Annotated in this window: 107 protein-coding genes and 1 pseudogene (2 of these 108 only partly in view); 53 read left to right on the top strand and 55 right to left on the bottom strand. The window is 72.8% G+C overall.

Annotation, left to right across the window (positions count from 1 at the left end; genetic code table 11):
- Positions 1-853 carry the 3' portion of a LacI family DNA-binding transcriptional regulator gene (locus K5S26_RS06470; RefSeq protein ID WP_221857106.1) on the top strand. Its footprint begins 98 nt before the window's first position, so 853 of the gene's 951 nt are visible here — the last part of the coding sequence; the start codon falls outside the window, past its left edge; it ends in the stop codon at positions 851-853.
- A gap of 133 nt (positions 854-986) precedes the next feature.
- On the opposite strand, the gene K5S26_RS06465 is transcribed toward K5S26_RS06470, so the two are convergent.
- Positions 987-1610: a GntR family transcriptional regulator gene (locus K5S26_RS06465; protein WP_221857104.1), complete on the bottom strand. Its 624-nt coding sequence runs from the start codon at positions 1608-1610 to the stop codon at positions 987-989.
- A gap of 146 nt (positions 1611-1756) precedes the next feature.
- Positions 1757-3142 (bottom strand): glycine--tRNA ligase, encoded by a 1386-nt coding sequence (locus tag K5S26_RS06460; RefSeq protein WP_221857102.1) that lies wholly within the window; start codon positions 3140-3142, stop codon positions 1757-1759.
- Between the two features lie 135 nt (positions 3143-3277).
- Here K5S26_RS06460 and K5S26_RS06455 point away from each other — a divergent pair, with 135 nt between their 5' ends.
- Positions 3278-3883 (top strand): GrpB family protein, encoded by a 606-nt coding sequence (locus tag K5S26_RS06455; protein ID WP_221857100.1) that lies wholly within the window; start codon positions 3278-3280, stop codon positions 3881-3883.
- Between the two features lie 8 nt (positions 3884-3891).
- On the opposite strand, the gene K5S26_RS06450 is transcribed toward K5S26_RS06455, so the two are convergent.
- Together K5S26_RS06450 and K5S26_RS06445 are read right to left on the bottom strand one after the other, a co-directional pair.
- Entirely contained in the window at positions 3892-4308 is a 417-nt protein-coding gene (locus tag K5S26_RS06450; RefSeq protein ID WP_221857098.1) for a PIN domain-containing protein, read from the bottom strand.
- The gene (locus K5S26_RS06445; RefSeq protein ID WP_246603693.1) at positions 4292-4525 is read right to left on the bottom strand and encodes a division/cell wall cluster transcriptional repressor MraZ; all 234 of its coding nucleotides are present in this window, start codon (positions 4523-4525) and stop codon (positions 4292-4294) included. The genes K5S26_RS06450 and K5S26_RS06445 overlap by 17 nt, the downstream gene beginning before the upstream one ends.
- 75 nt (positions 4526-4600) lie before the next feature.
- On the opposite strand from K5S26_RS06445, the gene K5S26_RS06440 reads away from it, so the two are divergent.
- Positions 4601-5395: an LLM class flavin-dependent oxidoreductase gene (locus K5S26_RS06440; RefSeq protein WP_221857096.1), complete on the top strand. Its 795-nt coding sequence runs from the start codon at positions 4601-4603 to the stop codon at positions 5393-5395.
- 214 nt (positions 5396-5609) lie between these two features.
- Here the strand turns inward: K5S26_RS06440 and K5S26_RS06435 are convergent, their stop codons facing one another.
- From K5S26_RS06435 to K5S26_RS06425, 3 genes are all read right to left on the bottom strand, one after another.
- Positions 5610-6272, bottom strand: a complete 663-nt coding sequence (locus K5S26_RS06435; RefSeq protein WP_221857094.1) for a hypothetical protein — start codon at positions 6270-6272, stop codon at positions 5610-5612.
- Between the two features lie 109 nt (positions 6273-6381).
- Positions 6382-6771 carry a hypothetical protein gene (locus K5S26_RS06430; RefSeq protein ID WP_221857093.1) on the bottom strand — a complete coding sequence of 130 codons (390 nt, stop codon included), beginning with the start codon at positions 6769-6771 and terminating at the stop codon, positions 6382-6384.
- An 11-nt stretch (positions 6772-6782) separates the two neighbouring features.
- The gene (locus K5S26_RS06425; protein WP_221857091.1) at positions 6783-7475 is read right to left on the bottom strand and encodes a GNAT family N-acetyltransferase; all 693 of its coding nucleotides are present in this window, start codon (positions 7473-7475) and stop codon (positions 6783-6785) included.
- Between the two features lie 134 nt (positions 7476-7609).
- Between K5S26_RS06425 and K5S26_RS06420 the strand changes: the two genes are divergently transcribed.
- The 3 genes from K5S26_RS06420 (at position 7610) to K5S26_RS06410 (ending at position 10813) form a co-directional block, all read left to right on the top strand.
- The gene (locus K5S26_RS06420) at positions 7610-9025 is read left to right on the top strand and encodes an MFS transporter (protein WP_281427170.1); all 1416 of its coding nucleotides are present in this window, start codon (positions 7610-7612) and stop codon (positions 9023-9025) included.
- 118 nt (positions 9026-9143) lie between these two features.
- Positions 9144-10406, top strand: a complete 1263-nt coding sequence (locus K5S26_RS06415; protein WP_221857089.1) for an aconitase X — start codon at positions 9144-9146, stop codon at positions 10404-10406.
- Positions 10403-10813 carry an aconitase X swivel domain-containing protein gene (locus K5S26_RS06410; protein ID WP_221857087.1) on the top strand — a complete coding sequence of 137 codons (411 nt, stop codon included), beginning with the start codon at positions 10403-10405 and terminating at the stop codon, positions 10811-10813. The genes K5S26_RS06415 and K5S26_RS06410 overlap by 4 nt, the downstream gene beginning before the upstream one ends.
- 100 nt (positions 10814-10913) lie before the next feature.
- On the opposite strand, the gene K5S26_RS06405 is transcribed toward K5S26_RS06410, so the two are convergent.
- From K5S26_RS06405 to K5S26_RS06385, 5 genes are all read right to left on the bottom strand, one after another.
- Positions 10914-11369, bottom strand: a complete 456-nt coding sequence (locus K5S26_RS06405) for a hypothetical protein (RefSeq protein ID WP_221857085.1) — start codon at positions 11367-11369, stop codon at positions 10914-10916.
- A 100-nt stretch (positions 11370-11469) separates the two neighbouring features.
- Entirely contained in the window at positions 11470-12207 is a 738-nt protein-coding gene (locus K5S26_RS06400; protein WP_221857083.1) for an IclR family transcriptional regulator domain-containing protein, read from the bottom strand.
- A gap of 177 nt (positions 12208-12384) precedes the next feature.
- A complete protein-coding gene (locus K5S26_RS06395) occupies positions 12385-13557 on the bottom strand; it encodes a thiolase family protein (RefSeq protein WP_221857081.1) in 1173 nt (390 codons plus the stop codon).
- Between the two features lie 47 nt (positions 13558-13604).
- Positions 13605-14273, bottom strand: coding sequence for a 3-oxoacid CoA-transferase subunit B (locus K5S26_RS06390; protein ID WP_221857079.1), 669 nt, complete (start codon positions 14271-14273; stop codon positions 13605-13607).
- Positions 14270-15016, bottom strand: coding sequence for a 3-oxoacid CoA-transferase subunit A (locus tag K5S26_RS06385; protein WP_221857078.1), 747 nt, complete (start codon positions 15014-15016; stop codon positions 14270-14272). Before K5S26_RS06385 ends, K5S26_RS06390 begins: the two co-directional genes overlap by 4 nt.
- 200 nt (positions 15017-15216) lie before the next feature.
- Between K5S26_RS06385 and K5S26_RS06380 the strand changes: the two genes are divergently transcribed.
- Entirely contained in the window at positions 15217-16029 is an 813-nt protein-coding gene (locus K5S26_RS06380; RefSeq protein ID WP_221857077.1) for an SDR family oxidoreductase, read from the top strand.
- Positions 16030-16089: 60 nt separating this feature from the next.
- Here the strand turns inward: K5S26_RS06380 and K5S26_RS06375 are convergent, their stop codons facing one another.
- The gene (locus K5S26_RS06375) at positions 16090-19554 is read right to left on the bottom strand and encodes a bifunctional proline dehydrogenase/L-glutamate gamma-semialdehyde dehydrogenase (protein ID WP_221857076.1); all 3465 of its coding nucleotides are present in this window, start codon (positions 19552-19554) and stop codon (positions 16090-16092) included.
- A 99-nt stretch (positions 19555-19653) separates the two neighbouring features.
- On the opposite strand from K5S26_RS06375, the gene K5S26_RS06370 reads away from it, so the two are divergent.
- From K5S26_RS06370 to K5S26_RS06360, 3 genes are all read left to right on the top strand, one after another.
- Positions 19654-20559 carry a LysR family transcriptional regulator gene (locus K5S26_RS06370; RefSeq protein WP_221857075.1) on the top strand — a complete coding sequence of 302 codons (906 nt, stop codon included), beginning with the start codon at positions 19654-19656 and terminating at the stop codon, positions 20557-20559.
- A 203-nt stretch (positions 20560-20762) separates the two neighbouring features.
- Positions 20763-21800: a zinc-dependent alcohol dehydrogenase family protein gene (locus K5S26_RS06365; RefSeq protein WP_221857074.1), complete on the top strand. Its 1038-nt coding sequence runs from the start codon at positions 20763-20765 to the stop codon at positions 21798-21800.
- A 129-nt stretch (positions 21801-21929) separates the two neighbouring features.
- A complete protein-coding gene (locus K5S26_RS06360; protein WP_221857073.1) occupies positions 21930-22706 on the top strand; it encodes a Pr6Pr family membrane protein in 777 nt (258 codons plus the stop codon).
- Here K5S26_RS06360 and K5S26_RS06355 read toward each other — a convergent pair.
- The gene (locus tag K5S26_RS06355) at positions 22674-24086 is read right to left on the bottom strand and encodes a flavin monoamine oxidase family protein (RefSeq protein ID WP_221857402.1); all 1413 of its coding nucleotides are present in this window, start codon (positions 24084-24086) and stop codon (positions 22674-22676) included. The genes K5S26_RS06360 and K5S26_RS06355 overlap by 33 nt on opposite strands.
- Before the next feature lie 110 nt (positions 24087-24196).
- Between K5S26_RS06355 and K5S26_RS06350 the strand changes: the two genes are divergently transcribed.
- Entirely contained in the window at positions 24197-27118 is a 2922-nt protein-coding gene (locus K5S26_RS06350) for a DEAD/DEAH box helicase family protein (RefSeq protein WP_221857072.1), read from the top strand.
- 109 nt (positions 27119-27227) lie between these two features.
- On the opposite strand, the gene hxlA is transcribed toward K5S26_RS06350, so the two are convergent.
- Both hxlA and hxlB read right to left on the bottom strand, forming a co-directional pair.
- A complete protein-coding gene (gene hxlA / locus K5S26_RS06345; protein WP_221857071.1) occupies positions 27228-27866 on the bottom strand; it encodes a 3-hexulose-6-phosphate synthase in 639 nt (212 codons plus the stop codon).
- Between the two features lie 11 nt (positions 27867-27877).
- Positions 27878-28438 carry a 6-phospho-3-hexuloisomerase gene (hxlB, locus tag K5S26_RS06340; protein WP_221857069.1) on the bottom strand — a complete coding sequence of 187 codons (561 nt, stop codon included), beginning with the start codon at positions 28436-28438 and terminating at the stop codon, positions 27878-27880.
- Between the two features lie 111 nt (positions 28439-28549).
- On the opposite strand from hxlB, the gene K5S26_RS06335 reads away from it, so the two are divergent.
- The gene (locus K5S26_RS06335; protein ID WP_308122811.1) at positions 28550-29419 is read left to right on the top strand and encodes a helix-turn-helix transcriptional regulator; all 870 of its coding nucleotides are present in this window, start codon (positions 28550-28552) and stop codon (positions 29417-29419) included.
- A gap of 14 nt (positions 29420-29433) precedes the next feature.
- Here the strand turns inward: K5S26_RS06335 and K5S26_RS06330 are convergent, their stop codons facing one another.
- The 8 genes from K5S26_RS06330 to K5S26_RS06295 all read right to left on the bottom strand — a co-directional run bounded on the left by K5S26_RS06330 (position 29434) and on the right by K5S26_RS06295 (position 38230).
- The gene (locus tag K5S26_RS06330; protein WP_221857065.1) at positions 29434-31074 is read right to left on the bottom strand and encodes a dipeptide ABC transporter ATP-binding protein; all 1641 of its coding nucleotides are present in this window, start codon (positions 31072-31074) and stop codon (positions 29434-29436) included.
- Positions 31071-31940 carry an ABC transporter permease gene (locus K5S26_RS06325; protein ID WP_221857063.1) on the bottom strand — a complete coding sequence of 290 codons (870 nt, stop codon included), beginning with the start codon at positions 31938-31940 and terminating at the stop codon, positions 31071-31073. Before K5S26_RS06325 ends, K5S26_RS06330 begins: the two co-directional genes overlap by 4 nt.
- Positions 31937-32968 (bottom strand): ABC transporter permease, encoded by a 1032-nt coding sequence (locus K5S26_RS06320; protein WP_221857061.1) that lies wholly within the window; start codon positions 32966-32968, stop codon positions 31937-31939. Before K5S26_RS06320 ends, K5S26_RS06325 begins: the two co-directional genes overlap by 4 nt.
- Positions 32965-34569 carry an ABC transporter substrate-binding protein gene (locus K5S26_RS06315; protein ID WP_221857059.1) on the bottom strand — a complete coding sequence of 535 codons (1605 nt, stop codon included), beginning with the start codon at positions 34567-34569 and terminating at the stop codon, positions 32965-32967. Before K5S26_RS06315 ends, K5S26_RS06320 begins: the two co-directional genes overlap by 4 nt.
- A 45-nt stretch (positions 34570-34614) precedes the next feature.
- Positions 34615-35904: an NtaA/DmoA family FMN-dependent monooxygenase gene (locus tag K5S26_RS06310; protein ID WP_221857057.1), complete on the bottom strand. Its 1290-nt coding sequence runs from the start codon at positions 35902-35904 to the stop codon at positions 34615-34617.
- Positions 35901-36887: an LLM class oxidoreductase gene (locus K5S26_RS06305; RefSeq protein WP_221857055.1), complete on the bottom strand. Its 987-nt coding sequence runs from the start codon at positions 36885-36887 to the stop codon at positions 35901-35903. Before K5S26_RS06305 ends, K5S26_RS06310 begins: the two co-directional genes overlap by 4 nt.
- Positions 36888-37056: 169 nt before the next feature.
- Positions 37057-37842: a M56 family metallopeptidase gene (locus K5S26_RS06300; protein WP_221857054.1), complete on the bottom strand. Its 786-nt coding sequence runs from the start codon at positions 37840-37842 to the stop codon at positions 37057-37059.
- A gap of 25 nt (positions 37843-37867) precedes the next feature.
- Positions 37868-38230 (bottom strand): BlaI/MecI/CopY family transcriptional regulator, encoded by a 363-nt coding sequence (locus K5S26_RS06295; protein WP_221857053.1) that lies wholly within the window; start codon positions 38228-38230, stop codon positions 37868-37870.
- A 173-nt stretch (positions 38231-38403) separates the two neighbouring features.
- Between K5S26_RS06295 and K5S26_RS06290 the strand changes: the two genes are divergently transcribed.
- From K5S26_RS06290 to K5S26_RS06270, 5 genes are all read left to right on the top strand, one after another.
- Complete coding sequence (locus K5S26_RS06290; protein WP_221857052.1) at positions 38404-40002, top strand: cytochrome ubiquinol oxidase subunit I; 1599 nt, start codon at positions 38404-38406, stop codon at positions 40000-40002.
- Between the two features lie 54 nt (positions 40003-40056).
- Positions 40057-41109 carry a cytochrome d ubiquinol oxidase subunit II gene (cydB, locus tag K5S26_RS06285; RefSeq protein WP_221857051.1) on the top strand — a complete coding sequence of 351 codons (1053 nt, stop codon included), beginning with the start codon at positions 40057-40059 and terminating at the stop codon, positions 41107-41109.
- A 143-nt stretch (positions 41110-41252) separates the two neighbouring features.
- Positions 41253-44645 (top strand): thiol reductant ABC exporter subunit CydC, encoded by a 3393-nt coding sequence (gene cydC / locus K5S26_RS06280; RefSeq protein ID WP_221857049.1) that lies wholly within the window; start codon positions 41253-41255, stop codon positions 44643-44645.
- A gap of 229 nt (positions 44646-44874) precedes the next feature.
- Positions 44875-45243 carry an avidin-fold protein gene (locus K5S26_RS06275; RefSeq protein WP_246603692.1) on the top strand — a complete coding sequence of 123 codons (369 nt, stop codon included), beginning with the start codon at positions 44875-44877 and terminating at the stop codon, positions 45241-45243.
- Between the two features lie 136 nt (positions 45244-45379).
- Complete coding sequence (locus K5S26_RS06270; RefSeq protein ID WP_221857047.1) at positions 45380-46054, top strand: HAD family hydrolase; 675 nt, start codon at positions 45380-45382, stop codon at positions 46052-46054.
- Positions 46055-46095: 41 nt separating this feature from the next.
- On the opposite strand, the gene K5S26_RS06265 is transcribed toward K5S26_RS06270, so the two are convergent.
- Positions 46096-46686 (bottom strand): Lrp/AsnC family transcriptional regulator, encoded by a 591-nt coding sequence (locus tag K5S26_RS06265; protein WP_221857045.1) that lies wholly within the window; start codon positions 46684-46686, stop codon positions 46096-46098.
- Between the two features lie 150 nt (positions 46687-46836).
- On the opposite strand from K5S26_RS06265, the gene K5S26_RS06260 reads away from it, so the two are divergent.
- Genes K5S26_RS06260 through K5S26_RS06240 form a run of 5 tightly spaced genes read left to right on the top strand, consistent with a single transcriptional unit; the run spans position 46837 to position 51998 of the window.
- A complete protein-coding gene (locus K5S26_RS06260; protein ID WP_308122810.1) occupies positions 46837-48435 on the top strand; it encodes an ABC transporter substrate-binding protein in 1599 nt (532 codons plus the stop codon).
- 9 nt (positions 48436-48444) lie between these two features.
- Positions 48445-49500 carry an ABC transporter permease gene (locus K5S26_RS06255; protein ID WP_221857043.1) on the top strand — a complete coding sequence of 352 codons (1056 nt, stop codon included), beginning with the start codon at positions 48445-48447 and terminating at the stop codon, positions 49498-49500.
- On the top strand, positions 49497-50381 hold the full coding sequence (locus tag K5S26_RS06250; RefSeq protein ID WP_221857042.1) for an ABC transporter permease: 885 nt from the start codon (positions 49497-49499) through the stop codon (positions 50379-50381). The genes K5S26_RS06255 and K5S26_RS06250 overlap by 4 nt, the downstream gene beginning before the upstream one ends.
- On the top strand, positions 50378-51172 hold the full coding sequence (locus K5S26_RS06245; RefSeq protein ID WP_221857040.1) for an ABC transporter ATP-binding protein: 795 nt from the start codon (positions 50378-50380) through the stop codon (positions 51170-51172). The genes K5S26_RS06250 and K5S26_RS06245 overlap by 4 nt, the downstream gene beginning before the upstream one ends.
- The gene (locus K5S26_RS06240) at positions 51165-51998 is read left to right on the top strand and encodes an ABC transporter ATP-binding protein (protein ID WP_221857038.1); all 834 of its coding nucleotides are present in this window, start codon (positions 51165-51167) and stop codon (positions 51996-51998) included. Before K5S26_RS06245 ends, K5S26_RS06240 begins: the two co-directional genes overlap by 8 nt.
- 150 nt (positions 51999-52148) lie before the next feature.
- Here K5S26_RS06240 and pcaC read toward each other — a convergent pair whose 3' ends face one another.
- From pcaC to K5S26_RS06205, 7 genes are all read right to left on the bottom strand, one after another.
- Positions 52149-52550 (bottom strand): 4-carboxymuconolactone decarboxylase, encoded by a 402-nt coding sequence (gene pcaC / locus K5S26_RS06235; protein WP_221857036.1) that lies wholly within the window; start codon positions 52548-52550, stop codon positions 52149-52151.
- Positions 52547-53320 (bottom strand): alpha/beta fold hydrolase, encoded by a 774-nt coding sequence (locus K5S26_RS06230; RefSeq protein WP_221857035.1) that lies wholly within the window; start codon positions 53318-53320, stop codon positions 52547-52549. The genes pcaC and K5S26_RS06230 overlap by 4 nt, the downstream gene beginning before the upstream one ends.
- Positions 53317-54870 carry a lyase family protein gene (locus tag K5S26_RS06225; protein WP_221857034.1) on the bottom strand — a complete coding sequence of 518 codons (1554 nt, stop codon included), beginning with the start codon at positions 54868-54870 and terminating at the stop codon, positions 53317-53319. The genes K5S26_RS06230 and K5S26_RS06225 overlap by 4 nt, the downstream gene beginning before the upstream one ends.
- The gene (gene pcaG / locus K5S26_RS06220; RefSeq protein ID WP_221857033.1) at positions 54857-55432 is read right to left on the bottom strand and encodes a protocatechuate 3,4-dioxygenase subunit alpha; all 576 of its coding nucleotides are present in this window, start codon (positions 55430-55432) and stop codon (positions 54857-54859) included. The genes K5S26_RS06225 and pcaG overlap by 14 nt, the downstream gene beginning before the upstream one ends.
- A gap of 2 nt (positions 55433-55434) precedes the next feature.
- Complete coding sequence (gene pcaH, locus K5S26_RS06215) at positions 55435-56274, bottom strand: protocatechuate 3,4-dioxygenase subunit beta (protein WP_221857032.1); 840 nt, start codon at positions 56272-56274, stop codon at positions 55435-55437.
- Between the two features lie 92 nt (positions 56275-56366).
- Positions 56367-56978 carry a DUF4166 domain-containing protein gene (locus K5S26_RS06210; RefSeq protein WP_221857031.1) on the bottom strand — a complete coding sequence of 204 codons (612 nt, stop codon included), beginning with the start codon at positions 56976-56978 and terminating at the stop codon, positions 56367-56369.
- A gap of 43 nt (positions 56979-57021) precedes the next feature.
- Entirely contained in the window at positions 57022-57519 is a 498-nt protein-coding gene (locus K5S26_RS06205; protein WP_221857030.1) for a small multidrug efflux protein, read from the bottom strand.
- Between the two features lie 152 nt (positions 57520-57671).
- Here K5S26_RS06205 and K5S26_RS19145 point away from each other — a divergent pair, with 152 nt between their 5' ends.
- Together K5S26_RS19145 and K5S26_RS06195 are read left to right on the top strand one after the other, a co-directional pair.
- Complete coding sequence (locus tag K5S26_RS19145; protein ID WP_221857029.1) at positions 57672-58934, top strand: sensor histidine kinase; 1263 nt, start codon at positions 57672-57674, stop codon at positions 58932-58934.
- A complete protein-coding gene (locus K5S26_RS06195) occupies positions 58931-59533 on the top strand; it encodes a response regulator transcription factor (RefSeq protein ID WP_221857027.1) in 603 nt (200 codons plus the stop codon). The genes K5S26_RS19145 and K5S26_RS06195 overlap by 4 nt, the downstream gene beginning before the upstream one ends.
- Positions 59534-59542: 9 nt before the next feature.
- Here the strand turns inward: K5S26_RS06195 and K5S26_RS06190 are convergent, their stop codons facing one another.
- A complete protein-coding gene (locus K5S26_RS06190) occupies positions 59543-60337 on the bottom strand; it encodes an IclR family transcriptional regulator (RefSeq protein ID WP_221857025.1) in 795 nt (264 codons plus the stop codon).
- Positions 60338-60485: 148 nt separating this feature from the next.
- On the opposite strand from K5S26_RS06190, the gene purU (K5S26_RS06185) reads away from it, so the two are divergent.
- Positions 60486-61355 (top strand): formyltetrahydrofolate deformylase, encoded by an 870-nt coding sequence (purU, locus tag K5S26_RS06185; protein WP_221857023.1) that lies wholly within the window; start codon positions 60486-60488, stop codon positions 61353-61355.
- 44 nt (positions 61356-61399) lie between these two features.
- On the opposite strand, the gene K5S26_RS06180 is transcribed toward purU (K5S26_RS06185), so the two are convergent.
- Genes K5S26_RS06180 through K5S26_RS06160 form a run of 5 tightly spaced genes read right to left on the bottom strand, consistent with a single transcriptional unit; the run spans position 61400 to position 65716 of the window.
- A complete protein-coding gene (locus K5S26_RS06180; protein ID WP_221857021.1) occupies positions 61400-61750 on the bottom strand; it encodes a HepT-like ribonuclease domain-containing protein in 351 nt (116 codons plus the stop codon).
- Positions 61740-62045 carry a nucleotidyltransferase family protein gene (locus K5S26_RS06175; RefSeq protein WP_221857020.1) on the bottom strand — a complete coding sequence of 102 codons (306 nt, stop codon included), beginning with the start codon at positions 62043-62045 and terminating at the stop codon, positions 61740-61742. The genes K5S26_RS06180 and K5S26_RS06175 overlap by 11 nt, the downstream gene beginning before the upstream one ends.
- Before the next feature lie 43 nt (positions 62046-62088).
- Entirely contained in the window at positions 62089-63270 is a 1182-nt protein-coding gene (locus K5S26_RS06170) for a bifunctional 2-methylcitrate synthase/citrate synthase (RefSeq protein ID WP_372454388.1), read from the bottom strand.
- A gap of 23 nt (positions 63271-63293) precedes the next feature.
- The gene (gene prpB, locus K5S26_RS06165) at positions 63294-64193 is read right to left on the bottom strand and encodes a methylisocitrate lyase (protein WP_221857017.1); all 900 of its coding nucleotides are present in this window, start codon (positions 64191-64193) and stop codon (positions 63294-63296) included.
- Positions 64193-65716: an MmgE/PrpD family protein gene (locus K5S26_RS06160; protein ID WP_221857016.1), complete on the bottom strand. Its 1524-nt coding sequence runs from the start codon at positions 65714-65716 to the stop codon at positions 64193-64195. Before K5S26_RS06160 ends, prpB begins: the two co-directional genes overlap by 1 nt.
- A gap of 189 nt (positions 65717-65905) precedes the next feature.
- Here K5S26_RS06160 and K5S26_RS06155 point away from each other — a divergent pair, with 189 nt between their 5' ends.
- A complete protein-coding gene (locus K5S26_RS06155) occupies positions 65906-67168 on the top strand; it encodes an MFS transporter (RefSeq protein WP_308122809.1) in 1263 nt (420 codons plus the stop codon).
- A 30-nt stretch (positions 67169-67198) separates the two neighbouring features.
- On the opposite strand, the gene gtfA is transcribed toward K5S26_RS06155, so the two are convergent.
- The 4 genes from gtfA to K5S26_RS06135 form a co-directional block, all read right to left on the bottom strand.
- Positions 67199-68692, bottom strand: coding sequence for a sucrose phosphorylase (gene gtfA / locus K5S26_RS06150; RefSeq protein WP_221857014.1), 1494 nt, complete (start codon positions 68690-68692; stop codon positions 67199-67201).
- Positions 68693-68753: 61 nt separating this feature from the next.
- A complete protein-coding gene (locus K5S26_RS06145) occupies positions 68754-69533 on the bottom strand; it encodes an HpcH/HpaI aldolase family protein (protein ID WP_221857013.1) in 780 nt (259 codons plus the stop codon).
- A 14-nt stretch (positions 69534-69547) separates the two neighbouring features.
- Entirely contained in the window at positions 69548-70495 is a 948-nt protein-coding gene (locus K5S26_RS06140; RefSeq protein WP_246603690.1) for an aldo/keto reductase, read from the bottom strand.
- Positions 70492-71664 (bottom strand): sialidase family protein, encoded by a 1173-nt coding sequence (locus K5S26_RS06135; RefSeq protein ID WP_221857012.1) that lies wholly within the window; start codon positions 71662-71664, stop codon positions 70492-70494. Before K5S26_RS06135 ends, K5S26_RS06140 begins: the two co-directional genes overlap by 4 nt.
- 130 nt (positions 71665-71794) lie before the next feature.
- Between K5S26_RS06135 and K5S26_RS06130 the strand changes: the two genes are divergently transcribed.
- From K5S26_RS06130 to pdxA, 3 genes are read left to right on the top strand one after another with little or no spacing between them, the layout of a single operon-like run.
- Entirely contained in the window at positions 71795-72583 is a 789-nt protein-coding gene (locus K5S26_RS06130) for a DeoR/GlpR family DNA-binding transcription regulator (RefSeq protein ID WP_221857011.1), read from the top strand.
- Positions 72580-73779 carry a four-carbon acid sugar kinase family protein gene (locus K5S26_RS06125; RefSeq protein ID WP_221857009.1) on the top strand — a complete coding sequence of 400 codons (1200 nt, stop codon included), beginning with the start codon at positions 72580-72582 and terminating at the stop codon, positions 73777-73779. The genes K5S26_RS06130 and K5S26_RS06125 overlap by 4 nt, the downstream gene beginning before the upstream one ends.
- Positions 73776-74807, top strand: coding sequence for a 4-hydroxythreonine-4-phosphate dehydrogenase PdxA (pdxA, locus tag K5S26_RS06120; RefSeq protein ID WP_308122808.1), 1032 nt, complete (start codon positions 73776-73778; stop codon positions 74805-74807). The genes K5S26_RS06125 and pdxA overlap by 4 nt, the downstream gene beginning before the upstream one ends.
- A gap of 89 nt (positions 74808-74896) precedes the next feature.
- On the opposite strand, the gene K5S26_RS06115 is transcribed toward pdxA, so the two are convergent.
- The 4 genes from K5S26_RS06115 to K5S26_RS06100 all read right to left on the bottom strand — a co-directional run bounded on the left by K5S26_RS06115 (position 74897) and on the right by K5S26_RS06100 (position 79061).
- Positions 74897-75535: a DUF624 domain-containing protein gene (locus tag K5S26_RS06115; protein WP_221857007.1), complete on the bottom strand. Its 639-nt coding sequence runs from the start codon at positions 75533-75535 to the stop codon at positions 74897-74899.
- Between the two features lie 4 nt (positions 75536-75539).
- Entirely contained in the window at positions 75540-76484 is a 945-nt protein-coding gene (locus K5S26_RS06110; RefSeq protein WP_221857005.1) for a carbohydrate ABC transporter permease, read from the bottom strand.
- Positions 76485-76486: 2 nt separating this feature from the next.
- A complete protein-coding gene (locus K5S26_RS06105) occupies positions 76487-77470 on the bottom strand; it encodes an ABC transporter permease (protein WP_221857003.1) in 984 nt (327 codons plus the stop codon).
- A gap of 61 nt (positions 77471-77531) precedes the next feature.
- Positions 77532-79061, bottom strand: a complete 1530-nt coding sequence (locus K5S26_RS06100) for an extracellular solute-binding protein (RefSeq protein WP_221857001.1) — start codon at positions 79059-79061, stop codon at positions 77532-77534.
- A gap of 241 nt (positions 79062-79302) precedes the next feature.
- On the opposite strand from K5S26_RS06100, the gene K5S26_RS06095 reads away from it, so the two are divergent.
- From K5S26_RS06095 to K5S26_RS06080, 4 genes are all read left to right on the top strand, one after another.
- The gene (locus K5S26_RS06095) at positions 79303-80232 is read left to right on the top strand and encodes an ROK family protein (RefSeq protein WP_221856999.1); all 930 of its coding nucleotides are present in this window, start codon (positions 79303-79305) and stop codon (positions 80230-80232) included.
- Between the two features lie 124 nt (positions 80233-80356).
- A complete protein-coding gene (locus K5S26_RS06090) occupies positions 80357-80860 on the top strand; it encodes an FMN-binding protein (RefSeq protein WP_221856997.1) in 504 nt (167 codons plus the stop codon).
- Position 80861: 1 nt separating this feature from the next.
- A complete protein-coding gene (locus K5S26_RS06085) occupies positions 80862-81749 on the top strand; it encodes an FAD:protein FMN transferase (RefSeq protein ID WP_221856995.1) in 888 nt (295 codons plus the stop codon).
- Positions 81746-83305, top strand: a complete 1560-nt coding sequence (locus tag K5S26_RS06080) for an FAD-dependent oxidoreductase (protein WP_308122807.1) — start codon at positions 81746-81748, stop codon at positions 83303-83305. Before K5S26_RS06085 ends, K5S26_RS06080 begins: the two co-directional genes overlap by 4 nt.
- A gap of 52 nt (positions 83306-83357) precedes the next feature.
- Here the strand turns inward: K5S26_RS06080 and K5S26_RS06075 are convergent.
- Positions 83358-84383, bottom strand: a pseudogene (locus K5S26_RS06075) (NADP-dependent oxidoreductase).
- Between the two features lie 70 nt (positions 84384-84453).
- Complete coding sequence (locus K5S26_RS06070; RefSeq protein WP_221856991.1) at positions 84454-84843, bottom strand: DUF1304 domain-containing protein; 390 nt, start codon at positions 84841-84843, stop codon at positions 84454-84456.
- 98 nt (positions 84844-84941) lie between these two features.
- Here K5S26_RS06070 and K5S26_RS06065 point away from each other — a divergent pair, with 98 nt between their 5' ends.
- From K5S26_RS06065 to K5S26_RS06015, 11 genes are all read left to right on the top strand, one after another.
- Positions 84942-85529 carry a TetR/AcrR family transcriptional regulator gene (locus K5S26_RS06065; protein WP_221856989.1) on the top strand — a complete coding sequence of 196 codons (588 nt, stop codon included), beginning with the start codon at positions 84942-84944 and terminating at the stop codon, positions 85527-85529.
- A 203-nt stretch (positions 85530-85732) separates the two neighbouring features.
- Positions 85733-86542 carry a methylenetetrahydrofolate reductase gene (locus tag K5S26_RS06060; protein WP_221857396.1) on the top strand — a complete coding sequence of 270 codons (810 nt, stop codon included), beginning with the start codon at positions 85733-85735 and terminating at the stop codon, positions 86540-86542.
- On the top strand, positions 86539-87414 hold the full coding sequence (gene purU / locus K5S26_RS06055) for a formyltetrahydrofolate deformylase (RefSeq protein WP_221856987.1): 876 nt from the start codon (positions 86539-86541) through the stop codon (positions 87412-87414). The genes K5S26_RS06060 and purU (K5S26_RS06055) overlap by 4 nt, the downstream gene beginning before the upstream one ends.
- 142 nt (positions 87415-87556) lie before the next feature.
- Positions 87557-88966, top strand: coding sequence for a vanillate/3-O-methylgallate O-demethylase (gene ligM / locus K5S26_RS06050; protein ID WP_221856985.1), 1410 nt, complete (start codon positions 87557-87559; stop codon positions 88964-88966).
- Positions 88967-89059: 93 nt separating this feature from the next.
- On the top strand, positions 89060-89668 hold the full coding sequence (locus tag K5S26_RS06045) for a PadR family transcriptional regulator (RefSeq protein ID WP_221856983.1): 609 nt from the start codon (positions 89060-89062) through the stop codon (positions 89666-89668).
- A 173-nt stretch (positions 89669-89841) separates the two neighbouring features.
- On the top strand, positions 89842-90219 hold the full coding sequence (locus K5S26_RS06040) for a hypothetical protein (protein ID WP_221856981.1): 378 nt from the start codon (positions 89842-89844) through the stop codon (positions 90217-90219).
- A gap of 124 nt (positions 90220-90343) precedes the next feature.
- On the top strand, positions 90344-90697 hold the full coding sequence (locus tag K5S26_RS06035; RefSeq protein WP_221856979.1) for a hypothetical protein: 354 nt from the start codon (positions 90344-90346) through the stop codon (positions 90695-90697).
- 13 nt (positions 90698-90710) lie between these two features.
- Positions 90711-91391, top strand: a complete 681-nt coding sequence (locus K5S26_RS06030; protein WP_221856977.1) for a hypothetical protein — start codon at positions 90711-90713, stop codon at positions 91389-91391.
- A gap of 124 nt (positions 91392-91515) precedes the next feature.
- A complete protein-coding gene (locus K5S26_RS18655) occupies positions 91516-92598 on the top strand; it encodes a peptidoglycan-binding protein (protein WP_221856975.1) in 1083 nt (360 codons plus the stop codon).
- Positions 92595-93269 carry an ABC transporter ATP-binding protein gene (locus tag K5S26_RS06020; RefSeq protein ID WP_221856973.1) on the top strand — a complete coding sequence of 225 codons (675 nt, stop codon included), beginning with the start codon at positions 92595-92597 and terminating at the stop codon, positions 93267-93269. The genes K5S26_RS18655 and K5S26_RS06020 overlap by 4 nt, the downstream gene beginning before the upstream one ends.
- On the top strand, positions 93266-94366 hold the full coding sequence (locus K5S26_RS06015; protein WP_221856971.1) for an ABC transporter permease: 1101 nt from the start codon (positions 93266-93268) through the stop codon (positions 94364-94366). Before K5S26_RS06020 ends, K5S26_RS06015 begins: the two co-directional genes overlap by 4 nt.
- A 108-nt stretch (positions 94367-94474) precedes the next feature.
- Here K5S26_RS06015 and K5S26_RS06010 read toward each other — a convergent pair whose 3' ends face one another.
- The 4 genes from K5S26_RS06010 to K5S26_RS05995 form a co-directional block, all read right to left on the bottom strand.
- On the bottom strand, positions 94475-94861 hold the full coding sequence (locus K5S26_RS06010; RefSeq protein ID WP_221856969.1) for a type II toxin-antitoxin system VapC family toxin: 387 nt from the start codon (positions 94859-94861) through the stop codon (positions 94475-94477).
- Complete coding sequence (locus K5S26_RS06005; protein ID WP_221856967.1) at positions 94858-95127, bottom strand: hypothetical protein; 270 nt, start codon at positions 95125-95127, stop codon at positions 94858-94860. Before K5S26_RS06005 ends, K5S26_RS06010 begins: the two co-directional genes overlap by 4 nt.
- 40 nt (positions 95128-95167) lie before the next feature.
- Positions 95168-96073 (bottom strand): serine hydrolase, encoded by a 906-nt coding sequence (locus tag K5S26_RS06000; RefSeq protein ID WP_308122805.1) that lies wholly within the window; start codon positions 96071-96073, stop codon positions 95168-95170.
- A 180-nt stretch (positions 96074-96253) separates the two neighbouring features.
- Complete coding sequence (locus K5S26_RS05995) at positions 96254-99544, bottom strand: DEAD/DEAH box helicase (protein ID WP_221856965.1); 3291 nt, start codon at positions 99542-99544, stop codon at positions 96254-96256.
- 83 nt (positions 99545-99627) lie between these two features.
- On the opposite strand from K5S26_RS05995, the gene K5S26_RS05990 reads away from it, so the two are divergent.
- Positions 99628-100224 carry an ATP-binding protein gene (locus tag K5S26_RS05990; protein WP_221856963.1) on the top strand — a complete coding sequence of 199 codons (597 nt, stop codon included), beginning with the start codon at positions 99628-99630 and terminating at the stop codon, positions 100222-100224.
- Between the two features lie 121 nt (positions 100225-100345).
- Here K5S26_RS05990 and K5S26_RS05985 read toward each other — a convergent pair whose 3' ends face one another.
- Both K5S26_RS05985 and K5S26_RS05980 read right to left on the bottom strand, forming a co-directional pair.
- On the bottom strand, positions 100346-102316 hold the full coding sequence (locus K5S26_RS05985; RefSeq protein ID WP_221856961.1) for a M13 family metallopeptidase: 1971 nt from the start codon (positions 102314-102316) through the stop codon (positions 100346-100348).
- Between the two features lie 138 nt (positions 102317-102454).
- Positions 102455-103216 carry an IclR family transcriptional regulator gene (locus tag K5S26_RS05980; RefSeq protein WP_221856959.1) on the bottom strand — a complete coding sequence of 254 codons (762 nt, stop codon included), beginning with the start codon at positions 103214-103216 and terminating at the stop codon, positions 102455-102457.
- A 153-nt stretch (positions 103217-103369) separates the two neighbouring features.
- On the opposite strand from K5S26_RS05980, the gene K5S26_RS05975 reads away from it, so the two are divergent.
- From K5S26_RS05975 to K5S26_RS05955, 5 genes are all read left to right on the top strand, one after another.
- Positions 103370-103987: a bifunctional 4-hydroxy-2-oxoglutarate aldolase/2-dehydro-3-deoxy-phosphogluconate aldolase gene (locus K5S26_RS05975; RefSeq protein WP_221856957.1), complete on the top strand. Its 618-nt coding sequence runs from the start codon at positions 103370-103372 to the stop codon at positions 103985-103987.
- Positions 103984-104943, top strand: a complete 960-nt coding sequence (locus K5S26_RS05970; RefSeq protein ID WP_221856955.1) for a sugar kinase — start codon at positions 103984-103986, stop codon at positions 104941-104943. Before K5S26_RS05975 ends, K5S26_RS05970 begins: the two co-directional genes overlap by 4 nt.
- Positions 104944-104995: 52 nt before the next feature.
- Complete coding sequence (locus K5S26_RS05965) at positions 104996-106357, top strand: MATE family efflux transporter (RefSeq protein ID WP_308122804.1); 1362 nt, start codon at positions 104996-104998, stop codon at positions 106355-106357.
- A 10-nt stretch (positions 106358-106367) separates the two neighbouring features.
- A complete protein-coding gene (locus K5S26_RS05960) occupies positions 106368-107381 on the top strand; it encodes an aldo/keto reductase (protein WP_308122803.1) in 1014 nt (337 codons plus the stop codon).
- Between the two features lie 83 nt (positions 107382-107464).
- Positions 107465-108778 carry a M23 family metallopeptidase gene (locus tag K5S26_RS05955; protein WP_221856953.1) on the top strand — a complete coding sequence of 438 codons (1314 nt, stop codon included), beginning with the start codon at positions 107465-107467 and terminating at the stop codon, positions 108776-108778.
- 40 nt (positions 108779-108818) lie between these two features.
- Here the strand turns inward: K5S26_RS05955 and K5S26_RS05950 are convergent, their stop codons facing one another.
- The gene (locus K5S26_RS05950) at positions 108819-109496 is read right to left on the bottom strand and encodes a TrmH family RNA methyltransferase (RefSeq protein WP_221856951.1); all 678 of its coding nucleotides are present in this window, start codon (positions 109494-109496) and stop codon (positions 108819-108821) included.
- Positions 109497-109526: 30 nt separating this feature from the next.
- Here K5S26_RS05950 and K5S26_RS05945 point away from each other — a divergent pair, with 30 nt between their 5' ends.
- The 3 genes from K5S26_RS05945 to K5S26_RS05935 all read left to right on the top strand — a co-directional run.
- On the top strand, positions 109527-110159 hold the full coding sequence (locus K5S26_RS05945; protein ID WP_221856949.1) for a metal-dependent transcriptional regulator: 633 nt from the start codon (positions 109527-109529) through the stop codon (positions 110157-110159).
- Between the two features lie 224 nt (positions 110160-110383).
- Complete coding sequence (locus tag K5S26_RS05940) at positions 110384-111304, top strand: ABC transporter ATP-binding protein (RefSeq protein WP_221856948.1); 921 nt, start codon at positions 110384-110386, stop codon at positions 111302-111304.
- A gap of 19 nt (positions 111305-111323) precedes the next feature.
- Positions 111324-111585, top strand: partial view of an ABC transporter permease subunit gene (locus K5S26_RS05935; RefSeq protein WP_221856946.1) — the beginning only. The gene runs 590 nt beyond the window's last position; only the first 262 of its 852 coding nucleotides appear in the window; it begins with the start codon at positions 111324-111326; the stop codon falls past the right edge of the window.

The following is a 111585-nucleotide window of genomic DNA, read 5'->3' as shown; positions in this document are numbered from 1 at the left end:
TCGGCGCGTGCACGAGGCCGCGGAGAAGCTCGGCTTCGTCGCCAACAGCGCCGCACGGCAGCTCGCCGGAGGGCGGACCGGCATCGTCGCCCTCGTCGTCCCCACGCTCGCCAACAGCTTCTTCACTCCGATCATCGGCGGCGCCCAGGAGCGCGCCGGCGCCGAGGGCATGCAGCTGACGGTCGTCGTGCATCCCTTGGAGCATGCCGACGAGCTCGTGGCCTTCGAGCGGCTGTCGCGGCAGGTCGACGGCTACATCGTGGTCGCCCCGCGCGGCAGCGACGACCTCGTGACGGCCGCGACGCGCGCCAAGCCCGCCGTGCTGGTCGATCGCGAGATCGCGGGGATCGCCTCGGTCGCCGCCGACACGGCGCACGCGTTCGGCGAGCTCGCGTCGCGCCTCGCCGGCGACGGGCACCGCCGCATCCTGTACATCGGCGGGCCGGAGGGCTCGTGGCAGGACCGGCAGCGCAGCGCCGCGGTGCGCGCGGCCGCCGAGCGGGCCGGGGCACTCGTGGACGTCGTGGGGCCCTATCCCTCGACGTTCGCGGCCGGCGTCGGCGCCGCCGACGACGTGCGCCGCCTGACGCCCACCGCGTTGATCCCGTACGCGACCGCGATCGGCCTGGGAGTGCAGTACGCGCTCCTGTCGGCCGGGGAGCCCCTCCCCGTCGTGAGCTCCGAGAACGAGATCGTCGACGCCCTCGGCCTGGTCGACACCCCCGCGATCGACGTCGACGGCGTGGCCCTGGGCCGCACGGCCGTCGAGCTGCTCATCGGGCGACTGGCCCGGCCGGGGTCCGATCCGGAGACCCTCCGGCTGCCGGTACCCGTGACCTGGCCCCGGGCCTGACCCCGACCCCCACCCCGCCGGCCCCTCCACGCCGAGAATCCGTCCCTGCGCCGAGAATGCAGGCGCTGCACGCATTGTCGGCGCAGGAACGGATTTTCGCGGCCGGGCCGGGCCGGTCCGGGCGGGGCGGGCGTCAGACGATGCCGTGCATGCGGCGCAGCGCCGCCTCGGCGGCGTCGGCGTCCCGCGCCGCGACCGCATCGCGCAGCCGCCCCGCGTCCCGCCCGATGCGATCCACGAGCTCGCCGGCGGGCAGCGCCCGCGCCGCGCACGAGAACATGTACCAGACATCGCTGCGGCGACCGAGGACCTCGTTCCCCGCCGTCGCCATCGCGAAGCGGTAGACGGCGCCCGTCGCGGACAGATACTGGTGCTCGGTCTCGGCGGCCACCAGCTCGTCGAGCAGGGTGACCGCCCGCGCATGCTGCTCGTCCGTCATCCGGATCACCGACATGCGCATCGACGACGCGAACAGGAAGCCGGCGTACTCGATGCCCGCAGCCACCAGCTCCGGCGTGAACACCGTGACGCGCGTGAACCGGCTGGCGGCGGTCTCGACGAGGTGGCACCGCTCCAGACGCTGCAGCGCCTCTCGGATCGGCATGCGCGAGACGCCGAGCTGCGTCGCCAGCACGCGGTCACGCAGCAGCTCGCCGGGCGGCAGCGTGCCGTCGACGATCGCCTCCGCGAGCCGGTCGAAGGCGAGGTCGGACAGGCGCGGTCCGCGATTGGTCAGCGGGGCGGAGAGCGGGGGCATCGGGCATCCTCAGGGCGCGGCAAACGTCCCCCCCAAGCTCACTGTAGGCACCCGAGGACAGCGCTGATCGACCACTCCCGCCACGTGGGAGCGGAGCGAGGACGGATCCCGCGGGCTGGGACTCCGCGACGCGCGGAACCCTTGGCTCAGGCGCCGCGCAGGCGCTCCGAGAGGTACGCCCGCAGGCCCTCGAGCGGCACGCGCTCCTGCGACATCGTGTCGCGGTCGCGCACCGTCACGGCGCGGTCGTCGAGCGAGTCGAAGTCGATCGTCACGCACAGGGGCGTGCCGATCTCGTCCTGCCGGCGGTAGCGACGACCGATGGCGCCCGCGTCGTCGAAGTCGACGTTCCACGTGCCGCGCAGGTCGTCGGCCACCTCGCGTGCCAGCGGCGAGAGCCGCTCGTTGCGCGACAGCGGCAGCACCGCGACCTTGACCGGCGCCAGGCGCGGGTCGAGCTTCAACACCGTGCGGGTGTCGGTGCCGCCCTTGGCGTTCGGCACCTCCTCCTCGGTGTAGGCGTCGATCAGGAACGCCATCATCGACCGCGTCAGACCGAACGAGGGCTCGATCACGTAGGGCACGTACTTCTCGCCCGAGGCCTGGTCGAAGTACTCCAGCTTGCTGCCCGACGCCTTGATGTGGTTCGTCAGGTCGAAGTCGGTCCGGTTGGCGATGCCCATGAGCTCGCCCCAGCCCTTGCCGGGGAAGCCGAAGTCGTACTCCACGTCGATGGTGCGGTCCGAGTAGTGGGCGCGCTCCCCGTCCGGGATGTCCAGGCGGCGCATGTTCTGCGCGTCGATGCCGAGGTCGAGGAACCAGTTCCAGCAGGCCTCGACCCAGTGGTCGAACCACGTGGCGGCCTCGGCCGGCGGCACGAAGAACTCGATCTCCATCTGCTCGAACTCGCGGGTGCGGAAGATGAAGTTGCCGGGCGTGATCTCGTTGCGGAAGGCCTTGCCGACCTGGCCGACGCCGAACGGCGGCTTCTTGCGCGACGCGGTGAGCACGTTCGCGAAGTTCACGAAGATGCCCTGCGCCGTCTCCGGCCGCAGGTAGTACAGGCCCGACTCGTCGTCCACCACGCCGAGATAGGTCTTCACGAGCCCCGAGAACGACTTCGGCTCGGTCCACTGGCCGCGCGTGCCGCAGTCGGGGCAGACGATGTCCGCCATGCCGTTCTCGGGCTGGCGGCCCTTCTTGTCGACGAACGCCTCGACGAGGTGGTCCTCGCGGTGGCGCCTGTGGCACTGCAGGCACTCGACCAGGGGGTCGCTGAAGGTCGCGACGTGACCCGAGGCCTCCCACACCTTGGACGGCAGGATGATCGACGAGTCCAGGCCGACCATGTCGCCACGGCCGCGCACGAACGTCTGCCACCACTGCCGGCGGATGTTCTCCTTGAGCTCCGTGCCGAGGGGGCCGTAGTCCCACGCCGAGCGGGACCCGCCGTAGATCTCGCCCGCCTGGAAGACGAACCCGCGATGGCGGGCGAGGCTGATGACCTTGTCGAGGCGGGAGGGCTCGGCCACGGTGGCTCCAATGGTCGGGAGGAACGGGAAGGACGCGCGAGACCGCCCCGGGGGCGGCGCGCGGATACCTCGATCCTAGTTCGTGCGGGGGCCTGCCTCCGCTGTGAGCCTCGTCCCCTGCGGCAGAGTGGCCGCATGCCCACCCGTCGTGAGATCGCCGCCTTCGACGACACCCCGCCGCCCGACGGGCTCAGCCCGTGGGTGTCCGGGAGCGAGGACCGCCACGGCGACGTCGCGATCGCCGAGCCGGATCCGCGCTGGCCGAAGGCGTTCGCGCTGATCGCGGGGATCGTCCACGACGCGCTCGGCGCCCGCGCGCTTCAGATCGAGCACGTGGGGTCCACGTCCGTGGCGGGCCTACCGGCGAAACCCGTCGTCGACGTCGACCTGATCGTGGCCGATCCGGACGCCGAGGCGGGCTGGCTGCCGCCCCTTCTGGCCGCGGGCTTCGAGCTGCGCGTGCGCGAGCCGTGGTGGCAGCGGCACCGCCTGCTGAAGCGGTGGGATCCGGCGTGCAACCTGCACGTGTTCGGGCCCGACGCGAGCGAGCCGTGGCGGCACCGGGTCTTCCGCGACCACCTGCGCCGCGACGCCGCGGACCGGGAGCTGTACGCCGCCGTCAAGAGGGAGGCCGCCGCCGCTGCCAACGCGCACGGCGAGACGGTGACGCGGTACAACGAGCGCAAGGAGGCCGCCGTCCGGCAGATCTACGCACGGGCCTTCTCGGCCGCGGGCCTCTGAATCGCGACTCACACGATCGTGACGTCCACCCCCAGCCGCGCGTAGGTGTCGACCGCACGGCGATCGCACGTGAGGAGCGCGATGCGCGCCTCCTCTGCCGCCAGCGCGACGAGTCCGTCGTAGACGGCACCGCCGGCGATGCCGGCGGCCGCGAACCTCGACGGAGCGCGGCGTCCCCCCGCCGCGCTCAGCGCATGGCTCCGCGGAAAGTTCACCTCGATCATCCGCGCGGCGACCGCCGCAGAGACCCGCTGGGCGCCGGGAAGCCGGGTGAGCACCGAGTAGGTCTCGATCGCCGCGTGCCCCGCAAGGCCCAGCGCGCGCCCGCGGACGTGGTCGAGGACGTCGCGATGGTGCACGTGCGTCGGCTGGACGAGCGCGACGGCCGCACTCGTATCCAGCAGCAGCTCAGCGCTGGTCGGCAAGGCGCAGCTCGCGAACGTCGTCCGGCGTGAGCTCGCGGCCTCCGTCCGGCACCATCAGGATGCCGTCCCGCTCGACCACCGCGTCGGTCACAGGGAACTCGATGCGGATGGCAGCGCCGTCCATGACCATGTCGACCGGTCCGGGAACCAGGCCGAGCCGCGCTCGCAGTTCGGCGGGCACGACGATACGCCCAGCCTTGTCCATGGTCGTTCTCATGCCATCACGTTACCATCGTGATGGCATGGCATGCCCCCTTCCTCGCGTGTCCGTCCCCGGTGGCACGATGGGGCCATGAGCGATGCAGCCCAGCCCACCCTCGGTGTCGTGTTCCGCCCGCAGTCGCCCCCGGAGGCGCTGCGCGAGATCGTCGAGGCGGTGGACGCGTCACCGGCCGCCGAGCTCTGGCTGTGGGAGGACTGCTTCCTCGAGGGCGGCGTCTCGACCGCGGCCGCGGCGCTCGCCTGGTCCTCGCGGGTGCGGGTCGGCATCGGCCTGCTGCCGGTGCCCCTGCGCAACGCCGCGCTCGCGGCGATGGAGCTCGCGACGCTGGAGCGCCTCGCACCCGGGCGCGTGATCGCCGGGCTCGGGCACGGCGTGCTCGACTGGATGGGCCAGGTCGGGGCGCGCGTCGAGTCGCCGCTGACCCTGCTGCGGGAGTACGCCACGGCCGTGCGGGCGCTGCTCGCCGGCGAGACCGTCGACGCGGCCGGCCGCTACGTCGCGCTCGACCGGGTGGCGCTCGACTGGCCGCCCGCCGCCCCGCCCGAGCTGGTGCTCGGCGCGACCCGGCCGAAGACGCTCGCGCTCGCCGGCGAGCTCGGCGACGGCGTGCTGCTCACGGGCGACACCGATGTCGAGGCGCTGCGCGCCGCGCGGGCGATCGTCGACGAGGCCCGCGCGGCGGCCGGGCGCGCGGGCCGTGCGCGCGTCATCGTCTACACGGCGCTCGATCCGGGCCGCTCCGACCTGCGCGACGCGGTCCTGCGCCGTACCGACGAGCTGGCCGCGGCGGGCGCCGACGCCGTCGCGTTCCACGGCACGGCGTCTTCTCCCGACCCCCGCCCGTTCCTCGACGTCCTGTCCTGACGCGGGATCATCCCGCGGAGAGGCGGCGAACCGTCAGGCCCAGGGATTCTCCGCGGCGTCCCACCGTTCGAGGGGCACGCGGATCGTCGGCGGCCGGGGCTCGCGCGATCGGACGGCCATCGCGGCACCGAGGGCGGCGAGTGCGAGCCCGCAGATCACGACGGGGCCGAGGATCGTCGCCGACCGACGTGCCCTCAACCCCTGCCTCCACGGATCAGACGGCGATGCGCCCCGACGCGGCACGCCTCGGCTCCGCTCGCCGGACGTCGCCGCTCAGGGCATACGAGAGTCCCAGCAGAAGCGTCGTGAGCCCGCAGCCGAGAAGAGCCAACGCGCGGGTCAGGTGCAGACCTGGTCGATCGCCGGCTCCGACGCCGAGCCAGAGCAGCGCCAAACCGACGGCGACGATGCCGCCGACGGTCAGCAGCGCTCCGAGACGCGGCCGACGCCACAACATGGCCTTCCCGCCGAGCAGAGGCGCGGAGAAGCGGGCCGCGGCCATCCATCCGGGGAAGAGGATCACCGCGGCGGCGAGACCCACCGCCGCCAAGGGCTGCAGGACCACCATCATCAGCCCGGCCTGCGGGGTGACCGCGACGAGCACGATGGCGGCGCCCAGGCCCGCCACGACGAGCACCAGACCGACCAGACCCGCAAGCGGCGCCGTCCCGATGCGGCACGTGCGTCGCACCAGCACGGCGAGCACGAGCGCCCCGACGAGCCCGCTCGGGAACGACAGCCAGATATACGCCCAGAGGATCTGTCCGAGACGGGGCAGCAGCCCAGCCCCGGCGATGAGCAAGATCCAGGGCGCGAGGATCACGACCGTGGCGAAGCCGAACGCCTCTCCCCATCCGGGGCGCTCACGAGCTGCCATGGTGTCATCCTGCACGCCCCGGATCCTTCCCGTACGACCTCGCAGCGAACACGCAGCGGCTCATCCGCCCGTCCCGAGGTCGTGCACCGCGCCCGGCGAGGCCAGGCCGTCAGCCCCAGGGCGAGAGCCCCTCGCCCGCACGCATGGGGCGGAGGGTCGCGGGCGGCGGCCAGGGCAGCTCGAACAGCTCGTAGGGCATGTCGATGGCGCCGAAGTCGTCGGTCTTGACCAGCACGCGGCCCCGGCCCGGCGCGTCACCCGGCGAGACCTCGACGATCCTCACCCGGATCGGCCGGCCGTCGCGCTCCAGCACCCACGGCTCCGCCAGCCACGACAGCCCGACGGCCTCGAGCGCCTCCTCGGCCTCCACCCAGTCGAGCGGGCCGCTGACGTCGGCGCCGAACAGCGACACCGCCACCCACGCGTCGGCCTCGGGCCGGATCCACCCGATGAGCTCGCGATCGGAGCCCCGGCGGTGCGGGATCCAGTCGGGCTGCATGGCGGCGCCGCTCAGTCCGCCGTGAAGAGGTAGCCGCGCTCCGCGTCGAAGCCGCCGACGCGGAGGCCCCGCCCGAGCAGCTCCTCCATCTGACCGCGCAGCGTCGTGCGCCACTCCTGGGCGGCGGCGGGGTCGGAGACGCGCATGCCCTCGACGTCGGACGGGATCGCGAGCGTCTCGACCACCGCGTCGTCGGCCGGGGTCTTGGCGATGTCGGCCAGCGCCCACTCGACGTCGAGACGGTCGCTCTCGGCGCCCGCGTCGCCCCCGCCGAAGATGCCGTAGCGGTTCACCGAGTATCCGGTCACGCGCGCGCCGAGCACCGTGAGGAAGAAGTGCGCGTTGCGCGCCACGAGAGGGTCGAAGGTCCACGTGATGTTGCCGACCTCGCGCGAGAAGGCCCACTGCCGCTGATGCTCCTTGAGCTCGCGACCCCAGCCGCGCCCGCGGTACTCCGGCAGCAGCGCCGTGATGTGCGAGTGCATCGTGCGCCTGCCGGGCGCGCCGAAGAACGCGATGGACGCCCCGACCATCCGCTCCGAGCCGTCCTCGCCGTCGAACACGCCGACCACGTAGTTGCCCGACTGCTGCAACGCGCGCAGCGTGCCCGCGTCGATCGTGCGCTCCGACCGGCGGAGGGCGTCGAGCAGGCTCTGCGCCTCGATGATGAGTTCTACCGTGTCGAGATCGCGGATGGTTCGCATGGCATCAGTCTGCACGCGCCGGGCTCCGCGCACGAACCCGCGCCGCCCGCCTTCCGGGAAGCGGGACCGCCGATCCCGGGGTCGTCGGTCGCCGATAGCCTGACGAAGTGAGCGGACGAGACGACAGAGCGGGATTGACCAGGTCGACTCCGAAGGGTCTCACCGTCGCGGTGCTGGCGTTCACCGGCCTGTGCTCGGCGTACATGTTCACGCTCGTCGTGCCGATCCAGGCCGAGCTTCCGCAGCTGCTCGACGCGCAGCGCAGCGACACCGCGTGGGTCGTCACCATCACGCTTCTCGTCGCCGCCTGCGCCACCCCCATCTCGGGTCGCCTCGGCGACATGTACGGCAAGCGACGCATCGTGCTGGTGCTGATCGGGCTGCTCATCGCGGGATCGGCCGTGGCCGCGCTGTCCGGCGGCATCGGCGGGCTCATCCTGGGCCGGGCGATGCAGGGCGCCACGACCGGCGTGATCCCGCTCGGCATCGCGATCATGCGCGACGTGCTGCCCCCTGCGCGGCTCGGCACGGCCGTCGCGCTGATGAGCGCGACCATGGGCGTGGGCAGCGCGCTCGGCATGCCGATCAGCGCCCTGATCGTCGAGCACCTCGACTGGCACATGCTGTTCTGGGTCGCGGCAGCGCTCGGGGTGCTCGCGCTGCTGCTGGTGGCGCTGTTCGTGCCGCCGAGCACGCTGCGCACGCCCGGCCGCTTCGACTTCGTGGGCGCCGCGGGCCTCGCCGCCGGCCTCGTGGGCGTGCTGCTCGCCGTGTCGCGCGGGGCCGACTGGGGCTGGCTCTCGCCGGCGACCCTCGGCGCAGGTCTCGGGGGTGTGGCCGTCCTGCTGCTGTGGGGCTGGTACCAGCTGCGCGTCGCCGAGCCGTTGCTCGACCTGCGCGTGGCGGCGCGACCCGCGGTGCTCTACACGAACCTCGCGGCGATCGGCATGGGCTTCGCGCTGTTCGGCACGAGCGTCACGCTGCCGCAGATGCTGGAGCTCCCGGTCGAGTCCGAGGCGGGCCTCGGCCTGTCCCTGTTCGCGGCGGCGCTCGTCGTGATGCCGTCGGGCATCGTCATGATGGTCATCTCCCCGCTGTCGGGCTGGCTGGAACGGCGCATGGGGGCGCGCTTCATGCTCGCGTTCGGCACCGGCGCGGTCGCGGTCGCGTACGCGTTCCTGCTGATCTGGTCGAGCGAGGTGTGGCACCTGCTGGTGGCGAACATCCTGGTCGGGGTGGGCGTGGGCTTCAGCTTCGCCGCCATGCCGATGCTCATCATGCGCTCGGTGCCGTCGCACGAGACGGGGGCCTCGAACGGCATCAACGCGCTGTTCCGGTCGCTCGGCACCTCCGCCGCCTCGGCGACGATGGCCGCGGTGCTCGCGGCGCTCACCGTCGACTTCCAGGGCACGCCCGTGCCGACGCACGCGGCCTTCGACACCTGCTTCTGGCTCGGCGCCGTCGCGGCCCTCGGGGCGTGCATCCTGTCGTTCTTCATCCCCAAGCACCCGCACTACGCCGAGCACGCCGCCGTGCCCGACAGGCCCTGACCCTGTGCGGCCTTTTCGCTCTCCGGAAGGCCGCGCGCCCCGCGACGGCGCGCGCGGCTAGCGTGCCCCGCACGGGCTCATCGGCGCACCCGCCGTCGGCCCGTGGAACGAGGGATCCATGCAGCTCACGGCGCGACAGCGCGCGATGGCGGACGGCGACGAGGGCGACGCCATCGCGGCCGCGATGCGCGTGCTCGTCGAGTACGGCGAGATCATGGACGCCGAGCGGCTCATCGGCGTCTCCAGCGCGGCCGGCGCAAACCTGTACGGCCCGCGGCATTCGCGCCCTCTCGGCAGCGACGACCCCGTGCGGCTGTTCAGCGAGTACTCGCTGAACTCGGACCGCGCGGTCGACGCCCCGCCGGTGCGGGTGCCGTCGTGCCAGCTGATCGGGCCGATCGACCGCGTGCACGCCGGCGAGGTGCAGAACATGCCGCCCCAGGCCGTGGCGAAGGTGGCCGAGAGCCAGGCGTACCTCGAGGGCCTCGGCGTGAGCCTGCTGAGCACCTGCACGCCCTACCAGGTGGGGTTCCTGCCCGAGTTCGGCGACCACGTGGCGTGGATGGAGTCGTCGGCGGTCGTCTTCATCAACTCGGTGATCGGCGCCCGCACCAACACGGAGGGACGCGAGTCGGCGGCCGCGTCGATGCTCACGGGCCTCACCCCAGAGGCGGGGCTGCACCTGGACGCGAACCGTCGCGCGGACGTGCGCGTGCGCGTGGAGACGGACATCCCCGGCACGTTCGGCTGGAACGCGCTCGGATACTGGCTGGGCTACGCCGTCGAGGACCGCGTGCCCGCGATCGACGGCCTCACGACGCGCCCCGACCTGGTGCAGCTGAAGCAGCTCGGGGCCGCAGCCGCCAGCTCGGGCGACGTCGAGCTGTTCCACATCCCGGGGGTCACCGCCGAGTGCTCGTCGGTGGAGCAGGTCCTGGCCGACGGCGCGGAGGAGCTGGTCTTCGGCCGTGCCGAGCTCGACACCGCGATCGCGCGCCTGAACGCGACGCGGACGGGCGACGAGGTCGACTTCGTGATGATCGGGTGCCCGCACGCGTCGTACGAGCAGATCCAGCAGGTGGCGTCGCTTCTCGACGGACGGCGCGTGTCGTCCGACGTCGCCCTGTGGCTGTTCACGCCGAGCGCGCTGCGGGAGCGGGCGCGGGACGAGGGTCTGCTCGACGCCATCGAGGGCTCGGGCGCGCGCATGCTTTCCGACACGTGTCCCGCGATCGGGCAGTTCCTGCCGCCCGGCACGCGACGCTTCGCCACCGACTCGGCCAAGCAGGCGCACTACCTGCCGGCGATCATGGGCGTCGAGGGCGCGTTCGCGACCACCGCCGACTGCGTCGCCGCGGCGATCGAGGGCCGGCTGCCATGACCGCCCTGGTGGTCCTGCCGGGCCGGACGCTCGTCGCCGGATCCGCGCGCGGCGACGCGCTCGTGTGCACCGCCGCCATCTCGGGGTGGGGCGGCGTCGACCCTCGCCGCGGCGTCATCACCGAGGTCACGCATCCGCAGCGCGGCGAGGCGTTCGCCGATCGCATCCTCGTGATCCCCGGCGCGAAGGGCTCGTCGGGGTGGTCGGGCCAGTTCCACCTGACCCGCACGATGGGCACGGCGCCGCGCGCGATCGTGACCTCGAAGGTCAACTCGAAGCTCGCCGTGGGGCTCGTCGCGCTGGGCGTGCCGGCGATCCTCGTCGACGGCCTGTCGGCGTTCCCGGCGGACGCTCCGCTCGAGGTCGAGCTGCCGGGCGACGGCACCGTCGCGGTGCGCGGCGCCTGAGCGAGGCCGCAAAGCCCTCGTTCCGGACGCCGCGCGATGCGCGGGCGCTTCCGGAGTGCCATATGGCACCCCGGCGGCCCTCACGAGTGCCACATGGCACTCACGGTGCCGGCGGCGGGGGCTCCTCGGCCGTCCACGACTTCAGGATGGCGAGGTTCGGGAGCGGGATCCACGCGCCGATCCGCGGATGGTTGATCGCCACCCCGCCCACGCCCGCCGCCGACAGCGACGAGACCCAGTCCAGCGCGCCGGGCATCGGGAGGGCGAACAGGGGTACGGCGTCGCCGTCTCCGACCAGGCCCAGCTCGACCGCCGCCTCGCGGGCGCGGCCGGCGCTGCTGTAGGCGCTGACGACGGGGCCGACGCCGTCCAGCTGCAGCGCATACGGGCGCGGGCTCTCGTCCGTGCCGCGGTTGACGAAGAACCAGGTGCCGAGCTTCGCCGCCGCCTTCCAGAACGCGATCTCGGCGTCCTGGCTCGGCGCAGCCGTGCGCTCGGCGTCGAGGCGGTCCAGCTCTGCGAGCAGCCGCGGATCAGGATCGGTGGGATGCGACATGGGGCCCTCTCGTCGACGCGTCGTCCCGAGGGCGCCCCCGCGACGTCGCGTCGACTGTACCCCGGGGTGCCGGCGCAACCCTGGGGCCGGGCGGCGCGCCTCAGACGAGCCGCAGCTCCGCGTCGATCGCGGCTGCGGTGCGCAGCAGCACCGGCAGGTGCACCTCGCGCAGGCGCTCGAGCGTGACACGACCGGCGGTGGTCGAGACGTTGACGGCGGCGACCACGCGGCCGTCGCGGCCGTGCAGCGGAGCGGCGACCGAGCGGAGCCCCGGCTCGAGGCCCGCATCGACGATCGCCCAGCCCTGCGCGGCGACCTCGTCGAGCTCGGCGCCGAGCGCCGCGTCGCGAGCGGGGCGGTCGGCCGCGGGCAGTCCCGCGAGCAGGACGCGGCCCATGCTCGTGCGCCGGGCGGGGAAGCGTGTGCCGATGGTGATGCCGACGCTCATGATCCGTCGCGTGGGGACCCGGGCGACGTAGACGATGTCGTCGCCGTCGAGCACGGCGGCCGAGACGCTCTCGTCGACCTCGCGCGACAGGCGCTCGAGGTGGGGCTGCGCCAGCTCCGGGAGCGACAGCGCGGAGAGGTAGCTGAAGCCGAGCTCGAGCACGCGCGGCGTCAGCGCGAAGTCGCGGCCCGCGCTGCGCACGTACCCGAGCTGCTCGAGCGTGAGGAGGAACCGCCGTGCGGCCGCGCGCGTGAGGCCGGCGCGCACCGCGACCTCGCTGAGCGTGAGGCGCGGGTGCTCGGCGTCGAACGCGCGGATGACCGCCAGCCCCCGCGCGAACGACTGCACGTACTCGCGGGAGCCGGCGTCAGTCGGATCCGCCTCGGTCATCCGATCAGCCTCTCATGCGGAGCGTGTCCCACATGGCGCCGGAACGCCGATGCGAAAGCGGCACGAAGTGGGACACGGATGGACGGGTAGCGGCACGAAGTGGGACACGGACGGACGGGTAACGGCACGAAGTGGGACACGAGAACGAGGATCGCCGTGGCCTCGCACGCCGCCGGATCAGCGCTCGAGCACGAGCGCGAGGCCCTGGCCCACCCCGATGCAGATGGCGACGACCGCGACACCGCCCCCGCGCCGCTTCAGCTCGTGCGCGGCGTGGCCGACGATCCGGCCGCCCGAGGCTCCGAGCGGGTGGCCGATCGCCAGCGCGCCGCCGTGGATGTTGAGCCTGTCCGGGTCGAGCTCGGGCCAGCCCTGCAGGTTCGACAGGGCCTGGGCCGCGAACGCCTCGTTCAGCTCGACGAGGTCGACGTCCGCCCAGGTGCGACCCGCCGCCGCGAGCGCCTTGTTCGCGGCCTCGATGGGCGCGAGCGGGAACAGGTCGGGATCGTTGCCGTGCACGCCGCGACCCGCGATCCGGGCGAGCGGCTCGGCCTCGAGCACTCCTTCGGCGCCCAGCAGCACCGCCGAGGCCCCGTCGTTGATGGGAGACGAGTTGCCCGCCGTGACGGTGCCGTCCTCCTTGGCGAACAGCGGCTTGAGCCCCGCGAGCTTCTCGACGGTCGAGTCGTCGCGGATGCCCTCGTCGCGGGCCAGCTCGGCGCCCGGCACCTGAACGACCTCGTCGTCGTAGACCCCCGCGGCCCACGCCTCGGCGGCGAGACGGTGGCTGCGCGCGGCGAAGGCGTCCTGCTCGTCCCGCGTGATGCCCTTCAGCTGAGCGACCTTCTCGGCCGACTCGCCGTTCGAGATCGTCCAGTGCGTCGGCATCGCCCGGTTGGTCATCCTCCAGCCGATCGAGGTGTTCCACAGCGTCTGGTTGCCGACGGCGGGCCAGGCCTTCGGCGACTTCTCGACGATGAAGGGGGCGCGGCTCATCGACTCGACCCCGCCGGCGAGGATCACGTCGGCGTCGCCCGTCTCGATCGCACGCGCGCCCTGGATCACCGCCTCGACGCTCGAGGCGCACAGGCGGTTGACGGTGACCCCCGACACCGAGGTCGGGAAGCCGGCGAGCAGGGCGCCCATGCGCGCGACGTTGCGGTTGTCCTCGCCCGCCTGGTTCGCGGCGCCGAAGATCACGTCCCGGATGCGCGCGGGATCGAGCCCCGTGCGTTCGACGGCGGCCCGCATGGCCACCGCCGCGAGGTCGTCGGGGCGGACGCCCGAGAGCGCTCCGCCCGCACGGCCGAACGGGGTGCGGACGGCGTCGTAGACGAATGTCGAGGTCATGCCTCCTCCTTCTGGGTCTTTGGTGCGTGTGGGGGCGCCGCGCCCGGTCAGCGCGGGGCGCCCAGGGACAGTCCCGTGAGCTCCTCGAGGCCCTCGACGGTGTTGTCGCCGAACAGCTCGCGCACGCGGAAGCCGTCCGGCGTCACGTCGAACACCGCGTGATCGGTGTAGACCCGGGTGACGCATCCGACGCCCGTGAGCGGATAGCCGCACGCCGCGACGAGCTTCGGCTCGCCCTGCTTGGTGAGCAGGTCGGTCATCACGTACACGGACTTGGCGCCGATCGCCAGGTCCATCGCTCCCCCGACGGCGGGGATCGCCCCCGGGGCGCCGGTGGACCAGTTCGCGAGGTCTCCGGTCTGGGACACCTGGAAGGCGCCCAGCACGCACACGTCGAGGTGGCCGCCGCGCATCATCGCGAACGAGTCGGCGTGGTGGAAGTACGCGGCCCCCGGCCGGGCGGTGACGGGCTGCTTCCCGGCGTTGATGAGGTCGGGATCGACCCGCGCGGCGTCCGGGGCCTCCCCCATGCCGAGGAGGCCGTTCTCGGTGTGCAGGATGATCTCCTGGTCGGCCGGAAGGTAGTTGGCCACGAGGGTCGGAGCCCCGATGCCCAGGTTGACGTAGGAGCCCTCGGGGATGTCGGCGGCGATCCGCGCCGCGAGCTCGTCGCGGGAGACGCGTGCGCCGGTGGTGGCGGATGTCGACTCGGTCACTTCGCTGCCTCCTCGGCCGCCAGCGGGCGGCCCTCGATGTCGACGCCCCCGACGAATCCGCCGTCGCGCAGCCAGCGGCGGGCGCCCACGGCCACGACCCGGTCGACGAAGATACCGGGCGTCACGACGGCCTCCGGGTCGAGCGCGCCGAGCTCCACCGTCTCGTCGACCTGCACGATCGTCGTGGCGGCGGCGGTCGCCATGATGGGCCCGAAGTTGCGCGCCGTCTCGCGATAGACGAGGTTGCCCCACCTGTCGCCCTTGAGGGCGCTGATCAGGGCGACGTCGGCCTTGATGGGGTACTCCAGCACGTAGCGGCGCCCGTCGATCTCCCGCTCCTCCTTGCCCTCGGCGAGCTGGGTGCCGACGCCCGTCGGCGAGAAGAACGCGCCCACGCCGGCGCCGGCCGCGCGGATGCGCTCGGCGAGATTGCCCTGCGGGACGAGCTCCAGCTCGATGTCGCCCGCGCGGTAGAGCCCGTCGAACACCCACGAGTCGCTCTGACGCGGGAAGGAGCAGATGATCTTCCGCACCCGCCGCGCCGCGAGCAGTGCGGCGAGGCCGGTGTCGCCGTTGCCCGCGTTGTTGTTGACGATCGTGAGGTCGGCCGCGCCGTGCGCGATGAGCGCGTCGATCAGCTCGACCGGCTGTCCCGCCCGTCCGAACCCGCCGATCATGACGGTGGCCCCGTCCTCGATCCCTGCCACGGCGTCCTCGACGCTCGCGACGGTCTTGTCGATCATCCGGCCTCCTCGCTGATCCGCCCGTTCGCTGTGCGAACATCTGTGCGTTCTGCGAATACCGTATCGCGTCGTCCGATCCGCGCACAACGCCGGCCGGACGGCGGCGACGCGCCGCGGCGATGGACACGGCCGGCGCCATACGGGCCGGGCGGCCTGTCAAGGGCGTTCCCCCGGCGGGCCTCGGCCGGTGGACTGGCCGCATGAGCACCGAACCGCTGAGCTTCCAGCCCTCCACCGCGATCGTCACCGCATCCGACTCGGGCATCGGGAGGGCGACCGCCGTCGCCTTCGCGCGCGCCGGCCTCGACGTCGGCGTGACCTGGCACAGCGACGAGGAGGGCGCACAGGAGACCGCGCGGCTCGTCGAGGCGGAGGGGCGCCGCGCGGTCGTCGCCCGCTTGGACGTCAGCGACGTCCCCGACTGCGGCGACGTGATCGACCGGATCGCCGACGAGCTCGGCGGGGTGGACGTCTTCGTCAACAACGCGGGCACCGGCGACAGCGTGCCGTTCCTCGACGCGGAGCTCGACGGCTGGCGGAAGGTCGTCGGCACGAACCTCGACGGCGCTTTCATCGTCATGCAGCGCGCGGCGCGACGGATGGTCGCCGCCGGGCGCGGGGGACGCATCATCGGCGTGACGAGCGTGCACGAGCATCAGCCCAAGATCGGCTCGAGCGCCTACGACGCCGCCAAGCACGGCCTCGGCGGCCTGCTGAAGACCATGGCCATCGAGCTCGCCGAGCACGGCATCACGGTCAACGCCGTCGCCCCCGGGATGATCGCCACGCCGATGACCGGCATCGATCCCGCCGACGCGTCAGCGACCGAGCGGCCGGGCATCCCGATGGGCCGGCCCGGCGTGCCGGAGGAGATCGCCGCGGTGGTCGCCTTCCTGGGATCGCCCGCCGCGTCCTATGTCACGGGCGCCAGCTGGCCCGTGGACGGCGGCGTGCTGCAGATGGGCCCGATGGCCGGAGCGAGCATGCGCTCGGACGACTGGCGCCGCGTCTGACCGACGCCCCACGGCGTGCGGGCCCGCGGCACCATGACCACGGGCCCGCACATCCGCCGGTCAGGCTCCCTTCAGCGCGGGCACCTCGTACCGGCGCGGGTTCCCGAAGCGGTGGGCTGTGATCGACACGGCCTGCTCGCGCAGGAACGGGAGCAGCTCGACGCGGCCGGCGGAGACGACCGGGCCGTCGTACACCGCGACGTTGGGCGCGCCGCCCGTGGCGTCGTACACGGCCGCGGACGATCCGCCGATCAGGCGGATGCGGCCGCCGGACGCGGTGAGCGCCGCGGCACGCCGCGCCCAGGCGGCGTCGTCCTCGACGGCGAGCTCGGCGCCCGTCTCGGCCAGGTAGTGGCGCACGGCGGTCGGCAGCGCGCCGGCGGCGCTCACCGCGAGCGGGGCGCCGGTGCGCGCACCGGCGGCGACCACGCGGATCAGATGCGCGATCCGGTCGCCCTCGAAGCGCACGGTCACCGGCACCGGCGCGTACCGCAGCACGTTCTGCTCCAGCTCCAGCGCCTGCACGTCGCGCGCGACACCGAACTCGTCGCGCCACGCGGACACGTCGGTGCGGAGCGCCGCCGTGAGCCATCCGGCGTCGGCCTGGTCCTCCAGCGCCGTGGTCGCCCGGCGGCCGAGCACGTCGAGCGCGTCCGCGCCCTCGCGCACCGCGACGTCTCGCCACGTGCCGAGGCCGTACAGGTAGCTCGGGCCTCCGGCCTTGGTCCCCGCGCCGACGGCCGACTTCTTCCAGCCTCCGAAGGGCTGGCGCTGCACGATCGCGCCGGTGGTGCCGCGGTTGACGTACGCGTTGCCGGCCTCGACCCGCTCGAGCCACCGGGCGATCTCGGCATCGTCCAGCGCGTGCAGGCCCGAGGTCAGGCCGTACTCGATGGCGTTCACGAGGTCGATCGCCTCGTCGAGTGTCGCCGCGGTCATGATGCCGAGCACCGGGCCGAAGTACTCGGTCAGGTGGAACTCCGACCCCGCCCGCACGCCGTCGCGGATGCCCGGCCGCCACAGCGCACCGGCGTCGTCCAGCCTCTCCGGCTGACGCAGCCAGGTCTGACCGGGCTCGAGCGTCGTGAGCGCGCGGGCGAGCTTGCCCTCTGCGGGCCCGATGAGGGGCCCGATCCGCGATCCGTCCTGCCACGGCATGCCCACCTCGTAGCCCTCGACGGCGTCGAGCAGCTGGCGGCGGAACCGCTCGCTCTCGGCGACCGACCCGACGAGCACGACGAGCGACGCCGCCGAGCACTTCTGGCCCGCATGGCCGAAGGCCGAGTACGCGACGTCCTTGGCCGCGAGGTCGAGATCGGCGCTCGGGGTCACGATGATCGCGTTCTTGCCGCTCGTCTCCGCCAGCAGCGGCAGGTCGCGGCGCAGCGAGCGGAACAGCTCGGCCGTCTCGTAGCCGCCGGTGAGGATCACGCGCTCGACCTTCTCGTGCGAGACCAGCCGGCCGCTCAGCTCGCGACCCTCGACCTGCAGGAAGTGCAGCACGTCGCGCGGCACGCCGGCCTCCCACAGCGCCTCGGCGAGCACGGCGCCGCAGCGGCGCGCGGCGCGAGCGGGCTTCAGGATCACGGGCGAGCCCGCGGCGAGCGCCGCCAGCGTGGAGCCGGCGGGGATCGCGACGGGGAAGTTCCAGGGCGGGGTCACCACGGTCAGGCGGGCGGGCTCGAACGTCGCGCCGTCGACCTGGTCGAGCTGCTCGGCGCTGACGGCGTAGTAGTGCGCGAAGTCGATCGCCTCCGACACCTCCGGGTCGCCCTGCTCGATGACCTTCCCGGCCTCCGAGCCCATGACCTCGAGCAGCTCCGCGCGGCGGGCCTCGAGCACGTCGCCCGCGCGGTGCAGGATCTCGGCGCGGCCGGCGGCGCCGAGCGCGCGCCAGGCCTCTCCCGCCGTGACCGCGCGGTCGACGATATCCTCGAGCGCCTCGCCGTCCGAGACGGTGTGCGCCTCGACGGTGTCGACGCCAAGCGTGGAGCGCTCCATCCGCGAGCGGATCCCGTCGGCCCACTCGCGGTTGCCGGCGAGGCTGGGGTCGGTGTCGGGCGCGTTGCGGAAGCCGTCGCGCGCACCGTCGGCCTGCGGCTCACGGCGGTCCTGCACGCGGTTCGGCGACGGCACCCCCGCGGGCATCAGCGCGATCGACTCGAGGAAGCGGTCCTTCTCGCGCTCGAAGAGCGCCGGGTCGGTGTCGAGGTCGAACACCGCCGACATGAAGTTCTCGGGGCTCGCCCCCTCCTCGAGACGGCGGATCAGGTACGCGATAGCCACGTCGAACTCGTCCGGGTGCACCACCGGGGTGTAGAGCAGCAGCGAGCCGACCTCGCGGCGGACGACCGCCGCCTGCGCCGTCGCCATGCCGAGCAGCATCTCGAACTCGATGCCGCCCTCGGCGCCGCGACGGCGCGCCAGCAGCCACGCGAGCGCGATGTCGAACAGGTTGTGGCCGGCGACGCCGATGCGCACGTTGCCCACCCGGTCGGCGGTGAGGGCGTAGTCGAGCACCGCCTTGTACGAGGCGTCGCTGTGCTGCTTGCTGTGCCACGTCGCGAGGGGCCAGCCGTGCGTCTCGGCGTCGACCTGCTCCATCGGCAGGTTCGCGCCCTTGACCACGCGCACCTTGATCGGGGCGCCGCCGCGGGCGACGCGGTCGGCCGCCCACTCCTGCAGGCGCACCATGGCGCCGAGGGCGTCGGGCAGGTACGCCTGCAGCACGATGCCGGCCTCCAGCCCGTGGTTCTCGGGGCGAGAGAGGATCGTCGTGAAGACCGCGAGCGTGAGGTCGAGGTCCTTGTACTCCTCCATGTCGAGGTTGATGAACTTGCCGCCCCCGCGGGCGACGTCGTAGAGCGGCGCGAGCGCCTCGACGGCGTCGTGGACGGCCTCGTCGAAGGCCCACGGGCTGTGCGGGGCGACGGTCGACGACACCTTGATCGAGACGTAGTCGACGTCGGCGCGCTCGAGGAGCCGACGCGTGCCCGCCAGGCGGCGCTCGGCCTCGCGGCGACCGAGGATGGCCTCGCCCAGCAGGTTGACGTTGAGGCGGATGCCGTCGCCGGTGATCTCCGACAGGGCGCCGCCGAGCTTCTCGTCGCGCGCGTCGACGATGAGGTGGCGCACCATGCCGCGCAGCACGGCGCGGCTGGCGGGCACGACGATGCGCGGCAGGATCGGGGCGAAGAACGCGCCGACGCGGATGAGGCCGCGCAGCGGGGCGGGCAGGAACGACGGGATCAGCGGCACCAGCGTCGTGAGGTTGCGGGCGGCGACGCGAGGGTCCTCGGGGCGCACCACGCCGTCGACGAAGCCGACAGTGAAGGCGAGGCCGTTCGGGTCCCGCAGCACGCCGGCGAGGTTCTTGGCGGCGGCGTCGACCTTCTCGTCGCGCGCGGCGGCGAGCCACGTGCGCACCTGGGCGATCGCGTCCTCGGCGAGGCCGGCGTCGATGCCGGGGCGGGCGGCGTCCTCGTCTTGGACGGCAGGGGGTCCGAGGGGCGACTCGGTGCTCATGGGAGGGCCTTTCTCAGAGGGGACCGCTCCAGTGTGCGACCGGTGAACGTTCAGGAAAAGCGTGCAGTTCCGCACGATAGCTTTCGCTATCCTCGAACAATGGCGGAGGCGTGGAGCACCAGGCGTCTGCAGCTGCTGCGCGAGCTGCAGCTGCGCGGCACCATCACCGAGGTCGCCGCGGCCCTCAGCTACAGCCCGTCGACGGTCTCGCAGCAGCTCTCGCAGCTGGAACGCGAGGTCGGGGTGCCGCTGCTCCAGGCAGACGGGCGGCGGGTGCGCCTGACGGCGCAGGGCGAGGTGGTCGCCGCGCATGCGGCACGCGTGCTGGCGCTCGAGGAGGAGGTGCGGGGAGGCCTGGACGTCCTCGCACCGAGCATCGGACCGGTCCGGATCGCCGCGCTGCAGACCGCGGCACGGGCGCTCGTGCCGCGCGTGCTCGAGATCCTCGCCGAGTCCCGGCCGGGCCTGCGCGTGGAGGTGTCGGTCGTGCCGCCCGAGACCGGGCTGTTCGAGGTGGAGGCGCGCGGCTATGACCTCGCGATCGCCGAGCAGTACCCCGGTCACACGCGGCCGCATCGCGACGGGCTCGACCGCGAGCTGCTCGGCGTCGACCCGATCCGCCTGGCCGCGGCGCCCGGCAGCGGCATCGCGGCGCTGGCCGACGCCCGCCACGCGGCGTGGGTGATGGAGCCGGAGGGGACGGCCGCCCGCGCGTGGGCCATGCAGCAGTGCCGTGCGGCCGGCTTCGAGCCGGACGTGCGTTTCGCCGCCGCGGATCTGCTCGCGCACATCCGGCTGATCTCGGCCGGTCACGCGGTGGGCCTCGTGCCCGACCTCGCCCTGGCCGACGACGCGGCCGACGTGCGCCTGGTCGACCTCCCCGGGTCGCCTCACCGCGAGATCTTCACGTCCGTGCGTGCGTCGACGACCGGCTCGCCGTCCGTGACGGAGGCGCGCGCGGCGCTCTCCCGCGCCTTCGGCGAGCGCCGCGTGCACATCCCCTGACCCGCCCGCGCGCCGCCCTGTCGGCGTCCATCCACCGGCGCGCGTCCCCCCGGACGTCCGTCACCGGGCACGACGCAGGATCCGGCTGACCGCGGTCGGCGGGATGACGCAGCTGACACGGGTGGCGGACACCGGACGCCCCGCGTCATGCTCACGCCCGCGCGACGCGCAGAATGGAACGGAGAGCCGAGAGGGAGGTCGCCATGCGAGCCGTGGTCTTCGACGAGATCGGCGCCGCCCCGGAGGTGCGCGACGTGGCCGACCCCGTCGCCCCGGCGGGCGGCGTCGTCGTGCGCGTGCACGCCACGGGGCTGTGCCGCAGCGACTGGCACGCCTGGGCGGGGCACGACGAGATCGCGCTGCCGCACGTGCCCGGACACGAGCTGGCCGGCGTGGTCACGGCCGTCGGCGAGGACGTCGCGTCGTGGCGGGTCGGCGACCGGGTCACCGTGCCGTTCGTGTGCGGCTGCGGCGCCTGCGAATGGTGTCTGCGGGGCGACGCGCAGGTATGCCCGGACCAGCAGCAGCCCGGGTTCACCCACTGGGGATCGTTCGCGGAGCTCGTCGCGCTGCACGCCGCCGACACCAACCTCGTCGCGATCCCCGAGGGGATCTCGTACGAGGCGGCGGCGAGCCTCGGCTGCCGCTTCGCCACCGCCTATCGCGGCCTCGCGGCACGGGCACGGGTGCAGGCGGGCGAGTGGGTCACCGTGGTCGGCGCCGGCGGGGTCGGTCTCAGCGCGGTGATGATCGCGCACGCGCTCGGCGCCCACGTCGTCGCCGTCGACCGCAACCCCCCGGCCCTCGACCTCGCCCGTCGCCTCGGCGCCGACCACACCGTGCTGTCCGACGGGCGAGACGTCCCCGAGGCCGTGCACGGGATCACCCGGGGCGGCGGCCACGTCTCGGTGGACGCGGTGGGTCTCGAGCAGACCGCGTCCGACGCGATCCGCAGCCTGCGCCGGCGCGGCCGCCACGTGCAGATCGGCCTGCTGCCGGCGAGCGAGGGTCACCCGCGCCTGCCGATGGACCGGGTCATCGGCTGGGAGCTGGATCTCCTCGGCAGCCACGGCATGGCCGCCGCCGACTATCCCGGGATGCTCGCGCTCATCGAGGCGGGCACCCTCGAGCCGCAGCGGCTGATAGAGCGCCTCGTCGGGCTGGACGACGCCGCGGCGCTGCTGCCGGGGATGGACCGCTCGGCCAGCGCCGGCATGACGATGATCGACCCGTCCCGCTGAGACGGCCCTCCGCCCCCGCTCCGCGCGCGCCCGGATCGGGACCGATGAGGGGCCGCCGCACCGAGGACGGCCGACGCGCGGGCGTCAAGCCGTCCGCGCCGGGGCCCGAGCTTTCCTAGACTCGATCGAATGGCGCACCCGAGCGCCGGATCGGAGAGCGCCCAGACGGTGACATCACGCCCGAGCCTCAGATGGCAGCGCCTCGCCGCGCTCGACTGGTGGCATCCCGCCGTGACCGGCTGGATCCGCCTGGCCATCGCGGTCGTGTGCGTCGTGGCGCTCGTGCACCGCCTGCTGTGGGGTCTCAGCTCGAACACCATCGCCGGTGCGAACTTCCTGGCGTACCTGACCATGCAGTCGAACATCCTGTTCACGTGCGTCTGGGCGATCTCGGGCTTCGACGCGCTGCACCGCATGACCGACCCGCGCTGGCTCACGATGGCGCGCACGATCGCACTGAGCTGGACGACGACGGCCGGCATCGTGTTCGGGTTCCTCGTCTGGCAGGCGGGGGAACGGGCGATCCGCATCGACGTGCCCTGGTCGGATCAGCTGCTGCACTTCTGGGTGCCGGTGCTGGCCCTGGTCGACTGGGCGTTCGCCGCCGGGCGGCGACCCGCGCCCTGGCGGGTGGTGGGCATCGTGCTCGCATACCCCGTGCTGTGGGGCGGGATCACGATGTGGCGGGGCTCGCTGATCGGCTGGTACCCCTACTACTTCCTCGACCTGCGGCAGGTGAGCGGGCCGGGAGAGTTCCTGCTCACGAGCGCCCTGGCGCTCGGGGTGTTCGCGATCGTCTCGGTCACGCTCGTGCTGCTCAGCCGCCGCCGATTCGCGCGGCGCACGAGGCGCACGAGGCGCAGGCAGCGATCGTCAGCCGGCGGCGGGGGCGAACGCGCTCAGTGAGGCGACGGCGCGGGCGACGACCTCGTCGTCCGAGAGCGCGGCGAGCTCGCGGGCGGCCTCGCCGCCCACGCGCCCGACCAGCACGTTCTCGCCGGTCGCCGGCCGCAGGTTGATCCACGTACGGATCGTCGCGTCGCCGCCGACGACGTGCCAGACGGCGGCGTCGGTCTGCCAGAAGTCGTCGTCGAAGCGCAGCCACACGGTCTCGACGTCGCCCATGCCGAGCGCCGCGATCGCGCCGCGGTGCGCAAACGGCAGCGGCGGCTCGAACTCGATGCCCTCGTCCTTCAGCACTCCGAGCGGCACGGTCAGGACCACGCGGTCGACCGACAGCGCCTCGCCGGTGCCGAGCCGGAGGCTGACGCCGGTGTCGTCGTGCACGACCCCGACGACCGCGGTCTGACGCATCACCTGCAGGTCGGTGAGCGGCATCTCGGCCAGGGGGGCCATGTCCTCGACGACCGCGTCGAGCGCGGGGGCGGGCAGGACCGGCGGATACCAGCTCGACAGCTCGGCGGCGTCGGCGCCCGACGTCGCCGCCAGGTCGGCCAGCAGCGACGCCAGGGCGGGGTCGTCGAGATCGGCGCCGGCCGCCTCGAGCGCGTCGGCGAGCGACTCGTCCGACGCGGCGGTGCCCGCCTGTTCGAGGGCCACCGTGACGGCGTCGGAGGACGGCACCTCGACCTCGCCGTCGGGCGACACGGCGAGCTCGTCGTCGAGCGATGCCGTGCGCAGGCCCAGGACGGTCAGGCGCTGACCGACGTCGCTGCGCACGTCGTCCTCGGTGAGCAGCCACGCGCCGAGCTGGGGGACGACGCCCTCGCCCGGCTCGGCGCCCTCGGGCGCCCAGGTCTCGTCTGACGAGTGCACGCGCCCGCCCACCCGGTCGCGCGCCTCGATCACCACCACGTCGTAGCCGGCCTCCACGAGGCGCCGAGCCGCGATCGCCCCGGCGATGCCGGCGCCGACCACGGCGACCCGCTCGCCGTCGGCCGCCACGTCGATCACCTCGTCGGCGACGCGACGGCCGCTGTCGTACGCGCCGCGCATCGTGCCGGGCGCCTCGGTGTCGGTGGCCTCGCCGGCGAAGAAGAGCCGGCCGTCCACGGGCTGCGCGAGCGCCTCCCGGTCGGCGGGCGAGGCCGTCGGAGGCGTGAAGCTGACAGCGCCGCGCGCGAACGGGTCCTCCGCCCACGCGCTGCGCGCGAACGCCGCCGGCACGATGGCGGAGGCCGTGGGGGGAGGCGTCGACGGCGACGGATCGGGCGCCGTGGTCGTCGGCCCGGGCGGCGTGGGCTGCTCACCCGTGCACGAAGCGAGCAGGACGGCGACGGCGCCGGCGCCGGCGCCGACGAGGAAGGTGCGTCGCGAGATCCCCATCGTCACGCCACCCTATCCTCCGCGCGCGGGGCACGTCGGCGGACGCCGTGAGAAGCACCGGTCCCCGCGCAGCTCGGACCGCGCCAGACGGGCCTCCGTACACTACGGGTATGCAGCCGCCCCCGACGCGCCCGCTCTCTCGCTGGCGCTTCGAGGGCGAGCTGCGGCACTACCAGGCGGACGTGCTCGACCGCGTCGACGTCGACGGCGACGAACCGCTTCACATCGTCGCTCCGCCGGGCTCGGGCAAGACGCTGCTCGGCCTGCTCCTCGCCGCACGGCGGGGGAGCCGGACGCTGGTCCTCGCGCCGACCGTCACCATCCGCGACCAGTGGACGGCCGCCGCCCGGGGTCTCGCCCCGGACGAACGTCACGTGTCGCGTGACCCGCAGCAGCCGGGCGAGCTCACCGCGCTGACCTATCAGGCGCTGAGCGTGCTCGACGCCCGGAATCCGCTCGCCCAGCTCGCCGAGGAGCGCTGGCGGAACGAGCTCGAGGCGGAGGGGCACGCTCCGGACGCCGCGGCCGCCTGGCTCGACCGGCTGCGATCCGGCAACGCCCGGGCGCATGCCTCCGGCATCGCCCGCCGATCGCGCACGCTGCGCCGCCGGATGGCACGGGAGGATCCGGAGACTCTCGCCCGCGCCCTGCACCCCAACGCCCGGGTGTTGATCGACCGCCTCGTCGCACACGGCGTCGAGACGATCGTCCTCGACGAGTGCCACCATCTGCTCGACCACTGGGCCCTCGTCGTCGCGGCGCTGCTCGCCCGGCTGAGGGCGCGGGGGCGACACCCGCTCGTCATCGGGCTCACCGCCACCCTGCCGTCGCCCGACGACGGCGACGCGTACGACAACTACACGGCGCTGCTCGGGGACGTCGACTACGAGGTGCCGGTGCCGGCGGTCGTGCGCGAAGGCAATCTCGCGCCGTATCGGGAGCTCGTGCGATTCGTCGAGCCCACCACGGACGAGCTCGCCTTCCTGCGCGGCCAGGCGACGGGCCTCTCGGTCCTCATCCACCGCACGTTCGCGCAGGGACGCGGAGCGGACTTCGTGGTGCGGGCGCTGCAGCCGGACGCGGCCGACGCGGACGAGCGGTCGCCGCTCGTGCCGCCGCGGGCCGTGGACCCGGTGTCCGACATGGACGCCCGGCTGTCGAAGGCGTTCGCCGACGACTTCGCCGGCGCCGAGGCCGCCGCGGCGATGCTCGCCACCGTCGCGCCGGACCATCCCGTCGTCGCTCGGCTGCCCGCCCCGTCGCGACGCCCTCCGACCACCGACGAGGCGCTGCGCCTGCTCGGCCGCTATGCGCTCCATGACGTGCTGCCCGACCCGGCCGCCGCCGACCGCTGGGAGCGCATCCGTCGGTCCCTCGCCGACTTCGGCTACTCGCTCACGGATCGCGGCCTGCGGCGCACACGCGATCCGATCGACACCATGCTCGCGTCGTCGCTGGCGAAGGACTACGCCGTCTGCGACATCCTCCGCAGCGAACGCGCCGAGCTCGGCGACCGCCTGCGCGCGCTGGTGGTCACGGACTTCACGGAGCACGGCAACCGTCATGGCGGACTGATCAACGGGGCGGGCGCGCTCCGGGCCTTCTCGGTCCTCGCCGCGGATGTCGCGACGGCCGATCTGCGCGTCGCGCTCGTCACCGGCGCGGGAACGCGCATCGCGGCCCGAGACGCGCAGGCATCGCTGCCGCACTGGCGTGCGGCGCTCGGAGTGGCGGTCGCCGCCGAGCCGACTCCCGAAGACCCGGCCGTCCTCGAGATCCGTGCACCCGGAACGGGAACGTCGGCGCATGTGCGAGCGGCGGCCGAGCTGCTCACCCGCGGCCACATCGACGTCGTGGTCGGCACCCGCGGTCTCTTCGGGGAGGGCTGGGGCTGCCCCGCCGTGAACACCCTGATCGACCTGACCGCGGTGGCGACGCCGTCCGCGACCCAGCAGCTGCGGGGGCGGACGCTGCGCCTCGATCCGGCGTGGCCCGAGAAGACCGCGCACAACTGGACGATCACCGCCCTGCTCCCTCCCGGCTTCCCCCTGGATGCCGCGCCCGATCTCGCACGGCTGCGGCGCAAGCACGCGAGGCTCTGGGGGCTGCAGCGCGAGGACTCCGACCGGGTGGTGCGCGGGCTGTCCGCGACGTTCACGGACGAACAGCGACGGCTGCTGACGGCGCCGGAGGCCACCGCGGAACGGCTCAACGGCCTGACGGCGACCGTGCCGCGCGCGACCACGCGGGCACAGTGGCGGATCGGCGACGACTACCTCGACACCGAGGAGGTCAGCGTGCTCGCCCGAAGACGTGCCGGGGAGCCCGTGTTCCGGACGTCCGCTCGCTCGCGGCTCCTCTCCGGGGCGCGCGCCGCCGGGGCGGCATCCGTCGCGATCGGGGGCATCGCCCTCCTGGCGACGGGGGCGGTCGTGGCGGCCGCCGCCGGCGCGGCCCTCGTCGTCGCGGCGCTCGTCTGGGGGCTGCCGTCGGCGCGCGCCTGGTGGCGCGAGCGGCGATACCAGTCCCGCCCCGATGGTCTGTACCGCCGGATCGGCGGGGTGATCGTGGCGGGCTTGCGGCGGTCGGGCAGGGTGACGGGGCGAGACGTGGGGGTCGCGGTCTCGACGACGCCGGGAAGCTCGCCGGGAGAGGAACGCGTCACGGTGACGTTCCCCGGGGCAGGGCTCGCAGACCAACGGGTGCTCGCGCAGGCGATGACGGAGCTGTTCGGTCCGATCGGTGTTCCCCGGTACGTGCTCGAGCTGGGTGTCGACGGACGGCCGCGGATCGAGCGCCGCGCGGGATCGGCGGCGTTCGGACGGGCGCGGTCCCGCCAGTACCTCGCGGTGCCGACGGCGATCGGTCGGCGAGGCGACGACGTCCGCGCGTTCGCCGACGATTGGCGGCGCGAGGTCGGACCGTGCCGGCTGCACGCCCTCGACCGGACCGGGAGCGTCGCGGTCCTCGCTCAGGCGCGTCGGGACGGCGGGACCGCGGAGACGCTCGACGCCCACGACGACTGGCGGTGAGTGCCCAGGAGCGACCCTCGGCGGCGACGTCGGGTTCCGCGGTCTCCATCGTCGCCGCCCGCCGCGCGCACGGCGACGATGGACCGCCCGCGAGGCCGGCTCTCGGCTTTCAGGCCGTGGCGGGCTCCGCGATCGCGGCACGCAGCTCGGCGGCAGCGGCGGCGACGTCGGGGGCGCTGTAGATCGCGCTGCCGGCGACCGCGACGATCGCACCCGCGCTCTGCACAGCGGCGATCGAGGCCGCGTTCACCCCGCCGGCGATGGAGAACGGCACCCCGGAGGCCTCGCCCGCCTCGAGCAGCGTCGAGAAGGTGAAGCCCTCCTCGGCCTGCTCGTCGAGGCCGGCGTGGACCTCGACGAAGTCCGCGCCGAGCGCGACGACCTCGCGGGCGCGCGCGGCCTTGTCGGTCACGCCGATCAGGTCGACGACCACGCCCTTGCCGTGCCGTCGGGCCGCGGCGACGGAGCCGACGATGGTGGAGTCCCCGGCGACGCCGAGGACGGTCACCAGGTCGGCGCCGGCGGCGAAGGCCAGCTCGGCCTCGAGCTCTCCGGCGTCCATCGTCTTCAGGTCGGCGAACACCGTCTTGTCGGGATGGGCCTCCTTGATGGCGGAGACGGCGGCGACGCCGGCGCTCTTGATCAGCGGCGTCCCCAGCTCGAGGATGTCGACGTGCGGCGCGGCCTTCGCCGCGAGCCCGAGCGCTGCCTCGATGGTGAGGGTGTCGATGGCGAACTGGAGCTGCATGGGGGTGCCTTTCATTCGAGGTTGGCGTGGCGGGACCACAGGTCGTCGGCGGAGCGTCCGCTCCGCGTCCAGAGCGCGTGGAAGACGGCGTCGCCGAGCAGGACGAGGGCCTGCTCGAACCTGCTGCCGGCGTACTGCGCGGAGGCGCCGCCCGAGCGATCGGTCTTGGTCGCCGCGGGGATGACGAGGGTGACGACGGCCAGCTCGCTGAGCGGCGACTCGTCGGTCGTGGACACCGCCAGCACGTGGGCTCCGGCGTCGGACGCGGTACGCGCGGCCTGCACCACGCCGGTGGTCGTGCCCGACCCGCTGGCGACGAGCAGCGCGTCGCCGGCTCGGATCGCCGGGGCGGTGACCTCGCCGACGACGTGGACGTCGAGTCCCAGGTGCATGAGGCGCATGGCGGTCATCCGCAGTGCGAGCCCCGACCGGCCGGCGCCGTGCACGAAGACGCGGTCGGCCCGGTCGAGCAGGTCGAGGAAAGCCGCGCCGTCGCGCGCGACGCGGCCCGGCAGGTCGCCCGCCTCGCGGACGACGAGGTCGACGGCGTCGGCGAGAGTCGTGAGGGGCATGTCCTCGATCGTGACGCGTGCGCCTCGTGCGCGCCGCTACCCGACACGGCGGGCTTCCCACCCGATCGGATGATCCCACCCGATCGGGGGCTCGACCGTACGATGGATCTCGTGGCGCAGACCGCGAAGGACGCCGAGGCCGAGGCAGCAGGCGCACCGGACGATCCGGCCGGGCGCCTCGCGTTGGCCGATCTCTCCCGCGCCCTCGGCGACCAGGCTGACCGCCATGCGCTCACGCTGGAGTCGATACTCGCCGTGCTGCGTTCCCCCCGACTGAGCGACACCGCCGCTCGCGCCGAGGCCGTCGACGTCGCCTCCGCAGCACTGGTCCATCTGCGGACGGCGACGGATCAGCACCGCGTCGCGCTGCTCGAGCCGGTCTCCGGAGCGTTCTCGCGCCTGCGCGCCGACCTCCGACCGCTCGTCCGGTTCGGTGACATCGACGTGCAGTTCGTCGAGCCGCCCGCCACCGGTCGAGCGCTGCCGGGAGCGATCGCGCGCAGCGCTCGTGCGATCGTCCGCGCCGCAGTGCTCGCGCTCGTCGATGCGGGCGCCGCGCGACGGGTCCGGATCCAGTGGGACTGCGACGGCCGTAACCTGCTCATGCAGTTGCGCGATGACGGTGCGGGCACGCTCGACGCGCATGACGACGCGTTACGCCCCATCGCCGAACGGGTCGTGGCGCTGGACGGCAGCCTGGGCGTGGAGTCGACATCGGGTTGGGGATCGGTGCTCGACATCACGATCCCGCTCGATCCCCCTCCGGGGGCCGCCGCGGCCGGCGACGACTCCGATCTCACCCCGCGCGAGCTCGACGTGCTGCGACTGCTGTCCACGGGGATCGGCAATCGCGAGATCGCCGAGGGGCTCGGCATCAGCCTCAACACGGTGAAGTACCACGTGGCGAACCTCCTGCGGAAGCATGGCGCCCGCACCCGTACCGAGCTCGCCGCGTTCCACGCGGCTGCTCCGTCCCGCTGACGTTCGGGTCCGGCTCACGCGTTCTCGCGGAGGCGGCGCCCTGGGCTCGCGGCCAGCAGGGCGCGCGTGTACGGGTGCTCGGGGGTCTGGAGCACCCGCGACGCCGGGCCGCGCTCGACGAACTCGCCGCGGTGCATCACGATCACCTCGTCGGAGATCTGCCGCACCACCGCGAGGTCGTGCGAGATGAACAGGTAGGCGAGTCCGCGCTCGTCCTGCAGCTGGATCAGCAGCTCGAGGATCTGCTCCTGCACGCTCACGTCCAGCGCCGACACCGGCTCGTCGAGCACCACCAGCTCGGGGCCCAGCGCCAGCGCCCGCGCGATCGCCACCCGCTGCCGCTGGCCGCCGGAGAGCTCCCGCGGCGTGCGATCGGCGAGGTGCGGGTCGAGCCCGACGGCCTCGAGCAGATCGGAGACGGCGCCGCGTCGCTCGGCCGACGTGCCGACGCCGTGGGCTCTCAGGGGCTCGGCCACGATGTCCGCGATGCGGAACTGCGGATGCAGCGACGCGTACGGGTTCTGGTACACCATCTGCGCGACGCGGCTCAGCCTCTTGAGGCCGCCGCGGCCGAGCGCGTGCGGGTCGATCGTCTCGCCGGCACCGGATCGGATCGCGACGGCGCCGGTCGTCGGACGCTCGAGCCCCAGCACCAGCCGCGCCAGCGTCGACTTGCCCGACCCCGACTGGCCGACCACGCTCAACGTGGTGCCGCGCGCGAGGTCGAGGCTCGCGTCCGCGACCGCCACGGTGTCGCCGCCGCGCCCGTGTCCTTCGAACACCTTCCGGACGCCCCGCACCTCCACGATCGGGGCGGGTTCGGCGCTGGTCGCAGCCCGGCGCTCCGTCACCGACGCCCGTGGCCTCGGCTCGACGAGGCTGGGCGCCGAGCGCACGAGCCGCCGCGTGTACTCCTCCTGCGGATCGCGGAAGACCTCGAGCGTCTCGCCGGTCTCGACGACCCGGCCGCCGCGCATGACGACGATCCGGTCGGAACGGTCGAGCGCGACGCCGAGGTCGTGGGTGATCAGGACGAGGCTCGCGCCCGAGTCCCGCACGAGCCCGGCGAGGTGGTCGAGCACGTGCTTCTGGGTCGTGACGTCGAGCGCGCTGGTCGGCTCGTCGGCGATGATCAGGCCGGGGTCGCCGGCGATCGCGATCGCGATGAGCACCCGCTGGCACGTGCCGCCCGACAGCTGGTGCGGGTAGAGCGACAGGTAGCGCTCGGGCTGCTCGATGCCGGCGGTGCGCAGCAGCTCCTCGGCGCGCGGGGCGCGCTCCCGGCGGGGCACGCCGTTGAGCCCCAGTGCCTCCTGCACCTGCGCGCCGATGGTCTGGACCGGGTCGAGCGAGCCCGCCGGGTCCTGGGGGATGAAGCCGATGCGGCGACCGCGGATGCGGGACCATGCCCGGTCGCCGAGGCGCGACACGTCCTGTCCCTGCAGCCGGTACGCGTCCTGGCGCACCTTCGCCTCCGGCCCGAGCAGGCCCAGCAGCCGCGCGACCAGCGTGGACTTGCCCGAGCCGGACTCGCCCACGATCGCGACGGTCTCGCCGGGGCGCACCTCGAGCGACACGTCGCGGTTCGCCGGCACCTCGCCGTGCCGCGCGCTGTAGGTCACGTCGAGGCTCTCGAGGGTCAGCAGCGTGGTCATCGGCGTCCTCCTTGGATCGCGCGGGAGAGCTGGTTGGCGCTCAGGACGACGGCGACGATCACCAGGCCGGGGAACGTCGTGAGCCACCAGGCGGTCGCGAGGTAGTCGCGCCCCTCGGCGACGAGCAGCCCCCACTCGGGCGCGGGCGGCGGCTGACCGAAGCCGAGGAAGCTCAGCGTCGAGACGGCGATCACCGCCGAGCCGAACTCGAGAACGCCCAACGCGACGACGGGCTTCAGGGCGAGGGGCAGCAGGTAGCGCCAGAGGATCCGCCACGGGCTCACGCCCACCCACCGCGCCGCCTCGGCGAAGACGGACGTGCGCCACCGGATCACCTCGCCCCGCGCCAGGCGGGCGAACGACGCGGTGGCCGCGATCCCGACGGCGATGGCGATGTTGGTGGTCCCGAAGCCGAGCGCCGTGACGACGCCCATCGCGAGCAGCAGGCCGGGGATCGACATGACGATGTCGACGACCCGCATCAGCACCGCGTCGACGACCCCGCCGACGAAGCCGGCGCCCACGCCGATGGCCGAGCCCGCCGCGAACGCGATGAGCACCGCCAGCAGCGTCGCGTACAGCGACAGCGCCGAGCCGTGGATCGTGCGGGCCAGGACGTCCCGCCCCAGGTGATCGGTGCCGAAGGGATGAGCCGCCGACGGCGGCTGCAGCATGTTGGGGGTGTCGGGCAGGATCGGGTCGACCGCCGTGAACAGGCCCGGGAAGAGCGCCCAGAGCACGGCCGTTCCCAGCACGATCGCCGCGATCGCCGTGGCCACGCCGCCCGGCAGGCGCAGCCGGCGGGCGGCACGGCGCTCCTGCGGCGCTGCAGCGGCCCCCGCTCCGAGCTGTTCCGTCGCGGTCATGCGGCCTCCTCCGCCGGTCGGGGCGCTCGCGAGCGGGCACGGCGCATGCGCGGGTCGATGACGGGATAGAGCAGGTCGACCGCGAGGCTCGTGAGCACGAAGACCGCGGCGGCGAACACCACGATGACCTGCACGAGCGGCAGGTCCTGGTTCTGCACGCCCATCTGCGCGAGCCGGCCGATCCCCTCGCGGGTGAACACGGTCTCGACGACGACCGTGCCGGAGAGGAAGTTGCCGGCGACGACGCCGGCCAGCGACAGCGCGGGGATCACCGCGTTGCGCAGGCCGTGCCGCAGCAGCAGCCCGAGCCGGGTCAGCCCCTTGCCCTGCAGGGCGAGGACGAACGGTTGGCGCCAGATGTCCTCGAGCGAGCGCAGCAGCACCTGGGCGATGAGGGCGCTGTTGGGCACCGCCAGCGTGAGGGCAGGCAGGATCAGCGTCTCGAGGCCGCCGTTGCCCATGGCGGGCAGCCAGCCGAGCCCGAACGAGAACGTCTGCAGCAGCAGCAGTCCGATCCAGAACGTGGGGACCGCGACGCCGAGCGCCGGCAGCCCCGCCAGCACGGTGGCGAGCCACGGCGAGCGCGCGTAGACGGCGCTCAGGGCGACGACCGTTCCGATGACGAGGCTCAGCGCGAGGGCGAGCAGCGACAGCTGCAGCGTCTGCGGCAGGGCGGCGGCGAGCATGCCGACGACGTCCTGCCCCGTCATGATCGACGTGCCGAAGTCGAGCCGCACGGCGCCCCACAGCGCCAGCGCGTACTGCACGAGGACGGGCTTGTCGAGGTTGTACTCGGCGCGCAGCGCGGCGATGTCCTCCTCGCTGACGTTGCCGGCGTCGCCGCCCGGGCCGCCGGCGACGAGGATCGAGATCGCGTCGCCGGGCAGCAGGTAGGTGATGATGAAGCTGACCGTGAAGGCCCCCCACAGCACCAGCACCCCCTGCCCCAGGCGACGTGTCAGGTAGCCCAGGGCGGAGGTGTCGGCGCGGCGGGGAGCCCGCACGGCCTGCGTGTCGGCAGCCGTCATTCAGTCAGCCAGGTGTCGTAGTACTTCTGGCGCGCGGTGGCGTCGAACGCGAAGCCCTCGACGTCCTTGCCCGTGCCGATCACGGCGAGCGTCTCCACCATCGGGATGGCGTAGCCCTCCTCGAGCAGCGCGCGCGACACGTCGCCCGTGAGCAGCTCGGCGCGCGCGGTCTCGTCGACGACGGCCAGCGTGTCCGCCAGCTCCTGGTCGAGGGGCACCGAATCCTCGCGCTGGTTGGTGTTCTGCTGGTCGATCGAGTGGATCGTGCGGATGATGTCCGCGTCGGCGCGCGTGAGGTTGCCGGTGATGATCTGGTACTCGCCGTTCTCGAGGATCGCCGAGCGCTCCGAGAACGTCACGGTCTGGATCTCGGCGTCGATGCCGACGCGGGCGAGGTGCGCCTGGATCAGCTCGGTGTAGTTGTACTTGTAGTAGTCGGTGATCCGCACCTTCAGCGGCTGGCCGTCCTTCTCGCGGACGCCGTCCGCGCCGAGCTCCCAGCCCGCCTCGTCGAGGAGCTCGCCCGCGAGCTCGGGGTCGTAGGCGAGCAGGTCCTCCTGCGACTGGTAGCCGGGCGTCGAGCTCGACACCGTGTTCGTGGCGGGCTCCTGCTCCTCGAACACGACGGAGGCGAGCTCCTCGCGATCGAGCGCGTGGGTGATCGCCTGGCGCACGCGGACGTCGTCGAGCGGCTCCTGGGTCACGTTGATCCAGAGGTTGGTCGGCGCGCCGGGGTTCGAGTACGTGTGCACGGGGAAGCCCTGCGCGTCGAGCGTCGCGCGGTCCTGCACGCTGACGCCGGAGTTGACGTCGATCTGGCCGGACTGCAGGCTGCCGTTGCGCACGGACGCCTCGGGCATCACCACGAACGTGAGCCCCTCGAGGTACGCCGGGCCCTGGTGGGCGGTGATCTGCTCGGGCGCCCAGTCGTAGTCGTCGTTGCGCACCAGCTCGACCGTCGTGTTGCCGGTGTACGCCTCGAACGCGAACGGCCCCGTGCCGATGACGTCGCCCTGGCAGCGCTCCTCGGCGCTCAGCGCGAGGGTGGCGTCGGCGTAGAAGCCGAGGGTGGTCGTGGACGTCGCCTGCAGGAACTGGGCGTTCGGCCCCTCGAACGCGATGCGCACGGTGTGGTCGTCGACCGCCTCGATCTCCTTCAGGCCGTCGACGTACGTCTGCCCCAGGCTCGAGCGGGCGCCGAGGTTGGCGATGCCCTCGAGGTTGGCCTTCACCGACTGCGCGGTGAAGGGGGTGCCGTCGTGGAACGTGACGCCATCGCGCAGGTGGAACGTGAACTCGCTCGCGTCGTCGCTGATGTCCCAGCTCTCGGCGAGGTGCGGCACGATCTCGCCCGTCTCCGGGTCCTGCGCGGTGAGACCGTCGAGGATCTGCGAGGCGATGTTGAGCTCCCCGCCGCGCGCCTGCTGCCCGTCGAGGCAGCTGTAGTCGGCGCTCATGGCGATCTGCAGGACGCCTCCCGAGCGCGGCTCCTCCCCCGCGGCGGCCTCGCCGCCGGCGTCGGGATCGGCGCCCGCGGCGCATCCGGTCAGCAGCAGCACGGAGGCCGCGGCGAGCGCGAGAGCGGTGCGTGTTCTCGTCATGTCGGTTCCTTTCGTCCGGCCGTCGGCCGTGCGGTGTCGGGTGGGTCAGGGGCGCGGCGCATCGGACCACCGGTGACCGTGGTCGCGCAGCCGCTGCCGCAGCGTCGTCTCGGCGTACTCACGGCGGAACAGCCCGCGCTCCTGCAGGATCGGCACGACCTCGTCGACGAAGGTCGCCAGCCCTCGCGGGAACTCGTCCGCCATCAGGTTGAAGCCGTCGGCGGCTCCGGCGCGGAACCACTCCTCGATCGAGTCGGCCACCTGTTCGGGCGTGCCGACGATGATGCGGGCGCCGTAGCCGCCGAAGCCGCGCAGCACGTCGCGCAGGCTGGTGTTGTGGCGGCGCACCCACCGCACGATGCCCTGCTGGTACGACAGCGAGCGCGGGAAGGTGACCGGGTCGACCTCGCGGTCGAGGATCGAGTCGGGCACCGGGGCGTCCGGGTCGACGTGCTTGATCTCGGGGCCGAGGTACTCGGCGAGCGTGTCGAGGGTGAGCCCGTCCGGCGCGAGCGCCTCGAGGTCGTCGTAGCGGCGCCGGGCCTCCTCCTCGGTGGAGCCCAGGACGAACGACAGGCCCGGGATGATCTTGACGTCGTCGGGGTGCCGGCCCTGTCGACGCGCCTCCTCCTTGACCGCGCGGTAGTTCTCTATCGCGACGTCCAGCAGCAGCTCGACCGAGAAGACGGCGTCCGCCGTCGCGCCGGCGAGCGCGCGGCCGTCGGGGGACCCGCCCGCCTGGAAGACCCCGGGGTGCCCCTGTGCCGACGGCGGGACGTCCAGGCGTCCCTCCAGCTGGAAGAACTCGCCGTCGTGACGCACGGCCTCGCCGCTGGCCGCCGACTCCCAGAGGCTGCGCACGACGTGCGCGAACTCGCGGGCCCGCCGGTAGCGCGTGGGCCGGTCGGGGTTCGACTCGACGCCGAAGTTGCGCGACACCTCGGTGGCGTACGTCGTCACCGCGTTCCAGGCCAGGCGCCCTCCGGTGATGACGTCGAGGCTGAGCAGCCGCTCGGCGAGGTCGTACGGGTCGTTGTAGGTGGTGGAGGCGGAGCCGACGAGACCGAGGTGCTCGGTGGCCTCGGCGATCGCCTCGAGCGCGAGGAACGGCTCGACCAGGCCCAGCGGGCGCAGGTTGGTGTTTCCGGCTGCCGGGCGGTCGGCGAAGAACACGGCGTCGAGGCGGCCGCGCTCGGCGATGCGGCCCAGCTCGGCCCAGAAGCCGGGCGTGGTCAGCTCGGTGCCGTCGACGTCCTGGGTGCGCCAGGCGGCCGGCCGCTGGCCGAAGCCCTGCAGGTTGACGTTGAGGATGAGCGTGCGGTCGGTGTCCGTCATGAGAGCGCCTTGTTCGGGAATGCCGGGGTGAAGCGCTCGAGGCGCAGGCTGCGCGGTGCGAGCCCGAGGCGCTCGCGGAGCGTGCCGCGCGCGACGGGGGCGGCGGCCGCGCCGTGCGCCGCCAGGGCCGCGACGACGGCGGGGAGCTGCTGGGTGGCGTCGACCCGCACGAGCGCGCCGGAGAAGCCCGCCGGCGGCGTGGATCGCCAGGCCTCGAGGTCGTCGACGCCGACCTCGGCGATGCGCGGGACGGCGTCGCCGGCGCCGCCGGCGTGCGCGTCCGCGTGCGTGTCCGCTCCCGCCTCCGTGATCAGCAGCTCGGCCGCCGGCGCGACCGGCTCGTCCGCACCGTCGTGGAAGTCGGCGCGCCAGCCGAGCACGGGCTCTCCCTGCACGCTGGACGGGGTGCCCAGGGGGCCCGCGACGTCGTACGCGCCGCGGTGGTGCACGCGAAGGATCCGCGACGAGTCGGAGAACACCCCCGCCTCCTTGTCGGCGACGATCGCATCACGGGGCCAGCTGTTCCACAGCTCGCGGAGGACCTCGGCGAACTCGGCCGCGAGCTCCGGGCCGATCGGCGCATCCGACCACGGCGTGGACCGCCGCCCGCCGGGCGCGCCCCGTCGGTCGCGGGCGCCGACGACGATGCCGATCCGGCCGGCGGTGAACAGGTCGAGCGTCGCCGCCCGACGGGCCAGGTTGTAGGGGTGCTCGACGTCCGGGCCGGCGGCGATCAGCGCCGCGGCGTCGGGCAGGCGGGCGAGCAGCCGCTGGGCCGCGAACAGCGGGTCGAGCCGCGCGGCGCCGTCACGCGGCGGACGGAAGCGGTCGCCTCCGAGATGCAGGATGCCGGCGGCGGTGGACCCGACGACGTCGCCGAGCGCCGCGGGCGGGTCGTCTCGGACCGCATCGAGCGCGACGTCGTCGCTCAGCGAGACGCCGACCACCGGCGGCGCGACGTCGGGTGTCACGGCATGCGTCATGGAGGGCCCCTTCGACTCTCGGTCGAATCCGATCTAAGGGGGCGGGGCGGCGCCGGACACGTTCGGTTTCAGACCGTGAAGAAGCGTGACCCGATGTTTCACGCCCCGTTGCGCACGGACGCCTATCCGGATAGGGATGCAGCCAGCACGGTGCATCGCCCCCCCCCGGTCAGGCGGGACGGCGGCCGAGGCGCAGGAAGCGGTCGCGGTGACGGTCGCGGCGGGACGACGCGTGCTCGGCGGGGCCGGTCGGGCCGGCGACGCGCAGGATCGCGCGGGCGAGCACCTCGCCCGACGCGGCCCCCGAGTGCTCGAGCGAACGGCGGGCGCTGTCGTCGGCGCGCATCTCCACGAGCGCCGCCACCTCGGTCTCGGCGCGGGCGGCGATGGGGAACCACGGCAGCGCCTCGCGCCAGGCCTTGAAGGCGACCAGCAGCACCTCGTGCCGCTGCTCGACGTGCGCGCGTTCGTGGGCGATCACCGCGGCGAGCTCATCGGGTGCCAGCTCGTCGAGCAGCCCCTGCGACAGCACCGTGACCGATCCGACGCCGCGCGGCAGGCAGTAGGCCACGGGCGCGGCGTCGTCGAGCACGCGCGTGCGCGCCTGCGTGGGATGCGGGGCCGAGAGCAGCAGCAGCAGCTCGAGGTGCCGCCGGCGCTGCCGCTCGAACTGCACGACGGTGATCGCGAGGTGCACGAGGAGGTACGCGGCGAGCGCGACGGCCGGCAGGGCCGCGAGCATCGGGGCCTCCGGCAGCACGGCGAGGCCGACGAGCCAGAGCGCGCCGATCATCGAGAATCCACCGGCGACCGCGATGACCTGCCAGAGCACCAGGGCGCGGCCGGGCGCGAACGCCGGCCAGGCGGCGCGGGAGAGCAGGATGGGCACGGGCCACGCGAGCAGCACGGCGATGAGGATCAGCGCGCCGGCGGCGGCGAGCTCCAGCAGGGTCATCGGGGGTGCGGCGCCCGCAGCGTGCTCAGACCGCGCCGGCGAGCAGGCGGCGCAGCACCTCGGCGTCCTCGGCCGACACCCCGCCCACGAAGCGCGCGAGGACGGCGCCGCGGTCTCCCGCGTCGCCCAGGACCTCGTGCATCAGCTCGGCGACGTGGTCGACGCGGCTGCCCGTGGCGCTGTAGCGGTGCGGCCTGGCCGAGCGATCGGAGGCGACGAAGCCCTTCTTCTGCAGGCGCGACAGCACCGTGAGCAGCGTCGTGGCCGCCAGCTGGCGGCCCGCCTCGCGCTCCAGGTGCTCCTGCACGTCGTACGCGGTGAGCGCGGCGCCGCTCGCATCCCAGAGCACGTCCATGACTGCGCGCTCGAGTTCACCCAGGCTGCTCATGCGACACCTCCCCGATTTATTGAAGATCCACTCTACCCCTGACTTCTATGCCATGTCGAACCTCTTCGCACCGTCGTAGAACTACTTCTACAGTGTGTAGAATCAGTTCGCCGGAGTACTTTCGGCGTCAGATCGAGGCTCTCCCCCATCGGGCCTCGCACTAGGAGGTCCTCGTGGATCCGCTCGACATCGCCCGCTGGCAGTTCGGCATCACGACCGTCTACCACTTCCTCATGGTCCCGCTCACGCTGGGCCTCGGCGCCACCGTCGCCATCCTGCAGACGGCGTGGGTGCGCACAGGCGACGAGCGCTGGCTCCGGATGACGAAGTTCTGGGGGAAGCTCTTCCTCATCAACTTCATCGTCGGCGTCGCCACCGGCCTCGTGCAGGAGTTCCAGTTCGGCATGGCATGGAGCGAGTACTCCCGCTTCGTCGGCGACGTCTTCGGCGCCCCGCTCGCGCTGGAGGGTCTGCTCGCCTTCTTCGCCGAGTCGACGTTCCTCGGCGCCTGGATCTTCGGCTGGGGCCGCCTGCGCAAGGGCGTGCACCTGGCCACGATCTGGCTGGCGGCGATCGGCTCCTGGGTCTCGGCGTACTTCATCATCGTCGCAAACTCCTGGATGCAGCACCCCGTCGGCGTCGAGCTCGGCGAGGACGGCCGGCCCGTGATGACGGACATCTGGGCCGTGCTGACCAACAACACCGCGCTCGCGGCCTTCTCACACACGATCGCCGGCGCCCTCATGGTCGCGGGCATGTTCCTGCTCGGCATCAGCTGGTACCACCTGTGGCGTCGGCGCCGCGACGGCATCGACACCGTCGACGCGGACGGCCGCGTCGTGATCGGCGCGCACCCGGAGATCGCCGGTCGCGACGAGAAGGACCACGGGGTCTGGATCCGCTCCCTGCGGATCGGCGCGGTCGTCGCGATCGTCGGCTTCGGCGCCGTCGCCCTCACCGGCGACATCCAGGGCAAGCTCATGTACGAGCAGCAGCCCATGAAGATGGCCGCGGCCGAGGCCGCCTGCCACAGCGGATCGTCGTTCTCGGTGCTGTCGCTCGGCGACCCCGGCTCGACCGACTGCGACTCGGTCATCACCCTCATCGAGATCCCGGGCGTCCTGGGCTTCCTCGGAAAGGGCGACTTCGGCGCCGAGATGCCGGGCATCAACGAGCTGCAGCCGCAGTACGTCGACAAGTACGGCGAGACGCTCCCGGACGACGCGCTGTACGGCGACCGCGCCGGGTCGGAGATCACCTACGTGCCCGTGATGTGGGTCACGTACTGGGGCTTCCGTCTCATGATCGGCCTGGGCGCCATCCCCGCCTTCGCGGCCGTCGTCGCCCTCTGGATGACCCGCAAGGGCACCGTGCCGTCGTCCGCATGGATCATGCGCCTCGCCCTGCTCGGCATCTCGGCGCCGTTCGCCGCCAACATCGCGGGCTGGATCTTCACCGAGATGGGACGTCAGCCCTTCGTGGTGGCGCCGAACCCCGACCCGAGCGGCGTCGACGGGGTGTTCATGTTCACGGCGGCGGCGGTCTCGCCCGGCACCACGGTGGGCGAGCTGCTGTTCTCGGTGATCTCCCTCACCGCCGTCTACGGCGTGATGCTCGTCATCGAGGTGTTCCTGCTCGTGAAGTACATCCGCGGCGGCACGGTCGGCGCGATGCCCGAGCTGGCGCATCACGACGACACCGGAGACGGCGACGACCGGCCGTCCGGCCCCGACGGCGACCGACGAGACGACGTGCTCGCGTTCGCCTACTGATCCGGCCTGAGCCGAGACCCGAACTGAGATCTGAGAAGAAGAAGGACGTCTGACATGGAACCCCTCCCCATCGTCTGGTTCGTCGCGATCGGCGTGCTCTGGATCGGCTTCCTGCTGCTCGAGGGCTTCGACCTCGGCGTCGGCATGCACATGATCTTCAGCGCCCGGAAGGACCCGGCGCACCGCGAGAACGACCGCCGCGTCATGCTGAACACCATCGGGCCCGTGTGGGACGGCAACGAGGTGTGGCTGATCACGGCGGGAGCGGCCATCTTCGCGGCGTTCCCCATGTGGTACGCCTCGCTGTTCTCCGCCCTGTACATCCCCCTGACCATCACGCTGATCGCCCTGATCCTGCGCGCGGTGAGCATCGAGTACCGCGGCAAGATGGCCGACCCCCGCTGGTCGACCTTCTGGACGTGGGCGCTGGGCCTCGGCTCGCTGGTCGTCGCGTTCTGCATCGGCGCCGCGCTCGCCATCACCTCGACGGGCCTGCCCCTCGACGCCAACGGCGACCGCGTCGGCCACCCCTTCGTGTGGCTCACCGTGCCGGCGGTGCTGGGCGGCCTCGGCGTCGTCGGCTTCGCGCTGACCCACGGCGCCACATTCCTCGCGCTGAAGAGCGACGGCCCCGTGCGCGAGCGCGCCGCGCGCTTCGCCGCGACCTGGGGCCCGGTGGCCCTCGCCCCGGCGGCGCTGTGGGCGCTGTGGGTGCAGTTCCAGCACGGCGGCTCCGTCCTGTCCTGGGCGCTCGTAGTGCTGGCCGTCGCCGGCGCGGCGTTCGGCTGGTGGAACGCTCGCGCACGACGCGAGGGCCTCGCGTTCACGGGCTACGCCTCGTTCATGCTGTTCGGCGCGGGCGCGATCTTCGCCGCCATGTTCCCGAACGTGCTGCCGTCCAGCCTCGACCCGGCCAACAGCCTGACCGTCTGGAACGCATCCAGCGGGACGTACACGCTCACCGTCATGACGATCGTGGCGGCCGTGGGCCTGCCGATCGTGATCGGCTACCAGGCCTGGTCGTACTGGGTGTTCCGCAAGCGCGTGACGCCCGGAGCGATCCCGGACGCGCACTCGTTCGTGCCGGCGATCCTGCGCGCGAAGTGAGGCGATAGCCGCACCGAGACGCCCGAGAACGGGCGCGCACCGACCGCGCACCGGTCGGGACGCATACTGGTCGGGCGGCGCCCCTCCGGCCGGGCGGCCGTCCGCGCCGGCCGGGACGCGCCGCCGACGGCGAGCAGGGATTCATGGTGAGTGAGCAGAGGTCCATGGTGGGAGAGCGGGTCGCCGCGACGACGGAGGATGTGCCGCGCACGCCCAGCCACGACCCGTGGGAGATCGAGGCGGCGCGACCGAAGCGACCCGTGACCCGCCCCGAGCTCGGACCGGTGCGGCCGCCCGCGCTGCTCGCGCTCGGCGTGCTCGCGGCGCTGCGCGCGCTCGGCCTGGTGCTGGTCGCGACGGCGATCGCGGCGGGCATCTCCGGGCTGCAGCGGGGAGAGCTCGACCCGCGCGCGATCCTGCTGCCGGGCGCGCTCGGCGCGGTGCTGCGGGCGGGCGCGGGCTGGGCCTCCGACGTCGTCGCGCGACGCATCGCGATCGCGGTCAAGACCTCGCTGCGACGCGACCTGTGGCGGCGGATCGCCCACGGACCGTCCGCCGCCGGCGAGGGCGACGCGGCCGTCCTCGCGACCGACGGCCTCGAGGACCTCGACGACTACTACGTCCGCAGCCTCCCCGCCATGATCGCGGCGGTCGTCGTGCCGGCGATCGTCGGCCTGCGCATCCTCGGCGCCGACTGGGTCAGCGCGCTCATCGTCGTGCTCACCGTGCCGCTGATCCCGTTCTTCATGGCGCTCATCGGCCGGCACACGCAGGCCCGCACCGACGAGGCGCTCGGAGCGCTGACGCGCCTCGCCGATCACCTGACCGAGCTCGCCCGCGGACTGCCCGTGCTGGTCGGGCTCGGCCGCGTCGCCGAGCAGTCGGACGCGCTCGACGGCATCCAGCGCTCCTACCGGTCCCGCACCCAGCAGACGCTGCGACAGGCGTTCCTGTCGGCTCTGGCGCTCGAGCTGATCGCCACGATCTCCGTCGCCGTCGTCGCCGTGTTCCTCGGCCTGCGCCTGATGCAGGGCGGCATCGGCCTCGAGGCCGCGCTGCTGGTGCTGATCCTGGCACCCGAATGCTTCACCGTCCTGCGCGACGTCGGCACCGCCTTCCACGCCTCGCAGGACGGCCTGTCGGCGCTGCAGCGCGTGCGCGAGATCCTCGGCGCGCGACCGGCCGGACCGGCGGACCAGGTGTCGGCGGGGTCCGCGGGAGCGGCGGCCAAGGATCGGACGATCGCGGTGCGCGGGCTGACCGTGCGCTACGCGGGGCGGGACGAGCCGGCCATCGAGGCCGTCGACGCCGACCTCTCCGGGATCGTCGCGATCGCGGGGCCGAGCGGGTCGGGCAAGTCGACCCTGCTCGCCGCGCTCACCGGCACGCTGCCCGGCGACGCGGAGGTCACGGGGACGATGCACGGCGCCGACGCCGACGCGACGGCCTGGGCGCCCCAGGCTCCGCACGGCTTCGCCGCCACCCCGCGCGACGAGCTGGCGCTCTACGGCGCCGAGCCCCTCGCCGCGCTCGAGGAGCTCGGCCTGGCACACGTCGCGGAGGCGAGCATCGCCGAGCTGAGCCCGGGCGAGCTGCGCCGCCTCGCGGTCGCCCGCGCCCTCGCGCGCGTCGACCGGGGCGCGACGCTCCTGGTGCTCGACGAGCCGACCGCACACCTGGATCCCTCCGCCGCCGACCGGGTCCGCGCCGCGATCCGGCGCCGCGCCGACCGGGCGACCATCGTGCTGGCCACCCACGAGCCGGAGACGCTCGCCCTGGCCGAGCAGCGGGTGGAGGTCACCGGAGGCGTGGAGGGTTTCGACTCGCTCCGCTCGCTCGACGACCAGGTGGGGGTGGGGGAGGACAAGGCGTCCTTCCCTGCTGTCCCCTCCAGACCTCTGCTGGTCGAGCGAGGGAGCGAAGCGACCGAGTCGAGACCCCCCAAACCCGCCAGCGCCCTCGCCCCGTGGATCGTCGGCGTGCTCCTGGCCTTCGCCGCCGTCGGCCTGGGGCTCTCCCTGAGCGCCGTCTCGGGGTGGCTGATCGTTCGTGCGAGCGTCGAGGAGTACATCATGTACCTGCTCGTCGCGATCGTCGGCGTGCGGTTCTTCGGCATCGGACGATCGGTCGCCCGATACGCCGAACGGCTGTTCACGCACGAGGCGGCGTTCCGGGTGGTCGACGCGCTGCGCCTGCGGATGTGGCGGGCCATCGCCGCCCGCGGCGCCGGGTCGCGCCGGCTGCTCGAGGGCGGGTCGCCGGTCGACTACCTGGTGGTGCTGGCAGACGGCCTGCGCGACCTGCTGCCCCGCGTGATCCCGCCGCTCGTCGTCGGCGTGCTGTCCGTCCTCGGCATCGGCCTCACGACCGCCCTGGTGCTGCCGGCCATCGCGTGGCAGGTCCTCGCGACGCTGGTCGTCGCCACCGGCGCGGCCGCCGCGCTCGCGATCGCCACGGGCCGCGGCGCGCAGCACGCGCGTGTCTCCAACCGCTCGGCGATCGTGCGCGGCACCGCGGCGCTCAGCGCTGCCGCCGCGGATCTGCGCGGCAACGGCGTGGCCGACCGCGCGCTGGACACGCTGGCGGAGGCCGACACCCGCCTGGCACTGGCCGAGCGTCGCGTGGCCTGGGCGGCGGGCCTCGGCACGGCGGTCGTCGTGCTCGCGACCACGCTGCTGGCCGTGGCGGTGCCCGTGCTCGCGCCCGGGTCGCGCGCCGAGCTCGCCTGCGTCATCGCCCTGCTGGCGCTCGCCGCGCTCGAGCCGTTGGCCGACCTCGTCGCCGCCGCGCACCGCCTCCCGGCGCTCCGCGAGATCCGCTCGCGCATCGCGCCGCTCCTCGCCGACCCGCCGTCCGTCCAGGCCGGCGCCGTCGTCCCGCGGCGACCCGTCCGCGAGCTCCGTCTCGACGGGCTCGCCGCGCGCTACCCGGGGACGGAGACGGACGTGTTCGGCGGCGTGGAGGGCACGGCGCGCGCCGGCGAGTGGCTCGTGGTCGCCGGCCCGAGCGGCTCGGGCAAGTCCACGCTGCTGTCCGTCGTGATGGGTGCTCTGCCCGCCGCGTCCGGCGCCGTGCGGGTGGACGGCGTGCCGCTGACCGAGATCGACGCCGACGCGTGGCGCTCGCGCGTGGCGTGGTGCCCGCAGGATGCGTACGTGTTCGACTCGACGCTGCGCGGAAACCTGCTGCTGGCCCGGTCGCGTCGGGACGCGCCCGGCGACGAGGAGATGTCCGCCGTGCTGCGTCGGGCGGGTCTCGGACCGCTGCTGAGCCGGCTGCCGGACGGGCTCGACACCCGCGTCGGTCCGGGCGGCTCCGCCCTCTCGGGAGGCGAGCGTCAGCGCCTCGCCATCGCCCGTGCCCTGCTCACCCAGGCCGAGGTCATCCTCTTGGACGAGCCGACGGCGCACCTCGACGCCCCCACCGCGGCCGCCATGATGTCCGACATCCGTCGCGCGACGTCCGACCGCGTCGTGCTGCTCGTCTCGCACCGCGCCGACGACCGGCGGGCGGGCGACCGCGCGATCTCCCTGTGACGGCGACGACCGCTGCGGACGACCCCGCCCACCGCCGCCCGGGCACCGGCGGGCGACACCCCCGGCGCCCCGGAATCGGAGAGATCCACGCCGTAGGACCCATCCCGCCCATCCGCTCCTACGGCGTGGATGTCTCCTACGGCGCGGGCGCACCGTGAGCGCCTCACGACGGCCGGGGGCGGGCGGGGCCGCGGGCGGGCGCCGCCGCGCGCACGACATAATCGCAGGCATGGTCTCCCCCGCTCTGCACTCCCCCTCTCTGCCCTCCCTCGACGGCCGCGTCTTCAAGATGGTCTCCTCCACCACCTCGACCGTCGACCCCGACGCCCCGAGCGTGTTCACCTACCACGAGCGCGACGGCCTGCTGTGGGGCGAGTACACGGGCGACACCGTGACCATCGGCCGCTTCGTGGGCTCGCGCGAAGGGGACCGGATCCACGTCCGGTTCGGTCACGTGCTCGTCGCCGACGGCTCGGTCGTCACGGGAGAGGGCGAGAGCGATGTCGTCAGCGAGGACGGCGTGCTGCGCCTGATCGAGCACTACGAGATGCACGGAGCGCCGCAGCTCAGCGTCTGCGTCGAGGTCCCCGCGGCCTGATCCCGGCTGGCTAGCGCCGTCGACGCGGCCGGGACACCAGCCACCGATTCCTCGATGCGCTCGTCGTCCGAGTCCATGAAGGGCCGCTGAGCGACGGGGCGAGTTCTAGTCTGGGCAGATGGGAGCCTTACGGGCCGTGTGCTTCGACCTGGACGGCACCCTGTTCGATCACCACGGCTCTGCCCGAGTGGGGGCAACCCGCTTCCTTGAAAGCTTGGGCCTGGCACCCACGGAGGCACTGCTCAGCGCGTGGTTCGATGCCGAAGCCGCGCAGTTCGAGCGTTGGCGTTCCGGAGAGATCAGCTTCCGCGATCAGCGACGGCAACGTCTCCGCACCGTGCTCCCGTCGCTTGGTTACCGACTTCCCTCGAGCGACGACGACGTGGATTCGCTCTTCGAGCGTTACCTCCGCTTGTACCGATCGGCCTGGCGAGCGTTTCCAGGCAGTTCGGCCCTGCTGCATGAACTTCGGGAACGGGGATACCGTCTAGGCCTTCTCACCAATGGGGCCGAGGAGCAGCAGCTCGACAAGCTCGCTCGCACCGGTCTCGAGCACGCATTCGACGTGATCTGCATCTCCGAACGCATCGGGTTCCAAAAGCCGGATGAACGCGCCTTCCTCACGCTGGCGAAGGACCTGGATGTCCACGTCGCCGAGTGCCTTTTCATCGGCGATAGTGCTGAGCATGATGTCCGCGGCGCCCGTTCCGCAGGAATGCGAAGCCTGTTGATCAACCACGATTCAGACGAAGCGGTCGACATCAAGACGGCCGTGATCACGTGCATCGAGGACAGCGCCGATGCTCAGTAGTGGTCGTCGTCTGCTTCGAGCCGTGGAACGCCCTGCATCTCTCAGCCGCGGTCGGGCAGCGCGTCGCGTCCCTCGGCGGCGCGCGTCCACCGGGTCATCCCGAGCCGCGCGACGCTCGGGCGCTCCGGCAGGTCGGCGGGCAGCACGTACGGCCGGCGCACCACCTCGTCGAGCACGACGACGCTGACGACCGCCTTGACCTCGGGCAGCCCGGCCACGACGCCCGTGGCGAAGTCGTGCACGCCGCCGACGTCCGTCGCGCGGATCAGCAGCATCGCGTCGTGCTCGCCGGTGGTCACCGCGCAGTACTCGACCTCCGCCATCTCCACGAGCGCCTCCCGGAACGACGCCCACGACTGCGGGTGCACGGTGACGAACACGAGGGCGCAGATCGACAGCCCCACCTTCGCCGGATCGACGCGGGCCGAGAAGCCGGTGATCACGCCGTCCTGCAGCAGGGCCTCCACGCGGGAGTACGCCGTGGCGCGCGAGATCCCGATCCTCTCGGCGAGCGCGGCGATCGGGATCCGCCCGTCGTCGCGCAGCACGTCGAGGATCCGCGAGCCGACCTCGTCGACGGACGGCGCACTTTGTCCAGCCGGAGACGCACCTCGCACTCGTTGTGTAGACATATTGTCGAACCAAGCCCCTTCACCGCGGACGATCTCTCGTCCACTGCCTACCACGTTGGACAGAAAGTCCGCGAGCGTGTCAATCTGAATCACCGTCGTCCATGTTCCCCACCTCGGACGCCCTTCCCCCTTCGCCCCCAGGAGGCACCTGTGCACACCCGAAACCGCACAGCGGCGATCGCCCTCGGCGCCATCGCCGCCCTGACCCTGACCCTTGCCGGCTGCTCCGGCGGCAACTCGGCCGCCCCGAGCGACGATGCGTCGTCGAGCGCCGGCGGCACGCTGGTCGTCGACACCGCGTTCTCGATCGAGACGGCCGACCCCGGCCACACCTACGACCCCACGGGTAACATGCTCGCCAAGGCGCTCTACGAGACGCTCGTGGACTTCGAGGGCTCCGACGTCACCACGCCCGTTCCCGGCCTCGCGACGTGGGAGCAGAACGACGACGCCACCGAGTTCACGTTCACGCTCGAGGACGGCCGCGTCTTCTCCGACGGCAGCGCCGTCGACGCCGACGACGTGGTCTTCTCGCTGCAGCGCATCCAGGGCATGGCCGAGGCCAAGCCGAACTTCCTGCTCGCCGGCGTGACGATCGAGAAGGTCGACGACACGACCGTCCGCTTCACGACCGAGACCCCGCTGCTCCAGCTGCCCGCTATCCTCGCCAACCCCGCGCTCGGCATCGTCAACGCCGAGGTCGTGCAGGAGAACGGCGGAGCGACCGACGGCGCCGACACGGCGCAGGAGTTCCTCGACGGCGAGTCGGCCGGCTCGGGCCCGTTCGTGCTCGACACCCTCGACCTGACCTCGCAGATCGTGCTGACGAAGAACCCCGAGTACAGCGGCGAGGAGGAAGCCGCCTATGACCGCGTGGTGATCCGCAACGTCACCGAGAGCGCCACGCAGCTGATCAACCTGCAGGGCGGCGACACCATGGTGGCCATGGACCTCAACGGCGACCAGGTCGCCGGACTCGCCCACGGCTTCACGGTCGACTCCGTGCCGTCGGGACAGACGATCTTCCTGCTGCTGAACCAGTCGTCCGACGTCGCCGGCGACCTCGCGAACGTCGAGCTGGCGGAGGCCGTGCGCTACGGGCTCGACTACGACGCGCTGCTCGAGCTCGCCGGCGCGGGCGCCACGCAGGCGACCGGCGTCATCCCCGCCGGCTTCGAGGGCGCGCTGTCCGAGGGCGTCGAGCGCGACACGGAGCGCGCGGAGGCCGCCCTGGCCGAGTCGGGCTACGACGGCCAGACCCTGCGCCTGCAGTTCCCGAACGACTACCCGGTCGGCGGCGTGGAGTTCACCCCGCTCGCCGAGCGGATCCAGGCGCAGCTCGCCGAGATCGGCCTCACGGTGGAGCTCGCGCCCGCCCCGTTCGCCACCGAGCTCGACGCGTACGTCGGCGGGACCGAGGCGTTCGGCCTCTGGTTCTGGGGCCCCGACTACGCGGACTCGGCGAACTTCCTGCCGTTCGCCCCGGGCCTGAAGGTGGGCCTGCGCAGCGGCTGGGACGCCGACGCCGACACCGAGATCGCCGACCTCGCCGCCCAGGCGGCGAGCGCGACCGACACGGACGAGCGGGCCACCACGTTCACGGAGTTCGCCGAGGCGATGCAGGAGCGCGGCCCGTTCGTGCCGCTCATCGTGCCCGGCCGCAACATCGCCACCTCGGACGAGGTCACCGGCGCGGTCTACAACTCGGTCTGGGACGTGGACCTGGCCGAGATCGCCCCCGCGGGCTGATCCTCCGCGGTGACAGCCACTCCCACCCGCAGGCGCCCGGCGAGGTCTCCCCTCGCCGGGTACCTGCTGCGCCGTCTCGGCACCTCGGTGCTGCTGCTGATCGGCGTCACGGTCGTGACGTTCCTCCTCACCAACCTGGTGCCGGGCGACCCCGTCTCGGCGGCGCTCGGCGAGGGCGCCTCGCAGAACCCGGCGACGCGAGAGGCGTTCATCCGCGAGCGGGGACTCGACCAGCCCCTGATCGTGCAGTACTTCCTGTACATGTCGGGCCTGCTGCGCGGCGACCTGGGCCGCTCCCTGGTGACCGGACGCGCCGTGACCACCGACCTGCAGTCGGCCGTCCCGGCGACGATCGAGATCGCGGTCGCGGCGATCGTCCTGAGCCTCGTCGTGAGCATCGTCCTCGGCACGCTCGCGGCCTACCGGCGCGGCCTCGTCGCCGACCAGGTCGTGCGCGTCGTCACCCTCGTGGGCCTCAGCGTCCCCACGTTCTGGCTCGCGCTGGTGAGCTACTACGTGTTCTTCCTGCAGCTGCGCATCGCGCCCGGATCGGGCCGCACCTCGGCGACCATCACCCCGCCGCCGACGGTCACGGGGCTGTACACGGTCGACTACATCCTGGACGGCGACGGCGTGGGACTGATGGACGCGCTCGCGCACCTCGCGCTGCCGGTGCTGGTGCTGTCGCTCGTCACGGTCGGCCTGCTGACGCGCTTCATCCGCACGTCCGTGCTGGAGGTGCTGTCGAGCGACTACGTGCGCGCGGCGCGCGCCAAGGGCCTCGGGGGCGCGCGCATCGTGCTCGGCTACGTGCTGCGCGGCGCCTCGCTGCCGATCCTCACGGTGGTGGGCGTGGCCTTCGGGTCGCTGCTGTCCGGCACGGTGCTGGTCGAGTCGGTCTTCGCCTGGCCGGGTCTCGGCACCTACGCCTACAACTCGGCCGCGAACCTCGACCTGCCCGGGGTGATGGGCGTCGGCCTCGTCGTCGGCGTGATCTACCTCGTCATCAACTTCGTCGTCGACCTGCTCTACGGCGTGCTCGACCCGAGGGTGAGGCTCGCATGAGGTTCCGCTTCCGCTGGCCGCGCGCCTGGCGCACCCCGCTCGGCGTCATCGGCACCGTGATCGCCGCCGCCTGGGTGGTGGTGGCGTTCACCGCGCAGTGGTGGGTGCCGTTCGACCCGATCGCGCAGGGCCTGCCGCGCCTGCAGCCGCCCGGCGGCGAGACGCTGCTCGGCACCGACGGCACGGGCCGCGACGTCTTCTCGCGGCTGATGGCCGGCGCCACCGTGACGATCCCGCTGGCGCTCATGCTGGTCGCCGCCGCGATGGTGGTCGGAACCGTCGTCGGCGCCGTGGCCGGCTACTTCGGCCGGTGGGTCGACGAGACGCTGATGCGCATCACCGACCTGGTGATGGCGTTCCCGACCGTGATCCTCGCGATGGTGGTCGCCGCGTCGCTCGGCCCGTCGCTGTTCAACGCCGTGATCGCGGCGATCGTGGTCTCGTGGCCGCAGTACGCGCGCGTCACGAGGAGCCTCGTGCTGGGCCTGCGCTCGCAGAACTACGTCGTGGCCGGCCGCCTGCTCGGGCACTCGCCGCTGCGCAGCCTCGCGATCGACATCCTGCCGAACATCGCCGGCCCCATGCTGGTGCTGGCGACCCTCGACCTGGGCGCCGCGATCCTGCTGCTGTCCGGGCTGTCTTTCCTCGGGCTGGGCGCACAGCCGCCGACGGCGGAGTGGGGGTCGATGATCTCCGCGGCGATCCAGAACTTCGACGCGTGGTGGCTGGGGGTCTTCCCCGGCCTGGCGATCCTGACGGTCGTCATGGCGTTCAACTTCCTGGGCGACGCGCTGCGGGACATCCTCGACCCGACCGCCGAGATCGTGCACGACAAGCAGTCCGAGCGCGGCGCCGAGCCGAAGACGGAGGCGGTCGCATGAGCGTGCTGAGCATCCGCGATCTGACGATCGAGATCGGCCGTCCGCTCGTGCACGGCGTCTCGCTCGAGCTCGAGGCGGGCCGCGTGCAGGGCCTCGCGGGCGAGTCGGGCTCGGGCAAGACGCTGACCTCGCTCGCGGTGCTCGGCCTGCTCCCGCGCCAGGCCCGCACCGGCGGCTCGGTCACCCTCGAGGGGCAGGAGCTGCTCGGCATGACGCGCCGGCAGCTGAACCGGGTGCGGGGATCGCGGATCGCCATGGTGTTCCAGGATCCGTCGGCGTCGCTGCACCCGCAGCTGACCATCGAGCAGCAGCTGACCGATCACGTCCGCACGCACCTCGGACTCGACCGGCGGGCGGCGCGCACGCGCGCGATCGAGCTGCTGGAGCGCGTGCAGGTGCCGCGGGCCGAGGAGTCGCTGGGCCGCTACCCGCACCAGTTCTCGGGCGGTCAGCGCCAGCGCATCGCGATCGCGTGCGCCCTCGCGTGCGACCCGGACGTGCTGCTCGCCGACGAGCCGACCACGGCGCTCGACGTCACGGTGCAGGCGGGCATCCTCGGGCTGCTGCGCGACCTGACCGTCGAGCGCCAGCTGGCGGTGCTGCTCGTCACCCACGACCTGGGGGTGATGAGCGCGATCGCCGACGACATCGCGGTGATGCGCGACGGCAGGATCGTCGAGGCGGCCGACCGCGCGACGCTCTTCGCGCACCCCAGCGATCCGTACACGCGCCGGCTGCTCGCCGCCCTCCCGGGCGCGGCGCTGCGGGAGGAGGACGTCGCAGATGAGTGAGTTCGTGCTGGACGCACGGGACGTGGTGGTGCGCTACCCCGGGTCGCCGCCCGTCGTCGGCGTCGACGGGGTGTCGCTGCGGGTCGCGCCGGGCGAGACCGTCGCGCTGGTGGGCGAGAGCGGCAGCGGCAAGTCGAGCTTCGCCCGCGCGGTGGTCGGCATCGAGCGCGCCGCCGAGGGGTCCGTGCTCTTCGACGGCCGGCCGGTCGCGCGGCTCGGCCTGCGTCGCCGGGCGCCGCAGCTGACGGGCATCCAGATGGTGTTCCAGGACCCGTCGACCTCGCTCAACCCGCGACGTCGCGTCGGCGATCAGATCGCGGACGGGGTGCGCGCCGCCGCGGCGCGCGGCGCGCAGGCGTCGCGGCCGGCGGAGTGGCTGGAGCGCGTCGGCCTCGACCCCGCCTGGGTGTCCCGCTGGCCGCACCAGCTCTCGGGCGGGCAGAAGCAGCGCGTCGCGATCGCCCGCGCCCTCGCGGCGCGGCCGCGCCTGCTGGTCGCCGACGAGCCGATCTCCGCGCTCGATGCGTCCACGCAGTCGAGCGTCGCCCGCCTGATGCGCGACCTCGTGGCCGAGCTGGGGGCCGGCATGCTCTTCATCTCGCACGACCTCGCCGTGGTGCGCCGCATCGCCCACCGCACGCACGTGATGTACGCGGGCGCGGTGCTCGAGCACGGCGACACGGCCGAGCTCTGGCGCGCCCCGCGGCATCCGTACACCCGCGCGCTGCTCGCGGCCGTCCCGGAGCCCGACGGCGCGGGCCGCATCCCGGTGGCCCCCACGGCGGACGAACGGGCCGCCTGGGCCACCGTCCCGCCCATCGCCTGATCCGGGCCTCCTCGACGCGCACCACCACGGAATCGGAGAGATCCACCCCGTAGGAGCGATCCCGCGCGTCCGCTCCTACGGCGTGGACATCCCCGACGGGGCGGGCGGCGGAAGGCGGACGAGCAGGGGCCGCGACCGCGGCCCGCGCGCTCAGGCGTCGTCGCCGAAGACCTCGTTGGCGATGCGGAAGGCGGTGTTGGCCGCCGGGACGCCGGAGTAGATCGCCGACTGCAGGATGACCTCGCGGATCTCGTCGACCGTCAGGCCGTTGCGGATCGCGGCCCGCAGGTGCATCGCGAGCTCCTCGTGGTGTCCGTGGGCGATCAGCGACGACAGCACGGCGACCGAGCGTGCGCGACGGTCGAGCCCGGGACGCGACCAGACGTCGCCCCAGGCGACGCGGGTGATGAAGTCCTGGAAGTCGGCGCTCAGCTCGGTCTGGTTCGCGGTCGCGCGGTCGACGTGCTCGGCGGACAGCACCTCGCGGCGCACCGCCATGCCCTGGTCGTAGCGCTCCTCGTCGGAGAGCCCGGAGCCCTGCGGACGGCTCATCGCGCACCCCCGAAGAAGTCGCGCAGCACCGCCGCGACCTCGTCCGGGCGCTCGGCGGGCGCGAGGTGCGACGCGTCGTCGATGCGCGCGAGGCGTCCGTCGCGCACGCCGTCGGCGATCGCGCGGGCGTGCTCCTCGGGCGAGACCCCGTCGTGCTCGCCGTACACCGCCAGCAGCGGCGTCGCGATCTCGCCGAGGCGCGCGGTCACGTCGTACCGCGCGAGGGCGTCGCAGCACAGCGCGTAGCTGGCGTCGTCGGCGTCGCGCAGGGTGTGCAGCAGGCGGCCGGTCAGCACGGGACGTCGCTCGATGGATCCGGGGGCGAACCAGCGCTGCGCCGACCCGACGATGAGCGAACCGGTGCCCTGGGTGCGCACCTGTGCGGCCCGCTGCGACCAGGCCTCCGGGTCGCCGAACCTCGGCGACGCGCAGACGATGGCGGCCCGAGCGACGACCTCCGGATGGCGCAGCAGCAGCTCGAGCCCGGTCGCGCCGCCCAGCGAGACGCCGGCGTACAGGGCCGGTGCGCCCAGCTCGCGGATGCCCTCGGCGACCGCGTCGGCCAGCTCGCCGATCGTGAACGCCGCCGTCGCCGGAGCCGACGCGCCGTGCCCCGGCAGGTCCCAGGACGCGACGCGGAAGGATCCCGCGAGGAGCGGCACCACGTCCTCCCAAAGGATGCTCGACGTGCCGAGCGACGGGCCGAGCACCAGCAGGGGCGCGCCGTCGGCCCCGACCGGGGCGGTGAACGTGAGGGCGGGCTGCGTCATCGGTCGTCCTCTCGGCGGGAGGCCGGGGTGCGGGGCGGATCCGCCTGGAACGGATCGCCGAAGGGGTCGAAGCCGGCGCGGCGCGGCGCGGGCTCGGGAAGGCGCGAGCCGTCGTCGAACGGATCGTACGGCCCCGGCCGCTCGTCGGCGGCGGGCGCGGTCGGATCGACGATCTCCACGTGCGGCGCGTCGCCGAGGTCGCCGTCCACGAGGCGACCGGCGAGGCCTGTGTAGGCGGCCGGGTCGAGCAGGTCGTCGATGCCCGCGGGCACCGCGGTGTTGGCGGCCGCGAGCGCGTTGTGCACGAGCAGGCCGAGGTCGCCGCCGAGGCCCGCGCTCCGGACGATCTCGGCGACCTTGTCGGCACCGAGGATCGGCCCCAGCACGATCGAGAGCCTCTCCGAGACGATCAGCCCCCGGGTCGCGTCGAGGTTGCGCGCCGCCGCCGCGGAGTCGGCGCGCAGGCCCTCGGCGAGGTCCGCGGCGTGCGCGGCGGCGCCGAGCGCGAGGCGCAGCAGCTCGCGCAGCGTGGGCCACTCGACGTGCCACGCGCCGTCGGGGCGCTCGTCGACCGCCAGCGCCGCGGCGGTGTGCAGCGTCGCGGCGAGATGGGGCGCGCGCAGCGCCGCCGACCGGATCAGCACCGACCGCGCGGGGTTCTGCTTCTGCGGCATCGCCGACGACCCGCCGCCCGTCGCCTCCGCGAGCTCGCCGATCTCGGTGCGGGAGAGCGTGGCGACGTCCGCGGCGAGGACGCCGAGGGCGTCGAGCGCCTGCACGAGGGCGTCGCCGAGCTCGGTCACGGGCCAGCGCGCGGTGTGCCAGGGCGCGTCGGGGGCGGCGAGCCCCGTCGCCTCCGCGAGCGCCGCGGGCAGGCGCGACGCCCGGTCCTCGCCGATCAGCTCGACGAAGGACGCGAGCGTGCCGCCGGCGCCGCCGAGCTGGGCGGGCAGCGCGTCGCGGGCGGCTGCGAGGCGCAGGCGCGCACGGCGGACGGCGCGTGCCCAGTTCGCCGCGCGCAGGCCGCTCGTGGTCGGGACGGCGTGCTGGGTGAGCGTGCGCGCGGCGGCGACCTGGTCGCGGTGTCCGCGCGCGAAGCGGTCGAGGGCGTCGAGCGTCTCGTCGAGCCGCCCGATCACCGTGCCGGCCGCGGCCTTCGCCACCACCATCAGCGCCGTGTCGAGGATGTCCTGGCTCGTCGCCCCGCGATGCACCCACGGGCGCACGATCAGCCCGGCGTCCGCGCGCAGGCGCTTCACGAGCGGGATGACGGGGTTGCCGCCCGCCACGCCGTCGAGGGCGATGCCGCGCACGTCGTCCGCGCGCAGCTCGCGGGCCTCGTCCAGCACGGCGGTCCGCTGGGCCGGGGGCAGCTGGTCGAACGCGCCGACGGCCGCGTACGCCTCGATCAGCGCCCGCTCCGTGGCGACGAGCGCCTCGAGCAGCGCGCGGTCCGCGACCGCGGCCTCGTGCCCGGCGGTGACGGGCGAGATGAGCCCGTCGTCGAACGAGGATGCGTCGGACGGCGACGCGCTCCTATCGGAATGCAATGAAGGCAGTCTCCTTGTCGCCCTGCAGGTGGATGTCGTGGCGAAGGTACCCCTCCGGCGTGCGTGTCGCGATGAGCGACGCGCGCTCCTCCTCGGTCAGACCGCTCAGGAACGGGTCGGCGGCGCGCAGGTCCTCGTGCTCGGGCAGGTAGATGCGCGTGTGCAGCTTGTCCGGCAGGCCGCGGGCGTAGATGACGGCCGCGATGAACGGCGCGCCCGTCCTCCCGTCGGGGCCCTCGACGGGGCCGGGGTCGCGGGTCCAGAAGTGGTAGACGCCGTCGTCGGTCGTCATCGTGCGGCCGAATCCGGTGAACGTGTGGCCGTCACGGTGCAGCGAGCCGCGCGCGGTCGGCACGGTCCCGTCGCTGTCGGCGCCGAAGATCTCCACGACGGAGTCCGGGATCGGGGCGCCCGCACCGTCGTACACGGTGCCGGAGAGCACGATCGCGCCCGGGCTGTGCGGGAAGGCGACCTCGCTCATCCGGTCGTACTCCAGGCCGAACTTGAAGAACGGCCCGATGGTCTGGCCCGCGGTGGGCTCGAGGATCCTCTCGCGCGACATGATCAGTGCTCCGCTCCGTTTCCGTGAGAGTCCGGCTCGGGCTCGAACCAGGTGGCGTCGGGGCCGTCGACGACGATGTCCCAGCGGTAGCCCATCGAGAACTCCGGCACGGTCAGGTCGTGGTCGTACGTCGCGATCAGGCGGTCGCGGTCCTTCTGGTCGTGGATCGTGTTGTAGATCGGGTCGAGCGCGAACAGGGGGTCGCCCGGGAAGTACATCTGCGTGATGATCCGCTGCGTGAAGCCCGAGCCGAACACCGAGAAGTGGATGTGCGCGGGCCGCCAGGCGTTGAGGTGGTTCTTCCACGGGTACGGCCCGGGCTTGATGGTCGTGAAGTGGTACGTGCCCTCGTCGTCGGTGACGGTGCGGCCGGCGCCGGTGAAGTGGGGGTCGAGGGGGGCCGGGTGCTGGTCGCGCTGGTGGATGTAGCGACCGGCGGCGTTGGCCTGCCACACCTCGATCAGCTGGTTGCGGACGGGACGGCCCCAGCTGTCGAGCAGGCGCCCGGTGACGGTGATGCGCTCGCCCTGGGGCTCGCCGCGGTGCTGCAACGTGAGGTCCGACTCGATGGCCGCGACGTCGCGCTGGCCGAAGGCGGGCGAGAACAGCTCGATCGTCTCGGGGTCGACCAGTCGCGGGTTCTTCGTGGGGTGGCGCAGCAGGCTCGAGCGGTACGGCGCGAAGTCGCGCAGCGACCTGTTCAGCGTCTCCCCCGCCGCGACCTGCGCCGCCGCCTCCGCGTGGCGCTCCTGGATCTCGGCCGTGATCTGCGACTGGGGAGGGAAGTCCGCGGAACGCAGCAGCGACTCCGGCGCAGCCGCCTGGGACGCGGTGTCGGTCATGACGTCTCCTTCGACGATTCGGGTGCCCCCAGGCTGACACCGCGTTTTCGCCGGATCCCGAGTTTCTCCCACTCAGTGGGAATACAGGCGCCTCAGCTCTCGTCCAGTGGAAGCACCTCGTAGGTGAACGAGCCCGAGTATTCGTACACCCGGCCGATCACGGGCATCTCGATCTCGACGTCCACGTGCTGCACGCCGTCGAACCGCTCGACGAGCCGGATGCGCGGCGAGATCGGGCGCGGGATCCGCAGCCGCAGGCCCCCGAAGCGCACGCCGACCCGCTCGCTCGTCAGCACGAGCGCGCCGTCCACGACGTCGACGCGGAACCGCGCGGCCACCGCCCCGCTTCGGCCGAGCGTGTCCACGAGGGCGCCACGTGGGGAGAGCCCCACCGCATCGGTCATGGTCCACGTGCGGCCGGTCAGGCGGAACTCCCGTCGCGCCGCCGTGCGCCCGCCGGCCGTGCGGTTCTCGACGCGGAACGGCACGTCGCGCTCCCACCCCGCGAACGCGACCCCGTCGCGCTCGAAGACGCGCAGCAGCGGCCGCAGCAGACGGTTGCGCGTGCCGGCGACGCGGAAGACGCCCTCGCCGACGCCGACCGATCCGGCGGGAACGGCCCGGAAGTAGCTCTGCAGCACCGGGTGCAGGAGCGCGAGCCGCGCACCCAGCGCCCGTTCGTACGGGCTCTGCACGGCGCTCACGCCCTCACCATACGGGTCCGCGCAGTCGCCGGGATGCTCGCGCTCAGCCCGCGGCGACCCGGATCACGCCGGTGATGATGAGCGTCAGAGCGGTGGTCCACAGGACGATGGCGGCGGCCTGCCAGATCAGGATGCGCCCCTTCGCGACGCCGGCGCCGGCCAGCATGACCGCCGTGAAGTGCGTCGGCAGCAGCAGGGGGCCGAGCAGGCTCACGCCGGGCACGCCGTAGCGGGCGAACGCGCGCTGGAACTTCTCGCGGCGCGGCGAGGGGGCGCGCTGCTCGCGGCGCGCGGCGATCGCCGAGCGCACGCCCGCGCCGAGGAGGACGACCAGCGCCACGCAGACGAAGTTGCCGACGGCCGCCGACACCGCCGCCAGCACGGGGTGGATGCCGCCGATGATGCCGATCGCCGCGGCCCCCTCTCCCTCGATGAACGGCACCGCCCCCGCGAGCGCGACCACGACGGGCTGCAGGACCACCGGGACCTGGCTCACCAGGTCCTGGAAGCCGAGGATGAGGTCTGCGACGGGATTGGACATGTTCGTCTCCTTGATCGATGCGGGCGGCGCCCGCGAGCACATCTCCATCCGATCGCCGCGGCCGTCGTCCCGGCAGTGCCGCCCCGTCACCGGGCAGCGTGAGGATCGAGCGCCCCACCCGTGACTTCTGTCATGGGCCTAGGGTTCTCAGCGTGACCGTGCGGCCGATGACACCCCAGGCGGAGGGCGCGCCCCGCGCCGTCCAGGGCCACGGCGTCGCCGCGACGTGGTGGTACACCTTCGGCTCGGTCGTGATGTTCGTCGCCATGTACCTGTCCATCTGGGCCGTGGCGGTGCTCGCGGTCGGCACGTGGCCGGCGCGGATCGCCTACGCGGCGGCGGCGCTGGTGTGGACGGTCGCGTTCGTGGCGCTCGGCATCGCCTACCGCCACGCCGAGCGTCTGCGCGAGCTGCGCATCGGCTGGACCCGCGCCGGACTGATCGCGATCGGAGCGCTGGCCGCCGGGGGCGTCTCGATGGCCGTGGGCGCGCTGACGCCGTTCGCCGCGCTGTCGCTCGTTCTCGTCTGCCTGCTGCCGTGGCCACGGGGCATCCGGGCGCGCGTCACGGCGCTCTGCACGATCCTCATCGTGCCGCTCGCCTGGATCGACGCCGGGCGGGTGGCGCCGCAGGACGACGACGTCCAGGCGGTCACCGCCTGGTTCATGCTGCTCGCGTTCGCCGTGGTGCTGCCGTTCACCGTGGTCAGCATGCTGTGGTGGTGGGACATCGTGCGCGAGCTGGACCGCGCACGCGCGGCGGAGGCGCGCCTGGCCGCGACGCAGGAGCGCCTGCGGCTGGCGGGCGACGTCCACGACCTGCAGGGGCATCACCTCCAGGTGATCGCCCTGCAGCTCGAGCTCGCCGAGCGCCTGCTGCACGACGATCCCGGCGCGGCCCTGCCGCACCTGCGGGCGGCGCAGCGCTCGGTCGACGACGCCCGCAGCGGCACGCGCGAGCTCGCCACGCGTTTCCGGGGCGTGCCGCTGCCGGACGAGCTCGCGAACGCCGCCGACCTGCTGCGCGCGGCGGGCCTGCGGGTCGAGCTCCGCGTCTCGCCGGACGCCGCGGACGCGCCGCAGGAGGTGCTGGGCCCGGTGGTACGCGAGAGCACGACCAACATCCTCAAGCACGGGGGCGGCCGTTCGGCCACGCTCTCACTGGATCGTGGCGACCGCCAGGGCGCCTGGCTGTTCCGGGCGCTGAACGACGTCCCGGCGGACGCCGGCGCAGCGGAGAGCGGTGCGGCGGAGAGCGGTGCGGCGGCCGGGTCCGAGGCGAGCGGCTCAGGGCTGAGCGGGATGGCCGAGCGCGTCGCTCAGGCGGGCGGCAGCCTGCGCGCGGCCGCCCGCGGCAGAACGTTCGAGCTCGTCGCCGAGGTGCCGCACGGGCAGGCGCAGGGAGCGCTCGCATGATCCGCGTGCTGATCGCCGACGACGAGGAGATGATCCGCACCGCGCTCGCGGCGCTGCTGCGTCTCGAGCCCGACATCGAGATCGTGGCGGAGTGCGCCGACGGCGAGCAGGCGGTGGCCGAGGCCACGCGCCTGACGCCGGACGTCTGCCTCTTCGACGTGGAGATGCCCGGGCTCGACGGCATCGACGCCGCCGAGCGGCTGCGCCGCACCGTCCCCACGCGCGTGGTCGCGGTCACGCGGCATGCGCGGCCGGGCGTGCTGCGACGCGCTCTCGCCGCGGGGGTGCAGGGCTTCATGCCGAAGTCGCGTCGCGCGCAGGACGTCGCCGAGGTCATCCGCCGGGTGGCGGCGGGGCAGCGCTACGTCGACCCGGAGATCGCGGCCGACGCGCTGTCGGACGAGCGCAGCCCGCTCACCGACCGCGAGCTCGCCGTGCTGCGGGCGGGCGCACACGGTGAGACCACGGTCCGGATCGCGGCGTCGCTGCACCTGTCGCCCGGCACCGTGCGCAACCACGTGTCGTCCATCCTCGGCAAGCTGCACCTGGACACGCGGCAGCAGGCCGTTCTGGAGGCCCGCCGGCGCGGCTGGATCTGAGCGGGCCCGTCAGAGCGCGCGCAGCGCACGACCGAGGTCGGCGGCCGTCTGGGTCACCAGCGCCCCGAGACGCCGGGTGTCGGCGCCGTCGATGCGGGTGACCACCCCGAGGGCGGCCGGCGGCAGGCCGGCGATCGAGCCGACCGGCGCGGCGACCGACACGTTGCCGAGCGTCATCTCCTCGCGGGTGGTCGCGTAGCCGCGTGCGCGGGCACGGTCGATCTCCATCCGGATCGCGTCCGGCTCGGTGATCGAGTACATCGTCTCGCGCTCCAGCGGCTGTGCCAGGAAGCGGTCGATCCAGTCGCCGCTCTGCATGGCCAGCAGCGCCTTGCCGACACCGGTCGTGTGCAACGGCTGCCGGCCGCCCATGCGGCTGAGGGTCGGGATGGACCCGCGGCCGGTGAGCCGTCCGACGTACAGCGCGGTCGCCCGCTCGGGCGCGGGGGCGTCGAGCACCGCCAGGTGCACGTTCTCGCCCGTCGCCTCGTACAGGCGCGTCATATAGGGCAGCGCGGTCTCGCGCAGCCTGAGCGCGAGGGGGGACAGCTCTCCGAGCTCCCACAGCCGCACTCCCACCGCGTAGCGGCGCCCGGGCGTGCGGGAGAGCAGCCCCAGGTCGAGCATCTGGGCGAGGATCCGGTGCAGCGTCGACGAGGAGAGCCCGGTCAGGGCCCCCAGCCGAGAGGCGGACAGCTCCGGCTCGTCGGCCGTGAAGCAGCCCAGGATCCGCATGGTGCGCGAGAGCATTCCATCGGCATCCACGGAGGCCGAATCGATCTCGCGAATCGTTCCGGTCGTCATGTGGTCAGGCTAACCAGGGGCGAGGACGCCGAGGCAAGGCCTTGACTATCGACACGATGAACGCAAGCCGGTATCTCGGACGCCGGGATCACGCGGATGAGAGCGGTCCCACTGAGTGGCGGTCCCCCGACGCCGATAGGGTTGTCGGATGCGGATCGACGGCCTCACCGACCATGCCTGCCTCATCGTCTCCGGCCCGGACCAGCCCGGCGTGGTCGCCGCGGTCGCCGCCCTCGTGGCGCGCCACGAGGGCAACATCGTCTCGCTCGACCAGCACTCGACCGACCCCGTCGGCGGCGACTTCTTCCAGCGCGTCGTGTTCCACCGCACCGGCCTCGCCGACGCCTTCCCGCAGCTCGAGGAGGACCTCGCGGCGACGCTCGGGCCGTTCGGCATGACGTGGACGCTGCGCGACCAGTCGGTGCCGAAGCGCATGGCGATCCTGGCCTCCACCGAGGACCACTGCCTGCTCGACCTGCTGTGGCGTCACCGCCGCGGCTCCCTGCCGGTGGACGTCCCGATGGTGATCTCGAACCACACCCGCACCGCTGAGGACGTCGCGTCGTTCGGCGTGCCGTTCGTGCACGTGCCCGCGCAGCCGGGCCCCGACAAAAGCGCTGCCGAGGCCGAGATCCTGCGCCACCTCGACGGCCGGGTCGACGTCGTCGTGCTCGCCCGCTACATGCAGATCCTCTCGGGCGACTTCCTGCAGAAGGTCGGCGTGCCCGTCATCAACATCCACCACTCGTTCCTGCCCGCCTTCATCGGCGCGAACCCGTACCAGAAGGCCAAGGACAGGGGCGTCAAGCTGATCGGCGCGACCGCCCACTACGTCACCGAGGACCTCGACGAGGGCCCGATCATCGAGCAGGACGTCGTCCGCGTCACCCACGCCGACTCGACCCCGGAGCTGCGCCGGCGCGGCGCCGACGTCGAGCGGGCGGTGCTGTCGCGCGCCGTGCTGTGGCACGCCCAGGACCGCGTGATCCGCCACGGCAACCACACCATCGTCTTCTGACGCGCCGCGTGGAGGGCGGAGCGACCGGCGGCCGACCCGCTGCGCTACAGGGGATCGGCTTCAGCCAGCAAGAGGTCCAGATCAGCGATCAGCGGTTCGATGTACCTCGTGACGACGGCCCACACAGTTTCATAGTCGACGTCACCGTACTCGTGTGCGATGACGTTGCGCACCCCGATGATCTTGCTCAGTTCCGGGATCCGCATCGCCGTCTCAAGGTCGTCGCGGCGAAGGCGGGACAGCGCCTCGCCGAGGATCTCGAGCTGCCGTTCGACTGCCGAGCGGAGGAGCAGATCGGCGAAGAACCGTTCCTTCTTCACGCCGTCGGTGAACGTTCGCACGGCCTTTGCGGCCTCGACGGCATCCCAGAGCAGCTTCGCGCTCTCAAGCCGCATACACGTCCTGAGCGCTCCCGAAGGCGGACTTCTTGAAGAAGGGGTTCCGCACCGCGTCGGCGACGACGAGGTCGACATCGCGCCCGACGATCTCGGTGAGCGCGTCCTTGAGCCCCAGGTAGTCCTCCAGCCGATCATCGCGATCCGGATGGAAGTCGACGAGGAAGTCCACATCGCTGCGCGACGAGTCGAACCGATCCGTCAGCGCCGACCCGAACACGCGAAGCCGACGCACACCGAATCGCTCGCTGGCGCGAGCGATGGCTTCGCCGTCGAGTGGCACCCCGGTGACCATGCCTCCAGTGTCCCAGATCACCGTCCGCGGAGCGAGGCCTCGGTCAGGAGGCCTCCTCGGGGCGGCTGCGCAGCTCGTCGTCCGTCTCGTCGGGCGTGTAGCCGGGCACGTGCCGCTCCTCGGGCCCCACGTACTCGGACAGGGGCCGGATGAGCGCGTTGGAGCCCTGCTGCTCCAGGATGTGCGCAGTCCAGCCCGTCACGCGGGCGGCGACGAACAGCGGGGTGAACGTCACGGTGTCGAAGCCCATCAGGCTGTAGGCCGGCCCGGACGGGTAGTCGAGGTTGGGGTAGATGCCCTTGCGGTCCACGAACTCCCGCTCCAGCGTCTCGGTGAGCTCGGCCACCTCGGGACGCCCGTAGTGCTCGACGAGCGCGTCGAGCGCCCGCTTCATGGTCGGCACACGGGAGTCGCCGCGCTTGTAGACGCGGTGCCCGAAGCCCATGATCTTGCGCTTCTCGGCGAGGGCCTCGTCGAGCCAGGGGCCGACGCGCGACGCGTCGCCGATCTCGTCGAACACGTGCATCACCGCCTCGTTGGCACCGCCGTGCAGCGGGCCCTTGAGCGCCCCGATCGCGCCGACGACCGCCGAGTACAGGTCGCTGAGGGTCGACGCGATGACGCGGGCGGTGAACGTCGACGCGTTGAACGAGTGCTCGGCGTACAGGGTCAGCGACCGGTTCAGGGCGTCGACCACGGTGCCGTGCGGCTCCTCGCCGAACGTCATCCAGAGCAGGTTGGCGGGGTAGTCGAGGTCGTCGCGCGGCTCGACCGGTTCGAGGCCCCGGCGGCGGCGCTGTCCGTACGCCACGAGTGCGGGCAGCGCGGCGAACAGCCGGACGCTGCGCTCGACGTTCTGCTCAGGCGTGCCGACGGCCTCGAGCACGTTGTCGGTGCCCGCCGTCGCGGCCGCCCCCAGCACGCTGACGGCGGTGCGCAGCTCGTCCATGGGGTGCGCCGACACGGGCTGCGCGTCGATGACCGCCCGCACCTCGGGGGCGAGGGCGCGGTGGGCGCGCTCAGCCGCCCTCAGCGCGGCGAGCTCCGCGTCGTCCGGGAGCTCGCCGTGCCACAGCAGGTGCGCCACGGCCTCGAAGGGCTGCGTGTCGGCGAGCTGCTGCACCGGGTAGCCCCGGTAGAGCAGCGAGTTGGTCTCGGGGTTCACCTTCGAGATCGCGGTCTCGTCGGCGACGACGCCCACGAGCCCCTTCCTGATGTCGGTCATCGTCAGCTCCTCTGGTGGCGACGCTAGCGCGTGATGTCGAAGTCGAACACGGACGAGTCGAACCGGTTGTACCCCTCGTAGTCGATCAGATCGTAGAGCTCGGCGCGATGCTGCATCTGGGGCAGCAGCTCGGTCAGGCGCCCCTCCGACAGCAGGGCGTCCAGCGCGCGGTCGGCCGCGCCCATCGCGATCCGCAGCAGCGAGACCGGCCAGATCACGATGTTGACGCCGACGTCGCGCAGCTGGTCGACGGAGAACAGGTCGGACTTCCCGAACTCGGTCATGTTGGCGAGGATCGGCACGTCGACGGCCGCCCGGATCGCGGCGAACTCCTCGAGCGTGCGCATGGCCTCCGGGAACACGGCGTCCGCTCCGGCGTCGACGAGCGCCTTCGCCCGGTCCACCGCCGCGTCGAGCCCCTCGACGGCGCGGATGTCGGTGCGCGCCATCACCAGGAAGTTCTCGTCGCGGCGGGCGTCGACCGCCGCGCGGATGCGGCGCAGCGCCGTCGTGTCGTCCACCACCGCCTTGCCGTCGAGGTGTCCGCAGCGCTTGGGGTTGACCTGGTCCTCGATGTGGGCGCCCGCGACCCCCGCGTCCTCCAGCATCTGGATGGTCCGGGCCACGTTCATCGGCTCGCCGAACCCGGTGTCGGCATCGATCAGCGCCGGCAGGTCGGTGGTGCGGGCGATCTGCGCGCCCCGGGCGGCGACCTCGGTGAGCGTCGTGAGGCCGATGTCGGGCAGGCCCAGGTCGGCGCTCAGCACGGCGCCCGAGATGTACACCCCCTCGAAGCCCTTGCGCTCGATGAGCCGCGCGGACAGCGGATTGAACGCGCCGGGCAGCCGCAGCAGCTCGCCCGTGGCCAGCCGCTCCCGGAAGAGCCGGCGCTTGACGTGGGCGGGCACGGTCGAGTGCAGCATCAGAACAGTCCCTTCGGGGCGGGGGCCGCCTCCAGCACGCCGGGCGCGGCGACGATGTTCAGCCGACGCACGTCGTCGGCGTCGAGCTCCGGCAGCCGCTGCACGAGCTCGAGGAACCGCTCGATCTCGGCCGGCTCCAGCACCGGCTCCGCGAGCAGGCGGAACTTCGCGACGTAGTCCTCGCGGGCGAAGGGACGCGCGCCGAGCGGATGCGCGTCCGCCACGGCGATCTCGTCGACCACGGTGGTGCCGTCGGCCAGCTCGATGACCACGCGGCCGCCGAACGCCTTCTCGTCCGGATCCTCGGAGTGGTAGCGGCGCGTCCACTCCGCGTCCTCGGCGGTCGTGACCTTGCGCCACAGCTCGACCGTGTCGGGGCGGGCGGCCCGCGCGGGCGCGTACGAGTCGACGTGATGCCATCCGCCGTCCTGCAGGGCGACCGCGAAGATGTACGGGATGGAGTGGTCCAGCGTCTCCCGCGACGCGGCGGGGTCGTACTTCTGCGGATCACCCGCGCCCGACCCGATCACGTGGTGCGTGTGGTGCGAGGTGTGCAGCACCACCGACCGCACGTTCGCCGGGTCGCGCAGCTCGGGGCGCTCCGATCCCAGCCTGCGGGCGAGGTCGATCCACGCCTGGGCCTGGTACTCCGCGGAATGCTCCTTGGTGTAGGTGTCGAGGATGCCGCGCTTCGGCTCCCCCGGCCCGGGCAGCGGCACCTCGTAGGCGGCGTCGGGGCCGTCGAGCAGCCAGGCGATCACGCCGTCCTCGCCCTCGTAGATGGGGCTGGGCGAGGTCTCGCCGCGCATCGCCCGGTCGACCGCCTCGACGGCGAGCTTGCCCGCGAACGCCGGCGCGTGCGCCTTCCAGCTCGAGATCTCGCCCTTGCGCGACTGCCGCGTGGCGGTGGTGGTGTGCAGCGCCTGGCCCACGGCCTGGTAGATCGTCTCGGCGTCGAGGCCCAGCAGCGTGCCGATGCCGGCGGCGGCGGACGGCCCGAGGTGGGCGACGTGGTCGATCTTGTGCCGGTGCAGGCAGATCGCGCGCACCAGGTCGACCTGGACCTCGTAGCCGGTCGCGATGCCCCGCACGAGCGCCGCTCCGTCCACGCCGGCGTGCTGCGCCACGGCGAGGATCGGCGGGATGTTGTCGCCCGGGTGCGAGTAGTCGGCCGCGAGGAACGTGTCGTGGTAGTCCAGCTCGCGGACCGCCACGCCGTTCGCCCAGGCCGCCCACTCGGGGCTCGTGGTGGCGTCCCGCACGCCGAAGACCGCTGCCCCGGCGCCGCCCCGCGACGCCGGGTGGTCGAGCGCCTGGGCGCGCGCGGCGCTCGGGGGCGTGCGCGTGAGGGAGGCGGCCGCGACGGCGGCGTTGTCGATGATCCGGTTGACGACCATGTCGACGACCTCGGGCAGGACCTCGACGGGATCGACGGCGACCTGCGCGATCTTCCAGGCGAGCTGGTCCTCCCGGGCGAGCCCCTCCTCGCTGCGGTGGACGCGGACGTGATGAGTGACGGTCATGCTGCTCCTTGCTGCTCGCGACGCCTACGCACCACGATCCCACGCCGTCGGCCGCACGGGCTCGCGCGCCATGGGCCGCGCGCCGCTGATCGTCACCCCGGCGCCCGTGGCGCAGGAAGCGGAGCTCTCCCACTCAACGGGAACCCCGCCTCGGTGGCACGCGGCCCCGGAGGGATAGAGTCACGCCCTGTGAGCGAAGACGCCCTGGCCGATGCCGCCGGACCCGGCGCGCGCGGCTCGGCCGACCGCCCGCGGGCCGTGCACCTCGGCTTCCTGCTCCTGACGCTGTGCCTGATCGCCGTGAACATGCGCGCGACGATCACCGGCATCGGGCCCCTCCTCGAGCAGATGACGGCCGACACGGGAGCCGCGCTCACGACGCTCAGCGCCCTGACCTCCGTGCCGCTCATCGCGTGGGCCCTCTGCTCGCCCCTCGCGCACACGGCCGCGCAGCGGTGGGGGCTGAACCGCGTGCTCACGGTCTCTCTCGCCCTTCTGGCGGCCGGCACGCTGATCCGCTCGCTGCCGGGCGCCGTCGCGAGCGTCTGGATCGGCACGGCCGTCATCGGCGCCACCCTGGCCGCGGCGAACGTGCTGCTGCCCGCGGTGGTGAAGCAGTCGTTCGGCACGAGGGTCCCCGCGGTCACCGCCCTGTACACGGCGCTGCTCGCGGGCTGCGGCGCCGTCGCGTCGGGCCTGGTGGTGCCGATCTCGCACGTCGACACGGGCTCCGGCCCGTGGGGGTGGCGGGCCGCCCTCGTCGCGGTGTGCGCCACGCTGCCGATCGCGCTCGTCCTCTGGGCCATCCATCACCGTCGCGCGGGATCCGGTCGCGGGCCCGTCCGCCCCGCCGGGGCCCGGCGGGGGCCCGGCGTGTGGGGCGACGCCGTGGCCTGGCAGGTGGGCCTGTACTTCGGCGTGCAGGCGTCGCTGTTCTACGTGCTGCTCACCTGGATCGCGCCGATGGCGCTGTCGTACGGCCGCGGCGAGGCCCAGTCGGGCGTCGACACCATGATGTTCCAGCTGACCGGCGTGCTCAGCTCCCTCGCGCTGCCCCTGGTGCTGCGCGGGCGCCTCGAGCGCTGGGTGCCGGCCCTGCTGCCGCTGCTCGCGATCGTCGCCGTCGTGGGGCTGGTGACGGCGCCCGGCGGCATCCTGTGGTGGGGCATGCTGGCGGGCCTCACGAGCGGAGCGTCGCTCGCGATGTCGCTGACGCTCATGGCCTCGCGTGCGCGCGACCACCACACCGCCTCCGCGCTGTCGGGGATGGGCCAGTCGGTCGGGTACGCGTTCGCGGCGCTGCCGCCGGTGGTGTTCGGGCTGCTGCACACCGTCACCGGCGGCTGGGCGCTGCCCCTGGCGTTCTCGGGGGCGCTGCTCGTCGTCCAGGGCCTCCTCGGGCTGCTGGTCGGCCGCGAGCGGTTCGTGCTCGAGCCCGCTCCTCGTCCCTGAACCCCTGAGCCCCCTCCCTCGCCCCGCTGCTCAGGCGGGGTCCGCGTCGAGCTCCGCCAGGGCGAGCAGCGCGTCGACGCGGTGCGCGGCGCCGTCCTCGGTCCACTCCAGCGTGACGAGGCCCTCGCCGGGGATGGCGTCCAGGCGCAGGCGGTCGGCCCCCGAGTCCCAGGCGAGCACCAGCCGCCCGGCGCCGCCCTCGCTGCGGAACTCGCCGCCGAAGGCCGGGTGGAGGCTCCGCAGCCGCATGAGCGCCCGCAGCGCCCTCACGACCGGCCGCTCGAAGGCGGCGTCGACCTCGGCCTCGGCGTACCGATGCCGATTGATGTCGCGCCCGACACCGGTCTCCGCCAGCAGCTCCATGTCGTCGCCGCCGGCGAGCGCGCCGACGTAGTACACCTGCGGCACGCCCGGCAGCAGGAACTGCACGGCGCGGGCGAGCAGGTAGCGCTCGTCGTCCGACCCCAGGGCCGCGAAGAACGTCGCGTTGACCTGATAGAGGTCGAGGTTCGACGCGGCGGCGCCGGTCGCCTCCCGGCTCTCGCCCCCCGTGTTGCGATGGATGCCCTCGACGAGCGCGTCGATCTGCGCCGGCGCGAGCAGCCCGTCGCGGGCCGGGTCGTCCGGGTCGGCGCCGACGTCGATGACCCCGATGCCGTCGTGCGTGTCGAGCACGGTCACGGCGTTCCGCGGCCGCACGTCGATCCACCGCAGGAGCGGGTCGACGTCGCCGGTCGCGAGCAGGTGGAGCACGAGCGGCGGCAGCGCGAAGTCGTAGACGCGGTCGACACGGGTGGCGATCTCGATCTGGGTGCGGAAGTGGGAGTGGATCTCGACGAGCACTGTCATGCCGCGCTCGCGGGCCAGGCCCGCGATCTCGTCGATGAAGTCGAACGTCTCGGGCGTCATGAAGCACGAGGTGCCGGCGCGCTTGACGGCGTAGCCCGCGGCGTCCAGGCGGATCATCGACACGCCCGCCTCGCCCAGCCGGTCGAGGATCGACACGAGGTACGCGTGTCCCGCTCCCGAGCGCACGTCGATGTCGATCTGCTGCGGCGTGAAGGTGGTCCACAGCAGTCGCTGACGGCCGCCCGCGCGGTACGCCGTGAACGGCAGCCCGGGCCGGGGCCGGTAGATGGCGGTCAGGTCGGCCTCGGACGCCCCGTCGGGGAACACCCGGTCGTAGGTGAGGAAGAGGTCGGCCGTGGGCGACTGCTCCCCCTCGGCCAGGAACCGGAGGAACGCGTCGGACTCGCTCGAGACGTGGTTGACGATGACGTCCACCACCAGGTCGTGCGTCGCCGCGACGTCGCGGACGTCCTGCCACGTGCCGAGACGAGGGTCGGGCGTCGTGTGGTCCACGGGGTCGAAGCCGGCGTCGGCGCCGTCGTGCGGCGTGAAGAACGGCAGCAGGTGGATGCCGGTCACGGCATCGCCGAACCGCCGTCGCACGACGTCCGCGACGGCGGGGATGGTGCCGCCGAGCCGGTCGGCGTAGGCGATGAGCTGGACGCCGTCTCGCATGGTCCCTCCTGGGGGCGCGTGGGCGCGCCGCCGGCCGCGGGGACCGGCGGCGCGGGGGTGGTCAGTCGCCGACGGCGGTCTGGAGGTGGCCGCGCGCGGCGGCCTCGAGGTGCACGAGGTCGCTGGCGATCGTCGCGCCGGTGAAGCCCTCGGCGAGGCGGCGCCGCGCGGTCTCGCCGTCCGGGGTGTGGATGAGCACCGGAAGGCCATGCGCGTCGGCCGCCGCGCGGATGCGGTCGAGGGCGGCGGAGAACCGGTCGGCGATCTCGGGGTCGCCGGGGGTGCGGGCCCCCAGGGCGAGCGCGAGGTCGGACGGCCCGATGTACAGGCCCGACAGGCCGGGCACCGCCGCGATCTCCTCGACGTGGTCGAGCCCCTCGGCGGTCTCGATCATGGCGAGGACCACGACGCTCGCGTCGGCCTCCGCCGGCGTGGGGCCGATCCGCAGCTGCGAGCGCATCGGCCCGTACGACCGCACCCCGTTCGGGGGGTAGGTCGCCGCGGCCACGGCCTGTGCGGCGTCGTCCGGCCGGTTCACGAGCGGGACGATCACGCCGTGCGCCCCCGCGTCGAGCGCCTGGCCGATCACGGCCGGGTCCTTGCTCTGCACCCGGACCAGGCCGACCGTGCCGGTGCCGCCCGCGGCGGCCCCGGCGTCGATCGCCAGCAGCCCGGCGAGGATGCCGGAGTAGCCGAGCAGGCCGTGCTGGCCGTCGATCGCGACGTAGTCGTAGCCGACGCGGCCGAGGCGCTCCAGCACGACGGGGGCGTCGAGCACCGACCAGTAGCCGACGATCCTCTCCCGGTCGCGCATCCGCCGGGCGAACTCCGTGCTGCTCATCGTCTTCCTCTCGATCACCGGTTGTAGGCGGGGACGGGACCGTCGATCCAGTCGCCGATCTCGTCGATGCGCGCCGCGAGCGCGGGGTCCAGGGCGCCGCGCTCCAGCACATCCAGGTTGGAGCGGACGTGCTCGGGGCGCGAGCCCCCGATCAGCACGCCGGCGACGCCCGGCCGTCCGACCAGCCAGCGCAGCGCGAGCTCGCGCATCTCCGCACCGGTGTCCTCGGCCACCTCCCGGAGGCGGTCGATGGCCTCGAACATCCGCGGGTCCCAGTACCTGTCGGTGTACATCCGCCCGAGCCGCTCGCCGCCGAACCGTCCGCCCTCCGGCGCCTGCGCGTAGCGGTGCCGGCCCGTGAGCAGACCACCGGCGAGCGGGTTGTACGCGATCACCGGGGCGTCGAACCGCTCGGCGGCCTCGCGGTACTCGGGCTCGATGCGGCGACACAGCGCGTTGTAGAGCTGCTGGCTCGCGACGGGCCCGGCCATGCCGCGCTCGCGCGCGCCGAAGACGAGCTCGGCGAGCTGCCAGGAAGCGACGTTGGAGACGCCCCATGCGCGGATGCGGCCGTCGTCGAGCAGGCCGGCCAGCGTGTCCAGCGTCTCGCCCACGGGCGTCGCGCGGTCCGGCTGGTGCAGGTAGTAGAGGTCGAGGCGGTCGGTCGCCAGCCGCCGGAGAGAGCCGGCCACGCAGCGCTCGATGGCGATGCGCGACAGGGGCGCGGCGCCCTCCGCATCGGGGTGGGGCATGCCGACCTTGCTCGCGAGCCGCACCTCGTCCCGCCGCCCGGAGAGCGCACGGCCGAGGATCTGCTCGCTCGCCCCGCCGGCGTAGCCGTTCGCCGTGTCCACGTCCCGCAGGCCGCGATCCAACGCCTCGTCCAGCACCTGCCTCGAGGAGGGCTCGTCGAGGCCGTCGCCGAACGTCATGGTGCCGAGCACCGCGGCCGTCGCGCTCAACGCGCCTCTCCCAGCGCCTCGCGCGGCACCAGCACGTGCTTGATCGCCAGCCGGCAGTAGGAGTAGGTCACGTGGACGTCGCCGTCCGGGTCGGTCAGGAGCACCGGATAGGACATCTCCATGGCGCGGTCGCCCGCACGCTCGAGCACGGCGGCGGGGACCGCGTCGGCGGTCTCCAGGTCGAGCACCCGCTGCCAGGTGCGCCCGCGGTCGTCGGAGCGCAGCAGCGACAGGGGGATGCGCTCGACGCCCCACACCGCGTGCCGGTCGAGCGGGGCGGCGGCGCCGGGCGCGGTCACCTTGCCCTCGTCGTGCTCGCGCTCCGCCTCGCCGAGCTCGCTGCCGGGGGCGGCGGCGATCGGGTTGAGCACCGCCAGCACGCTGTCCGCTCCGAGCGCGGGGGCGCGGCGCATCTGGATCGAGGAGTTGTTGTTCGGAACCGCGATCGCGCGCGGCTCGCTCCAGCTGAGGCCGGAGTCCGCCGACTCGCTCCGGTAGACGGCGTCGGCCCACCGGCTGCGGAAGAAGGCGACGAGCCCGCCGTCCTCGAAGGGCACGATGTCCATGTGCACCGCGCCGACGCTGCCGGGCACGGGCACCTCGGTCCAGGAGCGGCCGCCGTCGGTGCTGCGCAGCACGGCGCTCGTGTCGGCGTCGCCGAACCACTGCCGGCCGGGCAGCGGGTGGCAGCGGAAGATCGGCAGGAGCAGCGTGCCGTCGCCCAGCACGACGAGGTCCTGCCGGATGAAGACGCCGCGGTCCTCGATCAGCGCCTCGGGTTCGCCCCACGTCCGCCCGCCGTCCTGCGACACGCGGCGCATCAGCAGCGCGGTGTCCTGCGCGCCGAAGTCCTGCGCGGTGTAGAGCAGCCAGACGGCGCCGTCGGGCAGCGTCGCGAGCACGGGGTTCTGGTGCGACTGCCCGGAGCGCGGCGAGACCGCCTCCGCGGCGCTCCAGCGGCCGGTGGCCTCGTCGAGGCGGGAGAGCTGGATCCGCACGTCGGGCGTGCCCTCGCGCTCGCCGGCGAACCAGACCGCTGCGAGAGACCCGTCCGGCAGGCGGTGCAGGAAGGAGGCGTGGTTCTCGGCGCGGTCCGTGGGGATCAGCGCCTCGGCGCGATCACGGCTCCGGACGAGGACGCCGTCGATCGGGGGGACAACATCGGCCATCGGCACAGCACTCCTCGGCTTCGAAAGATTGCGCTTTTCGCGCAGTAACGTTAGCACGAATCGCGCAGTTCATAATAGGATCGTCGAGGTGGCACCGGGCCGCCCGCAGGCCAAGGGAGGGGGCGCGCCCATGAAGCAACGCCGAACCCAGCAACGACGCGACGAGATCCTCGCGCTCGCGACGGACGTGGGACTGACGAACGTCGACGACCTCGCCGAGCGCTTCGGCGTGACGGCGTCGACGATCCGCCGCGACCTCGCGACGCTCAGCAGCGACGGGCGGCTGGCACGCACGTACGGCGGCGCCATCTCGACGTCCCACCTGCCCGAGGCGTCTCTGCTGCAGCGGCGCTCCGAGGCGCTCGACGCGAAGCGGTCGATCGTCTCGTGGGCCGCCGGCCAGGTCGAGCGCGGCGAGTCGATCTTCCTCGACGCCGGGTCGACCACCGCGCTCCTCGCGCGGGAGCTCACCACGAGGCAGACGCCCGCCACCGTGACCACGTCGAGCCTCCCCGTCGTCAGCCAGCTGCAGTCGGCGAGCGCGCTGACGGTGCAGTGCCTCGGCGGGCGGCTGCGCCCGCTCAGCGGCGCGTTCGTGGGCCCGCTGGCCGAGGCGTCCCTCGACCGCATGAGCTTCGACCGCGCCTTCATCAGCGCCGACGGCGTGACGGCCGACCGGGGGCTCTGCGAGGCCGAGCTGGAGCAGACCCGCTTCAAGGAGATCGTCGCCCGACGGACCCGGTCCCTGTACGTGCTGGCGCACGCGGCGAAGCTCGGCCACGCCCCCTTCGACGCCTGGGCCCGGCTCGACCTGCCCTGGACGCTCGTGACCGACGAGGCGGCGCCGGAGTCGGCGCTGGACGAGTTCCGCGCGGCCGGCATCAGCGTCGTCGTCGCGCCCGCCGTCGCCACAGCGTGACGCCGGCGCCGTTCGCCCGGCTCGTCGCCGACGACCTCTCGGGGGCCGCGGAGGCGGCGGGAGTGGTGCACCGGCACGGGCACGCGGCGGCGGTGGTGCTCACCGGCCGGGCGGAGGACGGCGTCGTCGCGATCGAGGACCTCGACGTGCGCAACGCCGGCGCCGAGGCCGCGGCGCGGATCTCCCGGGCGATGGGCGCGGGCCCGCGCCCCGACTACGTCAAGATCGACTCGCAGCTGCGCGGGCCCGTCGCCGAGCTGATCGCGGCGGCCGCGCGGGGCGCGGCGGTCGTCCTCGCCCCCGCCCTGCCCGCCCTCGCGCGCACCGTGAGCGATGGCGTCCCGCTGATGCACGGCGTGCCGCTCTCCGTCGCGGAGGGGTCGGCCTGGCGGACGGAGGCGTCCGCGGCGCCTCGGCGTCTCTCGGACCTGGTGCCCGCGGGACTCGAGGTCCGGCCGGCGAGCCTCGACGACGTGCGCTCCGGCGCCTTCGCCGACCGCCTCGCCCGCGACCCCGCCGAGGGTGTCGTCCATCTCCCGGACGCGGTCGACACCGCCGACCTGCACGCGATCGCGCGCGCCCTGTGCGCAGCGAGCGGTCCCGTGACCCCCGTCGGGAGCGCCGGACTGCTGGACGCCCTGCTGACCGTGTCGCCGCGACGGCCCGCCGCCCCGGCGGCGGCCTCCACGGCGCGCGCCGAACGGGTCGTCCTGGTGCTCGGAAGCCTCGAGCCCGCGGTGGGGAGGCAGCGGGCCGCCCTGCGACGGTCCGCCGAGACCGTGGTCGCCGACGCGGCGGACGATCCGGCCGACCTGGCCGCCCGGATCGCCGCGGCGCTCGACGGGCCGTCGCGCGTCGTGGTCGTCGCCACCGTCCCGGTCGACGGCGCGCACGACGTCGGCGTCGCGAGCCGCATCGGCGCCGCCGTGGCCGCCGCCGTCCGCGCCCGCCCGACGGCGGCGCTCGCCCTCATCGGCGGCGAGACGGCGCGCCGCACGCTCCAGTCCCTCGACGAGCGCGCGCTCGTCGTCGCCGGCGAGGTGCATCCCGGCGCCGTGCTCGGCATCGCCTCCGGCGGCCGCCCGGTCGTCACCCGTCCCGGCAGCTTCGGCGACGACGACTCGCTCGACCGGATCATCACGACTCTCCTCGGGGACATCCCCCGGGGCGACCATCAGGAAGAAGGACCTCAGTGACCGACGACACCGCCGCGACGACGCTGCCGATCATCGCCGTGACCATGGGCGATGCCGCGGGGATCGGCCCCGAGATCATCGTCCGCGCGCTGCTCGACCCCGAGGTCGCGAGCGCGTGCCGGCCGTTCGTCGTCGGCGACGCCGGGCGCCTGCGCGCCGCCGCCGCGCTGCAGGGCGTGGACGTCGAGATCCGCGCGATCGCCGCGCCGGAGGAGGCGGAGCCGGCCGCCGGCCGCATCGACGTGGTCGACCTGGGCCTGATCCCCGCCGATCTGCCGTGGGGCGAGCTCAGCCCCGTGGCCGGCGACGCCGCCTACCGCTACGTCGCGACCGCGGCGGAGTTCGCGACCGCCGGCCGCGTCGACGCGATCTGCACCGCCCCGCTGAACAAGAAGGCGCTCCACGCGGCGGGACACCTGTACCCCGGGCACACCGAGATGCTGGCGGCGCTGTGCGGCGTCGAGGAGGTCTCGATGCTGCTCTCGACGCCGCGCGTGCGCGTCATCCACGTGACGACCCACGTCGGCCTGATCGACGCGATCCGCCGGATCGAGCCCGGCCTGGTCGAGCGCACCATCCGTCGCGGCCTGAAGGCCATGCAGGACGCCGGCATCGACTCGCCGCGGGTGGGCGTCTGCGCGATCAACCCCCATGCGGGCGAGAACGGCCTGTTCGGCTACGGCGAGGAGGCCGAGAAGATCACCCCCGCGGTCGAGCGCGTCGCCGCCGAGGGGCACGACGTGCACGGCCCCCTGCCCGCAGACACGGCGTTCTTCCTCGCCTCGCGCGGCGACTACGACCTCATCGTCGCGATGTACCACGACCAGGGCCACGGCCCGGTGAAGGTGCTCGGCATCGAGGCCGGCGTCAACGTCACCGTCGGACTGCCCGTCATCCGGACCTCCGTCGACCACGGCACCGCGTTCGACATCGCCGGCACGGGCACCGCGTCGCACGAGAGCCTCGTGGTCGCCGTGCAGCAGGCCGTCTCGATGAGCCGAGGGGCCGCCGCCCGCCGCGTCGCCTGACCCGGGTCGCCTGACGACCGCCGCGGGGCGCCCCGATCCGTGTCCGGACGGGGCGCCCCGGCTCGTCGCCGGACGGGACGTCCCGTGCGTCAGCGCGCGGCCGCGACGGCCTGCCGCTGCTCGAGGACGCGGAAGCCGCGCACGTCGAGAAGCGCGGTGAGCACGGCCACCGGTGCGAAGCAGAAGAACGGCGCCGCCGCCGGGAACGCCCCGAGCAGGAACGACAGCCCGATCCACGCTCCGCAGATCAGCACGGTGCCGACGGGGTGCGAGAGCGCGTACAGCCAGGAGGCCCGGACGATCGCCCGCGGGGGCGCCTCGACGTGCGCGGCGAAGAACGGCAGGTGCACGAGCCCGCCCGCGAACGCCACGGCGGCGACCACCGTGACCCCGAGCACGGGCAGCTGCCATGAGGCCCCGTCAGCCGTCCAGGCCAGCTGCAGGCCGACGCCGAGCAGCAGCCCGACGGCGACGACGACCGCCCCGGCGAGGTTGGCCCGCACGGCGCTCGCGCGCACGAGGGCGGCGTAGCGGCGCAGCATCGGCTCCTCGCGGCTCTCCGGCCGGTGCACGAGGTCACGCGCGATCTGGTAGCCGGCCACGGTCGACGGGAAGAGCCCGAGCACCACCAGGCCCGCCAGGGTGAACAGCAGCCAGAGCAGGTTGAGCCAGGCGAGGCGCGCGATCCAGACGCACCCGATGCGCATGCCCTCCGTGACCGACGTCATCGCGTCACCCCTTCACCGCACCGACCAGGATCCCCTTGCTGAAGTACCGCTGCGCGTACGGATAGAACAGCAGCACGGGCACGATCGCGAAGAGCATCGTGGCCGCGCGGATGTTCTCCGGGATCACGAGGAACCCGTTGCTCACGGTCTGCTGGAAGTTCAGCGCCTGGTCGTCGCTGCCCAGCAGCAGACGGTACAGCACCACCTGGATCGGCTGCAGCGACGCGTCGCGCAGGTAGATGAGCGGCCACAGGAACGAGTTCCACGTCTGCACCGCGTAGAAGATCGAGATCGTCGCGACGACGGGCTTCGACAACGGCATGTAGATCCGGGTCAGGATCTGGAAGTCGTTGGCGCCGTCCATGAACGCCGACTCCTCGAGCTCGTCCGGGATCGCCTCGATGAAGGACTTCGTCACGATGAGGAGGAACGTGCTGATCGCCAGGGGCAGCACCATGATCAGCCAGTTGTTGACCAGGCCCAGGCCGCTGTTGACGATGTAGGCGGGCACGATGCCGGCGTCGAAGATCCACGTGATGATGAACAGCAGCATCACGATCCGCGCGCCGGGCAGCCGCTTCTTCGACAGCGCGTACGCCGTGAGATACGTGAGGATCACCGCGACGGCGGTGCCGACGACCGTGTAGAGGATCGAGTTCAGCAGCGCCCGCACGACGCCGAGCCGCTCGTTGGAGAGGATGTACGAGAACGTCTCGGTGTTGACGTCCACCGGCCACAGGAACACGCGGTCCTGGAGCACCGCCCGCCCGTCCGAGAACGCGACGGCGACGATGTACAGGAACGGGTAGACGCACGCGATCGCGATCAGCCCGAGGATCAGTCCGTTGAGGACGTCGAACAGCTCGGGCTTGCGCTGACGCCGCCTCCGAGCCGGGCCGGAGGTCGACAGGAGCTCGGTCGCCGTCGTGGCACGCTGCTGATCAGTCATCGTCAGAACACCCTCGAGTCGGAGAAGCGCCGCGAGGCGCGGTTCGTCGCCACCACCAGCACGAACGCGATGAGGCCCTGGATGAGGCCGACCGCGGCCGCGTAGCTGTAGTCGGGGAAGCCGTCCGAGGCGAAGGCGAGCCGGTAGACGTAGGTCTGGATGACGTCGGCGGTCTCGTACACGCTCGGGTTGTACATGAGCAGGATCTTGTCCAGGTCGACCGTGAGGATCTGGCCCACGTTCAGGATGAGCATGACGGCGATCATGGTGGAGATGCCGGGCAGCGTGACGCTGAACATCTTGCGCCAGCGGCCGGCGCCGTCGAGCTCGGCCGCCTCGTAGAGGGCGGGGTCGATGCTCGACATCGCGGCGACGTAGATGATCACCGAGTAGCCGAAGTTCTGCCACACGTGCATCGTCGTGTACAGCGGACGGAACCACTCGGGCTCGGTGAAGAACGACACGGCGGATCCGCCGAAGGCCTCGATCACGATGTTCACGACGCCGCCGCTGGGCGACAGCAGCGTGTACATGATGCTGACCAGCACGGCCGAGGAGACGAAGTAGGGCACGAAGCTGAGCGTCTGCACGCTCTTGCGGAACCAGCGCAGGCGCACCTCATTCAGCAGGAGCGCGAAGGCGATCGGGATGGGGAAGCTGACGAACAGCACGAGCACCGCGAGGATCACGGTGTTGACCACGAGCCGCCCGACGGCCGGGTCGTTGAAGAAGTCGACGAAGTTCTGGAAGCCGACCCAGGGGCTGCCGCCGATCCCGAGGAAGCTCGAGAAGTCCTGGAAGGCGATGACGAGCGCCGACACCGGCGCCAGCTTGAACAGCGCCAGGTGGATGAGCCCGGGCAGCAGCATGAGGTACAGCCAGCGGGCTGCCACCATGCGTCTCCACAGGGACGGGCCGCGCCTCGCTCGCGGGCGCCGCCCGGCGGGGACGGCGGGGGTCTTGACGTCGGCTGTCGTCTGGCTCATGTTCTTCCTCGTCGCGGGCAGGGGCCCGCGGCTCGATCGCCGCGGGCCCCTGTGGTGCCCGTCAGTTCATGGCGTCCCAGGCCGCCTGGTCGATCTCCGTGATCTCGGCATAGCCGAGCTCGTCCGCCTCGGCCACGAAGGCGTCCCAGTCGTCGATCGAGCGCTCGCCGGTGACGAACTTCACCATCTCGGCGTCGATGAACGGGTCGACCGAGGCCAGCAGCTTCGAGCGGCGCTCCTGCTGCTCGGTGCTGTACTTCAGCACCGGGTTGCTGACCAGGTAGTTCTCGAAGTAGTCGGTCGAGAAGGTCTTGGTGAAGTCGTCGGACCACGCGTAGAAGGCCTCGTCGCTCACCGGAGCGGGATACGTGAGGCGGTCCTGCATGAAGTTCCACACCGGCTTGCCGACCTCCTGGTCGGCGTTGTCGGCGTACGACACCGTGTACTGCTTCTCGCCGTCGACGACCTCGTACGACTCGCCCTCGACGCCCCAGTGGTAGGTGTCCTGGCCCTCTTCGCTGTAGAGGTGGTCGAGGAACTGGATCACCGCGAGCGAGTTCTGCGACTTGGCGTTGACGACGAAGACGCGGTTCAGGTTGTACCGCTCGTTCGCCGCCTGCATCATCTGCTCGCCGCCGTTGGTCAGTGCGGGCATCGTGCCGATGCTGTAGTCGGGATACGTGTCCGTGTCCGCGTTGGCGAGGAACCAGGCCGGGCGCGTGAAGAAGTCGTTCGTCACCGAGATCTTCCCGGTGAGCATCTTCGTCTGCCAGTCCTCCTCGGTGATGACGCCCTTGACCCACTCGGGGTCGATCAGGCCCTCGGAGTAGAGGGTCGTGTACCACTCGACCATGTCGCGCGCGCCGTCCGCGTGGATGTCGAGCCCGCGGCCCGACTCGTAGACGCCGTGGACGTCGCCCGCCTCGTCGATGCCGTCGTTGGCGGCGAACGCGTACTGGTAGTTGACGAAGGTGTCGCGGCCGCCGAGCGGGTAGTAGCCGGAGTCGGACCCGAAGGTGTCCTTCAGGGCGCGCAGCGCCTCGGTGAAGTCCTCGACGCTCGTCGGCGCCTCCGGGATTCCGGCCTCGGCCAGCATGTCCTCGCGGTAGAACGACAGGATCGACACCTTCGGGTACTCGTTGACGAGCCCGTAGATGCTGCCGTCCTCGTTCTGCACGAGCGCCTTGAAGTCGGGGTTGTCCTCGATGTATGCGGCGAGGTTCGGGGCGTGCTCCTCGATCAGCGGCGCCAGGTCGAGGAACGCGCCCTGGGGGCCGTAGACCTGGGTCTGGGCCATCGTCGCCACCGTGGCGTCCTCGAGGTCGCCGGACGACAGCAGCAGGTCGAGCTGCTGATAGTGCTTGTCCTCGGGGCCGCCGTCCACGACCTCGACGTCGACACCCGCGCCCTCCTGCAGCGGCTCGTTCCAGAGGTCGTCCTCGAGCCAGTTCTTGAACCGGTCGGGGATCCGGTAGCTGAAGGTGGTGCCGTCGCCCGTCGCCTCCTCGCCGCCGCCCGCGGTGCATCCGGCGAGACCGACGACGAGAGCGGAGGCGCCGACGATGCCCAGCAGGGCCCGTGATGTCCGCATTGATACTCCCTTGTACTCGGTGGCGCGCTGAGGGCAGCGACCGCAGGCCCCTGCGAGTGGCGCGACACCCACGTCGCACCTCTTGGACGCTCGGGAGAACGTCACAGTTCGCGCACCAGTGCGTATGAGTATTGCATAGTCCGCGCAGAGTGCGCGAACAATTCTCGACAACCGCCCCCGTTTTCGCGCAGTTCGCGCAAAACCGGACGCCTCTGCGCGTCCGCTGGGCTAGAGTCTGGGCGTGAGCAACGCCGATTCCTCCCCCGTCTCCGGCCTCCTCAGCGGCGCCGACGCCGTCGCAGGCATCGAGACCGGCGGCACGAAGGTCTTCTGCGCCGTGTCCCCGGCCGACAGCCCGCACGAGATCGTCGACAGCCTGCGCGTCGACACCCGCGACCCCGAGTCCACCCTGGGCGACATCGCCGACTTCCTCGGCCGCCACCACATGCGCACCCCGATCCGCGCGGTCGGCGTCGCCTCCTTCGGCCCCGTCGACACCGATCCCGCATCGCCTCACTACGGCAGCGTGACGACGACGCCCAAGCCGGGCTGGGCCTTCACCGACCTGCGCCGAGCGCTCGCCGGGCTCGACCCCGTGCCGGTGTCCTTCGTGACCGATGTGACCGGCTCCCTCCTCGGCGAACGGGCCCGCGGGGCGTTGCAGGGGCTGGACGACGCCGCGTACGTGACCGTCGGCACCGGGGTCGGGGCCGGGGTGATGGTGCACGGCGAGCTCGTCACCGGCCAGGGCACCCCCGAACTCGGCCACATCCTCGTCCGGCGCGACGCCGACGATCCGTTCGCCGGCCGCTGCCCGTTCCACGGCGACTGCCTCGAGGGTCTGGTCTCCGGACCCGCCGTCCAGGACCGCTGGGGACGCCCCGCGCGCGATGCCGCCGAGATCGAGCTGCTCGCGGGCTACGTCGCGCAGCTGTGCCTGACGCTGACGCTGTCGGTCGCGCCGCGCCGCATCGTGGTCGGCGGAGGCGTCTCGAAGACTCCTGGGCTGCTGCCCGCAGCGCGCCGACGCCTGGCGTCCCTCGTGGGCGGCTACCTCGGCTCGACCCACCCCGCCGAGGATCCGGAGGGCGACTACGTCGTGCCCCCGGCGCTCGGCGACCTGTCGGGGGTGCACGGGGCGCTCGACCTCGCGGCGTCGCTCCTCCGCTGAACGGGAGCTCCATCCCGCCCCATCCTCATAGGAACCGCATAGGCGATCCCGACCATCCATCGGGGCAGGTTCCGTACGGTGACCTCATGGCCGCAGGAGCGCGGCACCGACCGAGGAGACCGAGATGAACCGATCCATTCGCAGCGGCGCCGCCCTCGCGGGCGTCATGGGAGTCCTGGTGCTGGCCGGATGCGGCACGACCGCGACGGCGGAATCCGCCGAGGACAGCACGTCGACCGACACAGGCACGTCGACCGAGCAGTCCACCGACACGAGCACGACCGACAGCACGGACACGTCGACCGAGACGTCGACCGACGACGGCACGAGCGACTACACCGACGGCACCTACACCGCCGACGGCTCGTACCAGACCCCGCAGTCGGTCGAGACGGTGACGGTCACGGTCACCCTCGAGGACGACATCGTCACGGACGTGGAGGTGAGCGGCGATCCGCAGGCCTCCGAGAGCCAGCAGTACCAGTCGCAGTTCATCGACGGCATCGCGGCCGAGGTCGTGGGCGTCGACATCGACGACCTGTCGGTCGACCGCGTCGCCGGCTCGTCGCTGACCAGCGGCGGCTTCAACAGCGCGATCGAGCAGATCAAGCAGGACGCGGCGGCCTGACATGCCCGAGACCGTGAGCGCCGGGCCACCGGCTTCCCGCTGGGAGTTCGACGCGATCGGCACCGCCTGGAGCGTCGAGACCCCGCAGCCCCTGGATCCGGCGGCCCGTTCCCGGGTCCAGGGGCGCGTCGACGCGTTCGACGCGGAGTGGTCGCGCTTCCGGGACGACTCGCTCGTCTCCGGGCTCGCCGCCTCCGGCGGCGCCATCGCCCTGTCGACAGACGGCCAGGAGATGCTCGACGCGTACGCGTCGCTCTCCGACGCCACCGACGGCGCCGTCAACCCGCTGATCGGCGGCTCGCTCGAGCGCCTCGGGTACGACGCCTCGTACTCGCTGCGCGCGGGCGAGCCGATGCCCGCGCCGGCCGACTGGCGCGAGCGCCTGACGTGGTCCGGCGGCCTGCTCGCCCTGCGCGGGCCGGGCGTGATCGACGTCGGCGCGCTCGGCAAGGGCCGTCTCGTCGACATCGTGGCCGGGCTGCTGCCGGGCGACGGCGTCGTGGACGCGGGCGGCGACATCCTCGCCCGCGGCACGACCCAGCGCGTGGCGCTCGAGCACCCCTACGACACGCGGCGCGCGATCGGCGTGATCACGATCCACGACGAGGCGCTGTGCGCCTCCGCCGCCAACCGGCGCGCATGGGGCGACGGGCTGCACCACGTGCTCGACGCGCGCACCGGCCTGCCCGTGCGCACGATCGTCGCCACCTGGGCTATCGCGAAGACCGCGATGCGTGCCGACGCCACGGCGACGGCACTGTTCTTCGACGGAGGCCCCGAGCTGGCCGCGGGCTGGGGCGTCCACTGGGTGCGGATGCTGAGCGACGGGCGGCTGGAATGGTCGCTCGGGTCGCGCATCGACGACGGAAGCGCGGAGGTGTTCGCGTGATCGCGGCGCTGAGGGCGGGCGGCCTGCGCGTCCGCGGTCTGCTCGGCCGCCTGTCGATGTATCGGCTGATCCTGGGCGCGCTCGGCCTCCTGGCCGCGGTGGCGCTCGTCCTGTCGCTGTTCGAGCTGGTCGTGCCTACCGCGATCGAGCTGCTCGCGACGGCGGTCGTCCTGATCGCCGTGGGGTGCGGCGTCGACGTCGCCGCACAGCTCGTGCGGCAGCGACCCGTGCGGCTCGAGTCGACGCTCATCACGGCGCTCATCCTGCTGTTCGTGCTGCGCCCCTCCGTCGAGCCCGCGGGGCTGCTCGGCGTCGCGCTGGCCGCGGCGGCCGCCGCGCTGTCCAAGCACCTGATCGCCTGGCGCGGCCGGCACATCCTCAACCCGGCCGCCGTGGGCGCGACCGTCGTGACCGTCGTCGGCGCGCTCCTGCCCGATGCGGGACTCTCGCTCTCGGCCTGGTGGGTCGGATCGCCGGTGCTCGCGCCGGCCGTGATCCTGACGGGGCTCGCGGTGCTGCTGCGCACGGAGAAGGTGCGGCTGGCGGCGCTGTTCGTCGTCGTCGCCACCGCGGTCTACACGGTCCGCACGGTCGTGCAGCTCGTGCAGTTCGACCTCGCGGTCGACCTCGGCTCGGTGCTGTCGTCCGGCCTGCTGTCCGGCCCGTTCCTGTTCCTGGGCGCGTTCATGCTCACCGAGCCGCTGACGCTGCCGCCGCGTCGACGCCAGCAGTACCTCGTCGCGGTGGTCGTCGCGGTGCTCGCCGGCTGGTCGCCCCTGATCGGCGGCATCAGCCTCGGTCAGGAACGCGCCCTGCTGATCGGCAACCTGGTCGCGTTCGCTCTCGCGATCGGCTCGCGTCCGGGCGCCGCGCTGAGGCTGCTCGGCCGCTCGGCTCCCACGCCGACCTCGCACGAGGTCGTGCTGGAGAGCGCCCGGCCGATCTCGTTCCAGCCGGGCCAGTACCTCGAGCTGGAGGTGCCCCACCGGCGTCCGGACGGCCGCGGCACGCGCCGCGAGTTCAGCATCGTCTCGGCGCCCGAGGAGCTGCCCACCGTGCGCGTCAGCTACCGCGACGGGACGAGCACCTACAAGCGCGCGCTCACGTCGCTCGAGGGCGGCGCCCCGCTGCGGGTCACGGGCGTCTGGGGCGACTTCACGCTTCCGCGCGACGAGGGCGCGCCGCTGCTGTGGGTCGCCGCGGGCATCGGCATCACTCCGTTCGTGTCGCAGCTGCGCCACCTCGAGCTCACCGACCGGGCGCGGGACATCGTGCTGGTCTACGTCGTGTCCACGGGCGAGGAGCTGGCCTACCGCGACCTGCTCGCCCGCACCGGGATCCGCGTGCTCGTGTGGAGCCGCGACCCGATCGAGGGGACGCCGGACGGTTGGCAGACGGAGACGGGGCGGCTCGACGCCGCGGGGCTGGCGGGCGCCGTGCGGGACATCGGCTCCCGGCACGCCTACGTGTCGGGCCCGCCCGCGCTGATCGCGGGGCTCTCGCCGGCGCTGCGCTCCGCGCGTTCGGTGACCACCGACGCGTTCGCGGGCTATTGACCCGCGTCCGGGGGACGGCCGTTCCGCTTCGGCCGTCCCCCGGATGCCACGGTCAGGCCGAGGGCCGCGCGATGCGCACGAGCATCTTGCCGGTGTTGGCGCCGCGCATCATGTCGAGGAACGCGTCGACCGTGTTCTCGATGCCGTCGACGATCGTCTCGTCGTAGGCGACGCGGCCCTCCGCGAACCAGCCGGCCATCCGCTCGCCGAACTCGGGCGAGAGGTGCAGGTGGTTGCCGATCGTGAAGCCCGTCAGGGTCAGGCCGCGCGTGATGACGTTGGCCAGGTTGTCGGGCCCCGGTACGCGCTCGGTCGTGTTGTACCCCGCGATGGCTCCGCACAGCGCGAGACGCCCGCCGTCGTTCATGACGTCGAGCGCGGCCTCGAGGTGGTCGCCCCCGACGTTGTCGAAGAACACGTCGACGCCCTCGGGCGCCGCGGCGGCGAGCTGCGCGCGCACCGGCCCGTCCTTGTAGTCGAACGCCGCGTCGTAGCCGTACTTCTCGGTCAGCAGCGCGACCTTCTCGGCCGTGCCGGCGGATCCGATCACGCGGCCTGCGCCGAGCAGCTTGGCGATCTGGCCCACGGCCGTGCCGACGGCGCCGGCGGCGCCCGAGACGAACACCGTGTCGCACTCCTTCAGCCCCGCGATCGCCGTCAGCCCGACGTAGGCCGTGAGACCCGTCATCCCGAGGATGTGCAGGCGCACCGAGAGCGGGACGCCCGGGATCTCCGGCACCGCGCGGAACGTCGACGCGTCGGCCTGCACGACGTCGCTCCAGCCGTGCTGGTGCAGCACGACCGCGCCGACGGGCAGCGCGTCGGCGGCGGACTCGACGACGCGTCCCACGGCGCCGCCGGCGATCACCTCGCCGAGCGCGTACGGCGCGACGTAGCTGCGCACGTCGTTCATCCGGCCGCGCATGTACGGGTCGACAGAGACGAACTCGTTGGCCACGCGCACCTCCCCGGGCGCGAGGTCTGCGAGCTCGACGGCGACCGTGCGGAAGTCGTCGTGGGTCGGCCACCCGTCGGGTCAGCGGGCGAGGTGGATCTGCGTGCTCGTGGCATGCGTCATAGGGGCTCCTTCGTAGGGATGGTGTGAGGGGATCGGGCGGCGCCCGCCGCGGCCTCCTGCCGGGCGGACCTCAGACGGCGAGGCCGACGGCCAAGGCGACCACGCCGAGGGCGGGGATCACTCCCTGCTTCAGCGCCGCGGCGGCCTTGTCGGGGCTCGACAGCAGCAGGACGAGGCTGGCGGCGACCATCGAGCCGGCCCCGGTGAAGACGAGCGTCGCGCCGACGGCCGTCGCGCCGGTGGCGTAGAGCACGATGCCGAGAGCCACCGCGATGGCGAGGAACAGGTTGTAGAAGCCCTGGTTGAAGGCGAGCTCCTTCTGCACCGCGGCCTGCTCGGCCGTGCCGGTGCCGAACGTGCGCCGTGCGCGCTCGCCGGTCCAGGCGATCGACTCGAGATAGAAGATGAACACGTGCAGCAGCGCCGCGACGCCCGTGAGCGCAAGACCCGCGATGACCATGGGGACTCCCTTCGCGCGGCCTCCGCCGCGAATACTGTACCGACCGATTCAATATATACTGAATCGACCGGTACACAAAAGGGCCACGGGAGATCGCCATGGGACGCACACAGACGTTCGACACGACGGAGGTCGTCAGGGCCGCGCGCGGCGTCTTCTGGGAGCAGGGCTTTGACGGCGCCCCACTGCCCGAGCTCGAGCGCGCGACGGGCCTGAGCCGCTCGAGCATCTACCACGCCTTCGGCTCCAAGCGCGGCCTGTTCGACGCCGCCGTCGAGAGCTACCTGGACGAGGTGATCCGCCCGCGCCTGCGGCCGCTGACCGCACCGGACGTGTCGCCCGACGCACTCGAGGAGTACCTGACCGGCCTGCGCGCAGCGCTCCTTCGCGCGGGCACGCTGCCCGCCTCGAGCGGCTGCCTGCTGGTCAACGCCGCGTCCGCCCCGATCGCGCACGACGACTCCGTCGCGCACGTGATCGCCGACTACCGCGCCGAGCTCCGCCACGCGCTGGGACGCGGCGTCGAGGCCCGCCTGCCGCACCTCCGCGCCGCCGAGCTCGACGTCCTCGCCGACGCGTGCACCGGCCTCGTCGTGTCGGCGTTCGCGCTCGTCCGCGTCGCCCCCGAGGCCGCCGCGGGCGCGCTCGACACGGCCCGCGCGCTCGTCGTCGCCCGCGGCGCCTGACGGAGACGGCCGGCGCGGGAGACGACCGGTCGTTCCGCTCGGCGGAAACCCGCCGAGGATTCTCGAACTGCCTATGGACATTCCCTATCGCCATAGGTAACGTCCCTCACGGATGCGCAACGAAGCGCAGCAGACCGGAAGGATCTCCCGTGGCAGACAACACCTCGCCGCAGGCGCAGCTCGCCGCCGACTACTCGCTCGAGATGACCGGCAAGGACGTGCCGGGACTTCACGAGGCACAGGACGTCATCCCCACCGGAACACGCGTGAACGTGACCTTCCTCGGCAACGAGGACCTCGAGATGCGCGTCGCCGCCGCGAAGGCCGTCAAAGAGGCAGGGTTCATCCCCGTCCCGCACATCTCCGCCCGCCGCCTGTCGTCCCAGGCGCAGCTCGAGGAGTTCCTCGACCGCCTGCAGCAGGTCGACGCCACCGAGCACGTGTTCGCCGTGGGCGGCGACCCGACCACCCCCGAGGGTCCCTACGACAGCGCGTACGACGTGATCCGCTCCGGCGTGCTGCAGAAGTACGGCGTGACGGAGGTCTCGATCTCCGGCTACCCCGAGGGCCACCCCGACATCGCGACCGACGTGCTCTGGGACCACCTGGAGAAGAAGGCAGCGTCGCTGAAGGAGCAGGATCTCGGCGCGGTGGTGCTGACGCAGTTCGCCTTCGACACCGACCCGGTCACCAGCTGGATCGACGGCGTGCGCTCGCGCGGCATCGACGCGACCATCCGCATCGGCACCCCGGGACCTGCCGGCATCAAGCGCCTGCTGAACTTCGCACGCCGCTTCGGCGTCGGCGCCAACGCGATGATCGTGAAGAAGTACGGCTTCTCGCTCACCAACCTGCTCGGCACCGCCGGCCCCGACACCTTCGTCACCGAGCTCGCCGACCTGCTGGCGCGGGGCGAGCGGTCGGGCGACGTGAAGCTGCACATGTACGCGTTCGGCGGGCTGCGCGCCACGGCCGAGTGGGCCCGCGGCTACCAGGCGAAGGTCTCGTCATGACGCTGCACAACCAGGCGCTGGTCGACCGCGCCTGCCTCATCGTGCACGGCCCGGACCAGCCGGGCGTGGTCGCCGCGATCGCCGCGCTGCTGACCCGCAACAAGGGCAACATCATGTCGCTCGACCAGTACTCCTCCGACCCGGAGGGGGGCGACTTCTTCCAGCGCGTGGTGTTCCACCGCCCCGGTCTCGTGGCCGCGATGGGCGACCTCGAGGCCGACCTGGCCCAGACCCTCGAGCCGTTCGGCATGAACTGGACGCTCACCGACCAGTCGGTGCCCAAGCGCATGGTGGTGCTCGCCTCCAAGAGCGACCACTGCCTGCTCGACCTGCTGTGGCGCCACCGCCGGGGCGAGCTGCCCGTGACGATCCCGATGGTGATCTCGAACCACACCGACACGGCCGAGGACGTCCGCACGTTCGGCGTGCCGTTCTTCCACGTCCCGTCGCAGGCCGGCCCCGACAAGAGCGAGTCGGAGGCGCAGATCCTGAAGCTGCTGGACGGCAACGTCGACTTCGTCGTGCTCGCCCGCTACATGCAGGTGATCTCGGGCGACTTCCTGCAGAAGGTCGGCGTGCCCGTCATCAACATCCACCACTCGTTCCTGCCCGCCTTCATCGGCGCGGGGCCGTACCGCAAGGCCAAGGAACGCGGCGTGAAGCTGATCGGCGCGACCGCCCACTACGTCACCGAGGACCTCGACGAGGGCCCGATCATCGAGCAGGACGTCGTGCGGGCCACCCACGCGCACAGCGCCGAGGACCTGCAGCGCCGCGGCGCCGACGTCGAGCGCGCCGTGCTCTCGCGCGCCGTCGCCTGGCACGCCGAGGACCGCGTGATCCGTCACGGCAACCACACCATCGTCTTCTAGCCGCACGGGGCTTCGACCGTTTCGACTCGCTTCACTCGCTCAACGAACAGATCCCTGCTGGTTGAGCGACCGAGCGAAGCGAGGAAGTCGAAACCTCAGAGATCAACCGAACACCACCCACCCCAGACAGAGAGGTTTCACCGTGGGACACAACAACCTGCAGGAGGTGCTCGACGCCAAGGGATCGGCCGTCGAGCTGCTGCGCAACTCCCAGATCGGCTCCTACATCTACCCCGTCGTGCCGGCGGACTTCCAGAACTGGATCAAGGAGCAGCGCGCCTGGCGCGAGACGGCCGTCCTGTACGACCAGTCGCACCACATGGACAACCTGTTCCTGCGCGGATCCGACGCCATCAAGCTGATCGGCGACACGGCCATCAACTCGGTCGCGAACTTCCCCGTCGACAAGGCCAAGCAGTACGTGCCGACCAGCTCCACCGGCGGCGTCATCGGCGACGGCATCCTCTTCCGCGAGGCCGAGGACGAGTACGTCTACGTGGGCCGCGCGCCCGCCGCCAACTGGCTGCTGTTCCACGGCGAGACGGGCGGCTACCAGAACCTCGAGATCGAGGTCGACCGCCGCTCGCCGTCGCGCCCCTACGGCCACGCCGTGCAGCGCAAGTACTACCGCTTCCAGATCCAGGGCCCGCAGGCCTGGAACGTCATCGAGAAGCTCAACGGCGGCCCGCTGGAGCAGCTGAAGTTCTTCAACATGTCCACGATGACCATCGCCGGCAAGACCGTGCGCACCCTGCGCCACGGCATGGCGGGCGCCCCCGGCCTCGAGATCTGGGGCCCCTACGCCGAGCACGACGAGGTCCGCGACGCGATCGTCGAGGCGGGCGCCGAGTTCGGCCTCGTCCCGGTCGGCTCGCGCGCGTATCCGTCCAACACGCTCGAGTCGGGCTGGATCCCGTCGCCGCTGCCGGCCATCTACTCGGGCGAGGCCGAGCGCGCCTACCGCGAGTGGCTGCCCGCCGACAGCTACGAGGCCACGGGCACCCTCGCCGGGTCCTTCGTCTCCGACAGCATCGCCGACTACGAGCTCACACCGTGGGAGCTCGGCTACGGCTCGTTCGTGAAGTTCGACCACGACTTCATCGGTCGCGACGCGCTCGAGAAGGTCGACCCCGCCTCGCAGCGCAAGAAGGTCACGCTCGCCTGGAACCCCGAGGACCTCGCGAAGGTCTGGGCGTCGCTGCTCGACGTCGACGGCCCCCAGTACAAGTTCTTCGACCTGCCGCTGGCCAACTACGGCTCGGCCAACTACGACAAGGTCGTCGACGCGGACGGCACGACCGTCGGGTTCTCGATGTTCACGGGCTACAGCGCCAACGAGAAGCGCGGCCTCTCGCTCGGCACCGTCGACCCCGACGTGCCCGAGGGAACCGAGCTGAAGGTCGTCTGGGGCGAGCCCGACGGCGGCTCCAGCAAGGCGTCGGTCGAGCCGCACGAGCAGTTCGAGGTGCGCGTGGTCGTCAGCCCCGTGCCCTACTCGACGGTCGCCCGTCAGACGTACCAGGGCGGATGGCGCACGGGCTACACGGCCTGATGCTGTCGCACCACGGGCCCGGTCGGTTCGCCGCCCGGGCCCGTGGTCGTATACACATGGATGACCGGTCCACGTATCAGAGGTGATGCATCGATGAGTCTTCGCTACGCGCTGCTGGCGCTGCTGCGCGTCGGCCCGCTGTCGGGATACGACCTGCAGAAGCAGTTCCAGGTCTCGGTGGGCCACCTGTGGCACGCGCCCGACAGCCAGATCTACCCCGAGCTGCGCAAGATGGAGAACGACGGCCTCGTGGTCGGCGAGGACCAGACCCGCGGCGAGCGCGGCACGCGGCGCGTGTACCACCTCACCGACGAGGGCGAGCAGGACTACGTCCGCTGGATGGAGTCGCCGCTGTCCTACGCGCGGGTGCGCGAGCCCGCGAACCTGAAAGCCGCCTACCTCGAGGCCGCGTCTCCCGACGCCGCTCGCGCGTTCCTGCACGAGCACATCCGGCACTGGAGCGGAGAGGTCGAGCAGTGGGAGGCGGAGCTCGCCCGCATCGACGCGCGCGCCAACCCGATGCTGATGCGGCGCCTCGAGTCGATCGACCAGCGCGACCACGACCGCACGGTGGCGTTCAAGCGCTTCGGCTACGAAGGCCTCGTCGACCGCGCCCGCTCCGAGATCGACTGGGCCGAGCGCGGACTCGCCCTCATCGACGAGCTGTACGGCCCCGAGAACGGCACCGCCGGGCACGCCTGACCCGCTGAGACGTGGATGCGGCATTCGGAGCTTCGCCGCCTGAGCACACGGTTCGTCGGCCGCAGAGGCTGTCTTGGAGCACGGCGCGGCCATCTAAATGAACCGTTGGTGAACACATCCGACACTCACCACGCCCTGGTGATAACCTCAGTCCAAATCGACCGGGGGTTGCCATGAAAAGTATTGTCGCCTTCATCGAATCAACCACGGCGGTAAGGAAAAGAATCCTGTTCCCTACCGCAACGTACGGCTTTCTCGCTACGATGCTGGCCCTCCTTATTTTTGCAGGATCAGCAGCCGCCGCTCACGCGGCGGACAGTACGACATGGCGAGGTGGATGGCGTGACTGTGGAGGCACAGCGGTGGTCATCGACTCCCAGACCACTGGGTACACCATTCATCGACACATCGTGGGCGCTTACGAGCCTGATTTCCAGTGGCAGAATGGCAGCGCCATCACACGGCGGATCTCCACCCTGTTCACCGAGGTGACGGCAACCGAGGTAGAGACTGATGCGTACCTCAGTACGGCTCGCGCCTACTGCGATTGATCCTCCCACGCTGCACTCGACGTCAAGACCGATGAGTGCAGCGATCGGGCGACCACGATAGGCGACGTTGGTGTGCCGGTTGCCTTGCACGTACGCTTTCATATCGCTGCGAAAGGACTACGCCATGAGCGTCACGCAGAAGCACGGCACCCAGCCGCGGCCGGCGAAATGGGCAAGAGTTACCCTCGCGGGGGTTTTCGCCGCCCTTCTTACGTTCGGCACCACAACGGCGGCGAATGCTTGGGAATATCCCGAGTGGAACAACTACAGCTGCGGTGGAACCTACATGGTCGAGCTTTACTCGAAGTCCAATGGGCGAACCACACACACGCACGTTTCCACGTCACAAGGCAGCTACAACCACAACTGGGAACACGGATCCGCGTTCGTCCAGAGATGGTCCGCGCACATCAAGAGCGGTTACTTCAGCATGGCCTTCCCTGAGTCTCAGAGTTACACAATTGGGTGCGACGTCTGAGGCCATGCTGACCGTGAGCACCAGCACAGATTTCCCCGCGCTTCTCCGTCTAGGAATCGCCGGAGTCGCCCTGCTCTCCCTATCGGCATGCACGAGCACGACACCGACAGATGCCGAATCGCCGTCACCGCCCGCCGCCTCGGTCCCATCCTCCAGCGGTTCGGAGGATGGGGCCAATGAGGAGGACCAGGCGTGGGCGCAGGCATTGCGGCGTGCGCCCAGTCTGCAAGATACCGACAGACCCGTGGTGGAGATGGTTCGCTACATCGAGATCGCGGACTTCGGCAAGGTCATGGTCGACTGTCTCAATGAGGCAGGCTTCCCGGACGTAGCCCTCACCGCGGACGGAGAGGGCTACAGCACCCAGGCCGGTGACGCCGCCCAGGCGGAAGCGCTGGCGTTGGCTGAGTACACGTGCAAGACCCAGTTCCCGGTCGATCCGAGGTTTCTTGAGCCATTGACCGAGGCCCAGATCCGGATGATCTACGACTATTCGGTAGGACCACTGACCGACTGCCTGGAGGCCCAAGGCCACGTCATCTCAAACCCGCCGGCCTTCGAGGTGTTTCGAGATCAGTACCCGCAAGGTCGCTCCTGGAGTCCGATCGATGACGCCACCGCAGCACTCTCGAGCCAGGAATCGATCGAGCTCATCAAGATCTGCCCGCAACTACCCGAGGGGCTCTACGGGTGAGGTTCAGTCTGCGTCGCGGTGGCGACATCACGGCACCGGATGAGCACTGCTCGTCGCTGATCCTGCCGCCGTCGGCGCGTCTCTCCGCACGCGGTGATGCGGCTCACGCCACGGTGAGCGTTGCGTGAGCCGGCAACAGCGCTCCCGGCTGCGCGCGTTGCTCGGCTGGCTCGGCGTCGGCGCCCTGCTCTTGGGCGGAGGCTTCGCCGTCGGTTGGGCTGCGCACGAGATTGCCCGACCGGTCGCCACGGAGACGGAAGTCGCTCCGACGCTCACTCAGATCGAGGAGGGTCGCGTGGGTTCGACCATCACCCTCGGGGCGTCGGTCCAATGGGACGAGGCCCCATTGCCCGCCAGCCAGGCGGCCGGGATCCTCACCGATCTCCCCGCCGAACCCGTGCAGGTCGCCGAGGGGGACGTGCTCTACACCGTGAGCTTGCGGCCCGTCGTGCTGGGCGATGGCGAGATTCCGATGTTCCGCGACCTCGGGGCCGATGCCCGCGGCCAGGACGTCACCCAGTTGCAGTCCATGCTCTCTCGCCTCGGGTACTACAGCGGCGCGAGCGACGGGGTGCTCGGAGCCGACACCGCGAGAGCGATCCGGCTATGGCAGGACAGCCTCGGTCTCGAAGATGACGGCATCGTGCGCGCCGGTGATGTCGTCTTCCTTCCCGGCGGTCGTGCGACGGTCACCGCCGCCGAGGAGCGCCGTGTCGGCGACCAGCTTTCCGGCGGTGAGGCCGTCCTGACCCAGCTATCGGACGTGCCCCGGGTGGCGCTGAGCCTTACGGAGAGCCAGCAGACGCTCGTCGCAGCAGGCATGCGGGTGAGCGCCCCGCGCCCCGATGGACAGGGCACCTGGGAGGGTTCCGTCGGGCAGACGCTGCCAGCCAGCCAGCAGGGAGGGGTCCAGGTCGAACTCATCGACGACGCCGAGGCTCCGCTGTGCGGGTCAGAGTGTGCCCAGCTGGGTGGCGCCGGCACGTTGCTGGTGAGCATCCATCAGATCGAGCCGGTGTCAGGGCTCACCGTGCCCGCTTCCGCCATCAGCATCGACGCCTCAGGAGCCGCATTCCTCGAGCGCGAAGACGGACAGAACGTGCAGGTCGACGTCCTTGCCTCTGCCGACGGGATAGCCGTGATCTCGGGGGAGGGGGTCGCCGCCGGAGACACCGTGCGGATACCCGATCGCGGCGAGGCACAATGAGTCTCGAGCACCCCCCGTTGCTGGCGGCCGACGACGTCGGCTTCGCCTACCGTGCAGGCACGCGCCCGTTGATCTCGGGTTTCACCGAGAGCTTTGAGCGCGGCAGCATGTCGGCACTCGTGGGACCGAGCGGCTCGGGGAAGTCCTCTCTGTTGTTCTTGATGGGCCTCATGCTCACCCCCACCAGCGGCACGGTCCTCGTTGACGGGCGACCCGCCTCCTCGACCTCCGATGCCGAGCGCTCCCGTCTGCGCGCGGAGATGTACGGCTTCGTCTTCCAGGATGCCGGGCTCGACCCCCGCCGCAGCGTCATCGACAACGTGTTGCAGCCACTCGCTTTCCGCGGGGAGAGCGCGGAGCCGTGGCGCGAACGTGCTTGTACGATGCTCGACGACCTGGGCGTCGAGGTGCCTCACGACCGCCGCCCGGGCGAGGTCTCCGGCGGTCAGGCGCAACGGATCGCACTCTGCCGGGCTCTGCTGGCGGATCCTGCGATCATCCTCGCTGATGAGCCGACGGGCAACCTCGACCATGACTCCGCCGACGTCGTCATCGCCCGCTTGCGGAAGCATGCCGAGGACGGATCCGCGGTGCTCGTGGTCACCCACAGTCGCGAGGTCGAGGAGCTCTGCGACCGCACGATTGCGATCGGCACGAAGGGCGGCTCGTGACGCCCCTGCGCCCCCTGCTCATGGAGGCGTTCAGGGAACTGCGCGCCAACCTCACCATGGCGCTCGTCGCCGTCGCACTCACCGCCGCCGTCGTGGTGGTGGTCTCGCTCTCCTACGGGCGCGCGGTCACCGCCGCGCAGGATGCCGTGCGGATCATGGACTCGACCGCTGCGCGGACGATCACGGTGCGCTTCGACGACGCAGCCGAGACGCCGGTATCGAAGCTGCAGGCATTCGGTCGACTGTCTTCCGTGGATACGTTGCTGTTGCTGGGCCCGATTCGGAATGCCAGCAACCACATCACCGGCGATCCACGAATCGGAATACGTGACTGCCACCCGGGATCGGACATCCGGATATGCCCCGAGGACACGGCGCTCCCACAGGCATTCGCTAGCCGCGAAGTTCTGAAGAAGCTGGGCTTCACCGGCGACACCGGCGTGCTGTCCGACGGCAACATGAGCTACGTGCTTCGCGCTGACGACGCCCCGTTGTTGTCCGTGGGCGGGCAGTTCGCCCACCAGGCCATCGGCGTCGTACCCACGGCCGGCGCAGCCGATGCTCGGGACCTGACAGTCTCACAGGCAGTGCTCGTCGCCAGTTCGCGTACGGCGGTGCCGACCTTGTTGGGCGTCGTGAGCAGCACCCTGTCGGGGGTGGATCCCACTCACTACACCGTCGAGCACCGGCTGGACCTGGTCGAGGCAGGTCGGCTCGTTGATTCCACGCTGCTGCAGTCCAGCCGAGCACAGGCTGTCCTCGTGCTCGGCATTGCCGGGATCATGCTCGCCCTCGCAGAGTACTCAGCCGCTCGCACCCGTCGCCGTTTCGCCGGTCTGCGCCGCGCCCTCGGCGCGCGCCGCTGGCAGATCGTCATTCTCGCCATGACGACTTCCGCGCTCTCGGGCGTGCTTGGGGTGCTTCTCGGCGCGGCCTGCTCGCTGAGCATCAGCTTCGCCACCGGTGCCAGCGTCCCACCACCGGCGTTCCTCACGGCGCTGGCGGTGATCACCCTCGCCGTCGCGGCCCTCGCGGCCGTCGTGCCCGCGGTCTACTCGAGTACCCGACAACCGGCCCGTGAGCTGCGTATGCCATGACAGGCGTCCCCGCCTGCACGGCTGGCCCGCTCCGAGCTCGCCCCCGGCGTCGCATCCGGCGCATGTGCGCTGCACGGCCCGATGTCCGCTCAGCGCGGGAGGCGGCCATCAGGACGCGACGAATTCCCGTCCATGCTCCCGCGCCACGGCCGCGAGACGGTCGTCGAAGGTCGCGATCCTCCCGTCGATCTGCTCGGCGGTCAGCAGCACGCAGCAGTCCGGTAGCTTCAGCCCGGTCGTCGCGCGCAGACGCGCCAACCGGAGCGCGGCCGACGGATCCATCTCGGTGACCGCCACGCCCAGCGAATCGAGACGGGCGAGCATCGCGCTCTCACGGCCATCGCGCGCGGGGCGCACCAGCACTTCGGCAAGCGTGACCGTGTTCACCGTGACGTCGTCGTCGCCCACGTCGTCGAACAACTCGATCGCACGCCGATGATGGGCGTCGGAGCGGGTCGCTGCCGCGATGATGACGCCGGCGTCGAGCACGATCATTCGGGCCAGTCCTTGCGGAGCTCCTCGAGATACCCCGGCTCGTACAAGCCGTCGAACTCATCCGCCAGGGCGTCGAGAGCGGCGCGCCGAGCCGCCCGCCGCCGGTCGGCATCCGATTCGAGAGCCTGCTCGCCCGCCTCCAGGAGGCGGAGGATCAGACGACTCGGACGATCGGCGTCCTCCGGCCAGCGCTTCGCCGCTGCAGCGAGGGAACGCGCGACAGCGGGCGTCCTGGTGATCGCATAGCGAGGGAGAGCGGTGGGCACTGCGCAAGTGTAGCACTTGCTCAGTACGGTGTCACACCGCTCAGGTCGCGTACTCCAGCAGGTCGCCGCCGAGCGCGTGGAACGCCGCGTGCGCGCGATGGCGATGCAGCAGCGACAGGTCGTCGAACGCGACGATTAACGCGTACGCGAACGCCCCTCGCCGCCCGGCCACGACGCCCGCGTCGGCGCGCACGCCCCGCTCGCGCCCCGTCTTGGCGAAGTGCACCAACCCATGTCCGTCCGGCGTATGCGAGAAGGGGTCACCGCCGACCGTCGCTCCGACGAGCCCCACGTCGCCCACCGGGCTGAGCCACCCCACCACCCGCTCGCTCACGGGCGTGCTCACGACCTCGCCCGCGGCGAGCGCCGCGAACAGGGCGGCGAACTCGCGCGCCGTGCCCAGCGCGACATACGGGGCGTCGTCGGGCCCGCGCTCCGCGCGGAACCCGTCCAGCAGGGCCGAGCGGGGCATCCCGAGGTCGACGTAGCGCCGGGTCACCGCCTCGTGGCCGACGCGCTCGAGCAGTGTGTTCGCGGCGGCGGAGTCGCCGTAGGCCCCCGCCAGGAGGGCCAGGTCGATCAACGGCAGCGTCGGCGCGGCCATCCCGCGCCAGGGACCGGCCGGGGCGAGCGTCTCGCCGTCGGGGCGGTCGACGAGCTCGAGCGGGTCGAGCGCGCCGTCCTCGATCAACGCCGCGGCCTCCACGAGCAGCGGGACCGTGCCGAGACCGCCGACCGGCAGGGGCACGTGGTCGTCGCCCTCCAGCACCACCTCGCCGCGGTCCAGCTCGGCGACGTGCACCGCCACCTGCGCGCCCGCGAGCGAGAGCTCCTCGAGGGCTCTCGTCGTCGCCCGGAACGTGCGCGTCTGACGCCCGCGTCCGCGTCTCGCGTCACGTCGCGTGCCGTGCCGCACCTTCATCTCACCTCGGGGATCAGCGCCCACGTCGCCCCTTCGATCTCGCCCCCGCCGTCCATTGTGCGTCCTCTCACACGTCATCCGCGCGTCGCCCAGAAGTCGATCCGGTGAAGTGTCCGGTCATCCGCGGCCCGGACCGCGGGACGAACCGGGCCGGCGCGGTACGGTACGCCACTGAGTGGGACGACGCCCTCCGTCCGCCGCGGATCACTCCTCGATGAGCCCGCGGAAGTCGGCCGCGCCCAGCGCGCCGACGGTGGTCGCGTCTCCCCCGCCGAGGACGTCGCGGAACAGGCGCGACTTCTTCTCCTGCATCGCGACCACCTTCGCCTCGATCGTCCCCCGCGAGATCAGCCGGTAGACCATGACCGGGCGCGTCTGGCCGATGCGGTGGGCGCGGTCGGTCGCCTGCGCCTCCGCGGCGGGGTTCCACCACGGGTCGAGCAGGATGCAGTAGTCGGCCTGCGTCAGGTTGAGACCGAAGCCGCCGGCCTTGAGCGAGATGAAGAACGCGGGCACCTCGCCCGCGGTGAACCGCTCGATCATCCGGGCGCGGGCCGCCATCGACACCGAGCCGTCGAGGTAGGCGAACGGGATGCCGTGCCGCTCCGCCACGCCCGCCGCGCGCCCCAGGAACTGCGTGAACTGGCTGAAGACGAGCACGCGGTGCCCGTCGGCGACGATCTCGTCGAGCAGCTCGCCGAGCATCTCGAGCTTCGCCGAGGGCGCGCGCTCGTCCCCCACCAGCTCCGGGTCGAGCGCGAGCATCCGCAGCGTGGTCAGCGAGCGCAGGATCTCCATCCGGTTCGCGTCCACGTCGTCGAGCAGCCCCAGCACCTTCTGGCGCTCCCGCTGCAGCCGCGCCTGATACATGCGCTGATGCGCGGGATGCAGCTCGACCTCGAGCACCTGCTCGGTCTTCTCCGGCAGGTCGGACGCGACCTCCTCCTTGGTGCGGCGCAGCATGAAGGGCCGCAGCCGGCGCCGCAGCCGCCCGAGGCGCTCACCGCTGCGCTCTCGCTCGATCGGCTTGCGGTACTGGTCGGTGAACGAGCGCTCGCCGCCCAGCAGGCCGGGCGCGACGAGCGAGGCGAGCGCCCACAGCTCGAGCAGGTTGTTCTCGAGCGGCGTGCCGGTGATCGCGAACTTCGAGGGGACGTCGAGCAGACGGGCGCAGCGGTAGCCCTGCGAGCGGTGGTTCTTGATCTGCTGCGCCTCGTCGAGCACGAGCACCCGGAATCCGAGCGCCTGGTACTCCTCGAAGTCGAGCCGGAACAGCGCGTAGCTGGTGACGACCAGTCGCGCGTCGCCGATCGCCTCGCTCAGGCGCGTGCCGCGCTTGCCGCTCGTCTCCTCGACGCCGGTCGCCGCGAGCCCCGGCGCGAACCGGGCCGCCTCCGCCACCCAGTGCGACACGACGCTGGTCGGCGTGACCACGAGGAACCTGGCGGGCGGCCCGGCCGGGTCGGCCCCGTCGCGCTCCGCCTCGTCCTGATGCCTCGCGCGCTCCAGCGCCGCGAGCACCTGCACGGTCTTGCCGAGCCCCATGTCATCGGCGAGGATGCCGCCCAGCCGGTGGGCGCGCAGGAAGTCGAGCCACGACAGCCCGATCCGCTGATAGTCGCGCAGCGTGGCGCCGAAGCCCGGCGGCGCGTCGACGGGCTCGATCCGGTCGGCGTCCGAGAGGGCCCGCAGCCGCTCGAGCCACTCGTTCGCCTGCGCCTCCACGACGCCGGTGCCGACCAGCTCCTCCCAGAGGTCGCTCTGCCAACGGCTGATCCGCAGGGGACCGGTCGTGCGGTCCTGCAGCGAACGCGCCTCCTCGAGCAGCTCTCGCAGAGGATCGAACCGCGTGGTGTCGAGCGCGAACACCGTGCCGCTGGGCAGCACGACGTAGCGGTCGCGGGCGACGAGCGCCGTCAGCAGCATGCCGAGCGGCACCGGCTCACCGCCGACGTCGACGCTCACCTCGAGGTCGAACCAGTCGGTGCCGTTCGGGGTCGCGGCGACGTGCACGACCGGGGGATCGGCCGCGAAGCGGTACTCGGGCAGCTCGTCCGTCTCGTCGACCCGCACGCCGTCCACTCCGCGCAGCGCCGGCAGCACCCGGCCGAGCAGGTCGACGGTCTCGTCCCGCGTGAGGCTGGCGTCGCCGAAGCCGGTGCCCTGTCGCACGCCGAGCAGCCCGGCGTGCTCGCCGGCGGCCGACTCCACGGCGTCGCCGATCGTCCGCTCGTCCGCGACCATCCGCACCACGCCGCCCGCGCGCGCCCCGTCCGGATACTCCCAGCGCCAGACCAGCCGCGCGCGGCCGTCCGCCAGGGCGATGGTCAGCACGAGCACCGGGCGCGCAGGCGCCGGGATGTCGTACGTCGCCGTGGGCGAGCGCAGCGGCGCCACCCGCCGCAGCCGGGGCAGGTACTCGCGCTCGAAGTCGGCCAGCGCGTCGTCGGGAACGGTGAACGCGGCGCCCTGCGCCAGCCGGGTGAAAGCGTCGGCGAGCGGCTCGCGCAGCGGCACCAGCTCGTGCACCCGCTCGGCGTCCGCCAGCGCCATCGCGGCGACGGGCGATCCGACCGGGAACGTGCGCCACCCGTCCGGCAGCGCGCCGCCGGGCCCGTCCGCCGCGCCGGGGGCGGCCGCGTCCAGGTCGATCACCGGGCGCACGTGCAGCTCGCCGTCATGGCGGTCCAGGGCGACGTGGTGCCCGGCCGGCTCGGCACGCAGCGTCACCTCCGGCTGGGCCTTGGTGTCGGCGACCAGCTGCACGCCGGCGTCGCGCAGCTCGGCGAGCACCTGCCACAGCCCCCGGCTGGGCAGCTCGTCGAGCCGGATCCACTGCGGCGCGCGATCGTACGACCCCCACCGGCTGCGCGACCCGCGGCCCGCCGCGGGCCCGGCGGCGGGGAAGTGCTCGCGCGCCTCGTACAGCGCCTCGAGCTCCCCGAGCGTGCGGCGCTGCGGACCCGTGAGACCGGGGCCGTCGAGGTCACGCCAGCCGATGCCCGTGCGGATCCACGTGCCGCGCGTGCCGCGGACCGCCGGGCGCACGTGCACCGCGGCGCTCTCGCCGCGCGGCTCGTCGATGCCGATCAGCAGTGCCACGTCGACGGGCTCGCCGCCCGGCTCGTCGCCGAACGCCCGTGCCAAGGCCCGACGCCATGGCTCGACCATGCCCGACGGCTCCGCCCCGGGGCGCGACGCGAGCGGGTCAGGCACGACGCCCGTCGCACCGTGCGCGATCAGGTGCAGCACGGCGGCGGCGTGCACGCAGCCCTCGGCGCCGCACTCCTCGCACTCGACGCGCACGCCCGTGCGGTCGTCCAGGTCGATGTACACCGCCCAGCGGCCGACGCGCGCCTCGTAGGACGTCGTCCCGCGCAGGTCGAACCGGTCGACGATGCGCGCGACACCCTGGTCGGCCAGGTGCGAGCCGTGCTGGATCATCCACGCGGGCAGGATCCGCGGCAGGTCACCGGGGGTCAGCACGAGCGGCATCCTTCGAGCCTAGGCGCGGTCGGCGACACGGGCCGCGCCGCCCTCACCGTCGTCCCAGCACGACTGCGCGAGAATCGTCTCTCGTGCCCACCGATGCCCCGCCCCGCGCCCAGGTCGTCCTGATCGGCGGCGCGAGCGGATCGGGCAAGTCGCGTCTGGCTGAGCGGTCCGGCCTGCCGCTGCTGCGCCTCGACGACTTCTATCGCTCGGGCGACGACCCCGCGCTCCCGCGCCTCGACTCCGGCGAGGTCGACTGGGACCACCCCGGCTCGTGGCACGCGGATCGCGCCCTCGCCGCGCTCGACGAGCTCTCGCACACGGGTCGCACCGAGGTGCCGGTCTACGACATCGCCGCGAACGGCCCCGTCGGCACGCGCCTGCTCGAGCTCGGGGGCGCGACGCGCTTCGTCGCCGAGGGCGTGTTCGTCGCCGAGGTCATCGCCGAGGCGCGGCGGCGCGGCCTCCTCGCGGACGCCGTGTGCGTGCGGCGCTCCCGCTGGCTCAGCCTCGTGCTGCGCTTCGTGCGGGACGTCCGCGAACACCGCAAGCCGCTGCCCGTCCTCGTCCGCCGGGGCGTGCGTCTCGCGCGGCAGGAGCCGGCGATCGTCGCCCGCCTCGCGGACGCCGGTTTCCGCCCGGCCTCGGTGCGCGGCATCCGGGCGCTGCTCGCCCGCCCCTGACCGTCCCCGTCCCGCCCCCACCCCCGTCCCCGTCCCGCCGAGAATCCGTCCGCGCGCCGATAATGCAGCGGCCACACGCATTCTCGGCGCAGGAACGGATTCTCGCGGCGGAGGGCTCAGGTCACCAGATCGTGACGCGCTGCTCCGGCGGCAGCCACAGGGCGTCCGACTCGGTCACCCCGAACGCGTCGTAGAAGGCGTCGATGTTGCGCACGATCTGGTTGCAGCGGAACTCGTTCGGCGAGTGCGGATCGATCGTCAGGAGGCGGATCGTCTCGGCCTCGCGACCCTTCTGCTGCCACACCTGCGCCCACGACAGCAGCAGGCGCTGGACGCCCGTGTAACCGTCGACCACGGGCGCGGGCTCGCCGCCGAGCGAGAGCTCGTACGCCTTCAGCGCGATGCCGAGACCGCCCAGGTCGCCGATGTTCTCGCCGATCGTGAGGGCGCCGTTGACCTTGTGCGTCTCGTCCAGGCCCACCGGGGTGAGCGCGTCGTACTGCGCGATCAGGGCCTTCGTGCGCTCCTCGAACGCGCCGCGATCGGCCTCGGTCCACCAGTCGCTGAGCGCCCCGTCGGCGTCGTACCGGCTGCCCTGGTCGTCGAAACCGTGGCCGACCTCGTGGCCGATCACCGCGCCGATCCCGCCGTAGTTCGCGGCGTCATCGCGCTCCGGATCGAAGAACGGGTACTGCAGGATGGCCGCCGGGAACACGATCTCGTTCATCAGCGGGTTGTAGTACGCGTTCACTGTCTGCGGCGTCATGAACCACTCGTCGCGATCGATCGGCCCGCCGACCTTGCCGATCTGGCGGTCGTGCTCGAAGGCGCTCGCGCGACGCACGTTGCCGAGGAGGTCGGTCGCGTCGATCTCGAGCGCGCCGTAGTCCTTCCACTTCACCGGATAGCCGATCTTCGGCGTGAAGGAGTCGAGCTTGCGCAGCGCCCGCTCGCGGGTCTCCGGACCCATCCACTCGAGCGTCGTGATGCTGCGCCGGTAGGCCTCGAGGAGGTTCGCGACGAGGTCGTCCATCGCGGCCTTCGCGGCCGGCGGGAAGTGACGCTCGACGTAGACCCTGCCGACCGCCTCGCCGAGGGCCCCCTCGGCGAGCGCGACGCCGCGCTTCCACCGCTCGCGGATCTCGGGGACGCCCGTGAGCTCGGTGCCGTTGAACGCGAAGTTCTCCTGCACGAAGGCGTCGGGCAGGTACGGGGCCGAGGCCCGCACGACCTTGAACCGCAGCCAGGCCTTCCAGTCGTCGATGCGCTCCTCGGTCAGCAGCGTGCCGACGCCCTCGAGGAAGGAGGGCTGGTACGCGACGACCTCGGCGAACGCCGCCGGGTCGCCGGGCGCGACGCCCTCGAGCCACGGCGTCAGGTCGAGCCCGACGAGCTCCTGCACCTCGTCCCAGGTCTTCAGGTTGTAGGTCGCCACGGCATCGCGGCTGCGCACCTTGTCCCAGTGGTGCGAGGCGATCTCGGTCTCGAGCGCGACGACGCGGTCGGCCTGCGCCGCGGCGTCCTCGACGCCGGCCAGCCCGAGCATGCGCTCGACGTGCGCGCGGAAGGCGTCCCGCGTCGCGGCGAAGCCGTCGAGCCGGTAGTAGCTCTCGTCGGGGAGGGAGATGCCCGACTGCACCAGGAACGGCACGTAGCGCGTCGGGTCGCCCGGGTCGGGCTCGACGAACACCCCGATCACCGATGTCACGCCGGCGCGATCGAACTCGCCCACGGTCCGCAGGAACGACGGCACGTCGACGACCGCGTCGGCCTGCGCGAGCGGCGCCTCCAACGGCGCCGTGCCGAGCCGCGCGATCCGCTCCTCGTCCATGAAGCTCGCGTACGCGTCGCCCACCTTGCGGGCATCCGTGCCGGGCTCGGCGTCCTGCGACTCGACCACGATCTCGTGCACGTGCTTCTCGGCCTGCTCGGCGAGCAGGTGGAACGAGCCCCAGCGCGCCTTGTCGCCGGGGATCTCGGTGCGCTCGATCCACGAGCCGTTGACGTGGCGGTAGAGGTCGTCCTGCGGGCGGATCGTGTCGCTCAGCTCGTCGAGCGCGATCCCGGATCGGATGGTGGAGGCGTCCGTCATGCGTCCACCCTAGATCTCCGCGGGTGCGCCCGGGACGCACCCTGGAATCTCCGCGGATGCGTCCGGCACGCACCCTGGAATCTCCGCAGGTGCGCCCGGCACGCACCCTGGAATCTCCGCAGGTGCGCCCGGGACGGCTCAGGCCGGAGCGCCGAGCAGGGCGGAGATCTCCGCCGCCGCCGCGATCGCCGGCGGGGCCAGTCGCTCGATCGAGCGGCCGGGGTGCTCCAGCGCGATCGACGACACCGAGAGGCCGTGGGTGACGCGACCGGTGTGGTCGCGGATGGGCGCCGCGACGCACACCGTTCCCTGCTCGTTCTCGCCGAGGTCGAGGGCGTACCCGGCCTCGCGCACGCCGGCGAGCGCCGCCCGCAGCGCGTCCGGGTCGGTGAGCGTCGCCGGGGTGCGCGCGGGCAGCCCCGTGCGGCGCGCGTAGCCGGCGACCGCGTCGTCGGACCACGACGCGAGCGCGGCCTTGCCCATCCCCGTCGAGTGCATCGGGATCGCCAGTCCGACGCGCGAGCGCATGCGGTACGGCTTGGACGAGTCGGTGCGGATGATGTAGACCATCTCGTCCCCCGAGACGACGCCCACGTGCACCGTGCAGTCGACGTCGGCGACCAGCCGGTCGACGACGGGCTGCGCGAGCCGGGAGATGTCCAGACCCGACAGCGCGCGTCCCGCGAGGGTCATGAACCGCGGTCCCGCGCGGTAGCCGCCCTCGGCGTCCCCCGCGACGAAGCCCTCGTCGACCAGCGTCGCGAGGATGCGGTGGACGGTCGACTTCGGCAGCCCGGACCCCTCGACGATGTCCGTGAACCGCTCTGCGAGCAGCGCGGCCTCGAGCACGCGCAGCGTCTTGTGGCTCGCGCCCGCGACCGGCGCGTGGTCCTCGACCATGCTCTTCGACTCCCCGCTTCCCGGCGACCCAGGACGATGGTCTATCCTATCTGGTGGACCCGAGTTCCGCCTAACGGAACCTGACGAGACCGGCGAAGGAGCAGCAATGACGACCGCCCTCCCCCTCCCGACCACCGGCGCATCGGTGCGCCGATGAGCACGCCGCTGGACCACCCGCTGTTCCGCCACCGCGTCGTCCCGCTCGCGTCGGTGCGCGACCCGCGCCATGTCGACGCGATCGGCGACGGGCTGGCGGCAGGCGGGCTGCCCGTCGTCGAGGTCGCCCTGCGCGGTGAGCACGGCCTGCCCGCTCTGCGGCGCCTCGCCGGACGCGGCGACCTGCTCGTCGGCGCGGGGACGGTCCTCAGCGTGACCCAGGCGCACGAGGCGATCGAAGCCGGGGCCTCCTTCCTCGTCACGCCCGGCCTCGACGCGGAGGTGGTGGGCGCCGCCGCGGATGCCGGCGTGCCGATCGTGCCCGGCGTGCTCACCCCCACCGAGGTGCAGGCGGCGATCGGGCTCGGCCTGTCCCGCCTGAAGCTCTTCCCCGCCGGCGTGTTCGACGGACTCGCGCTGCTCGGGGCCTACGCCGACGTCTACCGCGACGTGCTGTTCATGCCGTCCGGCGGCATCGGCCCCGCCAACCTCGCCGAGCACCTGTCGCACCCCGCCGTCTTCGCGGCGAGCGGCAGCTGGGTGGTCGCCGGCGCGTCGCAGGGCGCCGCCGCGGTCGCCGAGGCGGCACGGCACGTGGTGGAGCTGACGTCGTGAGCCGGCTCGACGTCGTGGTCGTCGGCGAGAGCCTGGGCCTCGTCACCGCGACCCGGCCGGGCCTGCTCAGCCACGTGCGCGACATGCGGCTGGGATTCGGCGGGGCCGAGAGCAACGTCGCGATCGGCGTCGCCCGCCTCGGGGGCGCCTCGGGATGGATCGGACGCGTCGGCGCCGATGCGGTCGGCGACCTGATCCTGCGCGAGCTGCGGGCCGAGTCGGTCGAGGTGCACGCCGCCCGCGACGAGGGCGCCGCCACCGCCCTGATGCTCAAGGAGCGCCCGCAGCCGGGGACGAGCCGCATCAGCTACTACCGCCGCGACCAGGCCGGCAGCCGGCTCACGCCCGACGATGTCAGCGCCGAGGTCGTCGCCCGAGCGCGGGTGCTGCACGTGACGGGGATCTCGGCGGGGCTCGGCGGCGGGCCGCTGGCCGCCGTGCACGCGGCGATCGACCACGCGTCCGCGGCGGGCGCCCTGGTCTCGTTCGACGTCAACCACCGCAGCCGGCTCTGGGACGACGCAGCTGCGGCCGCCGACGCCTACCGCGGGCTCGCGCGCCGCGCGGACATCGTCTTCGCCGGCGACGACGAGGCCGAGCTGCTGACGGGCGCGACCGAGCCCGAGGCCCAAGCGGAGGCGATCCTCGCCCTGGGCGCCTCGCACGCCGTCGTCAAGCTGGGCCATCGCGGCGCTCTCGCCGCCTCCGCCGACGGGCTCAGGCTGCGGCGGGACGCCCTGCGCGTGCCGGTCGTCGACACGGTCGGAGCCGGCGACGCGTTCGTGGCGGGGTGGCTGACGGAGCTCGCGCGGGGCGCCACCGCCGAGCAGCGTCTCGACACGGCGATCGCGTGCGGCGCGCTCGCGTGCACCGCCGAGGGCGACTGGGAGGCGGCGCCGACCCGCGCGGCGATCGGTCGGCTCCGCGCGGGCGACGCCGACCCCGTCAGCCGCTGAGCCGCGCCGTCGGCGCGGCACGCTCGGTCGAGCCGTGGCCTACCGTGGGAAGGTGAGCCGCCCGACACCGCCGCCCCCGGCCGGCGCGGTGAACCGCGACATCCTCCGGCTCGCCGTCCCGGCACTGGGATCGCTGATCGTCGAGCCGCTCTTCCTCATGGTCGACGCCGCGCTCGTGGGGCACCTGGGCGTGGCACCGCTCGCGGGCCTCGGCATCGCGTCGGCGGTGCTGACGACGATCGTCGGCCTGATGGTGTTCCTCGCCTACGCGACCACGCCCGCCGTAGCGCGCCGGTTCGGCGCCGGCGACGTCCGCGGCGCGGTGTCGGTCGGCATCGACGGCATGTGGCTGGCACTAGGCATCGGGGCGGTGCTGGCGATCGCGGGCGCGTTCGCGACACCCGCCCTCGTGGCGGCCTTCGGCCCGGCCGCCGACGTCGCCGAGCACGCCGTGGCATACCTCGGCATCTCGATGGCCGGCCTGCCGGCGATGCTGATCGTCTTCGCCGCGACCGGTCTCCTGCGCGGGCTGCAGGACACGATGACCCCGCTGCGCATCGCCGGCGTCGGGTTCGTCGCGAACGCGGCGCTCAACGCCCTGTTCATCTACGGGTTCGGCTGGGGCGTGGCCGGATCCGCGACGGGCACGGTCGTGGCGCAGTGGGGCATGGTCATCGCCTATGCGGTCGTGATCGGCCGGCTCGCGCGGCGGCACGAGGCGCGGCTGCGCCCGGAGCGCGACGGGATCCGCGGCTCGGCGCGATCGGGCGGCTGGCTGTTCCTGAGGACGGTCAGCCTGCGCCTGTCGCTGCTGCTCACGGTCGCCGTCGCGACCGGACTCGGCACGCGAGAGCTGGCGGGATGGCAGGTCGTCTTCACGGTCTCGTCCACCGTCGCCTACGCGCTCGACGCCCTCGCGATCGCGGCGCAGGCGCTGATCGGCAAGAGCCTCGGCGCCGGCGACCGCGCTGCCGTCCGCCTCGTGCTGCGGCGCACGCTGGCGTGGGGCGCCTGGTTCGGCGTCGCGCTGGGCGCCGTGGTCGCGGCGCTGTCGGGCGTGCTCGGCCTCGCGTTCACGGGCGACGCGGGGCTCGCGACGCTCATCCAGCCGGCGCTGATCCTGATGGCGGTCGGGCAGCCGCTGGCGGGCGTCGTGTACGTGCTGGACGGGGTGCTGATGGGGGCGGGCGACGCGCGCTACCTGGCGCTGGCCGGCGCGCTGAACCTCGTGCCCTTCCTGCCGGCGCTGGCGCTGATCGCCGCTGCCGCCCCGAGCGGCGCCGCCGGCCTCGCCTGGCTGACCGTCGGCTTCTTCGGCGTCTTCATGGCGGCACGGGCGCTCACGCTCGGCGTGCGGGTGCGCGGGAGTCGGTGGATGACGGCGGGCGAGCGCCCCGCGCCCACGGCGCCCTAGGGTGGCTCGGGTGAGCACGGACACCCCCCTCGAGACGCACCTGATCGAACTGGGCGACGGACTGCGCGTCCCCCGCCAGGGATACGGCGGCATGTCGCTCAGCGACGTCTACGGCCCCGTCGGCGACGACGAGGCGCTGCGCACCCTCACCCACGCCGTCGACTCGGGCGTCACGTTCGTCGACACCGCGAACATCTACGGCCGGGGGCGGAGCGAGGAGATCATCTCCCGGCTGCTGCGCACCCGCCGCGACGAGGTGCAGCTGGCGTCGAAGTTCGGCATCCTGGCCGGCGGCGGCATCGGCCGGCGTGGCATCCGCGGAGACCGCGCGTACGTCCGAGAGCAGATCGAGCTGAGCCTCGCACGCCTGGGCACCGACCGCCTCGACCTCTACTACCAGCACCGCGTGGACCCCGAGGTGCCGATCGAGGACACCGTCGGCGCGCTGTCGGAGCTGGTGGCGGAGGGCAAGATCCTGCACATCGGGTTGTCCGAGGCGACCGGCGACGAGCTGCGGCGCGCGGCGAGGGTGCACCCGATCGCGGCCGTCCAGACCGAGTGGAGCATCATCAGCCGCGACGTCGAGGCGCACGTCGTGCCCGCGGCGCGGGAGCTCGGCATCGGCTTCGTGCCCTACTCGCCTCTGGGCAGGCAGTGGCTGACCGGCCTGTTCGACCCGGACGCGCTGACCGAGAGCGAGGGCCGACCGCGGTTTCCGCGCTTCGCTCCCGACGCGCTCGCGGCCAACCGGCCGGTGCTCGACGAGGTCCTCCGGGTAGCCGCGGAGGCGGGCGTCAGCGCCGCCCAGGTGTCCCTCGCCTGGCTGTACGACAAGGGGCGCGCGCTGGGCCTGCCCGTCGTGCCGATCCCGGGCACGCGCTCGCCGGCGAGGGTCGCCGAGAACCTCGCCGCCGTCGACGTCGAGCTGTCGGCGGATCACGTCGCGCGTCTCGATGCACTGGCCGCGCGCGTCGCGGGCCACCGCTCCTTCGAGCCCACCTGGGTGTCGTCCGGCCGGGAGTGACCCGGGATGAAGCGGCGGGTGATGCCCATGACCTGGGCTTTCCTTCCCGGCGCCGGCAGGGCATGATGGGCCGGGGGGAAATCATGCAGCCTGAATCGAACGCGCAGAAGCGCCCCGCGCCGGCCGGCTCGCCGCGCGCGGTAGCCGTCGTGCGCCCGGGCGTGGCGATCGCGCTGCTGGGGCTGCTGACCCTTCCCACCGGACTGGTCGCGGCGGCCGTGCCGTCGGTGTCGGACGAGGCGCAGCCGCGTTCGATCGCCGTGGAGGCCGCCTTCGCGAGCGCCGCCGAGGACGGCGAGTGGGACGGCCGGCTGGCGCCCACCGACCTCGCGCCGGCGGGCGCGCACGTGTCCGCCGAGGCCGAACGTCTCGAGGCCGAGCTCGCGATGCGCCAGGCGAACCTGTCGCCGAGCGCCTATGCGGCGACCACGGTGGACGAGCTCGCCGAGATCCGTCGCGACGACGGCCGCGAGCTCATCGAGGCCGCCATCGCGGCGGGCATCGACGTGGACCTCTCGCGGTTCGCCCCCGCCGACGCCGCGTACCTCGCTTCGCTCGGCGGCCTGAGCTGGCCCCTCGCGCAGATCTCCATCACCGACGTCTTCGGCGCGCGCGGCGGCCGCCACATGGGTCTCGACCTCGCCGCCGGCGCCGGCACGCCGATCGGCTCGGCCGCTCCGGGCATCGTCGTCCTCTCGAGCGAGAGCTACTACGGCTACGGGGTGGCGGTGATCGTGCAGCACCTCGACGGCGTGCAGACCCTCTACGGGCACATGACCAACGGCACCCGCCAGGTGAAGGTGGGCGACTGGGTCGAGGCGGGCGACGTGCTCGGCGGCGTCGGCAACACGGGACGCAGCTTCGGCAACCACCTCCACTTCGAGGTGCGCGTGGGCGGCGTCGCCCGCGATCCGCTGGCCTACCTGAACGGCTCGGTGAAGATCCCCGACCTGCCGACCGGCTCCGTCGCGCCCGTCGCGCCCGCGCCGGTGCCCGCCGGGACGCAGGAGCCGGCGAAGCCGAGCCCCTCCCCCACGCCGACGCCCACCAAGACGCCGACGCCCACGAAGACGCCGAGCCCGACGCCGACGCCGACCGGCACGCCGACACCTGCCCCGACGGGCACGCCGACGCCGACGACCCCGCCGGCCACGCCCACCCCGACGCCGACCACGCCGCCGGCGACTCCCAAGCCCACGCCGACCGAGCCGACGCCGACCGAGCCCGCGCCGACGGAGCCGGAGCCCACGAAGCCGGCACCGGCCCCGAGCACACCGGCACCGGCCCCGAGCACTCCGGCGCCTGCACCGAGCACCCCCGCGCCGTCGCCCAGCACGAAGACGTCGACCACGCCTGAGCCGGTGCCCACCGGCACCGCCTCCGCACCGGCGGCCTGAGGGCAAGGCGGGGCAGGGCGCCGCACCGGGGGCACGGAGCCTATGGGCCCCCTCCGGGGCCCGGTGCCGCATGGCGCCGACACCAGTCGTACATGACGATGGCGGCCGCCGCCGAGGCGTTGATCGAACGCGTCGACCCGTACTGCGTGATCTCGATGTGCCCCGAGGCCGCGGCGAGCGCCTCGTCCGACAGACCGGGGCCCTCCTGGCCGAAGAGCAGCACGCAGCGCGCGGGCAGGTCGGCGCGGTCCACCGGCACGGCCTCGCCGACGTTGTCGATCGCGAGGATCGGCATGCCCTCGTCCCGCGCCCACGCGGTGAACGAGGCGAGGTCCGGATGGTGCACGACGTGCTGGTACCGGTCGGTCACCATCGCCCCGCGGCGGTTCCAGCGCCGACGGCCGATGATGTGCACGGTGTCGGCCAGGAACGCGTTCGCGCTGCGGACGATAGACCCGATGTTCATGTCGTGCTGCCAGTTCTCGATCGCCACGTGGAACGGGTGGCGGCGGGTGTCGAGATCCGCGACGATCGCCTCCATCCGCCAGTACCGGTAGCGATCGATCACGTTGCGCGCGTCGCCCTGCGCGAGCAGCTCCACGTCCCAGACCGAGCCGGGGTCTCGCGCGTCGTCCGGCCAGTCGCCGGGCCACGGCCCGACGCCGTGGCCGCGGATCGGGTGCGTCTCGGCGGGGGCATCGGTGGGCTCATCCGTCACGTCGAAAGGCTATCCCCGTACCATCGAGGCGTGCCCTCGCCCGCGATCGACGACTACCTCAAGACCGTCTATGCCCACACCGAGTGGCAGGACGCGCCCATCACGCCGTCGGTGCTGGCCGCCAAGCTGGGCATCGCGCCGTCGAGCGTGACCGAGATGGTCAAGAAGCTCGGCGCGCAGGGCCTCGTGGCGCACGAGCCGTATCGCGCCGTCCGTCTCACCCCCGAGGGCGAGCGTCGCGCGCTCGAGACCGTCCGGCGGCATCGGCTGATCGAGACCTGGCTGGTCGAGGAGTACGGCTACGCGTGGGACGAGGTGCACGAAGAGGCCGAGGTGCTCGAGCACACCATCAGCGACCGTCTGCTCGAGAAGATCGACGAGCGGCTCGGACGCCCGCGCTCCGACCCGCACGGCGATCCCATCCCGGACGCCGACGGGCGCGTCGCGCGGGAGCGGTTCGTGCTGCTGGCCGAGGCGCCCGCGGGGCACGTCGGCCGCGTGCTGCGCGTCAGCGACCGCGACCCGGGCCTGCTGCGGCTCATCGAGCGCGCGGGCATCGCGGTCGGCCTCGAGGTGGAGGTCGCCCGCCCCGGCCTCGAGATCGGCGGCGAGCCCACCGCCCTCCCCGACGGCGCCGCCGACGTCATCTGGCTCACCGACTGACCCGCCCGCGACACCGCGCCCGGCCGGCGAGACCGCATTCCCCGGGCGACACCGTGCCCGGCGGCGCCTGTCTCGCCCGGCGATGTCTGTCTCGCCCGGGGAGCGCCGTCTCGGCCAGCGCGCGAGTCGCGGCGCGCGGCGTAGTACCGCGGGGGGACGGGGACGGCCGGATGTCCGACCCGGGCCCGACGCGCCGCGCACCCGCCGGTTCGTAGCGTCGAGGCATGATCACGGCACAGAACCTCACGAAGCGCTTCGGCGCGACGACCGCTGTCGACGACATCTCGTTCGAGGTGCGTCCCGGGCAGGTCACCGGCTTCCTCGGGCCCAACGGCGCCGGCAAGTCCACCACGATGCGGATGATCGTAGGGCTGGACCGTCCGGACGGCGGCTCGGTCACCGTGGGCGGCCGCCCCTTCGCCGCCCACGCCGCGCCCATCACCGAGGTGGGCGCCCTGCTCGACGCGAAGGCCGTCCATCCCGGCCGCACCGCGGAGGCGCACCTGCGGATGCTCGCCGCGACCCACGGCATCGGCCGCGACCGGGTCGGCGAGGTGATGGAGCTCACGGGCATCGAGTCGGTGGCCCGCAAGCGCGTCGGCGGCTTCTCGCTCGGCATGCATCAGCGGCTCGGCATCGCGGCCACCATGCTCGGCGACCCCCACACCCTCATCCTCGACGAGCCCGTCAACGGCCTCGACCCCGAGGGCGTGCACTGGGTGCGCGGCTTCGTGCGGTCCCTCGCGGCGGAGGGCCGCTCGGTCTTCCTGTCCTCGCACCTGATGAGCGAGATGGCGCAGACGGCCGATCACATCATCGTGCTCGGCAAGGGGCGGGTGCTCGCCGACGCCCCCGTGGACGAGTTCCTGCGCGGCTCGCAGCGCGAGCGCACCCGCGTGCGCTCCTCCGACTCTCGCGAGCTCGGCGTGCTGCTGGCGTCCGAGGGCGTCGCGATCACCGCGGCGTCGGGCGACGTGATCGAGGTCGAGGGGGTGCCCGCGGCCCGGATCGCGCGGGTCGCCGTCGAGGCCGGCATCGATCTGCACGAGCTGCTCCCCCAGCGCGGGTCGCTCGAGGAGGCGTACCTCGCCCTCACCGGCGACGCCGTCGAGTACCGCAGCAACCCCGCCGCCGCCGCGGCCTGAGCCCGATCGGAGCATCGAGATGACCACCCTCACCACCACACCGGACCACACGACGCCGCGACGCGCGGCCTCCGGCAGCACCGCCGCCCTGACGTTCGGCCACCTCGTCCGCGCCGAGGCCATCGGTCTGCGGAGCCTCCGCGGCACGGCCGTCACCCTCATCGTCGGCACGGCCTTCACCGTCCTGCTGACCGTCGGCGTCTCGCTCATGTTCGGGTTCGCCACCGCGCGACCCGACGAGCCCCTGCCCGCCGACGCCGTGCCGCCGATGTCGGGCATGG

The sequence above is a fragment of the Microbacterium marinilacus genome, from assembly GCF_019753765.1.
Taxonomy (GTDB): Bacteria; Actinomycetota; Actinomycetes; order Actinomycetales; family Microbacteriaceae; genus Microbacterium; species Microbacterium marinilacus.
The sequence above is the reverse complement of the archived record's forward strand: the minus strand, read 5'-3'. Positions and strand labels throughout refer to the sequence as shown.

What these genes read in the sequence shown, in the direction of transcription:
- K5S26_RS06105 (WP_221857003.1), bottom strand. Translation starts at nt 77,470, where the DNA reads ATGAGCCAGACGACAGCCGACGTCAAGACCCCCGCCGTCCCCGCCGGG.
- K5S26_RS06110 (WP_221857005.1), bottom strand. Translation starts at nt 76,484, where the DNA reads ATGACTGATCAGCAGCGTGCCACGACGGCGACCGAGCTCCTGTCGACC.
- K5S26_RS06455 (WP_221857100.1), top strand. Translation starts at nt 3,278, where the DNA reads ATGCCCACCCGTCGTGAGATCGCCGCCTTCGACGACACCCCGCCGCCC.
- K5S26_RS06100 (WP_221857001.1), bottom strand. Translation starts at nt 79,061, where the DNA reads ATGCGGACATCACGGGCCCTGCTGGGCATCGTCGGCGCCTCCGCTCTC.
- K5S26_RS06430 (WP_221857093.1), bottom strand. Translation starts at nt 6,771, where the DNA reads ATGCAGCCCGACTGGATCCCGCACCGCCGGGGCTCCGATCGCGAGCTC.
- pcaH (WP_221857032.1), bottom strand. Translation starts at nt 56,274, where the DNA reads ATGACCGACACCGCGTCCCAGGCGGCTGCGCCGGAGTCGCTGCTGCGT.
- K5S26_RS06160 (WP_221857016.1), bottom strand. Translation starts at nt 65,716, where the DNA reads ATGACCGTCACTCATCACGTCCGCGTCCACCGCAGCGAGGAGGGGCTC.
- K5S26_RS06040 (WP_221856981.1), top strand. Translation starts at nt 89,842, where the DNA reads ATGAAAAGTATTGTCGCCTTCATCGAATCAACCACGGCGGTAAGGAAA.
- K5S26_RS06275 (WP_246603692.1), top strand. Translation starts at nt 44,875, where the DNA reads ATGGTCTCCCCCGCTCTGCACTCCCCCTCTCTGCCCTCCCTCGACGGC.
- K5S26_RS06445 (WP_246603693.1), bottom strand. Translation starts at nt 4,525, where the DNA reads ATGAGAACGACCATGGACAAGGCTGGGCGTATCGTCGTGCCCGCCGAA.
- K5S26_RS06465 (WP_221857104.1), bottom strand. Translation starts at nt 1,610, where the DNA reads ATGCCCCCGCTCTCCGCCCCGCTGACCAATCGCGGACCGCGCCTGTCC.
- K5S26_RS06060 (WP_221857396.1), top strand. Translation starts at nt 85,733, where the DNA reads ATGACCGGCAAGGACGTGCCGGGACTTCACGAGGCACAGGACGTCATC.
- K5S26_RS06410 (WP_221857087.1), top strand. Translation starts at nt 10,403, where the DNA reads ATGACCGCCCTGGTGGTCCTGCCGGGCCGGACGCTCGTCGCCGGATCC.
- K5S26_RS06435 (WP_221857094.1), bottom strand. Translation starts at nt 6,272, where the DNA reads ATGGCAGCTCGTGAGCGCCCCGGATGGGGAGAGGCGTTCGGCTTCGCC.
- K5S26_RS06065 (WP_221856989.1), top strand. Translation starts at nt 84,942, where the DNA reads ATGGGACGCACACAGACGTTCGACACGACGGAGGTCGTCAGGGCCGCG.
- K5S26_RS06145 (WP_221857013.1), bottom strand. Translation starts at nt 69,533, where the DNA reads ATGAGCAGCACGGAGTTCGCCCGGCGGATGCGCGACCGGGAGAGGATC.
- K5S26_RS06370 (WP_221857075.1), top strand. Translation starts at nt 19,654, where the DNA reads ATGGCGGAGGCGTGGAGCACCAGGCGTCTGCAGCTGCTGCGCGAGCTG.
- K5S26_RS06415 (WP_221857089.1), top strand. Translation starts at nt 9,144, where the DNA reads ATGCAGCTCACGGCGCGACAGCGCGCGATGGCGGACGGCGACGAGGGC.
- K5S26_RS06135 (WP_221857012.1), bottom strand. Translation starts at nt 71,664, where the DNA reads ATGGCCGATGTTGTCCCCCCGATCGACGGCGTCCTCGTCCGGAGCCGT.
- pcaG (WP_221857033.1), bottom strand. Translation starts at nt 55,432, where the DNA reads ATGTCGCGCGAGAGGATCCTCGAGCCCACCGCGGGCCAGACCATCGGG.
- K5S26_RS06310 (WP_221857057.1), bottom strand. Translation starts at nt 35,904, where the DNA reads ATGACGGACACCGACCGCACGCTCATCCTCAACGTCAACCTGCAGGGC.
- K5S26_RS06440 (WP_221857096.1), top strand. Translation starts at nt 4,601, where the DNA reads ATGAGCGATGCAGCCCAGCCCACCCTCGGTGTCGTGTTCCGCCCGCAG.
- K5S26_RS06010 (WP_221856969.1), bottom strand. Translation starts at nt 94,861, where the DNA reads ATGATCGTGCTCGACGCCGGCGTCATCATCGCGGCAGCGACCCGCTCC.
- purU (WP_221856987.1), top strand. Translation starts at nt 86,539, where the DNA reads ATGACGCTGCACAACCAGGCGCTGGTCGACCGCGCCTGCCTCATCGTG.
- K5S26_RS05995 (WP_221856965.1), bottom strand. Translation starts at nt 99,544, where the DNA reads ATGCCGCTCGTGCTGACCCCCGGTGACCTGCCGCGGATCCTGCCCGCG.
- pcaC (WP_221857036.1), bottom strand. Translation starts at nt 52,550, where the DNA reads ATGAGCCGTCCGCAGGGCTCCGGGCTCTCCGACGAGGAGCGCTACGAC.
- K5S26_RS05955 (WP_221856953.1), top strand. Translation starts at nt 107,465, where the DNA reads ATGCAGCCTGAATCGAACGCGCAGAAGCGCCCCGCGCCGGCCGGCTCG.
- K5S26_RS06300 (WP_221857054.1), bottom strand. Translation starts at nt 37,842, where the DNA reads ATGACCCTGCTGGAGCTCGCCGCCGCCGGCGCGCTGATCCTCATCGCC.
- K5S26_RS06090 (WP_221856997.1), top strand. Translation starts at nt 80,357, where the DNA reads ATGAACCGATCCATTCGCAGCGGCGCCGCCCTCGCGGGCGTCATGGGA.
- K5S26_RS06380 (WP_221857077.1), top strand. Translation starts at nt 15,217, where the DNA reads ATGAGCACCGAACCGCTGAGCTTCCAGCCCTCCACCGCGATCGTCACC.
- K5S26_RS06245 (WP_221857040.1), top strand. Translation starts at nt 50,378, where the DNA reads ATGAGCGTGCTGAGCATCCGCGATCTGACGATCGAGATCGGCCGTCCG.
- K5S26_RS06070 (WP_221856991.1), bottom strand. Translation starts at nt 84,843, where the DNA reads ATGGTCATCGCGGGTCTTGCGCTCACGGGCGTCGCGGCGCTGCTGCAC.
- K5S26_RS06325 (WP_221857063.1), bottom strand. Translation starts at nt 31,940, where the DNA reads ATGACCGCGACGGAACAGCTCGGAGCGGGGGCCGCTGCAGCGCCGCAG.
- K5S26_RS06170 (WP_372454388.1), bottom strand. Translation starts at nt 63,270, where the DNA reads ATGACCGACATCAGGAAGGGGCTCGTGGGCGTCGTCGCCGACGAGACC.
- K5S26_RS06295 (WP_221857053.1), bottom strand. Translation starts at nt 38,230, where the DNA reads ATGAGCAGCCTGGGTGAACTCGAGCGCGCAGTCATGGACGTGCTCTGG.
- K5S26_RS06425 (WP_221857091.1), bottom strand. Translation starts at nt 7,475, where the DNA reads ATGCGAACCATCCGCGATCTCGACACGGTAGAACTCATCATCGAGGCG.
- K5S26_RS06355 (WP_221857402.1), bottom strand. Translation starts at nt 24,086, where the DNA reads ATGGGGATCTCGCGACGCACCTTCCTCGTCGGCGCCGGCGCCGGCGCC.
- K5S26_RS06385 (WP_221857078.1), bottom strand. Translation starts at nt 15,016, where the DNA reads ATGATCGACAAGACCGTCGCGAGCGTCGAGGACGCCGTGGCAGGGATC.
- K5S26_RS06360 (WP_221857073.1), top strand. Translation starts at nt 21,930, where the DNA reads ATGGCGCACCCGAGCGCCGGATCGGAGAGCGCCCAGACGGTGACATCA.
- cydB (WP_221857051.1), top strand. Translation starts at nt 40,057, where the DNA reads ATGGAACCCCTCCCCATCGTCTGGTTCGTCGCGATCGGCGTGCTCTGG.
- gtfA (WP_221857014.1), bottom strand. Translation starts at nt 68,692, where the DNA reads ATGCGAGACGGCGTCCAGCTCATCGCCTACGCCGACCGGCTCGGCGGC.
- K5S26_RS06320 (WP_221857061.1), bottom strand. Translation starts at nt 32,968, where the DNA reads ATGACGGCTGCCGACACGCAGGCCGTGCGGGCTCCCCGCCGCGCCGAC.
- K5S26_RS06175 (WP_221857020.1), bottom strand. Translation starts at nt 62,045, where the DNA reads ATGGTCACCGGGGTGCCACTCGACGGCGAAGCCATCGCTCGCGCCAGC.
- K5S26_RS06240 (WP_221857038.1), top strand. Translation starts at nt 51,165, where the DNA reads ATGAGTGAGTTCGTGCTGGACGCACGGGACGTGGTGGTGCGCTACCCC.
- K5S26_RS06020 (WP_221856973.1), top strand. Translation starts at nt 92,595, where the DNA reads ATGAGTCTCGAGCACCCCCCGTTGCTGGCGGCCGACGACGTCGGCTTC.
- K5S26_RS06315 (WP_221857059.1), bottom strand. Translation starts at nt 34,569, where the DNA reads ATGACGAGAACACGCACCGCTCTCGCGCTCGCCGCGGCCTCCGTGCTG.
- hxlB (WP_221857069.1), bottom strand. Translation starts at nt 28,438, where the DNA reads ATGCCCCTCACGACTCTCGCCGACGCCGTCGACCTCGTCGTCCGCGAG.
- hxlA (WP_221857071.1), bottom strand. Translation starts at nt 27,866, where the DNA reads ATGCAGCTCCAGTTCGCCATCGACACCCTCACCATCGAGGCAGCGCTC.
- K5S26_RS06405 (WP_221857085.1), bottom strand. Translation starts at nt 11,369, where the DNA reads ATGTCGCATCCCACCGATCCTGATCCGCGGCTGCTCGCAGAGCTGGAC.
- K5S26_RS05975 (WP_221856957.1), top strand. Translation starts at nt 103,370, where the DNA reads ATGAGCACGCCGCTGGACCACCCGCTGTTCCGCCACCGCGTCGTCCCG.
- K5S26_RS06265 (WP_221857045.1), bottom strand. Translation starts at nt 46,686, where the DNA reads ATGTCTACACAACGAGTGCGAGGTGCGTCTCCGGCTGGACAAAGTGCG.
- prpB (WP_221857017.1), bottom strand. Translation starts at nt 64,193, where the DNA reads ATGCTGCACTCGACCGTGCCCGCCCACGTCAAGCGCCGGCTCTTCCGG.
- K5S26_RS06045 (WP_221856983.1), top strand. Translation starts at nt 89,060, where the DNA reads ATGAGTCTTCGCTACGCGCTGCTGGCGCTGCTGCGCGTCGGCCCGCTG.
- K5S26_RS06085 (WP_221856995.1), top strand. Translation starts at nt 80,862, where the DNA reads ATGCCCGAGACCGTGAGCGCCGGGCCACCGGCTTCCCGCTGGGAGTTC.
- K5S26_RS06350 (WP_221857072.1), top strand. Translation starts at nt 24,197, where the DNA reads ATGCAGCCGCCCCCGACGCGCCCGCTCTCTCGCTGGCGCTTCGAGGGC.
- K5S26_RS06365 (WP_221857074.1), top strand. Translation starts at nt 20,763, where the DNA reads ATGCGAGCCGTGGTCTTCGACGAGATCGGCGCCGCCCCGGAGGTGCGC.
- K5S26_RS06250 (WP_221857042.1), top strand. Translation starts at nt 49,497, where the DNA reads ATGAGGTTCCGCTTCCGCTGGCCGCGCGCCTGGCGCACCCCGCTCGGC.
- K5S26_RS05940 (WP_221856948.1), top strand. Translation starts at nt 110,384, where the DNA reads ATGATCACGGCACAGAACCTCACGAAGCGCTTCGGCGCGACGACCGCT.
- K5S26_RS06035 (WP_221856979.1), top strand. Translation starts at nt 90,344, where the DNA reads ATGAGCGTCACGCAGAAGCACGGCACCCAGCCGCGGCCGGCGAAATGG.
- purU (WP_221857023.1), top strand. Translation starts at nt 60,486, where the DNA reads ATGCGGATCGACGGCCTCACCGACCATGCCTGCCTCATCGTCTCCGGC.
- K5S26_RS06330 (WP_221857065.1), bottom strand. Translation starts at nt 31,074, where the DNA reads ATGACCACGCTGCTGACCCTCGAGAGCCTCGACGTGACCTACAGCGCG.
- K5S26_RS06115 (WP_221857007.1), bottom strand. Translation starts at nt 75,535, where the DNA reads ATGACGTCGGTCACGGAGGGCATGCGCATCGGGTGCGTCTGGATCGCG.
- K5S26_RS06205 (WP_221857030.1), bottom strand. Translation starts at nt 57,519, where the DNA reads ATGTCCAATCCCGTCGCAGACCTCATCCTCGGCTTCCAGGACCTGGTG.
- cydC (WP_221857049.1), top strand. Translation starts at nt 41,253, where the DNA reads ATGGTGAGTGAGCAGAGGTCCATGGTGGGAGAGCGGGTCGCCGCGACG.
- K5S26_RS06130 (WP_221857011.1), top strand. Translation starts at nt 71,795, where the DNA reads ATGAAGCAACGCCGAACCCAGCAACGACGCGACGAGATCCTCGCGCTC.
- K5S26_RS05985 (WP_221856961.1), bottom strand. Translation starts at nt 102,316, where the DNA reads ATGACGGACGCCTCCACCATCCGATCCGGGATCGCGCTCGACGAGCTG.
- K5S26_RS06190 (WP_221857025.1), bottom strand. Translation starts at nt 60,337, where the DNA reads ATGACGACCGGAACGATTCGCGAGATCGATTCGGCCTCCGTGGATGCC.
- K5S26_RS05980 (WP_221856959.1), bottom strand. Translation starts at nt 103,216, where the DNA reads ATGGTCGAGGACCACGCGCCGGTCGCGGGCGCGAGCCACAAGACGCTG.
- K5S26_RS06195 (WP_221857027.1), top strand. Translation starts at nt 58,931, where the DNA reads ATGATCCGCGTGCTGATCGCCGACGACGAGGAGATGATCCGCACCGCG.
- K5S26_RS06180 (WP_221857021.1), bottom strand. Translation starts at nt 61,750, where the DNA reads ATGCGGCTTGAGAGCGCGAAGCTGCTCTGGGATGCCGTCGAGGCCGCA.
- K5S26_RS06395 (WP_221857081.1), bottom strand. Translation starts at nt 13,557, where the DNA reads ATGACCTCGACATTCGTCTACGACGCCGTCCGCACCCCGTTCGGCCGT.
- K5S26_RS06305 (WP_221857055.1), bottom strand. Translation starts at nt 36,887, where the DNA reads ATGACGCATGCCGTGACACCCGACGTCGCGCCGCCGGTGGTCGGCGTC.
- K5S26_RS06400 (WP_221857083.1), bottom strand. Translation starts at nt 12,207, where the DNA reads ATGACCGAGGCGGATCCGACTGACGCCGGCTCCCGCGAGTACGTGCAG.
- K5S26_RS06230 (WP_221857035.1), bottom strand. Translation starts at nt 53,320, where the DNA reads ATGACGCAGCCCGCCCTCACGTTCACCGCCCCGGTCGGGGCCGACGGC.
- K5S26_RS06375 (WP_221857076.1), bottom strand. Translation starts at nt 19,554, where the DNA reads ATGAGCACCGAGTCGCCCCTCGGACCCCCTGCCGTCCAAGACGAGGAC.